The organism is Pedobacter sp. V48 (genome assembly GCF_000523515.1).
Lineage (GTDB): Bacteria > Bacteroidota > Bacteroidia > Sphingobacteriales > Sphingobacteriaceae > Pedobacter.
In genome coordinates, this window is record NZ_AWRU01000015.1 from 119,481 (window position 1) to 230,175 (window position 110,695).

The following is a 110,695-nucleotide window of genomic DNA, read 5'->3' on the forward strand; positions in this document are numbered from 1 at the left end:
CAACCAGGATGAGAATTAATGAGTTCAATTGAATAGAACCAGTTTCATCAGTACATTTTGATATTACACAATCGGTTAGCTCTTTTTGTGCTGCTAACTTATCGCTGGCATCTTTGCTTTTCTTGATAGCGTTTGCAAGATCTTCCTTAAATTTTGTCAATGAATCTTCTGGTTGGCCCTTTTGCTTATCCAAAGCTAACTTAGCTGCTTCCTCGGCTTTCTTTGCATTGATATCTTCAAGTTTAAGCTTCTCAACAATAGCTTTATTTTTGATCGCTGCATTCAAACAATCTTCAGTAAGTTTCACATCTTTAATACAAGAGTCGCCAATTAGCTTAACGTGAAATGCCTTGAATTGATAGTTTCGGTTATTTTGAAGTTTATCTGGCCAATAAGCAATAACTATAAGCAAAGCCAGGCTGGTAAAAAAAACCAGAATAATGCCTGCTATGATCCTTTCTGCATTTGTTAAAGGATTATTTTCTTGCTCTTCCATTTTTTATAATAGTTTATTATATCTCGTAGGATAATAAAGCACCAAGCATTATCTTTAAAATAAAATTCATTAATATAATTTAAATTAGAAATAGCTAGTTCTAGCCATTTTTAGCAATTCCGAGCATTAATCATAGCTTTAATTTGTTTCCCGTATTTTACTTGATTAGTTTTATTTCACCTAAGACATTATCTAATGAACGTGTCAAACAACTCTCCATTCTCTAGCGCTGAATCTCTACATTTAAAAGGAGCATTCATTCTTTATCTTTCTGAGCGATTTAACTAAAAAGAAAAACAGCAATCAAAAACAGATAGTCTCGCAGGTCTATTTGCAAACAAACTACAGGAAAATGACGATGAAACAGCCCCCCTTTAGAAAACTACGAGGCTATGCCTTTGATCCAAGTCTGTCGCTTAAAACGGAGACGGTGGAAATTAACAATATTATTTATAAAGTGCTATGGGAAGACAACCTTGAACCTGGCCCAATCGGCGATTACATTGAGGTAGTAGACTACGACCCCACAATAGATGTGTTTTATAAGGCTGTTGATTTGAATGAGCAATACATTCTTGCTCAAGATGGGTTGGCCCCTAGTGAAAGCAATCCTCAATTTCACCAACAAATGGTTTACGCTGTAACTATGCTGACGATCAAAAATTTTGAAAAAGCATTAGGCCGAAAAATCATATGGGCTCCGAGAAAAATAGCGGATGGTAAAAAATATGAAGAGTATGTTTCTAAATTAAGAGTATATCCTCATGCGTTGCGGGATGCAAATGCTTATTATAGCCCACAGAAGAAGGCATTATTATTCGGTTATTTTTCGTCAACACCCGCTGATGAAACGCTCAATATGCCTGATTCGTTAGTTTTCACCTGTTTAAGTCACGACATCATTGCCCATGAAACCACCCATGCTATTCTTGATGGCATGCACAACCAATATAACCAACCAACAAATCAGGATATGCTGGCATTTCATGAAGCATTTGCAGATATTGTTGCCCTATTTCAGCATTTCACTTTTCCAGAAGTTTTAAAACATCAAATCGCTAAAACAAAAGGCGACTTAAACTCTCAAAGCCTATTAGGGCAATTAGCACAGGAATTTGGAAGTGCAATTGGAAGTTACGGCAGTTTGCGTGATGCAATTGGTGAAGTAGATGAGGTAACAAAAATATGGAAGCCTAAACTACCTAATCCGGATGATTATCGAACAATAACAGAGCCGCATGAAAGGGGAAGTATTTTAGTAGCGGCTATTTTCGAAGCCTTCATTACAATTTATAAAAGAAGAGTTGCCGATTTAATTAGAATTGCAAGTGGTGGGTCCGGGATATTGCAAGAAGGAGAATTGCATCCTGATCTTGTAGGCAGGCTTGCGGGAGAGGCTGCAAAAGCAGCAGATCATGTTCTTAGAATGTGTATTCGAGCATTAGATTACTGCCCTCCTGTTGACTTGACATTTGGGGACTACCTAAGAGCAATAATTACATCAGATAGTGACCTTGTGGAGGATGACTCAAGAGCTTATCGACTCGCCTTTATCGACGCATTCCGCAGAAGGGGTATTTATCCAGAGAGCATTAGAACCTTGAGCATTGATAGCCTGCGTTTTCCGGTTGTGAATATCGGTTCGAAGCCTTCAATAACTAAACCACGTAAAAATACAGATACCCAAAGTCTCATTACCATAATCTCAGATTTCCTAAGAAGCTATGGAAATAAAATTAGATATGAAAATAATCGGGAAGAAATCTTCAAGTTGACCAAATTGCACATTAGTGGAGATTTTACAAATCGACGTAAGCCAATACAAGGCCTGCACCAGAGAATTAGCAACAAGTTCTCTGGATCCGAAGAGTTCGCGAGGCTAACAGGGTTGGTTTTTGATCATCATTATGAAGCATTTGGCATCTCCCGGTCAAAAAGATTTGATATGCCCTCTTTTCAAATCCAAAATCTTCGATTAGTTTCGAGAGTAGGTCCAAACGGCAACCAGCTTAACCAAGTAGTATTTTCATTAATACAACGCAATGGCGTAGTGTTCAAAGATGATAAATTTGATAGGTTTTTTGATCTACGTGAGGATACAGATAGAAATGACCCTACTGAAATTTTTCTTGAATTTTGTGGAGGTTGTACACTCATCTTTGATTTAGATAACTCTCAATTGCAGTATGTAATAACTAAACCACTGGTAATACCAGAACTTCAAAATGGTGATACTAGATTAGTGATCAATCGTTCAAGACTCGAAAAACAATATAGGTTTCAATACCAAAATGATGCAGTTGAGCCTAATGAATTTGCCCTATACTTCAGCAATGGAAGTCAGGGAATGACTGAACCATTCGCATTTCTACATCAACATTAATTTACGGACATGGCTAAGATTAAACCAAATATATCTGCTCTGGCAGATAGAGTAAGTATCAGGATGTACTGCATGGGTACTGGTGACTGCTTTGTAATAAAGTTCCTATCAGGTGAGGCTGTCAAATACACCATGATGATTGATTGTGGCAGTTGCCAAGGTAACGCCGGCGATTTCAAACAATACATAGATAATCTAGACGAATATGTCCATCATCATATCGACTTGTTAGTGGTAACACACGAACACAACGATCATGTTAATGGTTTCTCAAAGTGTGCAGATATCTTTGCGCATAAAAACTTCACGATTTCAAATGCTTGGTTTGCCTGGACTGAAAATCCAACCGATCCAAATGGTCATGCAAAAAAGCTAATCGAAGAAAGAGAAAAAGCAAAACAGGCGCTAAATAACGTGATCAATCACTTGAAGGTAACCGAGAACGAAAGAAAAAGCAATTTCGAAGACTCTTCGCACTCCTCAAGATTAATTGATAATGATTTTGCATTTTCTAACGGATTAAACACACTTGCTCAAATTAACTTGTCTGAAGATGTATCGGAAAAAAAGTCCCTTCCGGGTATGACAAAAATCAAGAAGATTCTTACTGATAAAGGCACAAAGATTGAGTACCTAGAGCCAGGGCAAACCATAACCATAGATCAAATTCCTGAGTTCAAGTTTCATATCCTAGGTCCTCCATTTGATAGAGATTCCGTTATTTTTAGTAAGGAAAAACAGGGAAAGGATGTTTTCAAGAACAATTCAAAACTGGAGGCTTTCTCGCTTTCAACTAAAGCATATTTAGATTTAGCAGACACAGTTACTAATGGAAAAGACTTACCGTTTGACCAGGAGCATGTGGTGGTGAATAGTCCAAACACTAAATACAACCTAGACCCACTTTACAACGATACACAAGCCAAATGGAGAAAAATAGATTATGACTGGCTTAGCACTGCCGGTGCTATGGCCATAAGATTGAATAGCCATATTAATAATACTAGCCTCGCTATTGCCTTGGAATCAATAGAGACTAATAAAGTGATTTTGCTACCAGGTGATGCTGAATTTGGTAGTTGGATGAGCTGGCATAAAATAACTAAATGGCAAAAAACAGATATCCAAAAGGTTGGATTTGTTGAAGATCTGTTGAACCGAACGGTTTTCTATAAAGTGGGACATCATTTAAGCTATAATGGAACTGCATTAGAACAAGGAATTGCAATGATGAACAGTGATGAATTGGCGGCTATGGCGACTCTGGATAGACAAAGAATTTCTGTTAAGTGGAAAACTACTATGCCAAACCATCAACTTATGGCAGAATTGATAAGGAAATGTAAGGGCAAACTGTTCATTATGGATGAATTTGAAATTAAAGACGGTCCGTCTAAAACATTAGATCCATTGACGCTCGACAAAAATGTTTATGAAGAAGGCCCGAAAGATGGAAAACTGCTATATAAACAGTATACAGTGACTATATAAAAATCAGAAATAAGCACCAAAATGGGTACCTATTTCTGATCCCACACATTGGTTAAACTGAGAGAGTACCCCAATTGCATTTGACTATAAGCTTGTTCTGAGTTCTTAAGGTTAATGAAATGGTGGTATCTGAAGAATAATCTGCTTCCCGTATCTCTTTTTCCAAAATACATTAGATCTATACTTGGTGAAGCCCAGTATTCATTTTGATCGTTTTTGATCTTAGCACTTCCCTTTAAGCTTACCAWGTGAAAAGGAATTCCCAGTGTAAGTGCAAAGTTGCGACCTCTGGATACAGTGAACTTGGGCTCTATGAACCATTGGTTCATAGTCACAGTTTTAAACGTAGTGTCTATAACTGTTTTAGCTGCATCTTTAAATGAAGTATCGCTGACTTTACTACCTACAAAATTATAGCCTATATTGATTTGCCAGTCATTGATCAAATGTTTTGGATATGGTGAAGGCAAACCCCGTAGTAAGTTCAACTTAAAACCAACTGAGTAATTAGAGCGTTGCAATAGATCTTTTCTGTCAACGCTGTCTTTATTAATTAGCATTGTCCCTTTAAATTTCGTGTCGTATTTAGACAGTCCCCCGATAAACGAAATGAAGTTGCCTGCAACTGTAGCACCATTACGAAAATTTCTGGTATTAGTGATAAACTTCGCTTCAGCTGTAAATTGTGCGATTGCATTAGGCTCACCACTTATTCCTTTAATATCCGTAAAAGCCGATACATTGACATATGAATTTATTGAAGTAGACTCTTTGAGGTAAAATATGTCTTTTCCGTCATCAGATGTAAGTGTGATATCAAAATCGGAATAAGGCAGTTCACTATAAGATTTAACTGGGGTGTAACTGATAACATCATCCAAAAAGACATACATCTTATCTGCTCCATGGTAATATTCCTGCTTCTCGTAAAATAGTTTATCGTCAAACCTTGAATCCATATGAGCAAGATCTATCACCGAATGCTTATTCCTAAAAATGCCTTTGTCTGTTGTCACCACAATCTCAAGCATTATTCCCTCCCTTGCCAAAATATGCACTTTTTTTATACATACTTTGGTAACTTTCAATATGTCACGGTTATTGTCGTATACGAACCCTTTTGCGTGAAACAGAGGATCAGCAATCATTGCCTCAGCCTCATCTCTTCTTTTATTCAACTTTTTATATATTTTCAACGAATCATTCANMWKTATGNTRKMMAMMAMKTSCANTRWWTYKRYWWGKGAGGNGAWKRWYGCTTGAAGTGCTTTAATCTTATTGCTAACACTCGTTGAGTCCTTTTTAAGTGAATCAACACCGTTCTTTAGTTTAGTACTATCTTTTTTTAATTTAGTAGACTGTTTGTCTAAGTCCGCCACATTCTTTTTAAAAACTTTCAGTAGACTATCCTGATCATGCGTTACTTTAGTAAACTGTTCTTCCACTTCTTTAAGTTCCTTGGTGCTTTTGTTGATCTTATCTTGGATTTTGGCAAGCTTTGCTTTTGCCTTTATATCATTTGTTAAGTTTATACTGTCTCTGGATTTGACTAGCTTGCTTAACGCGCGCTGCTCTAACAGTAATTGTTCACTAAGCTTAAGAGACTCTTTTCTACCTGAATCTATCTTGTTTAATGTGGTAACTACCGAAATTGAATCCTTTTTTTGTGATGTTTTAGAAGTATCTGATTGCGCATTCGCAGAAAATACAGATAAAAGTATTGCCACAGATAGAACAAATAGCTTTTTCATAAGAGAGTGTTAAATCAACTACTTAAATGTAGATGAAGAAATTAATTAAGATATATTGTTAGAGAAGCGAGTCATGATACTTATTGATGTACCACTGAATGCTCATTCCCATGTCTTAGCAAAAGCAGTTGCTCTACTTCATTAAGGACATCCACCTTGTTCACCTTTGCACCAGGGCACTTATGTGTTGTTTTTGGATCTTCTTTATGAAGTTTCATTGTATTGGGATTAATGCCAAGAACGGCACAAAGGGTTGCCATAGCTGCTACGGCATTTTCTCGCACTGCAGCTCCTCTCCCTTTGTTAAAGTCTTCTGTAGCATAGTTCCCAAGCATTTCAACGCCTAATGCTATTTTATTCCAAGTTGGTGAATGTATGCCTGACATTGTTAATGGAGTGAAAACCCATATCTTATGGTCGTCGATAAATAAATGCGGACCTGCACTCCATTTTCGATCATCCCGATAATATTTAACCAGATTATCAATATGATTTTTGTTTAAGCCGTTAGGCCTGTTTGCCAATGTAGGCACAGCAGTATTGTGTAACACGATAAAAGAAGGACGCCAAGCATTCCATTGCAAAGCATGGCAATAAGTATCGAATTCTTTGGAAGAAAAACTTAGTCCGACAATAGGTTTCCAGTTTGGCATAGCATTATGTTTTGTCTTATACTAAAGCTACCGGCTCGCTTTCGATTTAAAAATAGCTATCGCTAGTCATTTTACACTAAGGATAAAGCTTTTACTTCAAACCTAAATAATTGCGAAAGCAACTGCAAACTTGATCAGCTGTGACAAACTAGTAACCTCAAGCTTGTGAATGATATTCTTTCGGTGATTGTTTACGGTATGAATAGAAAGGAACAGACAGTTTGCAATTTCGAAACTACTTTTACCTTCAACAATAAGACGGATTACTTCCTTCTCTCGAATGGTAAGCAACACAAACTTATGCAGGTTTTTGCGGATCAATACATCATCCTGCACCAGGTTACTTAGCTTTCTTCCGGCATAACTTAGGGTATCGGCAGGAACAGCAATGTGCATCATTCTTAACCCTTCATCAGGATCACTCGACGGATATAACCTTGAAGTGGTAAAGTACCATTTGTATTCACTATCCTCATCTGGCCTTACACGCTGGAAAAATGAATGTATCTTACCCGCATCGTTTTCCATTGCAAAATGTTGCAGCTCTGACTTTAAGATACTGATCTCTTCGGCAGGGAAAAACTTACTGAAATACGCTGGTCCTAAAAGTTCCAGCTCCTCGCTGCTATGCCTCAGGATATCACACCCATTCTGGTTCATGTAGGTATTGGTCATCCGGCTTAAATCCTGTACCATAACGCTACCGGGGATGTAATCGCCAATATCTTCTATCCTTAAAATGTTACTATGAATGCTGTTTCCTATGGACAACAGCTGAGCCTGGAAACTATGTTCCAGTTCAGATTGGGTAAGAGCTTTTAATCCCATTTGGAGAGCATTTTATAAGGTTAATGATATAAATACATTCAACAGATTAATAGAACTTCTATAAACAAATAAATCTTTTATATAAAAACAGCACAAATTTTATGTAAAAAAGACATTGTGTAAATATTAGTTAAATATACTTTCCAATAAGACACAAAACAATACCCATTAGTAGGTATAATATTTCTCATAATTAAACAAAAAGAAACAAATTGTTCTGATTTTTAAATTAGTGAGAAATTAATTTCACACATTAAGAATGTGATTTGAAGCTAAAAGCATTTGAAATGATCAATAGGCACTTGGGATATGGTTTTATTGGGCCTGATTAAAAGTAAATACACAAAACAAGTCTATAAAAAATATAAACTTTTAGTTTAATTAATCAATTATATTTTCTAAATTCATACTTATAACCATCTCACCCTCAAGCGATAATCATGGAGCGCNAAAAAAAAATCAATACTGATACAGGTAACGATAAAGCTTCATTTAGCTGGATAATCATTAGTGTAATAGCGTTTCTAATTTGTTTAGCAGCTTCTACCATTCTAATCTTTTTTGGCAAAGAATTAAACGACCTGGGGATAGCAGGCAATTTTTACTATATAATCCTTATTCCGCTCGGATTCAGCTGCGCTGCATTCTTAGCCGGAGCAATGAAATCGTACGCTTCATTTAAATCTAATGAATCTTTACCCTATGGTAAACTGAACCTGTCTGGCCCTATAGTAATTTTCTGCCTTGTGGTTGGAGGCGGTTTCATTATGCCCAATTTTGGCAAAGAATCAAAGTCCTTTGATTTAGAATTGAACATTGTTCGTGAGGATAAACCAAATGAGTTGCTGAATGAGGGAAAAATTTCAGTACGTATTCCAAAGGGTTATAAGCAAATAGAAGATATTCATGATGGCCAGGCCATATTTAAGAATATTCCAATGTCTTATTACAACAAGAAAATAATAGTTGAAACAATTACCGGAATTTACGAGATATCTGATACCGCTAATAGCTTTAAATCTAATGATGAAAATATCAAGATTGTGCTAAAGCGAACCCAACAATCATTACAAACAAGGATCAGGGGATCAATTGTCGACAACAACGATGGGCCAATAGCAAACGCGCTACTAGATTTTGGGAATGGAACTGCAACTGGCCTTACAGACTCAAATGGCAATTTCAATTTAGAATTGCCTGTGCCTCCGGGCGAAAGAATTTACTTAAAAGTAATACTAAATAACGTAGTTAAGTTTGAAGAGCCTCTAGTAGTTGCATCCGACACTCCTGTTAATATCAAACTTCAGTAATTTTTAGATACAACCATCATGAAACACTTATCTAAAACAGCAATTTGCCTGGCATTGCTGGCACTCTCTGCACACACATTTGGACAAAGAAAGTTTGTTGGAAGGCTTCTGGATGCCAATAGGAAACCTGTTGTTGGAATGAGTTTAAGGGTTGTTAATATTGGAGTGGCCAAATCGGGAACTAGCGGCAATTTTGATGTATCTATACCAGAAAATTCGGATGTAGTGACTTTAGAACTGGTAGGAAGTAAATTAAGTATTATTTATCCATTCGGTGGAATAGCAAAGGTTCCAAAAAATAAAGACGAGCAAATAGAATTTTATATAGGAGAATCGCCTACAAACCTGTTGACAAGAGCGGTTGCTAAAAGCAACAACGAAATGAAGGAAAACCTCTCGAAACTTGGAATTAAATCTGATGATATGCTATCCACTCTTAAAAGCTACAGAGAAGCCGTGGAGAAACTGATAGATATAAAACTCGACAATCTATCCGCCGAAGAAGAACTGGATAATCAGAGAAAGGACTTTTACCCTACCCTATCAAAAGCAATAAACAATTTCATTAATGAGGCAAAAGACCTAAAGGATGCCTTTAAGTTTAGTACGGATCATGCATTTGATGATCCACAGGCACTGGAAATATTAACAAGATCAATAAACAGCTATAACGACGCCTATGAGGAAATTAATAAAAATCATAGCAGTTATGAAAAAAATGTAAAGGACTACTGGGCAAATGAATCAAAGGAAACCGAAGTAAAAGAATGGTTTAACTACGCCTTAGGCGAGTTGCACAGTTCTAACATTTTTATTTTAAATCTAAAGATCAAAGACATTAACGACTATAACACTGCAAATTTGAACAAAACGGAGAAGAAAGCACTCCGAACGAGGGTATTACATGAAATAGAGGTTATAGACCTCCAATTAGATAGAAGGCTCCAGGAATTAGATAAAAGAGCTGAAGTATTATTAAACAGGTTAGCGAATTAGTTCATTAAAATAAATGAATATGAAAAAGTTAAACAACAATGCCCTAAGGGGGTGTTTAGTATTATTTTTTATCCTTGTAACAGTAGTTCATTTTAATTGTAAAAAAACGAAGAAAAGCAGCACTCCGCCGACAATAAGCGCTGTGGATCCTACATCAGGAATTATTGGTGATGCGGTTACAATAAAGGGCAGTAATCTGGAAGGTGTAGATAACGTTTATTTTAATGGAACAGCTTCGAAGATTATAAATTTTTCTGGCACCGAAATAAATACCGTTGTGCCTGCAGGCCTTGCTGATGGAACCGCAAATATCACCGTACGCAGCGAGGGCGGCACATCAAACCAGTTGCCATTTCTGGTTATTAAAACACCGGTTAATGTTGATGTACTCCCGCCAACGCTTAGCCGGGTATATCCTGCAGTGAGCTATAATGATTATCCTGTTTTGGTTTATGGAGATAACCTTTCTGGAACTATTAAGATAACATTTAACGATAAGGACGCCGTTATTTTTACGAATAATAAAAAAATCATTACCACTACAATTCCAAAAACCCTTCCGGCAGGCAAGGTTACCGTAAAAGTAACTACTACAAAAGGTACATCGTCAATAGACCTCCAAACTCTGGGCGTTCCTGCTACCCCATCTACCGCCAATTTCTCAATTGTAAGCGTTCCACCTCCTAATTATGTTCCTTCTATATCTAATAATTGGGATTGCGGACTGTTTTCGCGCACTTCTGAGGATGACAAATTTGTTTATTTTGTGGACCTGAACACAGATATAGACGGGAACGGTGTTAATTACAATGTTACTGGGAAATATAAATACACTTACAATAAACAGGCTGGATACAATACCGAGAATTATATTGAAATTATAGATCATGCTGAAAAGGATACACTGGTAGGTCAGTTTTCTTCTAAATTCAATAATCCTTGTGTATTGGAAATGGTGCTTATGTCTTCCAAAACCAAAAGAATTAGTATCTGTCGGTTTGATATCCGATCAAATTTTCCGGATGCCAATTGTGATAAATAATTTAGTGATGTAAAAACCGAATATTGACATTATAATTATTGAATACTGCATAGTTTTTACCTGCAATATTAGCAGCGTAATAGCTATTGATGAGAAGGTTTTTATAGATCTGGTATTGAATTCCTGCACCAGCTTGACAAAAATATCGGCTATATGACCATTTGTTGTTTTTTTCGAATCCGGGAACGTAATTTATTAAAACGAAAGGCANCCGKWWWAYKTGRWMKGAWRTNNCWAACMKAYASTGCCAATGGCGAATAAAATGTTGCTACAGCATCGCCTTTTTTAAAGGCATATTGCAGACCTAATTGGGAGAAGACAGATAAGTACTTAGTAACGGGGGTATTGTAGAGTAGCTGTGTTGCAAAATAGCTTTGGTTTAGCCCCAAAACATTTGTTTTGCTTTCTTTTATGGATAAGCCAAAAATTAAGCTGCTTTGTAATGTTAGGTTATAGTTTTTACTGAATGGTCTCCATCTAACTCTTGGGCCAACACCAGAAATAGCACTTGCATATTGACTTCGACCGGATACGTTAGGATCAAAAACTCTAAAAATTGAGCTATTCCTATCCTGATCAATTCGCCCCATTATGGTGTTTATATCTAATCCGACATTTACCCTGGATTTTTTTGAAATGCCATAGGTGACTTGTAAAGTATTGAATAAGTAACTTTGCCGAAMRYTTANWATCTRKWWGTTCTCCTTCGTTTTCTCTGTATCGATTTGCTGAATTTAAAGAAGAAAAAAGATTGAATTCCCATTCTCCTTCTTTTATTAGCACGGAAGAGACTGCAGGGATAAAAGTGTAGTTAGACAATGAGTCTTTCAATCGTTTATACTCCTCTTCAAGAACATCTTGACGGTTAACCGAATCCTTCTTTTTGTCTTGTGATAATGCACATCCAACAATCAGTTGAAATAATAGCAGCAAAATAGAATTGAGCCTCATAATTCTACGATTAAATTATCACCACATTGTTGATACAATATACGTTTTATTTAAATTAAAACACTGAAAAACAAACAGATAATAAATTAAATCAAAAACATTTCAAAAAGATGATGGTTATGCTATTATGGAAGCAATAATCTCATCATTACTTGAATTGCTTGATGAACTATACGTTGGTCCGGCAAGCAACTACACCTGGGTGATTGATAGGTTCCCTGGTCATGGTTTTACTAAAGCAATTGAGCAGATCGATGCCGAACAGGCTTCGACACCTACTGTTGAAGGTGGATCAACCATTGCAGCGCACACTGAACATTTAAGATGGAGTATCCGCGTGGCCCTCGAATTTTTCGACGGAAAAATGCCTTCGCCCGATTGGGCCGAAAGTTGGAGAATCCGAGAGGTGAATGACCAGGAATGGCAAAAATTACAGCAAGAGCTGCTGAGCGCCTATGAGGATCTTAGAAAAGCGATTGCACAAAGGAAAGACTGGACAGGTCAGCAATTCAGACAAGGCACACTGGCCCTAATTCCACATGCGGCTTATCATCTGGGCGCGATTAAACAATTGACTATTGCGACAAGTTAAAATTGCCTGCAGGGGCACAATTAATTACTCGAGAAAAGTTCATCAAGCTTTTGCTTAAGTTCATCGCCCCTTAGGTCTTTAGCTATAATTTTTCCTTCTGCATCAATAAGAAGCGATCTGGGTATGCCAAATATTCCAAAATAGGAAGAAATTTCATTTTTCAATCCCTTTAGGTCAGAAACCATTGTCCATGGCATCTTATCTTCTTTAATGGCATTTTTCCAGAGTTCAATATCATCGTCGAGAGACACACCCAATACAGTAAAATTCTTGCCTTTATATTTATTGTAAGCCTTCAATATATTTGGATTTTCAGCCCGGCATGGTGCGCACGAACTTGACCAAAAATCGATAAAAACATACTTTCCTCTAAAGCTCGCGAAATTTACAGGCCGTCCTTCAGGATCGTTTTGAATAAAATCCGGAACCTTAGCCCCCATTCTGCTCCTTTTACCAATTGCGAGTGCGCTGGCGATTTCTTTGCCTTCAGGGGATTCCTGTATAGTTTTACCTAAAAGATTAAAGGCCAGAAGCGCTTCATCATAATCACCCATACTTGCCCGTCGTGCCGCGATATCTGAGCTTATTACATGCATGGGATTTGACTTGATATATGCATTCTCCCTTTCAGTCCACATCTTCGTTACCTGAAGCTGCTTTTCTCGGAGCGCCGGTTGTTCATTGGCTGGTGCATTCGAAATAGCTTTACGGATTGAATCTCTTTGTAGTTGTAAATCTTTGAATGAGCGACTATAGGCTATCGATTCATCATATGTTTTAGAACCAATTACAACAACGCTATCTGGCCTACCCTCAATACGAATGTTTCCTGGTTCAATAAAAAAGGGAAAAGAATTCTCTGGCAGGAAAAGCATGGCTTTACGTGGCCCCGATAACTTCTTGGACCAGGTAAACTTTCCATCAGTAACATGTATTGTGTCTACCTTATACCCTTCGGAAGTATTATAAACAAATTGAAGTTGGTTTTCAGTTAAACCAATGAGGTTTCCTTGTAGGGTAACAGTTTGTGCCGGAACTATGAGATGTAAGCTCAACAAAGCAACAATTACGAGATACGTTTTCTTTAACATGCTTTTTTATTCAATTTACTATTTTTAGTGTAAACTTCTGTTCATTGATTCGAAAACTATAACATTTCAAAAAGATGATTCTTAACTTAGCACAAAAAATATCATCTAGTGTTCGAAGTTTTTAAGGCATATGTACGCCGACAAACAACTATTAGCGACGAGGAGCTTGCCATACTGGAAAGCCATGCCAAGTTCAAAAAACTGCGCAAAAAACAATACCTGCTGCAGGAAGGCGATGTATGTCGCTACCATTGTTTTATAGCTAGTGGCCTAATGCGTACCTATTCGGTTGATGGTAAGGGCAACGAGCACATCATCCGCTTTGCTACTAAAGACTGGTGGATCAGCGATCGCGAAAGCCTGCTCTTCGGTGTACCTTCTAAATTTAACATTGATGCCATTGAAGAATCGGAACTGATCCTGTTCGACAAGGATGAGATGAAGGTGGCCATGGAAACTGTGCCTGTTTTTGGTCAGCTGGTTACCGATATTTTGAACAAGAGCTTTGTGATAAATCAGAACCGGATCCATGAAGTGATCAGCAGCACTGCAGAAGAGAAATACCAGAACTTTGTAAAGCGCTATCCTGATTTCGCCCTGCGTGTACCGCAAGCCATGATTGCCTCTTATTTGGGCATAACACCCGAAACACTGAGCCGTTTACGCAATCCCAAACCTAAGAAGTAGGCCTTTCGATTGACATTTGTCAATTTTTTTCTTACCAAACCTCATCGTTTTGAGGACTGAAAATTTTCCAATTTTGCTTCGTCAGCCGGGTGAACCACTGACCAAAAAATAAGCAAAATCATGTCACATAAATTAGAGAACAAAGTAGCTGTAATAACTGGCGCAACAAGCGGAATGGCTCTGGCTACTGCCAAATTATTTGTAGAAGAAGGTGCCTATGTATATATCACTGGCCGCAGACAGGAACAATTGGATGCCGCGGTAAAACATATTGGTAAAAATGTAACGGGTGTCCGTGCTGATTCAGGGAATCTGGATGATCTTGATCGTTTATACGATATGGTTAGAAAAGAAAAAGGCCATGTAGATGTATTGTATGCCAGCTCTGGTGTTGGGCATTTCGGTATCGGCATTGATGCCATTACGCCCGAAGAATATGACCGTGTATTTGACATCAATGTTAAAGGAACCATTTTTACTGTACAGAAAGCACTGCCGTTATTGTCTGAGGGTGCATCTATCATCATGACAGGTTCCATCGCCAGTGTGAAAGGTTTCTCTGGGATGGGTATATATAGTGCCAGCAAGGCTGCTGTCCGTTCGCTGGCCCGGACCTGGACGCTTGACCTGCAGGCCCGCAAGATCCGTGTAAATGTACTTAGTCCGGGTTCTATTGATACTGCCACCTTTGATGGCGTACCTCAGGAAATCCGCGATTCATTTACAGAGAAGATTCCGATGGGCCGTTTTGGCACTTCTGAGGAGATTGCGAGCACTGCCCTATTCCTCGCCTCTAGCGATTCTACCTTCATTACGGGTATAGAATTGTTTGTTGATGGTGGTACGGCACAGATTTAAGGTATTAGATTGTTACGTCAGATTTGTGGCGTAACAATCTATTTGCTAATTGTTGAAAATTCAATTTCATAAATCTTTGGCCAAAGTTTACCCGTAATCAGTACCCTCTTAGTTTTGGAGTTATAGGCAATTCCATTAGTTTCCTGAGCTTTGGGGTTGATTCTTATTGCACTGTCCTTAAGCATAGTTAAATCGACCTTACCAATCACTTTTCCATTTGCCGGATCAATCTTAACGATCTCATCTTTCGTCCAAACATTGGCGTAAATGAAGCCTTCTATGTATTCAAGTTCGTTTAGGTTTCGTAATGCATAGCCATTCTCTGAAACCGACAGCTTTTTGATAATTTGAAAGTTAGCAGGATTAACATAATTAAGTACTTCGGTGCCATCGCTCATAATTATATTGGAACCATCGGTGGTTAATCCCCAGCCCTCTGTGTTTGTAAAAGTATATTGCCCTAACTTTTTAAAAGTTTGCGCATCGTATACAAAACATGTTTGATTTTTATAGGTAAGCTGAAAAAGCTTGTTATTTAAGAACACTATGCCTTCTCCAAAGTAAACGCTCTTATCAAGCTTAATCTTCTGATCAATACTTCCATTTGCAAGATTAACGATCCCTATAACAGATTCTGTTTCTGGAAACTCTTCTGGTGATCCTGTACTTTCGTACAAAGATCCGTTGTGAAATAAGAAACCTTCTGTAAAAGCATTTGTACTATGAGGAAAGCTTGACTTAATAGTATAATTAATTTCGGGTGTTGTAGCTGCTACGGGCTGTTCTTTATCTGAAGAGTTTCCGCTACAAGCTATGATTACCGTTAGCAATAGAAAATATAATAGGTTCTTCACTAAATTTTTCATGATTATAAAGATATATGGGCGTTACTGTATTTCCGAAATAAATATTTATATTTCAGTACGCAATCTCAAAACGCACATGAACAAGTATATAAGGCTACGCCCCCGGTCAAAAAGTAAGGTCATTTGGACTTTAGTACTTAGCTCGATAATTCTTTTTTGCATTTACATTGGTGTTTTTCAATTGCATTATTACAACAAAGAGTCTGTAGCTTCCATGTTGCTGTTGGTTGTTGGAAATTGCTTCATCATTTTACAAATGATATGGCTTGAAACAAGCAACCTGCTGGTTAGAACTCTTTGTGGTTTTCTTTTGCTTGTAGCCGTTAGATTTAGTGCATTAGGAGTTCTGCAGTTACAGAAACGCTATTATGTGCAACAATTGGAAAATCATGGCAAAATAGTAGATGGAAAAGTATTATTGGTGTGGTCGTCGGAGTCCTCTTTGTTTTACAACCACTATATGGTTGTTCGTTATGCTTTAAATAATGAAAACTTTATACAAAAAATAGATGACGAGAACCAAAGGTTCAATGAAGGAGACAATCTGAAACTTCGGATATCAGCTGAGCATCCGGGAATCCTTCAGGTTATGCAGTAGTCGGATTAACTATAAGTATATTGCGGGCATGATACCCCGAGGCAAACTATACATCAGCAATAAAGATCTATTTACTGGTATCTACTATTGTTTTGCTGATTATTTTAGACCTCAAAAAACAGAGACCGCTGAAAAAAACGATAAAAAGTTGATCTGCCTTTCTGTGCGTACCGGTTTTGATCTGGCTCTAAATGCATTAAATTTTTCGGCAGGCTCTGAAATTTTAGTAACTGACATCAACATCCCAGACATGTTTAGGATTATAGCTGGCCATAAACTAACCGCTATTCCTTTGCCAACAAATAAGCAAACATTAAATATATCGCCTGCAGAGCTGCAATCTGCAATAACGCCAACCACAAAAGCCATACTGATCACCCACCTTTTTGGTGCAATTATGGACACTGATGAGTTAATTGCCATTGCCAGGAAATACAATCTGATTGTATTTGAAGACTGCGCCCAGGCCTATGCCGGTAGTATATATGAAGGCAATCCCGAGTCGGATGTGGCAATGTTTAGCTTTGGCCTCATTAAAACAAATACTGCTGTCCGTGGTGCAATAATCAACTTTAAAGATCCAGCTTTACATGCCAAAGTTTCAACTATAAATGAGCAATATGATAAACAGGATATTTCAAGTTTTCTAAAAAAGCTACTTAAGGCCGCACTTGTAAAGCTCCTCACTACTAAAGCCATTTACACTGGATTTTATAGCCTTGCCAAGGCAAGTGGAAAAGATTTTGAAGAGGTATTGGTTGGCTTTACCAAGGGATTCCCTGGTGATGACATTTTTAAACAAATTCGTTATCGCCCCTGCTCGTCAAACATAAAACTATTACAGAAAAAGCTGGACAACTTTAAACAGCATGATATAGCCACAAGAATACAGTTGGCCAATGATATTTTATCGCCCATCCCTAACGATTACAAAATCGGGACACTAAATACAAAACATACTTATTGGGTACTGCCTGTTGAGTCCAACGATCCGTTACGACTTATCTCCTGCCTGCGTAGGAACGGTTTTGATGCTTCGCAAAAGGCGTCTAGCTTAGTAAAGCACAGCGCCTCCCCCACAGTTGCTAACGCTGAAGATCTAATACTAGATAATCTTGTTTATCTGCCTTCCTACCCGGCCATGAGCAAGAAAGACCGGAATAAGCTCAGCAGGCTATTAATTGACTGTGATTAACCTCATCATTTACTATTCTGATTTAATATTGGCTTTTGATCTTTCAAAGATCACACTTATTATTAATAACACAACATAGCCTAAGATCCCCCAATTATTGTAAGGCAAAAGATGGCTATTAGCTTCACACATAGAGGTGAGATCTACAGGAAACATTAAAAAAAATATCTGCAGACAAGTCATTTCCACCACAGTGTATATGAAAAAGAAACCAATGAGATAGGTCATGGCTTCAGGTTTCATACTTTGAAAATATCTAAAGAAAAACAGTGGTAATATTACGCTAAACACTCCGGTTGAAAACCAAATGAAATACCAGGAATACATACAGTCTATCGACAACAAAGATGTTAGTATTTCATGATATACCATAACTGCCATTGCGGCCGCCACTGAAAAGATTCCTCCAACAATGCCGATTGCAAACGTAATTGCGGAAAAGTGAAACTTGTTTTTCCGTTTCAGTTTTTCGAAAGCAACCTTCTTTTCAATGATCACCTCACTGATATTTTCGGGTAGTTCTACGCTCCTGCTCCTCAGCTCCGCTAGTGCAAGACCAACAGCTTCTTCTGTATGCTTATTCGGATTATTGATGTAATACATCAATTGCGTATCGGATTTCTGTGAGAGTTTCTGTTTGAGCGTTGGCATTCGGTTAAATTAATGAAATGAATTTAGTAAAAACATTAGCGATTATACCCCCCTATTACAAAAACAATTAAGATTACAATATGCAATATATTTATACCAACAAGGACAAATACAGCCAATAAGTTATCTGTTTCGGTTAAGAGCTCAAACATATTTGTAGATTTTAGTTAGAATGCTTCGCCAAGATTTAGCAACACCGCGCTATACCCCTTACTCACACCATAATCGATACCAATATTAGTATTGGACAACTTATTGAACTTAATGCGCAAGCCGGTTCCTGCTGCCGGTTTCCAGGAAGTAAATAAGGAGCCGGAGCCGCTGACTGTATTTACATTTACAAACGCCACAAAACCAAGCAATCCATTTTCGGTAATGTCCCGGCGGTATTCACTCTCCGCATAAAACAATGTCCTGCCACGATACCTGTTCTGGTCTATGCCCCTGGCAGACCTGTTAAAAGGGTCCCATCCGGTACTCGGCAAGTCCAGGTAAGGGGTTTTCCTATTCAGCGCCGTCCAGAAATAAGACCAAAAGGCAAGTGTATTCTGCTGGCTGCGTTTTTCGGGATTCATACGTATGTATCTACGGACATCAAGGTAAAGTGAACTCCAATTTTGGTTACTACCTAATAAAGTGGGATTCACCCGGTAAACTAAATTTCCGTACATTCCCGGTAATGGGTTAGAGGAGTTGCTCCGATTATCATAAACCATGTTTAGGCTAATTCCTGAAGAAAAGGAATTTTTCCCTGTACCATACTGATAACCAGAATACTGCTCCAAATCAGGGGCAGAATCATCGGTATTGATATTGAAACGATAATCCAGATTGTAACCAAGACCCACATACAAATAGGGTTTGATCCGTTTGAGCACATTCTGGTAAAACCTAATATACTTATATTTCAACAGCGTCCGCTCATGTTCTGCTTTCGAATCCCCAATCCCCCAGGTGTATTGTGGATAAACCAAAAACCGCGTATCTCCCTGGATCAACCATGAGTTATCAGTAAGCCAGATATTGGTTCTGACAGGCAATCCGAAACGGTTTCCCAAATTCCAATAAGGTGTAAAAGTTGCAGTGGACAGATTTGTTGTCTTTTTGGGACCAAGGTACATTGCCGCTGAAGTACTGGTGATCAAGGCATTCCCCGTACCTCCGGGCACAGTACCCCCAATAGGCAGAATAGAGAAATACACTTTTTTGTCCTGCTTTTCCCTGACCTTCCCCGGACGGATGCGAAACAGCGCTTTGCCGATATCAATCAAGTCAATTTGCCTGGCAGTATCCACACTCTTATTGTTTTGTATGACCGCGTCCCCCGCATTTTGACCAAAAGCAAAAGAACAGCAACATACAAACATGTTGACAAGGCACAGACTCACTATTATCTTCGATTGCATACCATCAGGTTAAGTGCTTTAGATGACAATAAGCCTGCCAAAAACAACTGAACCAAATGCAACAAAAGACCCATTCATTATCATTTTGAATATAAATTTTAAATCTAATTAACGGGAAGCAGGACTTTAATTTCTGTTGTAATATTTTCTATTGAGCTGATTGCAATGCTCCCGCGATGCAGGCGGATTATATTTAAGGACAGTGGTAGGCCAATCCCATATCCCTTAAAATCCGAAGTATTTGAAGCTCTATAAAAAGGTTCAAAAATATGTTGTACATCACCAGGGGGTATACCAATTCCTTGATCTTTTACAGCAATTGACAATATGTTTAGCTTACTTTCTAATGTTACCAATACAGGTTTATTGTTAGAATATTTGCAGGCATTGCTTACAATGTTTGCTATAGCTAGTTTAAGTAAATTAATATTTGCTTTTATGGTTATCTGGTCTTCATCGGCCGGCAGGTTACTAAAATCGATTTCAATTTTACTTTCGGGATGCACCTGGTTTACCGTGCGTTTGATATCCCACAGCAATTCATCAATCCTTACCAGTTCCCAAGGGTGGTTTTTACCATTGAAGCCTGTTTGTGCCAACCCTAACAAACTTGTGAGAATATGCTCCAATCGATCTGATTCGTCTTTTATTTTCGCAAGAGCCAAATAGCGATCCTGACCATCAGCGTCTGATTTCATTGCAAGTTCGACCTCGCCACTAATAATTGTCAGCGGTGTTCTTAACTCGTGTGAAGCATTGCTGATAAAATTGTTCTGTGTTTCGAAAGCTGTCTCTAACCTGTTCAACATATTGTTAAAAGTTTGTGAGAGTTGAGCCATTTCATCAGTACCGTATACATCAAGCCTTAAGTGTAGATTTTCTGCCTTTATTTTCTTTACACTTTTAATAATCTTTCTTAAGGGGTTAAGCATGTAGTTGGAGAATTTCCAGCCAACTATAAAGGACATTATTATAGATAGAAAAAAACCAGCGATTAGGGTTTTCTGCAAATCCTTTAGTTCTCTAAACCCAAATGGATCATTAGCTGAAACAATAATAATACGGTCYTGWTGANWAYSRSTMAAMTNYTYWCMRACNNWTAAMAATNATKTTSWWYASGWTAASSRKSYASTTKGANNATTTCNWKMMWWYTATMRWRRAMAYTNYKATRGMWAYWCGACGCCTAATTTTACACTACTGATATCACCTTTCTCAATAACAAATTCTTTTTCGTCCGGTAAACGCTCTAAATATTGATTACGGACTTTAGCATACATGTTGTCGTTTTTATCTTCGGCAACTCTAATTTCCGCAGCAATGTTAACTCTGGCTTCTAGTCTTTTATAAAAATCTTCAAAAGCAAAATCATTAGCAAAATACCAGACAAAACCACTCAACAAAGAAATGATAATTGCGGATAAAATAGCGAAAAGAAGCGTTATTTTTCTTGCTATACTCATTATGTATCTTTATATTTTCTCATCTCTACAAAGATTCTAATATTTGGCAGTAATCAAAATATTGGACCTCAAAACAGTAAAGCATATCTCTTTTTTAACATAAAAAAGACACATTGCGTTTACTTTTCTCCTACTGTTCGGCAACGTACGCTTTCCGTTCAATAATGAACGGTTTCGTTAGTCAAAAAAGACTAAAACACTGTTTACAGTAAATTGAAACACTCCACAATTCTTGGCACAAACTTGGTAAATTGCAGATCTATTGTATTTAATTGATAGATCAATACAGCCATGTTCAGACTGAATTTAAAAATCGCTTTGCGTAACCTATGGAGAAATAAAACTTCTTCGGTGATTAATATTATTGGTCTGGCGATAGGTTTGGCCTCCTCCCTTTTACTGCTCTTGTACGTGAACTACGAATGGAATTACGATAAGGGATTCAAAGATGCCGACAAGGTTTATCAGGTAATGATCAATTTCCAGGACGCATCAGGAAAGGTTAGCAGTACGTATGGTGCTCCGGGGAATGGCATTCACAACGCGATCAGAGATCGTATACCGGAAGTGGATGTGGTAGCACGCCTGGTCGGAGGCGGGGAAACASKYMKSRCSMMTGGYMGRASNNGCKKSRAAAMRSTSSYRKYMWATGNCAGAWCMWGMKWYMMWRARRWKNCWTYMYWTRCNGAKYNTKAKNTSCYGRWAATCNNCCSYTACGRNGNTTKATNTRCCSNNAATYCYGNCWWYRKCRCKKRAYRKACCNCAAWKCTGTYRTTWKSMSGGRWCARWSYGCNAAASMWRWYSWTTRRMKRKGWMAAYGWRMKRRACMWAACCATYAMMNNNGRWRWSGWMARRGAMNTWWCCAKNCAMYRSTKYSSTCAANGWMTKWCYANGYCWWKMCYTSSNTCWWKYCTNGASYAKRTCWNTGMMMWKGTCWKWMMTSNAGSAKWKSRRYRRMWWYRKCWGRMMTYWGNATNGGNKCARSKTNARMTGRCCYNTYRAWGGTCRANNNGRTNAAMWGMMMSCTCAAAGGTCNNTNNGWTCAAYNAGCNAAGNCKCNAWASSWMWGYKSAAWRWKYSAWRTYKCSATACSWWARMNNAMAMWYYYWTATKKCMNATWCGTTAANNCNNRSMWWWANTGSCRRWKKYGWYAWCGRAAAAAKNTRYCKGTKSWKWSRTCNGRRMWWWKSWATCTKWNTCATYGSNCTGNNCWTYNNAATYTTAYKNNCATSGCNNCTGCNNCAAWTYYNNGAANNCAKGGCRAMKGNNAARTSSGMAYKMAGRRSAMMRKARGYGSSNCRWKRRSWWSACYRKWGGCGCMRYKMSKKNCYKMASYGRTGGCRCWGNNNTTYSKWASYGWAKYRMTGGCWMTRANCNCTKTKGARKTGTMTTNNTRSCTATRWYCAMYRWTKWGYTSKSKWTASMWMTSTYCANASAMTWTGSNCRRKATMKMRYWYTSSMTRGWCNATKKCARNTRTSNTMGTATTRRCWGGTCNTNWCWRKYRKGRTWRTATYMWSMGSTMTWNCTMTCWGSWTTMWAYCCTGNNCRMNAYTYYWMWMWGMWWWSMASCMWGKKCAAASKYNANRWMSMRRWRMAKYWRRGGCARNNAKKSRKTSYCGGTMARTTTKRSKYWGSYATTRNTNGYYGRTCAKYKYTRCKYTGSYRWTMTRCWRAYMNATCGSTWYKMTKRWGATCTACAAACAGATCGGTTTTATTAAGAACAGACCAATCGGCTATAACACAAATCTATTGGCAGAAATGCCACAGGAGGGCGAACTTTCCCGCAAATTTGAGGTCTTCAAATCGGAGATCCTGAAAACAGGCGCCGTTACTGCCGTCAACCAGGCCGCTGGCAGCCTTTCCAGCGTGAGTAACTGGTTCACGGGTTTCGAATGGCCCAACAGGCCTCCGGGAGCAGAAGAGATTCGTTTTAACCGCTTGGAAACCGATTACGATTTTGTGAAAACCAGTGGTGTGGAGCTGGTTGCAGGTCGTGATTTTTCCAGAGATTTTGCCTCTGATATGGAGGGGGTTCTGCTGAGCAACTCGGCGGTGAAAGTGATGAATCTTCAAAATCCGGTGGGCACCAGGGTGAATCTTAATGGCAAGGACTTGCATGTCATTGGGGTATTCAAAGATATCATCTGGGATTCGCCTTACCACGCTGAAAGGCCGATGGTCATTAATTTCAACAGGGACAAAGGCGCTAGGATCAACATGCGTCTGAATCCGGCCAATAGTTTGAGCAGGAATGTGGAACTGATCTCCGCCGTCGCAAAAAGGCTGAATCCGGCCTATCCAGTTGACATCAAGTTTGTAGATAATCTCTACGCTCAAAAACTGCAGTCTGAGAAAATCCTGGGCATACTGGCTAATCTATTTGGCAGCATCGCGATATTGATCTCCTGCATGGGCCTTTATGGCCTGGTGGCTTACAGTGCGGAACAGCGCACGAAGGAATTTGGCGTGCGCCGTGTACTTGGTGCCTCAGTGAGCAACATTATGAGATTGCTGTCAGTTTCCTTCCTGAAAATGGTGTTTATCGCAGCTTGTATCGGTGTGCCTTTGGCTTATTACCTGATGAATAAATGGCTCACTAATTTTGAATTCCGGACAAGCATATCATTGACGGTTATATCGATAGCAATAGCCGGAACTACAATCATTGCTTTTCTAACGGTTAGCTTTCAAGCGTACAAAGCTGCCAAGGCGAACCCTGTTGAGGCGCTGAAGTATGAGTGATGTTGTGATTACGCCAGCTTTCTTCTGATTCTGCTCAAAGATTGTGGCGTAACATTCAGATAGGATGCTATGTAATTCAGTGGAACGCGGTATGCGATTTGAGGTTGCTCTGACAAAAATACCTGATACCTTTCAACCGCATCTTGTCCTGAATAGGCATTTTTAAGTCGGATTTTTTCCAGCATTCGTTGCTGATGAATCCCATTGACGAGATCAGTCATAAATGGCAGTTTTTGATATAGTCCAAGCAAATTCTTTTTGCTAATAGCTAAAACATGGGTATCGCAACATGCCTGGATGCCTTCGCTGGCTATGGTCTCCTCATTGAAACTTTGCAATATGGTACAGAATTGCTTGTCATCAACAAAGTAATAAGTAACATCGGTACCCTTTTGATTGGTGGAAACTATCCTTAAAATACCCTTAACAATAAAGAAAAGCGTTTTACATACCCTGCCTTCGCTGAAAACGTATTCCCCTTCTTTGAAATCTTTGTCCTGAAAATAAGTGGCAATTATCTCAGCTTCATCATCGGAAATGGTTTTAAATGAGCGAAAGAAGGCAATTAGAGTTTCCATGGGTTAAGGAATATCTGCTAAATTAATGTTTTCCTTAGAATGTTTTCTGTGTGCCGATTTTTACCATTTGGTAAGTGTAGGCTTTTAAGGGTTGTGGATCTTTGTATTCATAAAAAATAAGAATATGGATAATAAAAAAGTTATCATTTTAGGCGGCAGTTCGGGTTTAGGATTAGCAACTGCTAAAGCCGCAGCCGCTGAAGGTGCAAATGTCGTTATTGTATCGAGCAACCAAACAAGGATAGATCAGGCGTTGACGCGACTACCACAAGGAAGCGAGGGTTATGCACTAGATCTTTCGAATGAGCAAAACATCAAGGATTTCTTTAAGCAAACGGGCAACTTTGATCACCTGGTATATACGGCAGGAGAAAACATTACGATGAGCATGGTGAAAGACACCGATATTGAACAAGGAAAGGATTTTTTTACCATACGCTTTTGGGGTGCCTTTGCAGCAATCAAATACGGTAAAGACCATATTAATGAAGGTGGTTCCATTACCCTTATGAGCGGTAATTTCGGACAGCGGCCAAGTAAAGGATATAGCCTTGGCGCAACCATTTGTGGCGCCGTGGATGCTTTTACCCGCGCAATGGCAGTTGAACTTGCCCCCATAAGAGTAAACAATATTGCCGCTGGTGTAATCAAAACCAATTTATGGAATAACCTGAGTGATGCCGACCGTGATGGATTTTACAAGTATCTGGAAAGTACATTATTGCTAAAGCGGGTTGGTGAAGCCGAGGATATTGCCAAGGGTTTTGTATATCTGATGAAGCAATCTTTTGCCACAGGGCAATCGCTGGTGATCGATGGCGGAGCGATGCTGGTTTAAAATAAACTGTCCGACACTGTACACCTATAGTTCGATAATGAACGGTTTTATTATTGAACTATAATTAAAATGCTGTTTTATAGCAAATTGAAAGATATACGCACTCTTGGCACAAACTTGGTAAATTGCAGATCAATTGTATTTAATTGATAGATCAATACTGACATGTTCAAGCTCAATTTAAAAATCGCTTTGCGTAACCTCTGGAGAAACAAGACCTCTTCGGTGATTAACATCATTGGACTGGCAGTCGGATTGTCGGCCTGCCTCCTATTGCTGCTATACGTGAATAACGAGATGAAGTTCGACCGTCAATTTAAAGATGCAGATAAAATCTATCAGGTGATGACCAACTTCCAGGATGCATCTGGTAAGATCACAAGTACAGGAACCTCACCTGGCAACGGGATTGCAATGGCCATAAGAAACAAAATTCCCGAAGTTGATATCATTAGTCGTATTGCCGGGGGCAATGAAACGCTAATTGCCAATAAGGAAACCGGTTTTAGAAAAGTTGATCTCTTTGCTGATCCGGAAATCCTGAAAATATTTAACTATGAATTTATAGCCGGCAATCCGAATGTTGCACTAAATACACCAAATGCTGTAATACTAAGTGAAAGTACTGCGAAGTTGTTATTTGGCACTACTGATGTATTAAACAAAACGGTAAAGTATGCAAACAATACTGACCTGAAGGTAACAGGCGTGATTAAGGATCAGCCAGCCAACACTTCGCTCAGGTTTGATTATTTGATGCCATGGTCTTTTTATGAAAATATAGATGGTGAAGCCCGAAACCCAGGCTGGGGAAATTTCAGTTTCCTTGCTATTGCAAAGGTTAATAACGGAGCTAAACTTGATCGGATCAATTCCAAGGTTAAAAAGCTATTCAATGAAACCTATACAGCCCAAAGAAATGAAAACTTCCTATTCCCTTTTTCAGATTTACATTTGCACGGTGAATTTTTAAACGGCAAAAATGTGGGTGGCGAGATTGAACGCATTTATCTGTTTATTGCACTTGCCTTTGGCATTTTGCTGATCGCCTGTATTAATTTTATGAACATGGCCACGGCAAAATCTGAGCGCAGAGCCAAAGAAGTAGGAATTAAAAAAACGATCGGTGCAACCAGAGGCTCATTGGTTACACAATTCCTTACCGAGGCGATGGTGCTTACTACTGTTGCAGTGTTGATTGCTGTAGCTATTGTTGAGGCTACTTTACCAATGTTCAATAACCTACTTGGCCTGGAAATCATAATCGAATACACAAATGCGGGCTATTGGCTGGGCATACTGTCGGTAGCCTTACTAACTGGTGTTTTGGCGGGCCTTTATCCTGCAGTATTCCTTTCTTCTTTCAACCCTATTCAAACTTTAAAAAAGAAAACAGCAAGGGCAAGACTCATTCCGATAAATCTAAGGCAGGTACTTGTGGTAACACAGTTTTGCTTTGCCATTATGCTGATCATTGCTACATTGGTTATTTATAAGCAAATACAGTTTATAAAGAGCAGACCAGTAGGTTACAATATCAATTTGCTGGCTGAGATGCCTCAAAATGGAGAATTGTTTGGGAAATTTGAATTGTTCAAAGAGCAGGTGTTAAAGACAGGTGCGGTTACTGCGGTAAACCAGGCATCGCGTAGTATGACCCATGTAAGCAATTGGTTTTACGGATTTAAATGGCCAGGAATGGAAAAACAGGGCGAGGAAATTGTATTTAACCGCCTCGAAACTCAGTACGACCTGGTGAAAACAAGCGGTGTGCAAATGCTGGCCGGACGCGATTTCTCAAAGGAGTTTGCATCAGACTCTGCTGCTATTATGCTAAGCAGCACTGCGGTGAAAATGATGAAACTAAAAGATCCGATTGGTAAGATGGTAACGCTTTTTGACAATAAACTGAAGGTAATTGGCGTGTACAAAGATTTTTTATGGGATTCGCCCTATCACTCCGGACGACCAATGGTTATCAATTTCAGCAAAAATCAGGGAGGTACGATCAACATGCGTTTAAATCCGGCTAATAGTTTGAGTAAAAACGTGGAGCTGATCTCAGCTGTTGCCAAAAGTATAAATCCGAGCTACCCAGTTGAAATTAAGTTTGTGAATGATCTGTATACTGCAAAGCTGCAGTCGGAAAAAATTCTGGGTATCCTGGCCAATTTGTTTGGTGGCATTGCCATATTGATTTCGTGCATGGGTCTTTACGGGCTTGTTGCTTACAGTGCTGAGCAGCGAACTAAGGAGTTTGGCGTGCGTCGCGTTTTGGGTGCCTCCGTTGGAAACATCATGAACCTTCTTTCCCTATCCTTCCTTAAAATGGTACTTGTAGCGGCTTGTATTGGTGTACCTTTGGCTTATTACCTAATGAACAAGTGGCTCACTAATTTTGAATTCAGAACCACTATATCATTGTCTATTGTACTGATATCTATAGCAGGAACTGCAATCATTGCTTTTCTAACGGTTAGTTTCCAGGCCTACAAGGCTGCAAAAGCGAATCCTGTTGAGGCGCTGAAGTACGAGTGATGTAGGGATTACGCCAGCTTTCCTCTGATTCTGTTCAAAGGGTATTCTTTTATCTTTATTTCTATTTTCTATTTTAGAGAAATTTAACGCAGAAATGCCAAGCATGAATGCTGGAAATAGAGATCAAACCCAACCTGTTAGATAGGAAAAGGAAATTGGTGAWTAGSCYYSATRYSAWNAYCTWMRACSWNTCRRMTTGGAAAGATGTGCCTAATACCATCTTTAATAAAGATGAAGTTGAAGGTTTAAGATTTGGCATGGAGCCTATTCAAGGTTACGCCTTCACCATAGGCCGCAGATATTGTGTAGACATCAGAGGATTGAGTGATAAGGTAATAAAGATTCGGTTTACGTCTTTATATAGCATCAGAAAAAAACAATTACACGAGAAGTATCTTGACAYYTTWAATNNGNMYKWATYTAWKRMYCATCAAGAAGACATTCTAAATCGATATATTGATTCACTTGACAAAAAGTCTTTTGTTGAGATTCTTGGAACTACTTTTAAAATCAACACCGTAGCTCTAAACAACCATGAAATCCCTTATAATGACTTAGGATTCCGAGAATGTACGGGCTATTATGCTTTGTTTTCCAAAAATAATCCCAAGATTTATAAGAGTTACAACTATCTTAAGGACTGGAATTCTGCAGTGGTTTATAGTATAGCCAAACGCTTGTTGGCAGAAAGCTAGGAGTGACATTAGCTTTTACCGGCACCTTTTACTTCCTCAACTTTAACATACCATGGCGGGAATCTTTTCTCGTCATAAATCCTCTATATTTTTTCTTTATTAACTTTCCTTTGGTATTTATCTCGTACAACTTGTTATTACGGAAAAGTAGCTTTTTGGGATAATAGTAGCCTCCTTGATGATCCATAGATTCGTTCGGATTAAAGGGATATTTTGAGAGCGGAAATGCTATTATCTCTTGTTTTTCATCGTCAGATAAAACCACCTTTGTTACTTTTATTCCATTTTCATCCGAATAAATTAAAGTATCATATACCGGTATCATCTTAAAGTAAATGGTATCGTTTTCTACCGACCATCTTCCAGTTGCCCATTCATGTATCAGGTCAAACCTCCAGATATATCTAAATGTAGAATCAGGATTAATATGGATAGTATTGGCATATACTCTATAGCAACCACTTAGCTCATTCTGAGACAATGATCTTAATGGATAAATGGCAACGCCAATTAACATCAGTACTTTGATGAACCTATAACAGAGCTTAATGTGTTGCATATTTTAAAGAATATGAGTTAATTAAGCTTGTCTATCTCAATTGGAGCATAGGGGTCAAATATGAACTTATCTTTTTGAACAAATTCAAGGTTCTGAATTTTGCCAAAATAATCTTGCTTTGCAAACGACAGTACAACCTGTGCATATACCTCTTTCCCTTTAAAGAAGGTACATCTCATCGCGCTGCCATCATCGCCGATTTTTTCTGGCCGATAAACAGCCTGCTTATCTTTAAGTTCATTGGCTATTTTTTTTAAAGCAGGCAGCACACTGTTAAAATAAGTTACATCATTAAAGTCCGTCTGCAAGCTCTCAAACTTACTTTGCTCAACAAAACTGCAAAAGTTTAAAGAGGTAGTAAAATTGATCGATTCCAAAGAAATCTTTGGAAACTTTTGGGTACGACGCACTTGTTGGATTCCTTTAATAACAACTTGTTCATCAGTTATCTTTATAGCAGATAATTCTGGCGATGTCTGAAACGATTTGAATAAAATATGAAACTGTAAACAACTATCCAAATCTTGCATCATTGTTTTTTGGTCTATCGACCTCAAGTAGGCTTCCGCATTGCGGAATTCGGTCATCAAAGTATGGTTGACAGAGGCATCGCTGACTATTAGAGCAGACGACCATGGCAGTTTATTGTCGATGGTAGCCACCTTGACAGCAGAGTTGAAACCATTCTGAAGCTTAATTATACTCGGATGATCCCAATCGATCTTTTGAGCACTACTAAGTAAAGGACTAATAAATAAAGTGATGAGAAACAATAATCTAAGCATAGTTCTATCGCTATTTGAGGAGCGGTTAAAACAAAGTTACAAAACTTAGCTTATGTTGATTTTACAATGCTGTTAAATAAAATACCGTGACGTAATTGGCAATATTGCTCTTGTCCTTTTCAATCTCTTTGTTATCGATCAATAACTTACTCAGGTCGTACTTACTTTCGTTTAATGATAAGCTGAGCTCGTAGATTTTGTCGTCACCAAGTTTTAAATAAAACTTATCGTTTGTTGAAGTTCTCAGAAAATTAAGACTTACATAAATCGTGTTGAAATTGAACTTTTCGTCACCATAAGAAAATGGAGGTCTGACTGCAAAAACAACAGGTGTTTCTTTTCCATCTGCAGTTTTTTGGAATACTTTAATTTTATCTTTTGAATACGCACCAGTGATCTTTTCATCTAACAGGTCCGTACCTGTGCTACTTTTTACAACCAGATTTAATTCAGGTCCTCTTTCCGGTGAACAAGCACAGAGCCCACCCCCACCTAAATTATTTTTTTTGCACCCTAGATTAGCGATAAATAGTATCGCGCAAACGAATAGAAATTTTTTCATAAAGCTGTTAATTTGATTTTTAGACTAAAACGAGGGCAAGGTGTAAAACGCTACTGATTAAAGGTAAAATAATAAGTACATTTATAATGTAAATAATCTGATATGAAGCTTATCACATCTATTTTTTATCTGATATTTCTATTTACCTGCGCTTCGTACGCACAGGAAATAAAAGGCACTTACGCCATCAAGAATGTTAAAACAGGAATGCTGCTTCGTGTTAAGGATGCCAGTGGTAAAAATGGAACTCCCTTGGTTGCCTATGATCCTCAAAATTGGAAATGCATGACCTGGGATTTTCAAAATACCGGAGAAAATACTTATCAGCTCAAAAATCTGTTTACCAAAAAAACTTTTCAGCCACTTGGCGAAGCAAACGATACTGTGATTATGGAGGAACAGCCTCTTGTTGCAGACGCCAAGAATCAGCAATATGAATTTATTAAAGTGAAAAAAAACATCTACCTGATCAGACTGAAAGCTACCGATTTATACCTTACCCCTGCCGATCCTGAAGGGAGTACCAACTCCGCCATTGTATTAGCAAAGAAAAAGGATTCACCAATACAGCAATGGAGCATTTATCTGCAAAATCCAACGATGTAAATGAAAAAATTGGGTCCATTCATTGTATTGCTCTGTCTATGCTGCACAACGCTATTCGCACAAATATCTAAACCAAAATCAACTAAGAAAAAAGCGGCAAAAAATAATCTTGTAGCAGATTGGGAAAAGAATTTCAAAGAAGAATATAGCGATTGTGCGTTTTATAATAAATACACTGCCAAACAGCGTCTTGCTAAGTACCCTTTTTCAAAAGCTGCTAACGTATTAGCAGTGTCGTATAAGTATAGGGGTATCGATACCAAACCCGGGGAGAACAAGGAGACTAGATCCCCAAAAAGAGGCTTGTATATCAATAATGGGGTATTGGACACAACAACGCTGATTAAAATAAAAACACTAGACTCGAGGCAGATTGACGTACTTACAAATCTGATTTTTAATACAAACTATAAAAAGAAGGATATAATGCATTCAATAATGTCTGGAAAGTGCTTTGAACCCAGGAATGCTTTTATCTTTCTTGATTCAAACGCTCAAGTACTGGATTATCTCGAAATCTGTTTCACATGCTATCAAAGTCGTTCAAGTTCTGATAAATTCGACATTGGTATCTTATGTGCCCAGAAATACCAGATGCTTAGTGACTACTTTAAGAACATAGGTGTTGTTTATGGCACATTTGGAAAAGATTATCATGAAGAAGACACAACGGAATGGAGTAAAAAGGAATAGATAATTAGTAATCAACGAGTAGATCTTTATCCGGAATCTTTTCTTCTATTTACTGCGTGTTTAGTTTTTTATTGGTGGCGGGGGCATAACTATTACCTCAACCTCGTCTTTTGGTTTCACGTATTTGGAGGTGTCATCGCTAAATTTAGTCAATGAGAACATCAAACTCTCATCAGTTCCAACAGGTTCAACATTGCCTCTTAGCCCATAATGCTCCCCAATCTGATTAAGCGCTAGTTTAACGGAGTACCTGCTCTTTGTTGCTGGATTACTGATTTCTATAAAGAGGGAATCCTTATCAATGTACCCCTTGTAAATCGCTTTCTTTGGCTTTTCTATTTCTTCATAACTCTCAAATCTTTGGCCTATTTCTGTAAGCTCAATTTGATTTTTTGAATTGACAATACGATGAATTCTCCAGGTTACCGAATAAGGTCTATGGATTTCATTTTCATTAAGGCGTTTTATGGCTATTCCACCCCATGTACCAGTAAATTTATTTAAAGTATCGGTTTGCTTGCTTTGAGCCATAGCTGTATTGATTATGAAAAAGCAAGCTATAATAAAGACTGCTTTTAGGCGAGAGGTTAAATACATAAGAGGTCAATTTGGTTTTCTTAAAGATAAGTAGATATTTTCTAATAACAATTTATGGAAAAATCGTCCTTAAACTATCTAATTAATTATCGCCTTAATCAATAGCAGGTTTTTAGGCTTTAATTTAAAATCATAATCATCTATCCAAATCTCTCCGGCACCAAGCATTGTACCCCGATAATTGGTAAACATATTACACGTACATGCGTCTTTGATTTTTCTCTTAAATTCGGCATGAAAGATCTGATTAAAATTGACAGACATCTGCTTCTGGCTTTTAATTGCAATTCTCTTATGATTTAAAGTCACATTTATCGGGTATTTTATATGGCTTATTATCCACTGGTGATCATTTTTAAGAATGGCGTCTTTTGTTTTTTTCATAAAATTCTCCACTTCTGAGTCCGTAGCAAGAGAACCGTATCTATGGCTTTCCGATCCGGCTACAATTGAACTGAGAGTGAGCTTGAGATTATAAGATTTGGTTTTATCAGAATTTGTCCATCTGCCTTCAAATCTATCTTTATCGTCTGTAAATACTTTACCCGTAAATATCCCACTAACTCTTCCATTGACGATTTCGGTTAATTCTATTAAATCGCCACTGATTTTACCAGTCAAAGGAATCCTCTTTTCAAATTTCTTGTAGCAGTAGTTGCCTTTTAGTGTTCCATTACTAAACCTGTATATAGATAATTGGACATCGCTATTCCCTAACTTTCCGGTAAAGTCAACCCAACGATTTGGTTCAATATCTAAAGCTTGAGCAAATGAGATTGAAAGGATGACTAAAATAAAAAGGAAGGATATTTTTTTCATTGCGTTAAGTGCGCTAATCCGTTAGCCAATTTTTAATAAAAATCAAGACTAACACGATGACAAACATAAAAATGCCGTAAAAAGGAGTACGAAATGCCCAGTGCCTGTCACTTGTGGGTATTCTGTCTAGTTTTTTGAGTTCGTTAGGATCCATAAAATAAATATAAAGATTGTAATTCAAATTTTTATCTTAAAAAAGGAATAGCTGGCTGATAGAATACTTTTCTGGTATTGTAACTTCTTATCGTGTTTACAATGATGAAAACCAGATTAACAACATACAATATGGGCACCATCAGTATAAATGATTCCATAGCTCCTAAATTAAAAATCCGAAATCCCCTAACTAATGAGCCGCCAAAATGAAAGATTTGGGTAATAATGGGAAAAATAGAGAAGAACATAACTAAAATGCACCAGGATATTTGAAAGTTCAATAGCCTTTTGCCAGTCTCATTTATGTATTTAATTTTGTCCTTTTTGAGCATCCACAATGCCAATGGCACTACTATTCCCAGTATTGGAAAAGCTATAAAACTAAGTGCAGATAAATTTAGCACTACCAGAAAACCCCGATCCTCACTTTCTGTCCAATCTATCAATTCATCAGGAGTTACATTTAAAGCCTTCGCCAGACGTTGTAAGGTATCACCTCTTGCTTCAGTCTCTCCAGCCTCAATTCGTTGAATTGTTCTTAGGCTAAGTTGAGATTTTTCAGCCAGCTCGTCCTGGCTCATGCCTTTGCGACTGCGTAGTTCTTTAATTTTTTTTGCTAAGTCTATATTTTTCATTTTAGAACGTTTTATGTACATGGCAAAGGTATTACTAAGGTCGAAATTGTTTTGCGACTTGTTTACGACATATTTACGTCATACGTGTCTAATAGCCTTTATTTACTTTTAAAAGCGCTAAATAACACTAAATCTACACTATAATTAAAAGTTAAACAGGCCCTGTTTTCTTTCGGCATGCTCCTTCAATATTTTATTCCTTTGAACCAGCAAATCTGTTACATATCGGTTAAGAAAAAGCACATTAGCCAATTTCCCCAAAACCCCAAGCGGAGAAACATAATTAAAAACATCTGTCATCAATGTGTCTGCTTCATTTGCTTCAAAAATATGCTCATGCCTGAATGACTTAAAAGCTCCGAAAACCATTTCATCAACAAAATAATCCGGAGATTTCATTTCAGTTATTTTAGAACTCAGTCTCTGTACAATCCCAAAATGTTTGGCTTCCCATGTAACAGATTCATTTAATTCTATAAGACCAGATGTTTTTCCCGCTACTGCCGTTTCATTGGTGTGAGCAGTAGAGATCTGATGAAGATCGATACTTCTTGCAATATCAAATACAGTTTCCTTATCTGCGTTAATTAACGTTTCTAAATGGATAATTGGCATATACAAATAAAGGAAATGTTTCAGTGGTTTTATCCTATAATCTAATCCTAAAAAAACGACAGCAAACAAGTTGACTTTGTCAACTAAAATAATTATTTTTGTGTATGGATAAACATGATGTAGATAAAATCAGGGCTTTTAATAGGTACTACACCAAAGTGATCGGCTTGCTGGATAAATTCTTACTTGACAGCAAATTTACACTACCAGAGGTAAGAGTAATGTATGAGATCCATCACGCTAAAAAGGTCAGTGCCAAAGCAATAACTGAACTGCTAGACATGGACAAAAGCTATTTAAGCAGGGTATTGCTAAGTTTTGAGAAAAAAGGCCTGATAGAAAAAACATCAGATCATGCCGATGCGAGAATACAAGTGATTGCATTGTCGGCTACAGGTGCAAAAGAGTATGAAAAGCTCAATAAGGCCAGCGATAATCAAATTGCAGATCTCATGAAGAGACTGAATAACGAGGAGATTAAAGAGCTGATCTTACACATGGGGGCTATCCAGAACATTCTTTCAAAAATTAGTAAATAAAAAGTGGAAAAGACAGAGGACATTACCATCCGCACAGAAATAAGACCAGGTGATCTGGGATATGTGATGTACAGGCATGGCAAGATATATGGCGATGAGTACAATTATGGTGTAAACTTTGAAACGTACGTTGGTGCAGGCCTGCACGAATTTTATAAAAATTATGATCCTGAGCTCGATCGTGCATGGATATGCGAACAGGAGCATAAGATAGTAGGTTTTATGCTATTGATGCACCGCGAAAACAGCACCGCCCAGTTACGCTATTTCTATTTTGAGCCGGAATGCAGGGGATTAGGCCTGGGCAATACCCTGATGCAGCTTTTTATGGATTTTGCAAAAGAATGTAAATATAAACATGCCTATCTGTGGACAACTGACCATTTACCCGCCGCCCATCACCTCTACAAAAAATTTGGATTTAGGCTAACAAAAGAAAAGCCTTCCAATGATTTCGGCAAACCGCTTGTTGAGCAGCGTTATGACTTGATTTTCTAAGCAATGAGGCCGTTATTAATTGCGAATGTAGCCAGCTGACCTGTGCTATTGATGCCCATTTTTTTGAAGATGTTTTTTCGATGTGTTTTTACTGTGTGTTCTGAAATGAATAGTTTACCTGCTATTTCGGCGCTTGTAAGCCCATTTACAACCAGGCGTATAATTTCAATTTCCCTTTCACTTATGTGATAAGGTAAATGCTCAATGGGATTAATAAAATCAGTAATGCTATCAAAATAAGATTTACTGTCAATTACCCGCTCTATGGCCTCTAACAAATCCTTGCTTCCCCGGCTTTTTAAGAGACAACCATCGGCCCCTGCCTTAATCAATTGGTCTATATATGACTTTTCAGGAAACATGGTTAATATGACCACCTTTGTTTTAGGGCTATTTTTTTTGATCCATTCTGTACACTGAATTCCATTAAGCTTTGGCATATTTATATCCAGAATCACCAAATCAGCCTTTCTCTGCAACATTAATTCAACCAGCTCCTGGCCATCGGTTGCCGTTCCTATGATTTTAAGGTGAGGCTGTGCTTTTAGTATTTCGCTAAGCCCCTCCACAAAAATAGCATGATCATCTGCAATGTAAATCAATAGCTCATCCATAGTTTGTGATTTCTATAATGTAAGTAATTCCATTAGACAAAGAGTCGAAAGTAAGTTTACCGTTAATGTGGCTCACTCTTGATTTGATATTGCTTATTCCCATCCCCATTGATGCCTGATCGTTGATATCAAAGCCTTTTCCGTTATCCTCATAGATCAAGGTAACCTCACGATCTATTACCGTAATTTCAATTCTTGCCTCACTTGCCATGGCATGTTTTAAGGTATTCGTAAACAGCTCCTGAATAATCCTGTACAGTTGCAAAGATATTTCTTCGGGCAGTGGACTTGCTATATCGATGACTGCCAAGACCTTTAGCTTGCCCGATTCATTTATGGCTTCTGCGAGTTGTAGCAGTGCAGCCTTTAGTCCGAAGCCCGACAAGGCCCTCAGATCTAGTTTATGCGAAAGTTTTCTGATTTCCAGACCCAGATCCTCTGCTATTACATTCATTTTCCCGTTCAATTCTTTAATGTATTCAGTATCAGCATGAGTTACCGATAAATCGCTGTAAATCTTTAAGGTGGCAAGTAAACTGCCTACATTATCATGTAATTCTGCAGCTATCCTTTTTCGCTCCTGCTCCTGTGCTTCTATAAGCATGTATGCTGACTTAAGTTCCTGCTTTTGCATCAATTCTTCAATTTCTTTATAGGCTTTTGCTTTGGCCGCAAGTTTTCGCTGGAATGCGAAAACAAACCAGATAATAGCCACCATCATGAGTACCATAGACGATGTGCCCAGCAGAAGATAGATCAGGTTAGACATTTTTTTCCAATTAACCAGAAACCATAGCCTATGATCACATTTTTAAGAATATTTGAAATACATTGAAAAACCCAGGCATTCTTATAAAATCCATCAGGTGTGCCAGATAATATTTCTGTGCCCAGCAAATACGTAAAAAGTGCACCGGACGCATAAATTAACCAACCGGAGGTAATGATAAAGGCTGGCCTTTCGTTTAAGGGTGTATAGTCATCGTCGTCATTATAGATCTTATAAAAGTACATTAGTCCCAGCACAATAAGCAAGATCATGTTAAATGCCCAGGCAAGCGAATTGAAGCTATGGATATCCTGTAAAAAAAGTGTATTTAAGACGTTTACTAGTGTTATTGCGATTAACCCCAGCCAATGAATTCTTCTAAAAATCAATTGGTTGTAAAAGCAATAAACAAGCGCAATTTCTACTAAAGCTAGCAGGTGAAATGCCGGCATATTATTAATATGCAGTTCCGCAGTGATCAATGAGTATATTTTTAATATCGAGGAGATAAGAAATAATATACCCAGCAACGTGTAAGGCATTTTTTTTTGAGCAACAAACAACCATGCGGTTAAAGGCAGGATCTCAGAGACATCTGATATCGATGAGATAAAAAAAATAGTGTCTCTAAGATCCGGCATTAGTGATTTATTCTGTTAAGAGCGTTAATTTACATTGATTTGGGCATGGTCTTGTGTCGCCAACGATAATTGGGGGGCCAACTATTGGTGCCACTTTATACAAATCATTACCACTTTCAAGAACCGGTATTAAAATTTCATCTCTTCTAGGGGTTTTGGAAGCATCATTAGGACGAATCGATACGGCATGATAAATTCGCACAGCAACGATTTTCTCTCCTGCGTTTTTATTATAGTCATCAATTTGTTCCATAAAGGTACGGAGTGTGTTCAGTCCATATTCAAAACCAAAAATATGTTCAGGATCATTCGGTCCGGTTGTGGCAGCAAGATAATAGCCGATGCTTTCTCTTGCCCTTGCTTCGGAAATGGGGTTCCCTGCGTTGATCAAATCCTGTGGATAGGTTTCGCAAACATCTAAATTTGCAGCTACTTGTGGTGAGTTGGTTTGAGTTTCCATGTTAATAATTAGATATGGTTGTTAATTCTTATAGTCAAATTTGATATTCCCTATCCACTGTAACAATACCTCTCTAGGGGTATTGTGATAAATGCACCTTAATTTATTGTCGTGTTTCGATAGTTGTCCCTGAATCTTATATAGTTTTTTCAATGAAAGAATTTTGTGTTTGGCTCAATGTCGTGCCACAAAAGTACCCCTTAAATACATTGACGCACCTAAAACAGGTAAGAAAACAATTATAATAATCCACACGGTTTTTTCAGCACGGTTCAGTTGTTTGTTCTTAATTACACTAACAATGCCATAAATCATGTAACCAATCAGGATTAAAAATAGTAGAGCGTATCCCATATCTCTAATATACCAGTTTTAAAGTAATTTTCTAGCGACGGTAAGATTTGCGGCAATTAGCTTAGTCAATCACCGCGAAATATGCGGCTAATAACTTTTGTTAAGAAGATTAATAATTTGGTACATTAGTATTATGCCATTTAGAAAAACGCTCCTCTACTTTGCATTCTGCAGCATTTTTTTGGCAGGATGTATCAAGCCCATCCCTGTTTCTTTAGAAGGAAAACAATTCCGTTTGATTAGGCTTGCCATCGGCAATGATGAATATATGGAAACGATTTGCCAATTTAGTGCAGATAAAGTTGAAATCTATGAATTTAAGGATTCAAAGAAATGGACCGCCAATGTTATTACCGGAGGTTATTCTGCTAACAATAAGCATCTGAAATTACCCTTTGGAGAATTTGAAACAGTGCGCGCAAAAGATGGATACTACCTGTATGCTGAAGGCGCGTTAAAATACAAGTTAGTGGCTAACGGCAATATGCTGTAGCACTAACCACCGGACATAGAACCTGTTTTTACATCCCCATCAGGAGAATAGTTTGCCATGATAACACCTGTAGAAGACACAACAGCGTCTGCCAGCTTCCACTGCTCTGGCTGAGTACCCTCTTCAAAAAGCCGCTGACCGCTACCTAAGGTAACAGGAAATGTCCAGGTATGCAGCACATCTATGAGGTGGTGTTCGAATAAAGTCTGACACAGGTCAGCACTTCCATAAATCAGCAAATTAGGTCCATCTGATGCTTTGAGTTTTTCCAGTTCCTGTACTACGTTACCGGTAATAAGAGAAGTGTTTACCCAGGAGGTGTCCACTGTAGTGGTAGCCACTACATATTTCTCAACCTTGTTAAACATTTCAGAAGTAGGATCATTTTGTTGATGTGGCCAAAACGCAGCAAAAATTTCATAAGTACGTCTTCCCAATAGCAAATCATAAGGCTCAGCGGTGATTTTAGCCATTGACTGGTTCATAACATCATCCCAATACGGGAATGACCATCCTCCCCATTTAAAGTTATTCTTACGATCTTCATCCCTACTTCCTGGTGATTGGATCACCCCGTCCATTGTTAAAAACAGACAAGCAATTATTTTCCTCATGGTATCCACATTTGATTAAAACAAAGTTAACGCGAATAGTCATTGCCAATAAGGGACGATAAGGACAAAATACAGGGGTGTTTGTGACAATTTACTTTTGAACATCAAGTTTTACAGGCCCCAGTAAACCCGATACACGTAAAGCCGAACCTTTTCCTGGTCCTGCTATAGTCCACGTTTTACGCTTGTCTTCAGGTTCCCCTGCATCAAAAGCCAGACGATTGAACCAGGTGCTCGTTACCTGCACGCTCAGCGTATTTTGTCCCTGTTTAATGAAATCCTTTAAATTGATACGATACGGTGCGGCCCATAATTTGCCCGCTTCTTTACCGTTTAAGCTTACAACCGCAGCCATATCAACTTTCCCTAAATCAAGGACATACTCCAGGTCAGGTGCTGTTTTATCTATATTGAATGTGGTTGTATAGGTTGCTGTTCCCGAAAATGCTTTTCCTTCTGCTGAAATATCAAGGTCCTTCCAAGGCTTTAGTTCAGTTATTTCAAGCGCTTCAGGAGCACCCCATCCCGTAGGGAAGGCGAGCTTCCATAATCCTGAGATCGGCAGGGTAGCCACTGCTTCGGTTGCTTTAAATTTAACTGCGACTCCTGTGCTTTCTTTTTTCCTGAAAACCACAAAGCATGAACCTCCCTGTGCCAGATTAAGTTTAACAGTTGTGCGATCAGCATTAGGCTGGCTTTCGGCAGGTTTGGAAGTGCCGGTAACCGGATCCCACAGTTCTACCTCTCCTTTTGCCCGAAAACTCAATTCACCACTAAATCCCTTGCCTTTTGGCGCAGTCACGAAATACCAGTCTGCCCCCTCGATACTCCGGTGTGCCCATAAGGCATCTCCTCCGGTTACATCGGGTGCGATTTTTAATGCGGCCAATGCCTGATCGATCGACATGCCTGAAATAACATGTCCCTTACCTACCTTTCTTAAACCTTTGCCAGCTCCACCCCACAGATCCTTTACCGCAGCATTAAAACGTTGTTTTGCTGCATCCCCACCGGTTAGTGTAGCAAGTCCTTCAGGTGCATTACCCACAATGGTTGCGCCATTACGTACAAGCGACTGTATTTTTTCCAGTGTTTGAGGCAACATACGTGGCGCATCCGGCAACCACAATACCCGGTAGCGAATGCCTTCCGGAGTTACTACCATCCCATTTTCTACTTTCAGTCGGTTCAACAACACATCGGGGTTACAATAATCGTATTTGTATCCTTCCGGGAAAGCCGCATTCTGATCCGGTTTATGATTGGTTTCATCTCCAAGATACCACAGCACATCAGACACTGGCTTGCCTCTTTCGAGCATATATGTGCACCTCGATAAGTAATCTGTGAAATCAGGCATATATTGCCACCAGGTTTGTCCCCTTAAGAATGGCGTACCAATTCCTGCTCCAAATGAACTGCCAGGAGCCAGAAAAGGAGTTTGTGGGTTATGTGTGTAAGTATGAAATACATAATGGCTAACCCCTTGCACACTGTTTATGTTGGCGACCTCTTTGAGCATATCCAGATGTTCGTCCCAGCTGAGTGATATGTTTGTAAACGACTCTGCCGCTACACGTNNNNGNGNTTTCCCATACATCCTTGCCGCAGAAGCCGTTGGCTTGATTGGCTTGAAGTTGATAGAGCCGACAAATCCATCGCTCAAGGGTTGCCAGAACTCGCACATAGGTACATCTGCAAATTTGAAATACTCCATGATATCGGCACGTACTACATCTCCGGGGCCGGTTTCGTAGGTTACGGATAATCCATTTTCTTTTGCCAGCGAGGACATGCGACCATAATAATTATTGGTTAACAGGTCATTAAGGGTTTTGCGCCAGTCGGTCAAAAAGCGTGCAGTGGTTTCATGATCTTTGATCACATAGCCAAATAAAGCAGGCAGCCATTTGCGAAGCTGATAACTGGAAACACGTTTAAATTCGGGTTCCATATCCTGGGTCCAGCTCTGAGTATGACATTCCCAGCTATCGATGAGCATACCATTTAGCAGCCCTCCGGCGAGTGGTCCATTTGCACTCGAAAGTCGGCCTATGTAACCTGCAAAATGTGCATCAGCGCCTGATTTGGAAAACTTGTTTGCTTCCCATCCGGTTCCTTCGGCAGGTGCCGGTCCATTTCTCTTTCCGGAATTAACATGACCCAGGCGCAGGATTGTCCAATTGCCTTTGGGTGCCTGCCAGTTTAAGTTTCCGTCGGCAGCCATCTTATCCGAAATATCAAGGATCTGATCGGGCTTAACAAATGCTTCTGGTGATTGTTTAGGGTTCTGACCAGCACGTTCAAGGCTCCTTAATGTCCAGGCGGCTTCCGATTCCCAGCTGTTTTTGCGTGCGGCAGAAAACAGACGAAGGGAACTAAGCGCCATGTCGTATTTATTGGAAATAGAAATGCGGTATTTTTTTACGCCGGCAAGTTCTGAGCAAGCGAAGGTAATTGGGCGGTCGTCCTGCCAGTTTGCCTGTGGCATTTCTGCACGCAGGATGTCTTTTATTTTACCGTCGGCCAAAATTCCCTGTATCGCTATTGCTACCCCCGGCTCGTAAGATTGACCATGATTAAAGGCCTGAACACATGAAAATTCTACACTGCGAAGTGCAGTGGCATCTGGAAATTCGACCTCTACCCAATATGGTTTGGCAGGTGCTGCCGGTGCCAGGCGGATAGGATCTTTGGCTTCTCCCGCAAAATAGGGTTCCCATTTAAAGCTGGTATTGCTGTTAACAGATTGAGGTATAAGTGGCTTTCCGGTATCTCCAACAGGTGTTGGGAAAGCAAGTACGGTAATGTCTTTATAATCTCTCCACTCCTCGGTACTTGGCTCTGGTATTGGCAATACCTGATTGATGGTTTTGCCGCCAACTACATCAGTTCGGTTCCAGATCAGGTTCCGCATTGCATTGGCAGGTGTAATCCATGGACCTCCGGAAGTGGCCCATCCCGGACAGTTGTTCATAGAAAACCTGAGTCCCAAACGGCGGCATTCCTGAGCGGTATGCTTTACTGCATCGTCCCAATGGGCACTAAGACTGGTAATTTGTGGGCTAACGCCTGGCCATGGACCACCAAACTGCCCGTGAAATAGCTGGATCCCGGAAATACCGGACTTTGCGATTGCTTCCAGATCTCTGGTGATGCCTTCTTTTGACACGTTGCCGCCAATGTAGTGGAACCAGGTTTCAGGATGATAAACTTTTGAGGGTTTAAGAAAAGTGGCCTCATCTTGCTTGCCAAAAGGACGGTTGATTTCTTGTTGTGAAGGTACGAAGGGCACCTTTGCCAATTGAGCGGTTGCAGAAATTGAATAGGTAATGGAAAGAAGGATTCCTAGAATATATTTCACGTTTTGTGTGTTCAGGCTTGGTCTGTTATACATTTGGTTTAAATCAAAACCAAGTTAGGGAACATTTGCCTGATAACCGTCATGCACTGTCGGTAAGGGTAATAAAGTAGGGTGAAGTCTAAAATAGGCTTCACCCTACTTTATATTTTACTTTACAGGCACAAGCAGCAAGGCATCTGCTACTACGGCACCTTCTGATCCTTTTGCTGAGATCTCGACATAGGTTTTATTACCAGGACTTAAGGAGTATGTACCTAAACTAACCCATTCACCTGAAGTTTGGCCAACCACTTTAACCTCTGAATCTTTTATTAAAACCTCTTTGGTGCTAGCGCCATCATGAACGTTGATGACAGTAACCGCAGCGGCATTTTTTAATTTCGGATAATAGGTATACAGCGCATATTTTCCTTTTTTAGAAATCTCTGGCTTGTATCTGATTGATTTTGGACTTGAAGAAGTTGAGTCTGCAAGAAAATAATCAGGTCCATAACCACCGTGCGTATTGACAGTCCAGTCTCCTTTTTTTACCACTTTGCTCACCTCACTATTGTCTACGAGAATTTCAGGTGCACTTCCATCTTCCAGTGGATTTCTTTTTAATTGAGCCTGAAGCTGCGAAACATCTACTTTCTGTACGGTCTGCTTATTGTCTATCGCTTTTGCCGCAGCTACCGCAGCAGATTGACCAAGTACCATAAACACAGGCTCCATGCGGATGGAACCGTAAGCAATATGACTGGCAGAAAGGCAAACCGGAACCAGAAGGTTGCCCACTTCGCTTTCCTTGGGGATAATTGCACGGTAGGAAATTGGATATGGCCCAAAGCCATGTTCTTCTACATTGCCCTCATTTTTTACCATGCCGTTGATTACCTGTCTGTCGCAATTGTGAGAGTCCATGCCATAAGCAGCCATTCCTACCCCATCTTTAACAATTTCCTTTGCCTGACAATGGTGCTGGGTCATGACCAATTCTCCAACCATCCTTCTGGCCTCTCTGATGTAAAGCTGGTGCGACCAGTTTCCCATATCCGTATACTCATCTTTAGGATATCCCCATAGGTTAAGCTCAGTTCTGATGTGTTCAGGAACTCGGGGATCATTACCTACAAAATATAACAGGCCTTTGGTATAATCAACGTGCGCCTTCCATATTTCGGCCCTTTTCTGATAATCAGCATCTGGATATTCCCAGTTCATACCGATCATATCTGTAGAAAATCCATTTCTGTTGTTGATATCGGTTTTTTCATTGGGCATGCCGCTCCAGATAAAACCATCTTGAAGGGATTTCCAAGGTCGTTTTTCCATTTGTCTGATCAGCAATTCGTATTTCTCTGGCTGATAGTTTTCCGGTTTGGTAATGGGGATCTGGTTGTCCTTATTTTTAGTTAAGCAGATTCTAAAGTTATAAGCCTGAACTTTTTTATCTCCTGTTCCATCTTTTTCCAGCACACCCGGATTAATTCCCCAAACCAATCCACTTGAAGCATCACCCGGAGTTTTGTAGGGATCTATCCCATCCAGCATCTGATGCCCTTTCATGAACTGAACGCCATTAAAGGTTTCTTTGTACAAATCATTTGCTTCTCTACCCACAGTATAGGAGACACCTGCCTTTGCCATCAAATCGCCTTCATAAGAACAATCGATAAACATTTTGGCTTTAACCTTATTGTCTGGCGCCGTTTTGGCTGAACTCTCCAGCGTGATTTCGCTGATCATGTTTCCGGTTTTGGCAACCGCTGTCAGGCGATTTTGGTATAGCACCTCAACTTTGGCCCTTTTAATATAATCTTGAAACAGGTTTTCGGCAACATGAGGCTCAAACACCCATTGTTCAAATTTACCATAGTGCTGCCCTATTCTTCTATAGAAATCGAGTGCTAAGCCGCTGATGGCATATTTATTACCGATATCAGTAAGGCCAAGGCCACCAGAGCTCATCCCGCCAAGGTGTTTTCCAGGCTCTATTAAAATTACCGTTTTGCCTAGCTTTGCGGCTGTATAAGCTGCAATTACGCCAGAGGAAGTTCCTCCATAGATACAGATGTCATAATCTGACTTAGCAGGTTGCTGCGCTAGTGTAGGCTGCAGCGAGGTGATGATCAAGACGGGTATCAGCAGGTAAAGAAAAAGATTTTTCATAACTAGTAATTAGGGTTTTGAATTAATTTAGGATTGGTAACCACCTCTATATTAGGGATTGGCCATAGGTAATCTCTATTTTTATTGAAGGTGCGTATTTCTATTACCCTCATGTCTGCACGGTTAGGTACCGCAGAATAATCGGTCAGCCCATTCTCATCTATTTGGGGTGCTGCTGCAACCAGGCCTCTTTGTACCCTTCCGTAGAAGTTTCCGGTCATGGCTTTCTCGGCGATATTCCATCTGCGCAAGTCAGTTTGTCTGAACCCTTCCATTGCCAGTTCATAAAGACGTTCTTTATGTACCAGACTGCGAAACTCGGTTTGTGATTTACCTGATGCAATGGCTGGCATGTTTACACTTGGGCGCTGTCTTACCAGATTAATGGCGTCGTAAGCAGATTGATCTAACTGATTGAGCTCGTTTTTAGCTTCGGCATAGATCAGCAGGATTTCGGCATAGCGTATCTGGATGACGTTGAGCTCTGAGTTCGAACGATCTGGCTTGTCGGCCAGGTCTACGTATTTTCGCCAGCAATAGCCAGTAAAGGTTGCAAACGCATTAATGGCTTCCTGGTTGTCTACACGTTTCGCTGGTGTAGTATCATAATTCCAGCATTTCAAACTATCTCTGTGCGTTTCGAACTGGTAATTGAAATATATTGATCCCGGTAAGGCAATGGTAAAGCCAAGTCTGGGATCACGGTTCTTGTATGGATCTTTAGGATCAAAAAGCGGCGATTCATCTATATTTAATCCATCGGTACATGGATAGGCATCTACCAGGGATTGCGATGGTACTTTGTTTGAAAACCCTTGTCCATTCCTGGATAAAAGTGCCGTTGGAGTAGCATGAGTTTGAGTTTTTGATGCACGAAGATATTGAAATGCCCAGATAATCTCGTTGGAATTTTGCCCCGCATAACTAAACAAAGCTCCAAAATCGTTGTGCAGTGTATAGGCTTTAAGGTCCATTACCGCTTTGGCTGCGTCGACAGCATCCTGCCATTTGCCATTATTTAATGCAGTGCGGGCTTTGATAGATAGTGCGGCCCCTTTTGTGGCCCTGCCAATATCACCTCCGGTATAGCTATTTGGTAAATCAAGAGCTGCTTCTGTTAGCTCTTTCATGATAAAATCGGCCAGTTCAGCTTTAGGCGTTTTAGCAATCTGGGCTTCTTCGAGGGTTAACATTTTAGTAATCAATGGCACACTACCAAAATAATCGATAAGATACTGATAGCTATATGCACGGATAAAACGAGCTTCAGCTTTTGAACGGTTAAATATTGCAGGAGTAGTTTTGTCCTTTACTTTGTCAAGATTATCCAGAATAAAATTACATTTTGCAATCACAATATATGCTTGTTTCCATATTTCTAAGGCATAAGTATTGTTACTGTCCTGATTACCTTTTCCGATACTCTGTAAGGCACTATTGTTACGGTCCCAACCAATATCTGTTCCATCATCGATACTAAGGTTGAGCGGCATGCCATCAAGGGGAGAATAGGCTGCAGATTTATACAAACCATTAACGGCGAGAAGGAGTTCGTCCTGGTTAGCGAAAAAAGTTTCATCTGAGGGACCTGACAAAGGACTCTTATCCAGGTATCCTTTTTGGCATGAAGGTGCAACTGTTGCTAAAACAGCGACCAGTATAATTAGGTATATATTTGTTTTCATCTGTTATATTGTTAAAATGTAACCTCTAAACCAAAACTGTATAACTTAACCTGGGGATAGATATTTCCAGCGCCTACCGGTGCTTCTACATCATATCCATTAAGAAAACGGTCGAACGAAGCGACGTTAGAACCATTTGCAAAAACTCTAAGTCGGCTAATGCTCAATTTCTTTATGATGTTGGCTGGTAACGTGTAACCTATCTGAATATTTTTTACACGTAAATAAGATGCGTCTTTAAGCCAAAAGGTAGATGCCTGCTCATTGTTCGACTCACCAAAAGCCAGTCTCGGATATTTGGCATTGGGGTTTTCCGGAGTCCATCGATCTTTATTTTCCTCTCGAATCGTCCCTCCAAGTGCCCCGCCTACATTGAATGGCAAAACCCCTGGGCCGTTTACATAACCATTGGCTTTGCCAACCCCTTGTAATAGTACTGAAAGGTCGAACCCTTTATATGAGGCGCCTATATTTGAAGCAAAAGTGAATCGTGGAACGGTACTGCCCATTATGATTTTATCGCTTTCATTGATCAGGCCATCGCCATTTTGATCTTTATATTTAATATCACCGGCTTTAACTGTACCAAATTGTTTTGCATGTGCAGCTGCTTCCTCGTCAGATGTAAAAAAGCCCTGTGCTTCATAACCAAAAAGAGAATTGATGGCATAACCTTCACGATTTACAATTAAATTAGCGGTCTGATTGATGCCCCTCATATCTACTATAGTATTTTTTACATCAGACAGGTTGAAACTTATGTTATAATTGAAATCTTTGACATTTCCTTTGTAGTTTATACCCAACTCCCAACCCTTGTTATCAACAGTTCCTGCATTTTGAAAGGGAGCAACCAAACCAAGGGTTAATGGAATACCCAGCTGCAAAAGTATATCTCTGGTACGCCTTTGGTAATAATCGGCTGTAATGCTTAGATTATTCAAAAGTGTTAAATCAATACCAATATTTTTTTCTTCAGTAGTTTCCCAGGAAATGTTTTTATTGGCCATGGCTTTTAACGTTGCCGTGTTGGCTATCTGTTTGCCCAAAGCCGTAGATTCAAACTCAAGAGCAGTAATTGAAGGATAGGTACCAATGAGCTGATTGCCAAGTCTACCCCAGGAAAGTCTCAATTTGGCCTCGTTTATGGTATTTTTTAATCCACTAAAAAAATCTTCTTCCGAGATCCTCCATCCTGCTGATGCTGAAGGGAAAAACCCATACTTATTTCCCTCTGCAAAGCGGGAAGACCCATCGTACCGTGCATTGAGTTCTAACAGATATTTGCCTTTGTAGCTATAGTTTAATCTGCTGAATAGGGACTGCAATGCCCATTCTTCTGCACTTCCAGTGGCAGTTTGGTTTAAAGCAGAGCCGCCATTTAGGATTGGATATTCCGGGAGGATATAGGTGTCTCTGTACCCCTGTATCCATTCTGAATAGTAATCTTCCCTAGAACCGCCTACAAGAAACTTAAAGCTATGATCCTTAAAGGATTTGCTTGCAGTAAGCGTAACACGCATGTTATTATAAAATGATTGGGTTTGTTTTTGTGTTAATGAGGTTAATGCCGGAGTAAGGAAACTTGGACTACCATCTGGTAAATAAGACTGAATTGCTTTCTTGAATCTATTATTAGATGACAATGCATATTTGGGAGAATAAGCTGCCTCTGCCTCCAGCCATTCAACCGGTTTATAGTTAACAATAGCATTAATGCTTCCAAATGGTCCTCTTATTCTATTGGTGCCTCCCTCTCTGGTTACGGAGATTGGATTAGTACCATTCCAACCCACTCCCCATTGTCCCCTTTCAGTAATACCGATCTGATTTGCCGGAATTCCGTTCATCCATTGAAAAATTTCTCCCGACCCAATATTAGGGTCTGTAGAAGCTGAAGGTTCTGTGGAAATGGCATTGACATACTGCAGATCGACCTTGGCCTTGAGTTTCTCAGAAAAAGTAATATCGGCGTTATTACGTATAGTATAGCGCTTAAATCCTGAATTTTCAATTATGCCTTTCTGATCAAGAAGTCCGAATGACCCTATTAGTTTTACCTTCTGAGTCCCCCCCTGAATGGTCAAAAAATGACTTTGTTGTAATCCAGAACCAGTTAGGGTTTCTTTTTGCCAGTCGGTATTCGGATAGAGGTCAGAACTGACACCATTTTGTTCTCTATACTTTTGTATCAGCGCATCTGAATAGAGAGGTGTCCGGCCAGTATTAGCATAAGCTTCATTGATTAGTAACATGTAATCTAGTGCATTTACCAATTTCGGCATATTGGTTGGATCCTGCCAGCCGATATAGTTGTTATAAGAAATACTGATCTGATCGGTATTTGCCCTTTTGGTTGTAACTAAAATTACGCCATTGGCGGCTCTGGATCCATAGATGGACGCTGACGCCGCGTCTTTAAGAATAGAAATGGATTCGATTAAATTTGGGTCTATGTTGTTGATTGAACCCTCGATTCCATCGATCATCACCAATGGATCCGAACCACTTAACGTTCCTATACCGCGAATCCTTATTGTTCCACCATCGCTGCCTGGCCTTCCGGAACTTTGCCTGATGGTAACCCCAGGTGCCATACCTTGCAGCGCAGCTGAGGTTTGCCCCATCGGACGTGCGGCCAGATCCTTTCCTGTAACCATAGAAACAGCCCCTGTTAAGTTCACTTTTTTCTGTGTTCCGTAGCCAACCACCACAACCTCTGTTAAATCCGTATCATCGGTCTGCAGTTTTACATTGATACTGGTTTGGTTACCCACAAGAATTTCCTGTGAAGTATAACCAACATAGGAAAACAGTAAGGTGTTTCCGCTATTGGCTTCAATTGAATAACGCCCATTCTGATCAGTAACCGTTCCGGCATTGGTTTCTTTAACTTTTACACCTACTCCTGGCATTGCCATTCCTGAGGCATCGGTTACCGTTCCTCCTATTTTTTGACGTGCATTGTTCACTGCGCCCTGGTCTGCTTTATTGTCGACAGGAACAGCCGGTGCGACCGCTTTTTGCAGTACAATGTACTTTTCTTTCACCACCCAGCTAAGCCCTTTGCTTTTAAGCGTGGCGTTTAATACTTCTGCCAGTTCGGCCTGATTAAAGTCGACAGTGATTTTTTCGGTATCATCCAGCAGTTTATTACTGTAGAATACGGTTAAACCAGTTTGTTTTTTAATGGTTTTAAATAATGTGGCAATGGTAATGTTCTTGCCTTTGAGGCTGATCTTGCTGATGCCCTGCGTGTTTGCGCGAACTGGCAATAAAATAAACAAGATCAAAATAACCGGCAAAGATAGCCGGCCTAATCGGGTTAGTTTTTTAAGCATACATTTAAAGTTTATATAAGGTTTGCTCTAAGACGCAGCTTTTACCCGAATGGGTGAATGGTGTTTTAAAAAAATATTACCTGAAGGTCAATATTCCATTTTTAAGCTCGGCTTGCATACCTGAAGTAAGTTTCAAATTACTGATGACTACATCCAGGGGCAAGTTTTTGTCAATTTCGCCTGTAAAGGTCTGCTGGGAAACTGCTGGGGTTTGCCAGGCAATTTTCACATCAAACCAGCGATTTAAGACCTGCGAGATCTGGGATAGTGGTTGGTTGTGGAAGGAATAAGTACCGTTTCGCCAGGAAAGTACTTCTTGTGCATCAAATGTTTTGATCTCCAGATTCTCTTTTCCGATTACAGCTTCCTCACCAGGTTTTAATTTAATAACCTGATTATCTTTTTTGGCCGACACAGATCCCTCCACTAGCGCTGCAGTGAAATTCTGAGCGGTATACGCATTTACATTAAAAGAAGTTCCATGCACATGCACATCGGCATAAGAGGTATGTACAATAAATTCTTGTTGCGGGTTCTTGGCTACTTCAAAATAGGCCTCTCCGGTTAAATAAACCTCTCTTGTTTGTTTTCCGAACTGAAAAGGAAAACGCAGACTGGATGCGGCGTTCATCCACACGGTGGTACCATCTGACAGCTTAATTTTATAGTCTTTGGTAACCGGAACAAATAGTGTTGCCCACTGCTGGCTATCGGCATTACCGGCGTTGTAGCTTAACTCCTTTTGTTTGGTATTGATTTGGGTTTGGCCTAATTTAATCTGCTTATTATTGGAAAGATCGACCGCTTTTCCCTGATCGGTTTTAAGGTATACTTCTTTAAATGCTTGGTCCTGAAGTGATAACTGGCTTTGCTTGGTGGAACTGAAATACCATGCTAGTGGAAGGGCAATGGCCAGCATTGCAGCAATACCACTTAAGGCCCATCTGTTTCTGCTGAAAAATGAACCAGGTTGCTGGTGCAGGCTTTCGCTTGTTTTCTCCCAGGCCTGATCAGGATTTAGTCCGGACAGAAATGCTGCTGCTTTGGGGCTTCCCATTTTTACTTTCAATACCTCCCAGAACTTTCGCACTTCGGCGTGGCTTGAAATGGCATGCTCGGCCACAAGGTTATCCTGTTCACTGATCGTTCCTGCTATCTTTTCAAATAAAAGACCTTGTATATATTCCTCGTTATACTCCATTACTACACATTAGACGCAATTAAGCGATTATCAGGTGAATATTTCATTTAAAATTAATGAGTTTTTTCTGCAAGGCCTTTACAGCCAGTTTTAAATGGGTTTTTATGGAGTTTACAGAGAGACCCATTTCCTCTGCTGCTTCCTTATATTTTTTATCTTCTAGATATACCAGCTTAAATGCCTTTTGGCGCTGACTTGGCAATTGTTCAAATATGAGATCAAACTTTCCCTGGTAATCATTCTCCTGATTTGTGTCCTGATCTTCTTCTCCCTGCCAGCTTTGTTCTTCTGTATACGCGTTAAGCTTACGCTCAGATACCTTCTTATCTCTGAGAACTGTTAAGCAACGATTGTGAACTGAGCGCAGCAAATAAGCCTTTATAGAGGTATTGATGGATAGGAAAAGTTTTTTCTGCCAGATAGCAATAAAAAGGTTCTGAACCAGGTCCTCGGCCTCCATATCATCCTCCAGCATAAAATAAGCTTTGGTGGAAAGAACCTTATAATATTTCTTAAAAATCAGCTCATAAGCGGTGTAATCTCCGCCTTTAAGTTGTTCCAGTAATATTTGGTCTTCATCTTCCATTATGAACTCAGGTAAACTAAAGATATAAGTTCAAATGAATAATATCAAAATTTCACACAAACGTTTGCATAAATTTTCGACACGCAGAAGCGTTTTTAGTTAATTCTTTGCAAAGAAATTTCAAATGGGGAAATGTTATTTGAAAATCAGCTGACGTAATTTTAAGCAAAGAATAGACATTCCGCCGAGACATGGGGCTTTAAAGCCTTTATCAAACGCTTGCGCAGCAGTTGTAACACCTTGACTTACAACATTGCGGGATACTTTATTACTTTTTCATATCAATTCATCCTAAACCAAATTTTATGAAAAAAAGTAATCTTTTATTAGCGTGCGTTTTTTGCAGTATTCTCTTCACATTTTCATGTAAGAAGGCAGAACACATCCAATCAGAAGAAAAAGCTTTGTCGGTTCACGACTCCACTGCTGAAATTATTACCCAAACCAGAAATGTAAACATCGTTTACTTTGTACCCAGCGACCTGGATACATTGGCCGGTTATCAAAAGAGATTGAGCGACCTGCTATTGTGGACCCAGGAATGGTACAAACAGGAAATGAACCGCAATGGCTATGGCTATAAAACTTTCGGCCTGGCCAATGACGGCTCAGATGGTGCAAAAATCATTACGATAAGAGGTAGTTTACCTAAAAGCGGCTATCCATATTCAGGTGGCTCGGGAGCGGTGGCTAGTGAAGTGAATGCTTACTTTGCTGCTCACCCGGCCGACAATACAAGCGACCATACGCTAATCATTATACCAAGATATTCCATTGGCGCCAATGGCACGCCCAGCGGTGGTCCTTTTTATGGTACCGGCAGGTGGTGTTATGCGTTGGACTATGAAGAAATGGACATCCAGAATCTTGGCAAAACGGACGCCGTCGGCAACCGATTCAGTGTATGGTTTGGTGGTATGGTTCATGAATTAGGTCACGGACTGAACCTGCCGCATAACAGGCAAAAGGTTTCGGAAGATGCTACGCTAGGTATGGCTTTAATGTGGGCAGGTAATGGTACGCTAGGTAAAAGCCCTACTTTTTTAACTGCTATTGATGCGGCAGTTTTAAACACAAATCAGGTATTTAACAACAATAGCAATACCTACTATGGTCCGGTAACATCKWKYNTCRAYWMMMWANCNATGSMAKNTATWMYMGYGSYYWAYSYYCGATTGTAGTATCAGGTAAGTTTACCTCGACCGGCAATGTAACGAGCATCCTCTATTTTAATGACCCTAACGTGAACAATGAGGGTACGGGCGTAAACCACGATTATAATGCCATCGGTTGGGAGTCGAAAAAAATAGGTACGGACAGTTTTAGAGTGGTAATGCCTATTGCTGATCTGGTAGAAAAAGCAGACGGGATTCCATATGAATTAAAGGTTAAACTGGTGCACGACAATGGTACTGTTACCCAGCAGATTTATTCTTATACTTTTGCAGGTGGAATTCCTGTTTTAAATTTCAGTACCAGAAACGAACTTAGTAAAACAGGCTGGAGCATTGCTTCATTCAGCTCTGAAGAAACAAGTGGTGAGGGTGCCGTAAATGGCAGGGCCAACACATTGATTGATGGAAGTGGAAGCACTTACTGGCATTCGCGCTGGTCAAGTTCGGCAACCTCCTACCCTCATAATGTGGTGATCAACCTGGGATCTTCTAAAACAGCAAGTGGCCTTAGTTTAACTCAACGTAGTGGCTTAAGCCGTGCGGTTAAGAATTTCGAGGTACTCACCAGCACTGATGGCATTAATTTTACTTCAGTAAATAACTATGTTGCAGCAAATGCTGACGGACCTCAATACTTTGATTTTGGAAGCGCAAAAACTTTCAAATACATAAAGGTTATCGCCAATTCTGCACATGATGGATTACAGTTTGCAGCTTTAGCCGAGTTGGGATTGTATTAATTAGGGAAGGTTAGTTAGTAGTAACAGGGGGCGTTCATACTTTTTGAACACCCCCTTGTTATTTCAGACCGCAGACTTACAAGCCTTTAATCCTATTCTGTTCATCCCAGGCGCCATTCCGGTCTCTTAAGCGCTTGTTGTTCTTAGCATTTTTGCTGATCCTATAACTGAAAGAAAGTATAACTGTTCTGGTATCCTGCCTGTTTCTAAATGTAGCACTGGAACCAACTACATTGTGGATACTGCCTTTACGTATGGCTGAATAGAATAAATCGCTGCCATTAACCCCTATTGAACCATTACCTGAAAACAGTTGCTTTTTAACTCCCGCTCTAATGCCCGCTATTCCAAAAGTTGTTACCTGATTGGAATAATTGCGGCCTCCCCAGTCAAAAGCGAGATCAGCACTCCAGGTTTTGCTTAAAGAAAAGCGGTTATACCAGTTAAATGACTGCATAACTACGGCTGTATCTACAGTAATCCCGTTGAATTCAGATTGTAAATGTACCCGCTCCGGATTGATCGTAAAATCGGCATTCCACCATTTGAAAATATCCTGATTATAAGAAAGCATTAACCCTGTTATGATAACAGACCCCACATTTTCCGGTCTCTTGATATATACATCATTAATGGCTTTGATAACAGGGCTACTGGTATTGGACATAAATGAATAATAAACGTTGGTGGTCAGTTTATCTTTAAAAACGTGAGTGAGTTGAATATTATTGGTAAACTCGGGACTAAGAAATGGATTGCCAGACTCCTGATTATACTTTTGCACTACCATAAGAAAGGGATTCAGCTGATCATATGCCGGTCTGTTGATGCGTTTTCCATAGCTTAAAAAGAACTGATTCTGGTTTGTAGCATCGGGCTTATAGGAAAGGAAGAATGAAGGGAAAGCATTGAAGTAATTCCTTACAAACGAGGAATCGGATTTTTGTATATTCCCCAGCTGATGCCCTTTGGAACTGGTATGTTCCATCCTAAGCCCCACCTTAATACCAAGYWTACMAAAWTCNCGATWNNTCSYTYKWWAKRAAWKRCWTYRATGYYKWYSCGATATAAGAATGCGTTTGTTCTGTTATAATCTGGTTGTTCCAGTTCGGCAGCGCCAGAAAAGTAGCTGGCCTGGTTATCTGTTTTTATAAAGCTTGATTTTAGACCCGCACTGAGTTTGTAATTATTTTTTAAAGAGAATGAATAATCCACCCGGGCCGAAAAGATATCTATTGTTCTCGGAAGATCCCCCCTGATGCGTTCTAAGCCCAATGCCTGACCAGAGGCATTGTAACTATTGTTGCCAAAAAGCTGGTTGTTGGTGGAATTGTAGTGTGTGTAATCGACATCCATACTGAGCTCGGTTCCTGTACTATCGAATTGGTGCAGCATATTTAAATTCATCGTACCGTTCCTGAACAGGTTGTTTACGCTATGACTGGAGTTTACTATAGCGTCCAATTGATGATTGCTATTCATCATTAAATTTCGGGTACCTCCATGTTCGTTAACCCGATTCCTTAACCCATTGAAAATAAAACCAATGGTAGTTCTTTTGTTCAGGTAATAATCCACTCCTAGTTTTACATTGCTGTTGTGCCTGTTGTAAAGTATTTCTCCTTGCTGTTCCAGTATTGAAGTTAAGCTCCCTGTCTCATTTTTAAAGCTTCGGATTGCCGAGGAATTCTGGAAATCTTTAGGGCTGCCGGCCCCTACATTTGTGAATAGGTTTAGTTTGTTTATCCGATAGTTAAAATTGAAGGAGCCATTTATTTTTCTGTAAATCCCCTTTCCACCGTTTAGTGTTATACCTGTATTGAATCCCTCCTGCTTACTCTTTTTTGTCAGGATATTGATAACTCCACCACTGCCTGCTGCATCGTACCTGGCCGGAGGATTGGGGATCAGCTCGACCTTATCCAGCTGATCTGTTCCCATAGTTTTTAAATAAGACATCAGATCGGCGCCCGACAAATACGTTAATTTGCCATCAATATAAACCGTGGCTCCCTTACCCATCAGGTTAATTGTACCTTCTTCAGTGACCCTTAGGCCAGGCAGCCTGCTTAAGAGCTCAAACGCATTGGTGCCACCAACGTTAATAAGGCCATCAACATTTACTATGGTGCGGTCAATTTTACGCTCTATGGCCTTTTTACGGGTGGTAATTTTTACTTCTTTAAGGTCCGTTGTTTGAGCCATGGAAGAAGTTGCGATTAGACAGAGTATTAGAAAAATTTTCATCATAATTAGCATTAAGTTTAAACCAAATTAGTTCCGCCGGGCTTTCAGGAAAAGACTAATCGGTGAACAAGGCGATGTCCTCGACAAACGCTTAAAAAGGGGCTTATTCTGATAAGCTAAATAGTGTATTTTTGGGTATGAAGAAAAACCTCTGGCCCCTGATGGGCGCCTTTATTGTTTTTTACATGTTAGTTCATGTGAGTGGGCACCTGCCAGGCTTACTCCGCGGGAAATGGACGTTGGTAGATGAACGTAGTTTCACAGTGCAATTGCTAAGTATGGTAACAGATATGAGTATCTCATTCCTGTTCGTGTTGTCGACCTATATGGTAATGCATAAATATTACCCTAACAGAAAGTATGTCGGACTGTTTCTTAATATAGGTCTTCTTATCAGCGTTGCTTTTATCAGCTGTTTTTTAACCAGTTATGTAGCAACCGTCGCACTATCTCGGGATCCGGTCAGGTTAAATCTTTTTTTCAGAAATAACGTGCTCATTTATATCCTGAACACCATTTTTGCAATGGTATTCTATTTCTTCACGTATACCCGGCAGAAGGAACTGGAGCAAAAAGAATTAGCACTGCAAAACCGTACATCAGAGCTTTCATTCCTTCGCTCACAGGTCAACCCGCATTTCCTGTTCAACAACCTCAATACAATTTATTCCCTGGTTTACCATAAATCCGAGCAGGCCTTACCGGCAATCTCGGGGCTTTCAGAATTGCTAAGGTATATGCTCTATGACAGCAGTGAAAAAATAGAACTGGAGCAGGAGATCAGTTACATCGAAAAATATATTTCCCTTCAGCAGTTACGTTTTGAAAACCCTGTTGCCGTTAATATGAAGGTAACCGGTAATGTAAAGGAAATGAAGGTACCACCCTTATTGCTGATCCCCTTTGTAGAGAATGCCTTTAAACATGGAGATGTCTCGGAAACTAAAGAATGGCTATGGATAGACATCAATATGACTGGTGCTGAGCTGATATTCTCATGTATCAATACCAAAGTGAGTAAAAACAAGGATTTTACCGGGGGGATTGGAATAGACAACGTAATGAAGAGACTTGAACTGCTTTTTAAAGGGCGTTACGAATTGGATATTAGAGATAATGAACATCAATTTACAGTTAAACTTGACCTGAACAATGAAGAGTGATAACGTCCTGCACTGCATAGTCCTCGATGATGAGATCCATGCCGTTAAGCTGCTGGCAGATTATGTACTGCGTACAAACGGACTTGAACTGGTATTGAAAACCACAGACCCGGCAGCAGCTGTCGATCTCATTCATAACGGCAATGTCGACCTGATCTTCCTGGACATTCAAATGCCCAATCTTACGGGTATCGAGGTAATGAATATCATTCGTCAGGGACAAACAAAGGTCATCCTCACAACAGCTTATTCGGAATATGCCTTAACTGGCTTCGAATACGATGCAATTGATTACTTAATGAAGCCCGTCACTTTCGAAAGATTTTTGATTGCAGTAAACAAGGCCAAGAAACGAATGAATTTAAGCGCTCCGGAGGCAATAGAGCCCGACCATATTTTCATTAAGGTGGAGCACCGGCTGCAGAAAATCTTGTTTTCATCGATCCACTATATCGAAGGCCTGGGCGATTACATCAGTTTTCATACCTCAGGAGGCAGAGTGCTTTCATTAGAGCGCATGAAACACATTGAATTAATCCTTCCCCAACATCTTTTCTTAAGGATACACAAGTCGTATATCATTAACACCAGCCATATTGATTTTGTAGAAAGAGGCAGGATTGTGATCGATAAGAACTACCTGCCAATTGGCGAAACCTATAAGGATATGGTAAATAAGAAGTTAGGACTTAAAAGTTAACGTCTGCTTATCTCTTAAATTTTAAAATGGTATAAGAATGTGCCGGGAAGCTATATTTAGGTGCATCTCCAGTTAGATTTACCTTTGAGCTTACAGTTTTATACCGTTCAGGTTCTGTAGGTGTATTCTTTGAAGTAAGTTCACCCGACAGCACATAAACATCGGTCTCTAGATTTCTACCTTCAAATCCGTTAAGCTCAATTGCAGTAGTAATGGCCTCGGCACTGGTATTTACAATGTGTAATGCCAAGGTCTTCTCATCTTCGCTACGCGCTGCTGTTACATCCAGAGCACCTTCAACTTTACTTAAAACACGTAAGGGTAAATAGTTCTCTGCCTGCATCTTCTGTGCATAAAATGGGGGCATTCCCCATGCCTTGCCTGCGGTGAAGAAGATCTGACCCTGATCCCAGTCGTTGTCATTCTGCTGATAAGGCTGAAGTGCGTTGGCAGGACTTGAGGTGAGTACAAATTCATTATGTCTGCGGATTGCATTCAGATTAGTAGCATGCCCCAAGGCGCGCTGAATTCCATGCTTACTGCCATTCTCTTCAAAAACGGCAACTTTCATTTGGGTTGCCGGATCCCATTGCTTAAACATACGTTGCATTTCCGCAAGTTGCTTATCAGTATCCAGACCTGCCTTTGGATCATCACCACCTACATGGAGATCCCAATAATCGGCTTTGCCGTTAAGTTCCCTGAATACGTACTCCATATTAGGAGATTCAGGACGCCACCAGGCTGCATGTACGAATTTTAAAGAGCTATCTTTCTTTTTCATAGCTGCATATAAGAGATTGAAGCGTGCTACATATTCCCCGTATGCCTTTTTGTTGTCGCCGTTAAAAATAACCTCCTCATTCCCGATCTCTATATATTTTACTCCGTAAGGTTTTGGATGTCCATTTTTGGCACGCTTTGCCCCCCATTCTGTATTCCCATTCCCATTAAGGTATTCTACCATATCAGCCACATCTTCTGGTGTTTCATAGATATTTATGGCAAAACAAGGTGTTATGGCTGTTGTTTCACAAAACTTGAGAAACTCCTCTATGCCAAAGCCATTGGTGGTATACCAGTTCCAGTGGCCTCGATATGGAGGTCGTTTGTCGGGATCACCAATCATTTTTTTGAACCTGTATTCCGGGGAATTCACCATAGTTCCTGCATAACGCAAAAAGGTTAACCCTTGCGACACCAACATATTTCCAATGTCGGCCCGAACTGGCAATCCTTTAAACTGATCTTTACCAGTACCCATAAGTACTGCCTGATCTATCCAAAGTTTACCGTGTGAAGATATATAGATAGCCAGTCTGGCATTTTTGTCTGTGGTATGAGAGGTCAATGTAAATGGATATTTCTTCCAATTGGCACCTATACCGCTTAGTTTTTTGGTTGCATATGTTTTGCTGCCATCAGCACTTTCGAGCGCAATGATTACTGGGCCGTTTAGCTTTTCTGCCTTTAGATATACCCTTCCCTGAAAAGTTTGCCCTTTACCCAAGGCAATCCCCCAACGATTCAAACTCCTGTTGGCTACTCCTACTTTTCCGGCACCCGTTGCAAAGGTTATAACCTGTGATTTTTTTCCATTGTAGGCAACATTGCTGTCTAGCTCAAAATTAGCCTTCACTTGTCCAGGGTTTACGATATCCCAATTATAGCTCACCTGCTCACCAGCAGCGTTGACAAGTCTCAGGGATTCAGTTTTTCCGTTTTCCTGTATGGAGACATTCCTGAACTCCATCGCTGATCTCCAGGTGCGCAATCCGATCTTTCCCTTAAGCAAGGGGTTACGCTCATCCCTAAAGGAAAGCATTTGTTGTCCGTTAAGGAAAACTTCAATCTCGGATCCTTTTAGCACCACCTTTACTTTATTCCACGTTTCAGGATCAAAACTGGCAGTTGCCTCTTTGAGTGATTCAAAGTTTTGCAGGTGCTTTCCAAGGGCTATCTTCTTACCGTCTCTGCTCAGGCTGATCTCATATCCATCAAAAGCATCATCACCTACACCCGCATTGGCTACCCGAACTAACAGTGCACCACTTTCTCCTTTTCCGGTAAACCTGATCTCGGCTTGAACGGTACCGTTAGTTAGTTCTGTTGGTTCATAAATCAATTTCGCGCTGTGATCTGGCTCTACACCGATTAGATGCATACTGGTCATGAATACTTCACTATTTGTGTTTCTGCCGGGAATAATGGCAACAGCGCCGTCTTTTGCCGTCCAATAGCCCGCAAACCTTTTCCATTGGTTATGATTTACACCGGTAGAAGGTTCTTCAAAGCTCTCGCCGAATATCCGCTGGTCGTAAAAGCCCCCGTAGATTTCGTGGTTCACATCCTCAATATTTGAACCGTAGATCAATGGGCTTAATTTATTCTGGATTTGACCTGCATCTACCTTAATGCGTGCATTTTGAGGTAGCGGTAGCCAAACTTTATAGCCTTTTGCTGCTCTGTTTCCAACAGCATAATAAGGGATAGCAGTAAAAGTTTTACCGTCAACTGTTTTGCCGGTAACCACATTCACACCTTTTAGCAGGTTGTCTTTAAATTGCAATTGCAATGCGGAAGCAGTGTCAATCTGCAACTGTTCAACATTGCCGTTATCTGCTGCCTCTAGGCTGTAAACAATAGGTCCCGATGCTATTGCTACGCTGTTCTTTAAATCTTTCACCTGATTATTTGCAGTAACAAAACGTGGTTTCATAGGCAGCTGGAGTTCCACCTTGTCTCCTTTTTTCCATTTGCGGCTGATCACAGCATATCCATTGTTCATTGTGGCATTGGCAGGGCTGCCATTTACAAGCAGTGTATAAGATGATGGCAGATCGGAACGGTAAAGATCGTAAGGATTTTCTTTTCCCCTTGCCCATCCCGGAATGCGAAGGCTTAAACTAAAGGCCGATTCCTTTTCCGGATTTACATTTAGGCTAATCTTTCCTTCCCAGGGGTAATTGGTTTTCTGCGAAATGGCGATCAGGGTTTTGTCAGGCAGTCGGATATTGGCATCACTGCCGATAAACATGTTTACAAACAAACGATCGCCCGAAGATGCGTAGATGTAGTTTGGCAGTTCAGAAACCATTTTTAAGAACATAGGCGGGCAGCATGGGCAGGAATGCCATGCCCATCTTGAATGATCATGCGCGTTGAGTGGGTTTTGATAAGTATACTGATCGCCCGAAAGAGACACACCAGTAAGTACGTTGTTATAAAGGACACGTTCAAACTCGTCCATATACTTTCCATCGCCCGTTAGTTCGTTCATCCGCTGACTGAAAAATCCTGCACCTACAGCTGCGCATGTTTCCAGATAGGCATCAGTTGGAAGATAATAATCGGGTCCGAATTTCTCGTCGTGCGCAATGGCGCCAACACCGCCCGTTACGAACATACGGCGGCCAACCATATTGTCCCAAAGCTGATCTGCTGTTTGTATGTACTGAGGGTCATGACTCTCCAAAGCCACAGCTGTAATACCCGTAGCCAGTAAAGTGGCACGTACCGCATGACCTTCTATGGTTTTCTGTTTGAAAACAGATATGGAATCTTGCGCGTAGTCGCCCCAGGCAGGGCGAGTGGCATTGGTTACCGTTCCTTCCTTATATTTTTGATCCTTAATCCACTTTTCCGATTTATCGTTACCCCAGGTTTGCCACAGCGGATAATTTATATTGTTGCCTCGATTTTCAATCCAGAACCTTACCAGTTCATAATAAGCCTTTTCATTTACCGGAACGCCCATTTTCTTTTTAAGGCCAGGGTTGTTTTTATATAGCCAGTACAATTTCATAACGGCTTCCTCTGGTCCGGAGTGGGCTGGCACGATGTTTCTTTTAGGAACAGGCCCCATCAGGTTGCTCATGTAATTTGCAAACCGGGTAGCAACTTCGAGCAGTTTGGTTTTACCTGTCGCATTGTAATAGTGAACGCCGGCCTCAATGAGCATACCTGCATTGTAAACATCGTGCTGGAAACGTAAAAGACCACCGTTATCTCCCCAGTGATGGGTTGGTTCCATTAGATCTGTATAAGTATTGATATAGCCGTTAGGATCGGCCTTTTGAGCAGCATAGATACGATCTATATACCCATCAAGTCGTGCCTGTAATACTGGATCGGGATGCTGAATGGTGAGGTCCCCTATTCCGCGAATGCTTTCATAGATCAAGCCGTCAAACCAGGGCAAACCTGCATGACTGCCTGTTCCTTTTTTTCCCTGGGCAATCTTATCGAAATTGTTAAACACATTATTGCTTTCCTGTTCTTTTGCAGGCAGGTGTTGTCCTTCGAACTTATTTAGCACATCGTTGGCAGTTGTAGTGCGCCAAAGCTCGAATTTAGGGCTCCAGAAAGCGTCTTTTATGTTTGCTTTAAGGCTTTGAGTTAGCTGGACATTCTGGTTAACACCTGTGGTTTGTGCCATGCTATCGGTAAAAAGAGCAGTGGTAATGCCGATGCTTAATAAGAAATGGTATTTCATTGTGTGTGGTTTGGTCTCCAAATATATAAATATTTTACAACTGGTACGAACTGGTACGATTTTTTATTTTTTATTTACGATGTTTGTCGGGTGAGTAACTATATTTGCCGGCAATACATCAAACGTGAAAGAAAATAAATCAAAATATAAACTTGTAGTAAGCCATGTGATTGACCGAATAGGCACAGAGGAATACAAGAATGGAGACAGGATACCTTCTATCAATGATTTCAGAACCGAGTATGGTTTATCTCGCGATACAGTGTTTGCTGGCCTACGCGAACTGATGTCAAAAGGCATTATTGCAGCTAACCATGGGGTTGGTTATTTTGTAAAGAGCACCAAAATTCAGACAGGACATCACATATTCCTACTCTTCAATGAATTCAATGAATTTAAAGAAGACCTGTTCAACTCTTTTATGGAATCGGCCGGAAACAGCGCAACAGTTGACCTGTATTTTCACAATTACAACAGGAAGGTTTTTGAGACACTGGTAAATGATGCCAACAACAAGTATACGGATTACATCATCATGTCGGGAAAGTTTCAGGGTATTGAACCGCTGCTGGAATCTTTATCGGGCAGGGTATTTTTGCTGGACCATTTCCATGCAGATTTGAAAGGAAAATACTCATCGGTGGCACAGAATTTTGAGACAGATACTTATGAGGCTTTGGAATCGGCCATCGAACTGATTCGCAAATACAAGCACATTTATATGATCCAAAAGGAAGAAAAGGAGCCTTTAGAGCGTTACGATGGCCTTAAAGTGTTTTGCAGCAAGTATGGGTTTGGCCACGACTATCTTTCTGTGGCAACCAACAGAACAATAGATAAAGGTGATTTATTTATTGTGGTGAATGACAGGGATCTGGTGGATCTGCTNGNAAGNAGSSTSSTGYCCAACAGCTAACCGCAGGTACTGATTTTGGCATCATATCTTACAATGATACGCCCCTTAAAGAGCTTCTTGCTGGCGGAATCACGACACTTTCTACGGACTTTAAGCTGATGGGAAAGACCATGGCAAAGCTGATCAAAACAAAGGGGATTACCACAGTTCAGAATCCGTGGAAGCTGGAAGTTAGAAGCTCTCTGTGACATCTATTTGATCAAAGGTTTTTTTTTAGTATATTCAACTATCATTAAATCTGCATGTTATGAATTATTTAAAAAGCATTTCGCTGGCAATTCTTTGTTTGCTCTGCGTTTCCTTCACAGCATTCCACCATGGTTGGGCTGATTATGATCAAAAAAAGGTATTGGATTTTAAAACCACAATTGAGGAATCAGTATATGAAAATCCGCATGCCCTGGCTAAAGTGAAATACAAAAAACAATTGTGGACAGTTTATTTAGCCCCTACCAGCCGCATGACGGATCGTGGACTAACCGCCGATATGATAAAAAAAGGGACAGAAGTTAGGTTAGTTGCTTACCCTCATAAAACTAAAAAAAACGAAATGCGGGCTGAAAGGATATTTGTAGATAGTGTAAAATACGAACTGCGATAGCTGTGCCATTCTTTATATCTGATCTGCTCAGCTGGTTAGAAAATACTGCCGTAGCGGCGGCTATTCGCCAATCCCTGTGGCTGTATCCGGCTTTGGAAATTGTACACATCACCGGAATTGTAATTTTAGTGGGCGCTGCATTTATGTTCGACCTGCGGTTGCTAGGTTTTTCAAAAAGTCTTTCGGTAATCGGCTTATCCCGCCATTTGCTTCCCTGGTCGGCAAGAGCATTACTATTGGTTATCCCGTCTGGAATATTATTATTCATGACCAATTCAAAAACCCTGGGCATTGACCCCACCTTCTGGCTGAAAATGTTCTTGCTGGTAATTGCGGCGCTTAATGTATTGGTATTTCATAAACGCTTATTTAAGCCTAATTTTGACAGTCAGACCGAAAAACTTCCGTTTTCAACAAAAATATCGGCCCTTGTTTCGATCAGTGTATGGGTAGCGATTATTACCTGTGGTCGTTTGTTGGCCTATTAAAAGGAGTATTCGGAAATACCTCACCATAGCGCGCTTGAATTTTTAAATTAAGATCTGAATCTGGTATCTTTAATAAAAACTTTTACCATGAAGCTAGTGACTATAGTTGTTCCTGAAGGAGACATTAATTTGAGTAGTGTAACCGGTTCATTTGAAATACTTACACGTGCAAATGACATTTGGCAAAAAATGGGGAACAAACCCATGATGGAAGTAAGGATAGCCGGTTATGTACCCGAGTTAAAGGTCGATGACGGTTTCTTTTCTATTAAGCCTATAAATATTAATGATATAGAAAAAACTGATCTGCTGATCATTCCCTCTGTTTCTTATGATATTGATCTGCTGGAAAACAATCATGCGCTAATTGCGTGGATAAAGGAACAGTATATGGGCGGTACTGAAGTGGCATCGATGTGTTCAGGAGCATTTTTGCTTGCAGCCACTGGGTTACTGGATGGCAAAAACTGCTGTACACACTGGAATTTGGCACCTGATTTTAGACGATTGTTTCCAAATATTAATCTTCAAATAGATAAGCTCATTACCGCTGAACGGGGAATATATACCAACGGTGGTGGATATTCATTTTTGAACCTGATACTTTTTCTGGTTGGAGAGTATTTTAACAGGGAGGTAGCTATTATCTGCTCAAAGATTTTTCAAATTGACATCGAAAGATCATCACAGTCGCCTTTTCACATTTTCAGATCACAAAAAAACCATGGTGATGAGCTGATTAGTAAAGCACAAAGTTATATTGAAGAGAATCTAAGCGAGAAAATTTCCTTTGAGGAACTGGCATCAAAGCTTGCCATTAGCCGACGAAATTTTGACCGGAGATTCATTAAAGCAGTTGGAAATACTCCTGTGGAATATCTGCAGCGGGTAAAAGTTGAAGTTGCAAAAAGCACGCTGGAAAAAGGAAATAAAACTGTTTATGAGGTTATGAATGAAGTTGGCTATTCAGATGATAAAGCATTTAGAGGCGTTTTCAAGAAAATAACTGGCCTATCTCCATTGGATTATAAAGCCAGGTATTTTAAGGAGTCTGTTTTGGTATAGTATACGTATCTTAATGTTGCTGTAGCAGTTCAAGCATTTTACGATCTAGCTTATGACCATTATAGTCTTCATATTGAACATCTTGCCGCTCGCTGTCAAGAATACCAAAACTACCACGCAAATTCCATAGCGACCAGCCCCAGCCATTTTCCTTCCATATTTCCAGGTTGTCTTTCATCCATGCAAGCGATACATCATGAGGGGTATGTTGATACGCCCCCCATTCGCCAACATGCACGCCTACACCCTGGTCCATTAGTTTTTTCCATGGATCAAATATTTCCCGTTTTAACCGGTCTTTATCCCACTTGTCGTTGCCTTCCGGATTTAAAGGCCAGGTTGGAACAGCCCAATCTGCTTTAACCCAGGATGCTTTATAATGACTTACTTGCATAGGTCCGTATCCCCTGGTACTTTGCCCAACATTTAAGCCGGATGCACCAAATACAGGTTTAGTTCCATAATGGAGCCCATCGATAACAATTAATCGATCAGGATCTTCTTCCCGTATGGCGTTAACAATTCGTGTCACTACCCGCACGTAATCTGGCTCATCAACATTTGAGGGTTCATTGATCAGATCGAAGCTCAATTTCTTGCTATTGATCCCTTTGTATCGTTTGGCCAGGGTTTGCCAATGGAAGGCCGCAGCTTCTAGAGCCTTATCATCTTTCCATAAATTAAGTGGTTCTGCCGGCGGATTAACACAATAACCCGGGACACGATGCAGGTTAAGGTTAACATGAATCTTGTATTTAATTCCGTAAGCAATTGCCTGATCTATTTCTTTCAAAACATTTTCGGCCATCTGAAGCCAATTATCAGGTTTTGACCAGCAGTGATAGGACATTGGTAAACGGGCAAAGTTAAACCCCCATTTGGCCATCATTTGAAAATCTTCTTTTTTAAAAGGTTGGTTATGGTCTCCGTTAAATTTCTCTAACAGGTTAAAGCCACGCCAAAGTGGTAGCTTGTTAGGTATGATTAAAGGGTTGGATTTAACAAATGCAGGTGTAAACAGGCTTGCAGCTGTTAAACCCACCCCTAGTTGAAGGAATTTTCTTCTTTCCATTTAGTTTTGAGATAGTTGAGGTTCGGTTTATATGCCTTAAATATACCAACATTCATGGACAAGTAGAAGACTATCTATTATAAACATCCACAGCGCTTTCAAGATGCCTGGATCCGGATGTCTGTACAACAAACCCTCCTACTCCAAGACCAGCAGCAAGCCCCCAGAACAGTAAAGTACCTGTAACATTTGGACCTTTGGAATTCATACTGCTCTGACCGAAACCTGTGTGTGAAAGTTTTTGCATATCATTACCCTTTACCAAAAAAGAAACAATACCGGCCACAAATGATGCTCCGGCAGCAGCGTATAATATTTTGCTGGTGTTCATACTTCTTCTGTAGCCGGCCAACATATCCATGCTTTCCGGATTATCGGCCATGTCGTTTTTCAGATTTTGATAATTTACTTTTTTCAGATTCTCGAAACCTTTGTTGTAGTACATYMRWWKKTTAACAACGGGCTCAGGCCGGCCTCCATACCTAAATGCCCTATCGTTGAGAAATTCATCATAAGGAATCTCCTGAAAAATGTTGATTTTTCCCTCTGCAATACGCTCGGCAAATTCGGCGGTGCGCCCGAAAGTGACCCTCCTGGTATTGGCGAAGAAACCATTTTCGTTGTTAAAAAATTTTACTTTTTCAGGCGAAATTCTTCGGGAATCGGCGCGTAGCTGCCAAAATCCAGAAAAATCGGGCCGAAACATGATCCTTTTAGCATAGATTACGGAATCGGAATTGAGATAAAGAAAGTTTTGGGATTCGTGCATCTGGGCACGGGCTGTGATGGCATAGCTAGCCAGTACAACCATGAGAAGCTTTTTCATAGTGGTTACATTTGTGTGTATCTAATAATACACAAATAATAGCCCAAAACTTCTTTTGTAAACAACAAAATACATTTGATCTTCCGGTCAATTCTATTCGGGAATTCTAAAAGGTTGATACCTTTTCAATTCTTTCGTGACGCAACTTCCCTAAAGCAAAAATGCAATGAAAGTCTAACGCACGAAAGCCTTCATTTTTAACGAACACCTTCATTCTTGGTTTAATAGTCAAAAACAAAGAAGTACAATACAATTCAAAATTATTCAGTACAAACTTTTTTTGGTAATCCTGAGAGAGCCCATTAAAATCAAACTTCAAGGCTGAAGCATCCAATACAATCAGGTTATCAAAACGAACCAATGCCTTGGTTAAGTGTATGTTCTCTGCAACCCAGCCGGACATTAACCGGTTAAAGGAAAAAAATTGTTCTTCAGATAACTTTACCATAGTATCAAAATTAGCAAAACAATAACCTCTAGTTAGCTTTTGACACCAATTTATTTCCCTTTCTTGCGAAGATTTAAATAATCAATGTAATACAAAACCTTTACAGACAAACTTGTGTTTTGCGGTGCAGAGAGAATATCCTCAAGATTTCTGTTATAGCGTTTAGTATAAAAATCATCATTGGTTTCGGCAGCTTGTTTATACGATAAGGTCAGCTCACTACCGGGCGCAAACTGCCAAACATAGATTAAATCGACATTAAAAACATTGTAATTCCTATCCATGGTGGTAAGCGGAGCACCCTCATAAGCAGCCAGCGTACCCTTACTCGTTAACAGATAGAATTCTTTATTCCTCCTATCACTCCAATAGTGCCTTAATACAACAGACACTCCCATCTTATTGCTGAAAGAATATTTTGCATCAAATGAATTTTCTACTGTGTTCCGGTTATATCGGGAAAAAATTGCCTGATCACTTTGCGCCTTTATCCAGCTGACATAATTGTAGCTTGGATTAAAATTCAAATCAAGGCCAAAAGCGATCCTGTCATTTAATCTTAAGTTCTGGAAAAAATAGAAATTATACTCCCTGCCGTTAAAAAGCTCTTTTTTGAAGTACTTTACATTTCCTCCAAAGTTATAGGCCTTTGCATTATTTGGATTTACATAAACAGATGCCCCAAACCTGGCAGGTGTTCTGTATAACTGACCGTTGCGGGCTTCATAAAAATCATTTCCTTCTGGCCCATAGTCTAAATCTACTTCAACCGACCAAATGCTTTTAAATTGTACCCAAGCGCCGGTAACAATACCAAAACGCTGGTAGTCGCCAGGATTAACACGCCGGGAATATTCAAAATTTAACCAGCTTTCTAATTGATTGTACCATGAGGTAGGCTTATAATTGTTATATCCAAACCTTACAACCTGATCTAAAAAATTGTTATTGGTAAAAAAGCCCATGTCGGATTTGTCGAACTTATCATCGGCGTATACCTGATTATAGCTCCATCTAAAATTTCCGCTTTGCTTACCACCTTTAAATTCGTAATTAAAACCTGTCCTGCTGGCGGCCCCTTTTAGATAGCTCATTTTACCGGCGCCATTGAAGAAATAAACATTCTTTTTATCATTGAGATTAAACAATAAAGCACTAACATTCGCGTCGTAGGCAGAGCCTTGCCTTAAAACATTGGTATTGATAAAAGTTGCCGAACTGTTGTTTTTTAAAGACTGATCCAGTACCAGAATGTTATAATTGGTTAGTGGCTGAGTTTCAGTTTCTCTTATGTTCCCTTGCTGGTCTTCAACCTCGGTTTGCATAGCTTTAGTTATAGCGTTAAAAACACCTATGCCGAGGCCTTTTGCTGTTCTACCAGAGATCTTAGTGGCATTTAGCACTTTGGCTTCACTTTGATCTTTAATGATCGTTTCGGAGCTGTTTATATCAAAGCGATTATAGTATTTTGGAATAGAGCCAATTCGCTTCGAATAAAACAGATCACCCTTATTAAACAGTTCAGTTCCTTCTGTAAAAAATTGTCGGTTTTCATTAAACTTAACTTCAAATGGTGTTAGATTCAAAATTCGGTTATCGGACTGCACCTGACCAAAATCCGGTACTAAGGTCATATCTAAAGTAAAGCTGTTGTTAATGCCATACTTAACATCCATACCGCCATTGAAACGGGCGGTTGTATTTCTTATACCCGGGATATTAGCAGGATAATGGTTTACATACGCAGACAGGTAAGGTGAAAATGATAAACGTAATGGTGGTTTTATGTCCTTAACTCCCATCCAAAGACCCTCCTGATTGATAAAACCGTTTACATTGGGATTAACATAATTCCAAAAGGTTTGAACGTTTGTGCGCTGGATTCGGCGACTGAAGTTTAATCCCCAGTCTTGAATGTCTTTGGCAGAAAAACGCAAGGCAGAATAAGGAATTTTCATCTCGGCAGTCCAGCCTTTATCGTCGATTTTAACTGCACTTTCCCAAACGGCATTCCAGTTCTCATCTTCATCGCCAATTTGCGAGTATTTGGCATCAAACTGAACCCCCGCAGCGGTAACAAAAAAACCGTTGCCATTCATCTTGTCGTAAAAAGGATCGAAAACTATGGAGATAAAATCGGCATTCCCAATATTATCCCTGGAAACCAGTTCATGAGAAACACTATCAGGATGGTCGTACATCCGCGCATAAACATAGACGGCAGCATTATCATACAATACCTTCATTTCTGTACGCTTCTCCATTCCTTCTACTCTGCCTGGTACAGGTCTGATTTCAAAAAAGTCAGTAGCGATAGGAACGTCAACCCAACAGCGATCATCTAGGATACCATCTATTTTCGGGCTTTCAGTAGTTCTTACGGCCTGCAATTTCTTTTGCACTGCAGGATCCTGAGCCCGACACATCAGGGTATATAAAAGTAAGAAAAACAGAAATAGGGAATGTTTCATTTAAAGCGGTTAATGCCCATAAGACACTACCGTATTACAAATGTTGCATGATTGTTTACATTAATATTCAGGCAAAATCTTACCATCCTTAAATGTGATGGATATTGAATGAAAATAGCCCAAATCCTTTTTCTTCCATTTAGGAGCGGCTTTTAATAGCCTTTCAACCTCTGCGCGAGCGCTTTTATCTAATTGTTCGCTGATTGCGATGTTGGTAAACTGTCCATCCTCGGTTAATTTGAATGATGCGATTAAACAACCATTGGTTGAAACCGGGACATTACAATTTTTAATAAGATATTTGTAAAGAGATCTCATTTCTTCATGATCCAAAGGAGGTATAATCATGCCAAGCGCAAAGGAATTGTTATCGCAACTTGGTTCTGTGGTTTTTGGAAGTGTTTTATCTTGAACAGCTTCCTGTGCATTTGTTTTTTGGGCTGTAGTGCCGAAGCCAAGAAACACCATGGCAGCGATTGCCCATTTTTTCCAATATGAATTATTTACAGGCGCAGGTTTAGACATTTGGTCTTTTGTAAATCGACCGCAAACACTGTTATTGTTTTCATGTAGAATCTGTATGAAATAAGCTACGTTTTTATCAGTTAGATCGTATACTTTCTTTTCGCAAGTATCGCAAAAATGCCCTTCATCATTCAGTTTCATTGTGTCCCAATTCTGGTGGCAGGTAAAACTTAACCTTGCATCTTTGATTCTATTGTTCATAATAGTATGTTCTTTAAAAATCAGATGCATAATGAACATAGTTTCCATATTTTTAATGCATAATCTGTTTTCTAATTCGCTAAGATTAGAAGCCGCTTAATTAAAAATAAGTATTACTATATTTAAACCGATACAGCGTACAGAGCACGTTCTAATACTTTAACAACAAACCAAAACCCATATTATGATCCTATTATTAAAAAATCCAGTCCTGATAATTGCCTGTTTTTTATGTATATTAATAACAAGTAATAGCACTGCTCAGGAAAAACCTGTATATGTAATTGTTCACGGAGCCTGGGGAGGTAGCTGGGCTTTTAAAAATGTTGATGAAATCATGTCCGATCATGGCAACATAGTTTACAGGCCAAGTTTAACCGGTCAGGGTGAGCGTGTCCATTTAAGCGCTCCTGATGTTGACCTGAATACCCATATCAAGGATGTGGTTAATCTGATCCTTTATGAAAACCTACACAATGTTATTTTAGTTGGTCATAGTTATGGGGGTATGGTAATTACCGGAGTTGCAGATAGTATTCCGGACCGAATTAAAAAGCTGGTTTTTCTGGATGCAATTTTGCCTGATGACGGAGAAAGTTTAGCCACTTCCAAAAAAAATGGCACCAACGATATTGCGTTGGCATCAACAAATGGCTTTATGGTTCCCCAATGGGTTAAGCCAAATCAGGCACCTCCAAAAGATGTACCGCAGTCCGTCAAAACCTTTACTCAGCCTGTTTCAAGAAAAAATCCCATGGCTTTAAATTTACCTGCGACATACATATTAACTGTGGAAGAAGGTACAAAACCTGAAAAAGACGGCTTTTATGCCTATGGTGAACGGGCTAAAGAAAGAGGGTATAAATACCTGATATTTAAAGCAGATCACAACCCACAGTTTAACAAATCTACAGAACTTGCCGATCTTCTGGAAAAAGAAAAATAGCATGCAACTGTGGTGTGCGGGATTCTTCGTGATCCCGCAGCATTCTAATCCAGATATCTTTTCATAAAACCTACCTGCTTAGGCCAGTTGCTGTGCACCGATATTTGCTGTAATCCGGTTGAATTCATATGTCGTTTTTCTTATTAATAAACAGGTAATTCCCATATGGTGCAAAAAAAGTGAAAATAGTTCTTGACTCTTACCTTAGGTCATAGCCTACATTTGTAGTATTATTTTAAATCGCATCAGTAATGAGCACAACATACACTGTAAATCAACTTGCAAGCCTGACAGGTGTTAGCATAAAAACACTCCATCTATATGATAAACTGGGGCTGTTAAAACCAGCTATCAGAACAGATTCCAGATACCGACTCTACCAGGAAAAAGAACTATTGAGATTGCAACAGATATTGTTTTACAAAGAACTGGATTTCCCGTTAAAGGAGATCATCCAGATTTTGGACGATCCGGAATTTAACCTGATCAGGGCATTGGAAGGCCACAAGAAGTTATTGCAATTTAAGAAAACAAGGATTCACAAGCTATTAAAAACTGTTGACAATACTATTTACTCACTAAAAAACAACATCATGTTAAACACGGACGAACTTTATGATGGCCTGTCTGCTGAGCAGGCAATGGAATACAGGGCAGAAGCAATTAAAGCATATGGAAACGATGCAGTAACCAAAGCTGAAGATCATCTTAAAACTTTAAGCAGAGACGAAATAAAGCAACTGGTTAACCGACAAAAAGAGCTGGCAAAGGAACTTTCTCTGCTTAAAGATCAGAATCATACTGCTCCAAACGTGCAGCAATTAATTCATGAGCATTATTTAAATACGCGCAAGCTGTGGGGGACATACAATGCCACCGATAAGCAGGCAGAAGCATATAAGGGGCTTGGTAAATTGTATTTAACTGACGAAAGATTTACCGCTGTTAACGAAAAAACTGACGCTGAATTTACTGCTTTTATATGCAAAGCTATGGCGTACTATGCTGATCATGAATTGAGCTGATTGTTTGCTATTTGCTATAAACACCTGAGTGCACTGCTTTTCGCAACTCCCCGTCTTCTGTATCTGCGGTGTAGTCCCAATACATCGCACCCAGCATTCCCTTTTCAAGCAAATAAGCACATTTTACGGCAATAGACTGCGGCGTTTCATAGGTCAATACAAACTCTCCTGCATCATTCACTAAATAAGGTGCTTTAGCCACATCATCCCATTTTTTTGTATAGCCATTTAGTTTTACGAGGTCTTTATAGTCGATATACCAGGCAATATCCCCTTTGCCGTGGCCATAAAACGGAATTCCAAGAACTAGTTTATTTGCAGGTATGCCTGCATTTAAATGTGCAGTTACTCCTTCATCCACACTGATATCTTTGGTATATTCTGAATGGTAGAGCCCTGCATGATGATTTGGAGGCGTCCCCATGTCATACGTCATCACATTCACAAAATCCACTACAGGCGTAATCGCCTTAAAATCGATATATTTTGCATTTGAGACAGACGCTAATGTCAGTAATTTTTTCTGACCAATCTTATTTCTGATTTGAGACATCAATAACGTATAGTTCCTGGTATCATCTGGGGAAGAAGATATCCCGGACTCGGAACTTGTTGGATATTCCCAGTCTATATCTATTCCATCTAAGTTAAATGTGTTTACTACACGCTGGCAATCATCTACAAATTTGCTTCTGTTTTCCTCCGACGCAGCCATTTCACTAAATCTGCCACTTTTCCAGCCACCAATAGACAGCAATACTTTAAGCTTTGGGTATTTGAATTTTAATTCAACAATATCTTTCAAACGACCTTCATTCTCGATAGTGACGCCATCAAATGTTTTATTTACATGGCCAAAAGCATAATTGATATGTGTAACCAGTCTAGGATCCGGTAAAGCCTTCCCCCAAGACGTAACATAAGCTACAATTACCTTATTCCTCGCGTTCTTATTGGGCATTTCTTTTTGTTGTGCCTGAGCTGTACTTAACATAGCAGTAAGCAAAACACCCATAACGGAGTAAATAAATTTCATGGTTAATTGGTTTAGGTGTCTAAATTTAGAAAAAATGACCGGATATTACGGACATTGCTTTTGAATTGCTTCAGTAAATTCTTTGGTGATGGGCCTTCCTCCAAGTGTCTTGCATTCATTATAATATCTCAGGGCATTTTTACAATCCTGCTTCAGAAAATAGACTACTGATAACTTAAATAAAGTATTTTGATTTTTAGGATCTATCTTATACGACTGGTTTAATAAATCAATAGCGGTGGATAAATCCTTTGGATCGTTACTTGCAGGAAATTTGGCGTAATAGATTGTGGCCTTATCGGTAAGTAAATTTGAGTTATTAGGATTCAAAATAAGTCCCTCATTCAATTGTTCCATCGCCTTTTCATGGTCTCCTAGTGTAAAATAAACACTAGAAAATCCCCAGAATACATTTTCATTTTTAGGTTCGAGCAACCAGGCCTGATTAAACCTGTACATTGCTGTTTTGGTATCCCCTTTATAAAGATAACCAAAGCCTAGCTTTATAATTACCTCTGATGCCTTATGGTGGCTGCCTTGTTGCTTCAGGTAATTATCTATAAGCTGTTGATCAGCCTTTTTTTGTGATTCTGACTTAACAGCATTACCAAATTTGGGGTTAAGCCTGATATTAGTTTTAGCTTCCTTCTTCCAATCCTCATAGCTGATTGCTTTACCAGGTGATTCTGGGTTAGCATTTGCAGGCTGCTGCGCGAAATTACATGAAGTAATTGATATTGAAATTAGTACTATTATCAGAAGTTGTTTCATTTAGAGATGCGTTGAATTGCTATTTGATAAAAATTCTATTCTTATCGAACAAGATAGGAACTATTTTCTTACTTTAACAACTGCTCATTGCAATTAGAACCGAACATAAACTATGGCCAAATACGTCTCTCTCATTTTAACCAGATTCCTTTTTTTACTTTGCATCTTTTTTGTTTTATGCTTTAACAATGGGGCCTTTCCATTCCTGTATTATATCCAGAGGTTCAGTATACCCGCACTGCAGGCTTTTATTCCATGGTTTGCCCAAAAATATTTGAGCCTTTCGTACCAAATCACCATTTTCACCAATGGTAGTGGAGATACCACTTACGACTATGTGTTACTTCTTTGTGTCTTCCTGATTTCTTTCTTTGGAACACTTATATGGTCGGCATTAGACAAGAGAAAAAGCCATGATCAGCTATTCTATTGGACTATAGTTGTTTGTAGATTTTATGTTGGTTTTATGCTTGTCCATTATGGAATTGCAAAACTTAATGATGGACAATTTCCCTCATTATACTTAAGCCAGCTTGCAACAACTTACGGAGATTCTTCTCCGATGGGTTTGGCATGGAGATTTTTAGGCTTTTCTGATGGTTACAAATGGTTTATGTTTACGGCAGAAATGATGGGTGTCTTATTGTTTTTTAGAAAAACAGCAACCATAGGTGCCTTTTTATGCCTGATGACTTCAGCAAATATTATGGCCATTAACTACTTTTATGATGTACCAGTAAAGTTGCTGAGCACAGCGCTTGTTTTGATGTGCTTAATTATACTTTCTCCTAATATTAAGACTTTGTTTAAGTTCTTTTTTAATGGAGAACTGGTAAGACTAAATCTATTAAAGGCTCCTGTTTTTAAAGCAAAATGGGCTAGAATTTCTAAAATAACATTGAAGTATTCTGCAGTATTGCTATATGCAGCCATTCCGTTATTTACGGCATTAAACATAGCCGTAAATAGCAAAAAGATGAATAACAAGCCCGTAGTTTATGGTGCCTATGATATAGAGGAGATAAAATCAGAAAAGAACGAGCCGCTTCCGGATACCTCTTTTTTAAGTCGCAAACTGGAACTCGTGGCATTTGACAGGAATGATTACGCAGTTATCAAATATAACGGAACTGAAACGGCATGGTGCACTTATAAAGTACTTCAAACATCCAAGACTCTGGACATATCATTTACTGATAATCCAAAAGCTATCTACAAACTAAATTACCAATTTCCAGACCGCAATAAATTGATTCTTAAAGGCAATTTATTTGGTACGCCTGCTACAATTACTTTGAAGAGAAAGAAGTATCAGCTTTCTGAACGAACATTTCGATGGATTAGTGAACATCCGTACAATCGATAGACATTCATTAGAACATTTCAACAATTCTCGGAACAGGAGAAAATTTCAGTTAAATTTGCTGTATGAGTAATGGCGGTTCTTCTAATTCAATTTTCGACAGGGTTTTATCTTTTATTGACTATACCAATCAGAATATTTTTCTGACAGGAAAAGCTGGAACGGGCAAAACAACCCTGCTTAAGCGGATTAAGGAGACTAGCTCAAAAAAAATGGCTGTGGTTGCTCCTACCGGCGTTGCAGCAATGAATGCTAAAGGAACGACAATCAACTCTTTCTTTCAATTGCCTCCTGGCTCGTTTTTCCCGGGTGATATTAGTTTGGAGAACCTGCAATCGGGAATACTTTCCATTCAATCTATGGTGTCTGATTTAAGCTATACCAGAGATAAAACAAATCTGTTTAATGAACTGGAACTACTTGTTATTGATGAGGTTTCGATGGTACGTTGCGACTTACTGGATGTGATTGATGCGATACTAAGATCGGTTAGAAAAAATACCATGCCTTTTGGTGGTGTTCAACTCCTGCTCATTGGAGATTTATATCAACTACCACCGGTTACCAAAAGAGAAGATTGGGCATTTCTAAGCAGGGCTTACCCGTCGCCTTATTTCTTTGATGCACTTGTAGTACGCAGAAACCCACTTTTACAAATAGAGCTTACCACCGTATTCCGGCAAACTGAACCTGAATTCATTAATATTCTGAATGACATCAGAAACAATCAGATTAGTGAAAGTAGTTTGAATCTGTTAAACAAAAGATACGATCCGCAATTTAGTTCTACGGATGACTTAAATCCGATTATCATTACCTCTCATAATGCTGAGGCAAATACAATTAACAAAGAAAAGTTAGATGAGCTAACCGGTGAGGAATATACTTTTGAGGGAGAGGTAAGCGGGGAGTTTAGAGATCTGGGCCTACAGGCAGAACAGACCTTAAAACTTAAAGAAGGTGCCCAGATCATGTTCATAAAAAATGACACAGGTGATAATCGGAAATTCTATAACGGAAAGATCGGGAAGGTAAAATCTGTTAAAGACGGTGAGATCTACATCTGTTTTCCGCATGAAGATGATTTGTTGCTGGAAAAATCGTCGTGGCAATCTTTTGAATATAAAGCTGATCCCGAACAGGCCATTGTACAACAGCAAGTTGGTGAGTTTTCTCAATATCCAATTAAATTAGCCTGGGCTGTTACAATTCATAAAAGTCAGGGATTAACGTTCGACAATGCAATAATTGATGCCGGAAAATCGTTTGTTGCCGGTCAGGTTTATGTTGCCTTAAGTCGTGTTCGAACACTAAACGGACTTGTTTTAAAATCAAAGATTAGTACGGAAAGCTTAAGGTCAAATACGGAGGTGATCAATTATATGAAACCCGCTAATGAAGATGACTTAGCGCACATTTTAATTGCTGAGCAGGAAAGGTTTATTCTTCAGGTAGTATTAAACCATTTTTCGCTGAACCGTGTGTTTAGCGGATTGGAAACAATCAGTTCCAACTCTGAGATCATTAAATCGCATCTGCCTGAATTTAAATCTTTACTGGCGCAGTTGAATAAATCAGTTAAGGACCTTATGGCCTTGTCTGACAAGTTTCAAACCCAGGTAAAACAGTTACATAAGCAGGCAGGATTTAAAGATCAACAAGTGTTGCAGGATAGGATTGAATCGGCATTAGCCTATTTCAGCAAAGAGATAACTATTCAACTCCTGAATCCTGTAAATAAAAACATCAGAATTAAACCAAAAAACAAGATCCAGCAACAAATCCAACACTTACTACAAAAATACAGGCAAATAATTGAAGCAAGAGTTTCGCAAATGCAATTCGGTTCTGGATTATTAAAGGAACCAATTAAACCCGAAGAATATATTGCCTGGATTAATAAACATAAGACCAAGCCCAATACTAAACCAGGTGCATCCTCGGTAGAGCCTACAGTTACATTACAACTATTTTAAACTTCGGTTTATTCAAATATGTCTATATCGTCCCTCTCCGGTTTATTGGTTACTGTTATATTGCTTATTGCAATGATGGCGATATGCGTTTGGGCAAAAAAATTAACGCTTCCTGCAGCCCTTACTGCGGGTCTAATTGGTTTCTTTGTATTTGCAGGCATAGGAGAAACAGGAGTGCTAATGCTTGTTACTTTTTTTATTCTTGGGGTATTGGCTACAGCGCACAAAAAGCAACTTAAGGCAAAATACCATCCGGAAATTCTGGATAATAATGGGAGAAATGCCGGGCAAGTATTTGCAAATGGAGGAGTTGCCGGCTTAACAGGTATTTTGGCAATTGTTGACCCTCATCATTCAGATCTGTATATGTTAATGGCAGCTGCCAGTCTTGCATCTGCCCTTGCCGACACCCTATCTTCTGAACTGGGCATGGTGTACGGGCGTAGATTTTATAATATCTTAACCTTTAAAAGAGAAGCTAATGGTTTGGATGGGGTTGTAAGTTTAGAAGGAACGCTAATAGGTGCATGCGGAGCGTCTATAATAGCCTTAATTTATGCGGGGTTTGATCGAAAAAGTCTTTTTGTGATCGGTGCCGGAATACTTGGCAACCTGACAGATTCTATACTTGGAGCTACCTTTGAACGTAAAAACTACATGGGTAATGATATGGTAAATTTCCTGAATACGCTTGTAGCATCCTTATTGGCGATAATGGTCTATTACATATTTAATTTTCCATAACTTAGCGGCCTTAAATAAAATCATCATGGCAGTATTACATAGAAAAGAAGAGAAAATTGAAGCAGTATTAAGTAAACTTCCTAAAGATTACACCGACAAAGATTTTGTCGATATGTTTATTAAGCTCTATTCCAAAGATTGGGGTAAAATTAAAGCCAATTATATCAAACAAAATCAAGATAAAGAACCTGGAACCATCGTTAAAATGCCCAAACCAGAACTTTATCTAAAGAATTTATTGACCACTTTTCTAGAAAACAACTAATTGAAAGTTGGCGGTCTATAAAAGTTTTTTATGATCCGTCATAAACACTCTTGTACTTTCAATATATTCACCACCTTTAGAATCTTTGTACTTTAGATTAATATAAAAAGCCCTATAACCTGAATCAGGAAACCTTTCTAACGTGTTTATTTCTGATTTAGGTTTAACATCGAGTTTTCTGGCCTCCCATTTATCATTTCTAAAATCCAGATCGGGCGAATCAGCATGCCATAATGTAACGTCAATTAATTTATCTGCCGTAGTTTTGATGCTAACCTTTACTCCCTGATCACTTTGAGAAGATTTCCATATGCAAACGGGATAAGGTGATTTTGACATGGTGAGTCCAAAGAACGAGCTTAGGGTAGTCATAGCCTCTTTACCATCGCCTAGCCCATGACCTACATTTGGCACATAATGAATTAAGTTCTGCCCGGGAATACTGTCATAATAATTCTTGATGTTGTCTATTGGCCAATATTCATCATTGGTGCCCATTACAATCATTTTAGGCATTGTTAGTGATTTGCGGTACGAATAAGGATCAATCATGGTAGCAAGGTCATTGCTGCTCCCGGTACCGAGGTCCTGTACCAGACCTAGTTTAACATAATCTTCTATCTGGATGCTATAATCTTTCCAAACCTTGATTTGATAGTTCATGCTTACCGGCATGTTCAGCATATCGATAACCATTGGTGCAATTGCGGTTACCCTCTTATCAGAAGCTCCGGTAAGCCAGGTGGTCCAGCCACGTTTAGATGCCCCCGATACAACAAAACGGTTAACGCTATGATGTAGCTTTTGTTTAGAAAATTCCTGAACAGCATCCATTGCTCTTTTTGCAGATTTAACCATTGGGAATAACAGTGGCCAACTGTAATCACCGTCTTTTTTATAGTTATGAAGTGTATATGATATTAAAGCATCTTCCGTTAGATTATTATAAAGAGGTTGATTGGGTGCCTGTTTGAGTATGGCAACCACGGCTTTGTTTTCCTTTGCTATTGAACTAAAGCTTTTAACAAGACCATCACCTTTGTCGCTCCAATTTGGCATACCTTCTTTATTTATGCTTCCACCGGTAATAAACAACAACGCTCCGTCGTACTTATTTTCCTTCGGAACAAGGATGCTAAGCTGGTGGGTCCAGGTGTATTCTCTCCACTTTTGCGAAGTAAGCAAGATACTGTATACTTTCACATCCTCGAGATCATAAGCGTCCTTTACCTCCCACTTGTAGGTGTTATCACCATTATTCAGGTAATGCGATAAAGCGTTGACAGGAGTGATCGCAACTGGTGATGTTGCCGTTTGGGCTTGAACAAGCAAAGTTATCAAGCACAAGAAGAGCGTAGAAGCCGTACCTAATTTTCGAGACATTTTCTTTTTTTAGGAACTAATATAGCAAATATTTGGAGGGTTTTTATTTACCGGATTGCGCTAGCGGATAGCCTTTATTAATCCATTCCGTTTTTAAGTTAACGGTTAGGTTTAACAAATATGCTTTTGTGAATTTTTGGTCATTTAACGCTTTAAAAGCAGGCCTGATGTTAGGACATTTATCCATTGGGCAGCAGCCACAATACACCACTATCATTTCGTTTTTTGGAAGCCCTTTCAATACTTTACTTAGCTTTTCTACATTTTGTTTCTCACTGGCAGCCCCAAGATGTGTAGCGCTCTTTATATCCTCAACAACACCGATGTTATAAATACGGATTTTTTGCCCCTTTTTAATCATATTTGCTAAAACAGAAGGCTCCATAAGTTGGCTCTTAGTCCAGGGGTTACTCTGTAACTGACCAGACGGAATTTGTTGTGCATTAGAAATAGTTGAATTGGCAACAAAGAATAGCAAAACAGCTATCGTTTTTAAAAGTAGGTTTCTCATGAATTTTGGATTATGTGGCAATTTAATGATTACTGTTGTAAACTTCGTGATTAATGATCTGTGGCATTACTTTGTTGCTTAATGCTGCAATCAGGTTTTCTGCAGCCATTACGGCCATTTTGTCCCTGGTCTCTTCAGTTGCCGAACCAATATGTGGCAGTACACAAACATTCGGTAAATTAAGCAATGGGTTATCCTTATCCATAGGTTCTGGATTGGTAACATCCAGTCCTGCCCCCCATATGGTTTTATTTTGAATTGCGTTAATCAGATCCGGTTCATTGTGTAAGCCCCCCCTGGCGGTATTGATAAACAAAGCACTGCGCTTCATCTTTTCGAATGCAGATTTATTGAATAAATTCTTGGTTTCGTTTGAGAGATTGGCATGAACAGACAATACATCACTTTCAGCTAATAGCTGATCAAAAGAAACATATTTTGCATCCAATATTTCCTCTGCCTCAGTATTGCGATTTCTATTGTGATAAATAACATTCATCTCATATGCTGCCTTAGCTTTTTTAGCAAGATCTACCCCTATCCTTCCCAAACCAAAAACACCAAGTGTTCTACCTTTTAATTCTATTCCTAAATTTGCCGTAGGCTCAAAAAACGACCAACCACCACGTTCAATCTTTTTGTGCATCTGAAAGGCATTACGGGACACTGCGAGCATCAGGAGAAAGGCAACATCTGAGGTAGCATTACTAAGTACCTCAGGAGTGTTACTAACAGGTATTTTATAAGAGGTTGCTGCTTCAACATCTACATGATCATACCCAACACTCATTAATGCTACAGCTTGCAGGTGACTACATTCTTCAAAAAAATGAGCGTTTAATTTGTTAGATCCTGCACTTAGCAAAGCATCGTTTCTTTTGCAGAGCTCAATTAGCTCTTTTTGTGGCAAGGATCTTTTTTCAGTATAAATAGTTAATTTATAACCCGCTTCTTCAAGTAATTGAATTCCCCGTTGAGGTATTTTTCTTGTTATTAAAACTTTAATCATGTATTTCGCAAAATTTAAACTGGAATTATAAATGCGTCCCAATATAACAAACGATTAATCGTTTTGATTTATTTGTTCAATTGCAAAATACTTGCTTGGTAAGCTGACCTTATATCTCTACTTTTAGAAATAGATAATCTTTTTTGAATAGTGCCAACGCTTAAGCTAAAACAGTACACAATGAGCACAACCTGGAATGATGATGATTTAAAAGAAATGGCTAGCCAACTAAGCTCACCAAAGGGTGATAATGGAATAAAAACCGGCGAAAGGATGGCTATTTCAAATGGAAATATGATTGCCTTAACGGTACAGCAACTCGACATAGGGGCTAATGAACATGTTTTAGAAATAGGTCTGGGGAATGGAAGCCATATAAATTCTATAATCGCCAATTCAACAGGAGTTCATTATTTTGGTATTGACATATCTGAAACAATGATTCAGGAGGCAACGAGAATAAATCAGGAGTTCGTGGATAAAAACGTGGTTTCCCTGGAAATATCTAACGGACATGACATTGATTTCCAAAGCAGTTCATTTGATAAAATATTTACGGTAAACACCATTTATTTTTGGGAAACACCTGATGTTTATGCTAAAGAAATTTACCGGGTATTAAAACCTGGTGGAAATTTTAGCATCGGATTTTCCGATAAAGCCTTCATGAAAAAACTTCCTTTTACAAAATGGAAGTTTCAGCTATACGACAAGGAAACAGTGTCAGCAATACTAATTAAAGCTGGCTTTTCTATTACTAAAATCATTCAGGAAAAAGAGAATATTAAAGGCAATATGGGCGAACTTATAGAACGTGACATTGTGATCATAGCAGTAAAAAAAGAACTTTAAATAAAAAACACACAAATTAACCGCTCTCCTAATGAAAAGAACAATCATTTTTATGCTATTCACACTGTTTTATGTTGGTGTAAATGCTCAGGAAACTTTTACCATATCAGGAACAGTAACAAATGSYRWWKNCCGWRMAWAWTGAAGCTGCGACAATATTCATTGACGGATCTCAAAAATCAACAACAACCAATACTAAAGGTGAATTTAAATTTTCAGGTATCGCTCCGGGGACTTATCAGGTTGTGGTTAATATGCTGGGTTACGGCTCAATAAAACAAAATGCGGTTGTTTTAAAAAAATCAGTTGTACTCAATTTCACATTAGAGGAAAAACAAATCATTTTAGACGAAGTAGTTATTGGTGATAACAATCAGCGAAAGAATTTTTTGAAAACATTTACTAAATATTTCATGGGAGAATCTAAAAATGCAAAAGAATGCAAGATATTGAATACAGACATCATTGACTTCTCTACAGAAAAGGCTATTTTAAAAGCCAATTCATCTGACTTTCTCCTCATAGAAAACCGAAAGCTTGGATACCGCATTAAATATTTACTGAGGAATTTTCAATACAATAAAACGGCTGATGCAACCATCTATGATGGGGAATCTATTTTTGAAGACATTAAGGGCTCAAATGAAGAGCAGCAGATCTGGAAAGCAAATAGAAAAATGGCATATGAGGGATCGCTCATGCACTATTTAAGAGCTCTTTATAAAAACAAAACTCAGGAGGAAGGCTTCCTTACACATGTGATAAAAAACTTCGATTTTCCATTAATGATAGATCCAAATCCGGTATATACAGAACAGCTAATTGAACGTGTAGACAGCAGCCTTATCACTTTTAAATATAAAAAGCGACTCTATACGGTATATGATAAGAAAAAAGTTGCATCCCTAGCGCCTTCAAAAGGAGGCTGGGAAATCATAGAAATGGACGAAACCGGATCTGTTTTACAACTGGATGCCCAGATTGATGGGAAAGGTAGCTACGCAGGATATAAAAACATATTGATACAGGGATTTTGGGGGCGTAAGCGTATAGCAGATCAGCTTCCACTGGAATATAATCCGGATGCACAATGATAATAAGTGTTTAAATGCGAATGGTATTCTTTCGTTCAACAGAAATATCAGAGCCCTCGGCGAGCATTACAGATACAGGTTGCTGTTGGGTTAGAAAGCTAAAATTCTGTCCATACACTAATCCAAAATCAACATCTATATTAAAGCTTTTCACTTTGTATTGGGCCCATTTAGGGTGTTTCACCTCGTATTCGTTCGTTTTGTCAGTGTTATATCTTGCGTATCCCCAGTAGTGCCCTGTAATAAACTCGGTTTCGCTTCCCTGCTGGATTTCTGAAAGGGCCTTGTTCGCCGTTATACTAAAACTTTGCCATTGATTGTTATACCGCCACTTATATTCCACATAACGGTCTTCTTCGTTTTCCTTTATACAGTGACTCATTGGCATTGCCTCATAATTTTCGTTATAAATGGCATTAGCGACTATAGATAACGCAAATTTTGGTACTATCTCCTTAATAAATACCACACCTCTTTTCAGCACCCCATTATCGTTATATTTGACATAAAATCTAAGATTTACCTCTTCGAAGTTCGCATGAAACGGAATACTGAAACCCAATAGCTTTGTATTTTTAAACAGAAAGCCAATTAAGCTGMYAYAMNCWKKYMYYAYWCSAYRMWNTYCMGMTCTKWGCNCTGCCGGCAAATAAGGAATAAGTAAATTCTTATCAATAGCATAATTAGCTATGGCTAGCTTTCGCCACTCAGCGGTTAAAAAACTCATTATGCAAAATACAAAATATTATAATCAAACATTTAATATATCAGGCTGTTGTATAAAATAAATTAAAGATATAGCCATGAACAAAACAATAGCATTAGTAATGATAATTCTTGGCGTTGTTATGCTGATTTGGACAGGATTTACTTATACCAAAAAGGAAAAGTTAATTGATGCCGGCCCTATTCAGATTTCAGCCGATAGAGAAAAAAGTGTAAACTGGCCTCCATACGTCGGAGGGGTCGTTTTGATTGCAGGGGTGGTTATCTTAATCACTTCAAAAAGATCAAAATAGGGGGGGTCGTTAGTCTCTATTAAAGAATAAATGAATATATTTTTAATAAATTGCTGTTTTTCAATAAATTAAATGTACATTTGGAAATAATTAAATTACAATATAATGCAACAAGGAACAGTAAAGTTTTTCAATGAGACAAAAGGTTTTGGATTTATCGTGCCAGCTAATGGTGATAGCGAAATCTTTGTACACTCTTCAGGCTTAATCGATAGCATTCGTGAGAATGATTCAGTAAGCTATGACGTTGAGCAAGGTAAAAAAGGCTTAAACGCAATTAATGTTAAGATCAGTTAATCAACTCATTTTATAAATTAAAAAAAAGCATCCCCTTAAAAGGATGCTTTTTTTGTTTCTAATCATTTTGTTCTGAGTTATTAATGATCCTATTCAAATAGGGCGCTGTCGCCTATTTTTAATAAAATTTAAATAAATGGATAACAATACTGCTGCGATAAAGCATGATGCTGTGGCAATATCAACAAATGTGGAACATACATCTCCCCCGGTTACTTTATCAACAAGGTACTTTATGAAGGAGTTTGGCAAATTGGTTTCGCCCAGTCTTTCTTTTATTTGCCACTGCCAATCCGTGATCGGGCAATAACCGAGTCCAAACCAAATACCTAATATCAGCCATGAACCGGCTGTTAATAGTACAAAAACAAAATGAAGCACCCTTGTCTTTCTCCAAATCCATCCCAATAAGTTAAATCCAATAATGATTAAGTGTAATATGGTAAAAAACCAATCCAGAAACACGTACATACGATATATTTAAGGCTAAACAAATGTGTCCTACAGAGTGTCTTTTTCCAAACTAAATTCCCTAATTGTATTGTTGAGCACTTTAAGGCGTTTTGTCCATAAAAGGAATAACCAACGTAATTGCACTATGCACACAACCATAAATCCAGCCAGCAAAACGTATTTGCTTGTTGTAAAGTTTATATTATAAGTAAAAAAGACTAGAAAACCTGTAATCAGCAGGGCCCTGGAAGAGATTGATACAACTGCATAAACTTTAATTTTTGACAGGTATCTTTCTAATGATGATTTAATTGTGCCTCCATTAATAAGGTACTTTGAAAAATTATAGCCTAAAATATTATGAATAAGTGCAAAGAGCATAGATACAACGAGTAATATATTGATTGCAACGGGCTTTTGATCACCGTCAAACATGGTATAATAGCAAAGCAAAAATACCGACCATCCGATTATCTCTATTGTAAACTGCTTTCTAATGTCCTTAAGCACCGGGTGTTTGCTTTCGATAAGCATAGCGCTCAGTTCTTTATTCGTTTTAACTGGCGTTTGTATAGCATTCCATGCTAATTTAAGTGGATCAGTTTCCATAATTATCTGACTAAAAGTTTTTGAATTTTGAGTTTTATCCGATTGAGTTTAACCCCTACATTGTTTTCATTTATCCCAATTATTTCAGCAATTTGCCTATAACTTAGGTCGTCAAGGTAAAGGGCAATAATGGCTCTTTCGCTTTCATTAAGTTGTTTCAACGTTATAAACAAACTTTCTTGCCGAATAGCATATTCTTCATCTACCTCCTCATCAGGCAAATCCGGCAATACTGGATGATACTCAACATCGAGTCTTTTTTTTCGAAATGAGGCAATTGCTGTATTGAGCGCAATGCGATACATCCATGTACTTACCTTGGCTTCCCCTTTAAATGAAGGGAAGGACTTCCATAGTTGATAGGTGATTTCCTGAAAAAGATCTTCCCGATCTTCCTTACCATCACGATATAATCTGCAAATCTTATGGATGATACCCTGATGTTCCTGAATCAGTACTAAAAAGGGCTGCGCATCCATAGACTAATCATTAAATACATATTTCTTCAATTTCTCAATAGGTTGCTGAAACCGAAGAAAACTTACATCATTCTTAGAATCAATACATCTTATACTCAAAAGTATATCTATAGGTTCCTGCACTACTGCCATTTTCAAATGTATACTCTGTTAATAAAGTTACAGGAAAGCCATCATCATCGTAAGTATAGGTGTTTTTCTGGCGACCTTCCGCGCCGTTTGGATACTTTATAACTGAAGTAAGCAAATCATTAGCTGAAAACCTGTCAAAGTTCTCTATTCCATTTATGTATTTTAATCGTGAATTAAAATACATGCTTTTTTTAGATCCAAAAGTGGATTCCTTTGTGGTAAATATGTCCGTTTGACTATCGTACCCAACAATATTATCTCCAGCATACCGATAAAATCGCTTTTGTGCCACAGTTCCAGATTCATTTACGTGAACTTCTGTAATCTTATCTCCTGTATAAATATTCCCGAGAATGTTCCCTCCTTTTAATTCCCCATCGGTATAAAATTTCCTGACTATTTGTTTTGGTTTTCCATCAGCATACGAAAATTCCGCAAGATTCCTCTTATTAGCGAACTTTGTATCTATGCTAMWWAGMTCRKMASMRYGNTMGKTATAGGTCGTAAATTCTTTTCCGCCCCAACTAATTGTACTTATCCTCTTTTTTTCATCATAAGTATAGATCGTAAATTTTGTGGTTGGCGTTGGAAATCCACTTACCTCTATTATTTTGGACAATAACTTAACAGGAGTTTGCTCAGGCTCATCAGATCCTGATTTTTTTTTACATGTTACCAGTAATAGAGATACAGCAACAATTAGGAGCGTTAATTGCTTTTTCATTCATTAAATATTTGGTTATCATAAATATACAAAAAAAACTACTTTTTCAWWWGCTYWWWMTAAAACACTCCTTTCTTGTTTCCGATAACAATATCTACGCGTTTGTCCTTATTCATATCTTGAGTTACTACTTGCAGGCCTATCCCGGAATTGTCGTCAATCTGATGCGCAATCCAGGAAGGAATTTTTCCCGGCTTATATTCAAACCAATAAATCACTGCCGGCTCTTCTTCACCCGGATCGTGTCCATTATGTGCGTAAAAACGTTTTCCAGTTACCAGATCAGGATGCCCGTCTTTATTCACATCAACCATTGCAAGACCATGTGTTTGCGAAAAAGCTTTCGAAATCTCATGACGCTTCCAGTCCATATTTCCCTGATCATCTTTTACCTGTTCATGCCACCAGATCCCGTAATTATGGGATGAAGCGCTCACAATATCAATGTCACCATCCCCATCTAAATCCATAGCATACATTTGTGAACAGTCATCCCCGAAATTAGCAGGGTGCCATGTCCAATTGCTCTGCATACGGTCTTCAGGTGCTTCCCACCACCCGCTTTTAATAAATACATCGGACCGACCATCTTTATTGATATCGCCATAGCCCAAACCATGTGTAAATTGATGTGTGCCCCTATCTTTTACATCGCTAATGACATTAACTGTCCATGCTGTGTCGCCCTTTATAGCGGGAGCTTTTAACCAAATCACCTTGTTTCCCTTAGAATCAGCACACAATAAATCAATCCTTCCATCTCCATCAATATCTACAAAGGCGGGTGATTCATTCCCAACTGATGAATATAGTGTGTACATTTTCCAGTGTCCTTCTTTGTTCCTAGGGTTTTCATACCATACAGCAGGTTCACCCGGGAAATCAACACGAATGACATCCAACCAACCATCTTGATTTACGTCCATTGCGTAATTAAGAAATGAATTACTATAAGAATCTCTCCAGTTAAACTTTTTGGGCGCGTCAAGTTCATGTCGCTTCCAATCTGGTGCTTCAAACCAGTAAGGTCCTGCAATAATATCCATTTTGTCATCTTTGTTTATATCACCTACTGCTGATCCTTCAGTAACAAACTCATCTATTAAAATGTGCTTTTTAAACTGTATCTCTTTTACATTTTTATTTTTCACCTGCGCTGATCCCGTATTACTAAATAGTGAAATACCGGCGACTAAACATGCAATTAGTGGTCTGTTTATGTTCTTCATTTTTATCTTTTTATTATGAATAATTCCATATCTATTCTTTTACACTTAACAAATACTTAAGCAATGCATCAAAATCCTTTTTGGCAATGGTTTTACTAAATTGATCTGGCATTAGCGTATATTTAGAAGGTTTTCTTTCTTTAATTTCATTTTTAGGAACGGAAAATTCCTGCCCACCCGGGTTTGCAAAGACCAATACTTCCCCCTCTTCTCTGCGGTACAAACCGGTTAACACTTTTCCGTTAGTTAAAACAATATTATATGTTCTAAAAGCTTGTGAAATATTACGATTTGGGTCTAATACCTTTTCTGTTAAGGCCTTTTGACCCCAGTTCCCAATACCATCGAGCTGTGGACCTATCATGCCGCCATTTCCTTTTATCTGGTGGCACATGCTACAATTCTGTATGAACATTGCTTTACCAGATTCAACAGTTACAGCCATAGGATCAAATGCTAACAAACGGGATGCTATCAGCTGTTTCCGTGCTTCGCTTTCTGAAGCCTGGCCTAAGCTCATTTGATCTAATTGCTTTTGTTGTTTTGGGCTAATATTCGCAGCAAGCCCCTCTTTTACTGGCAATTCAGATAAAAGATCAAATTTTACATCGCCCTGTTTAACAGATGCCAAAAGGTAATCAATACCTTTTTCAGAGTTGACGAGTATAGTTGCGATTGCAAGCTGTAAGCTGCGTTGACTTCCCTCAAAACCTTTTTGTAATAAGGCATATCGGCTTTCAGAATTATCCTGAGCAATTACCTGAGCAATCTTTTCCTTCAATAACTGACTCTCATCTAGACTTAAAAATATCTCGGAGATTAATGCTTTATGCTTGGCAGCGTTTAAGTTCATTAAAGCCATTGCAGCTGCAGCCCGCGTCTTATAATTAGCCCGGCGCGCTTTTGTTAACATTTCCATTTCTGGTTCCAGCTCACTTACCTTGTAATCACTTACAATTTCAGCCGCCAAAGTATAGCGTGCGGCTGTTTCTGCTACGCCTTTATCGGGAATATCTAAAACAGCAGGCATTAATCCTCCAATCCCAACAGATCCGGTATTGGTACTATCAACAACTTCAATAAATGCCAGTTGCCCTTTATAAGGCTCTAAATTGAACTTAACTGATTTCATAAGTTCTTTAGCTTCCATTTTTTCATTAAATACTGCACGATAAGAGGCAATTACCTTTTTAGATTTAGCCAAGCGAATTCGAACAGCATTTTTTGAAATACCTATTTTAGATTCAGTGTTATGTACATCGTTGTCAAATACACTAAGCGCTAAAGATGAGGGCAAAACAAAATCAGGAGAAACCAATATACCAGTTGGAGGATAACCATTAATCTCACTCCAGATTACTTTAAGAGCCGGCAATTCTGCAATAATTGCATGATTTATTGTTGACCATGGATTTACCGGATCACCTGTTTGTTCCAGTGGCTTATTACTCCAGAGATGAGAAGTAGCAGGGCTATTTTTTAATGACCTTTCTGCCAGACTGATTCCCCAGCTTTTCATTGCCGGTGTTAATTTGCCTCCTCTTTGCCGTAAACCCTGCTGCATGGTATTAAACAACGCATACTGCACATCAAGATCATCAGCAAACTTTTTCTGGATAAACTCAATAGGTTGCTTCAAGTTTTCGGCATCCATATAACGACCAATATATGCTAAATTAGAAACCAGTTCCGTGTGTGATAAATTATGGTTTTGCAGATACCTCATTGCAAATAGCGCAGCTTCTTTAGACGGCACATCAGGAATAACTTTGATCAATACTTTCAACTGCTGCTCATTCCAATTCTGAGTAAGAACACTTTTCATTACTTCAGTATTCTTTAAGTTATCCCGTATAGCTAACAGAACAGTGTATTTTAAATGGCTGTCCCGTTCAGCAGCGCCAGTGTACACCGGCAGTAAAGCCTTAATCGCCGCAGCTTTTGGATATTTACCCAACACTTCTGAGGCCACACGCTGTACATGTGTATTGGTATCTTTTAACGCATTTAATGCCCTTTGCTGATATTTTAATGGAATTGTTGTTTTCTCGGCAAGTATTCTGAATGCATGTACGCTAATCACTGCATCGTTATGATTAAGCGCTTCATCTAGAACCTCATCCTGCAAAGCCTTTAAGCGAAACAAAATCCACAAGGCCTGAACATAAGACCTTGAATCGGTTTTGGGTGATTTAAGTATACTGGTTAACCGATCCACTGACTTTTCTCCATAACCTTCGACAATTTGATTGGCAATCATCATCCTTAGATTAAGTTGAGGATGGTTTAAGTTTTTAATCAGTTCAGCAAGGCTTGCTTTTGACCAATCTTTAAGCTTATTATCTTTATGCTTTTTATCGCCTTTATACGTAATTTTCCAGATCCTTCCACTTTGACGGTCTCTTAGCGGGTGATTCAGAGGCACTTCATAATGCCCAATAATACGGTTATAGAAATCAGCGATATATAAAGCGCCATCGGGCCCTGTTTTAATGTTAACTGGCCTGAACCATGGGTCGGAACTGATTAAGAAATCTTCCTGACGTTTCGCTTCCGGTGATGAGCCGGTAAAGGACATTGTATTTCTATTGATCCGGCAGGTAACCACATCTCCTGAATAAAAACTGTTTCGGTATTCTTCGGGGAATTGTTCTCCAGAATAGTATACTAAGCCAGATAGCGCTGTTGACCCAAGCTCGTAGCTCATCATTTCAGGAGCAAACCCCATAGCTGGCGACTTCTTACCAAAATGGGGATACTCAGCTCCTCTAATCAATTGATAAATTGGTTTAGAATGGCAATCAACTGAATACAAATACCCCCATTCATCGAATGTATAGCCAAATGGGTTCACACGACCATAGGAGGTTTGCTCTACCCTACTTCCATCGGGCCGAAAACGAAATGTGTTTCCTGAAACCATGGTAATAGAATCACCATCAGTACCTGCAATTGTTGAAGTATTGGTAAAACCGTGGCAAGCGTAGATCCACCCGTCGAAACCTCTTATAAAGTTATTAACCATCCCATGCGTATCCTGGTGACCAAATTCACCTAGAATTACTTTTTTTTCATCTGATTTCCAATCCCCGTTTGTATCAGTAAACTGGTAAATATTGGGAATACTAAATGCAATAGCACCTTTCTGAGATGGTATGATACCAATTGGGATATTTAGATTTTCTGCAAATGGTATAAATTTATCTGCTTTACCATCTCCATCTGAATCTTCCAGTATGGTTATTTTATCATGTCCTTTTGTCGGAGCTGCCGCCATTGGATATTCAGATGATTGTGTTACCCATAGCCGGCCTTTTTCATCAAACTCCATGTTTATTGGTTTTCCGATGTCGGGTTCAGATGCATAAAGCGTAATTTCGAATCCCGGAGGTAGTTTAAATCCTGCACGCTCCTGCTCAGGTGTCTGAAATTCGGTAGTACGGATATGCTCTGCAAACTGCTTTTGGTCGGGGTCGGTTATGCCCTTCACATTCCTCTGACTTGTCTTTTTTGACATGTTGCACCCAGAGGAAGCAAGCAGAAGACAAAGCATTAAAATGCTCTGTTTCAGTCTCATTTGTGTTTAGTTTCCTTCAAATTACAATTATATATTCACTTACCAAAGCCATAGAAACAAAAAAGCTGTCCATAATGCACGATTGTGCTTTATGGACAGCTATCTATTCAAATTATTACAGTCTGAAAGAAATTCCTAAATTGATAGAATAATCAGCAAATGCAGCATCTCCGTTTACAAATGTTGTAGCAGTTGAACGCGCTCTGTCCGTAACACTTTGAGTTCTTTTTCTGTATACTGCAGCAGGTACCGAAGCATATATATTTATCCTGCTTAGTTGATAAGTAAGGCTTGGCTCCACTGAAATTACATATCCTGGTCTGCGAAAGTCTCCACTTCCACCAATAACATCATGAATTGGAATGCCTTCAATTCGTCCACCTGCCGAAACAACTAATTTATTTAAAGCATAGTTGGCCCCTAACCTTGCCATAAATNTNNGATCKGGAACACTGCTGATTGCCTCGTTAGCCAATGCAGGACTTACCAATTCGCGATAAGTTCTTACCCCATTATTTTGGCGTGGATTACTTAAATAAAAAGCATTTGCATACAAACCAAGGTTGTTTTTTATGTTAGCAAATGAATTAATTTCAAGAGTTAAGCCTGTTCCACCATCACCCAATTGAATTGATTGATCTACAGTACGTAGTTCTGGCTTTTTACCAGGACCCACATTTTGCCAGTAATCCTGATAATCATAAACACCCGTAGCAAATTTAATCCCCAATCCTATCTGAACATTTGCTTTTGGACTGGTTGTAGGATTGAACAACCAGCGATAGGCTGCAACCCGAATGTCGCCCAATCCAAATGAATGCGTACTATGTCTTTCATCATTAAGGTTTGGTGGTGCATTGTGTTCATACTTAGAAGATCTGGCATTGGAGATAATTGGTACATCTATCATTGCAGACCAACGGCTGTTGAATACTCGAATCAGGGAAAGATCAGTAGCAAACTGATGGTTAATAACCTCATTCCCTGCCTTAATCCGCTCTTTTTGATAAACATCGCCTTTGAAATGCTTATTTGACATGAAATATCGGGTATTTATATTCAAAACCCAACTTCCGCCATCAGATGTTAGCGAACTATCAGGATGTTCTGTCATTGCACAAATCCCTCCGGTGCTTCGGATCGCTACACATCCCTGGGAAAAAACTTTAGCGGTGATTAAAACAATAGCGAGCGTGGTAAAGATTTTTTTCATAATTGATTTTTAGGTTAAAAATTTAGTTTGTTTGGTTAATTTTTAAGATTGTTTAGCTTTCAATTTCGAGATGACCAATTCTCCAACACCAAAGCCAGTAGTCATTCCATTTTCTATCGCGTCCATAAAATGGATGCCTCCCCAATACCTACTCATTGCCCCTTCTTTTGCAGCTTCTTTAAATGAGGTGAATTTTCTGGATGGCAAGCCATATTTTTCTTCCACATCATCAGTATAATGATAATTATCACCAAAATAGTGGGTGAGTATAACAGAAGACGTAGCCGAAATACTAGAATGCCCACTTAAATACTCTGGAAATGGTGGAGTTTGCAGCAGTGGCTTCCATTTGGGATCAATATAGCTCCTGATAGCAGTTTCTGGCCGTATCCTATTACTTCTAAATTTCTCGTCCCAGCAGCTAATGAAGCTATCTGTTAAACCAACAGCTACCATGGTGTATACTTCTAAAGATTTAGAGAAATTAAACTTCGACTGCTTACATGCAATTCCTGCTATCCCTATCCAGTGTGCTCCCGGAGAGATTTTTTTCATGCCGGTTAACAAATGTCCGTCACTTTTTAATGCAAAAGGGTTGCAATCCCAAAATGCAGCTATGGCTCTGTGTTCTGGTGTTAATCCCGCTCCTCCTTCCACATAGTTACCCAACATCATTTTATAAAACGCCGAATTTTTATCCTTAGAAAAAGGAACAGGGGGTACTGGTTTAAATTGAGAGCAGGAGTCTAATACAAACGGACGTATGGTATTAAAATACGGCTCAACCGGTGGAAAATAAGCTGGTGGAGTCGGGTACCAGCTGCCTTCTATATTTAGCGGTGTATAGCGGGGATAGTTACTGATCTTGTTATACTTATCTGCCTTGGCATAAGCTAATATCTGTTTACTTACTTGCTGGGCATATAATTTAGAATTCTCAATAACCTCACTAGCAAACCCTATTTTTTTACAGGAATCTAAAAATGATTGCTCATATTTTTCGAACAAACTTCCGGATGGCTGCATTTTCTTTGCCGTAGCAATCATAGCTAAAATAGCGCTCAACTGATAAGAATAAGTTCCGGGAACAGCTGGTTTTATAATTTCTGGATAGCCGTTCAATATCCCCTTCATTGAAATACAATTAGAGTCATTTTGTACAACCACCTCATATCCCGAAAGACTTGCATAAGTAAAAAATCGGGCAGCAAGCGGAGGATTTGTTACATCGTGGATCATAAGTGAAGTCATTTCATCCAGGACTTTAGCAATATCCCCATTACTAAGTTCCGGCGACTTACCTTTGTTGCGGCATGCGGCAAAGCATATTACACACAAACTAAAAAACAATAGTTTTCTCATATAAATAATAGTAGTTCTATTTTCCTTTTAACTGATAGGCTTTTGCACCTTGTTGATTAATGCCAAAAACAATCGTATTGTTGATTTCGATTACACTTCTAACATCTCCTTGTAACTTAAAGCCGGATATATACTGAGGTACATAGCTAAAACTACCCTTACCGTTGCCTTTTAATAGTATTCCATAATTAGCATCATATTTTCCGAAGCGAAGTCTGGTCTGATTCATATTGCCGCACAACAGCAGGTCTTTATGACCATCTGCGTCGTAATCAATTGAAGTAATGGTATAAACCGGGGCCATTTGTGCTTCAACAGGCAAATCCTTTTCATGAAAACGTCCGTCGGCTCCACTTTGAAAATAAGTAGTTTTAAGGCAGTTGGCCTTTAAATATTTGGCTCCCTTCAATTCATCTGCTGTGAATACATCTTTCAATGTCGCATCAGCATAGCTTGCATAATTTGAGAACCGTGGCCTCATTATACTCATCTGATCTAATAATTCATCCCTGGTTATATAAGGGAAGCTTTTCCCCATCAGATAAAAGCATAAAATAGGATCAATGGCACCATTATCATCAAAGTCTTTATAATACATTTCCGCAGGTTCTTTATCGCTGACTTTACATTGGCTATTTAACCCAAGATTTCCAGCAATTAAATCTGTTTTGCCATCTCCGTTAAAATCACCAACCTGAAGTTTATTCCACCAGCCACTGTATTCTTTATCAAAATAGCTTTTGGTTTTATTTACTAATTTTCCGCTTGTATTAATGAATGCATTAACCGGCATCCACTCTCCTATAGTAACTAAGTCGGGTTTTTTATCTCCGTTTAAATCTATCCACGCCGCATCAGTAATCATCCCTGCTTGATTTAATTCAGGACAAATACGACTTAACTGGTCGGTAAAATGACCTTTACCATCGTTTATTAAAAGATAACTCTTAGGTGATTCTGGATAAAGCCCCGGGATCACCCGGCCTCCAACAAAAACATCTAAATGTCCATCTCCATTAAAGTCTGCAGCACGCGCGCAACTTTTACTCACATGCATTTCAGGAAGCGTACCGGTTGATTTTACAAGATTCCCCTTTCCATCATTAATATATAAACGATCCTGCAGTAAAGGGTCGGCAGCGTTAAAACTATGATATCCACCGCTTACAACATACAGATCGGTAAAACCATCGCCGTTAGCATCAAAGAAAACTGCATCTGCATCTTCACTATCCTTGTCACTTTCAAAAGCCTTTTGATTTTTAATAAACCTGCCATTTTTCTGTTGGATATATAATACACCAGGTTGATTCTTATTTCCTCCAACATAAATATCCTCCAAGCCATCTTTATTTACATCGCCTTTTGCCATGCAAGGACCAAAAAAAGATTGTGGATTGGTCATTAATGGTTGACGCTTAAAGTCGTTGATACCATTCTTACTTTTGGCAAAGTCTATTGGCGATACCACTTCTTTAAACAATGTAGGTTTAATACCCGGCGGAATGTAATTTTCTAACGCGTCCTTTTCATTTAACAGCAATAACTGATCAGCTTTAACTTTGGTTAAAACCTGCTTTTTACCACTTTGCCAGACTACTAATATTGAGTCAATTGTGTTTTTCTTGCCCAATCCAAAATGCATGATTGGCGAAACGCTTGATAAATAACCCCTTGAAGGCATTTGTTCTAAAGATTGAAGCTTAGCATCTGAATAGATGGTAACTTTAGCTCCTATTCCCTTTGTATTTTGTTTTATTCCGGCCAGTTTTATTTTCAGATAGTGAGTGGTCGAATCTCCCTGATTCTGATAAATAAAGGCCGGTTTATTTATATTATTAACGATCAGATCCAGATCCCCGTCGTTATCAAGGTCAGCATATGCTGCCCCGTTACTATTTGATGGGATATCTATCCCCCAGTCAAAAGACTTATTTGCAAAATCAAAACCACCTTTATTTTTATAGATATAGTTCTTTACATCAGAAGATGGCAAATTGCTCAACATATCTAAAATATGCCGGGGTTCAACATTACCATTTATGCTATTGAAATAATTGGCATTATACTTTACCACATCCATATTGGTAAAGTCATGAAGATAACCATTGGTTACAAAAAGATCCTTCCAGCCATCATTATCAAAGTCAGCAAACAAAGGTGCCCAGCTCCAGTCAGTATTAGAAACACCTGCCAACTGACCTACTTCACTAAATGTACCATTACCATTATTTATATGAAGCATATTACGCATATATTGGTAATACAAACCATTACGCAAATTCAAGTCAAAAAACTCATAGTTATCAAATCCTTGAAGCAATTTTTGGCGATGATTATCTTCAGGAATCATATCAAGCGTATAAATATCCATTAACCCATCATTATTTATATCTACAACATTGTTTCCCATTGAATACATAGAAATATGACGAAGATTTGAGGTTAATTGATCAGTAAATGTCCCATCTCTATTGTTGAGGTATAATCGATCTTGAATTGAATAGTCGTTTGAAACATATATGTCTGGCCACCCATCTCCATTAACATCCGAGGTAGCCGCAGCCAATCCGTAAGACAATACTGAACTATGCAAACCCGCTTTAAGGGTAACATCTTTAAAATGTCCTCCTTCGTTTCTAAATAATTTGGTTCCAGACATATTATCTGGAGTTTTTTGAAGTTCCTGAATAGTAATATCATCAAGCTCGGTAAGTACCCTAATGTTCTCGTTCACGAGTAACATATCCAAATCTCCATCTTTATCGTAATCAAAAAAATAGGATTGTGTACTGTAAGAAGAATCCGCAACTCCATAAATTTCGGCCTCGTCTTTAAACTGAGGAATGCCCTTTTCTGTCAGCCCTTTATTAATAAACAGTTGATTTTTTCTGTTCTCGCCAGGATATTTACCCGAATAGCATATATAGACGTCCAACAGGCCGTCACCATTAACATCAGCCATATTGATTCCATTTTTCCATCCCTCTATTCTCCCGGTAACACCTGCAATAGCTGTCACATCCTCAAACTTCATATTACCCTTATTCAGGTAAAGCTTATTCGATGTCATGTTACCGGAAAAATATACATCCTCCAGCCCATCATTATTTAAATCTCCTATAGAAACACCTGAGCCATTATAGAAAGCCGGGTAGTTAAAAACATTTCGCTCAAAGGTTTCCTTGATATTATTTGCAAAAAGAACATTGGTTTGTGCAGAATCCAACAGTTTAAACAAGGGGTTTTCGGCGACTGCACTTGCTGCATCTTTTGTTGATTGCTTACAAGCCGAAAACATTAAAATAAAAATAACTGGGTAGTAAAGTCTCTTCATATTTTCGTGATCAAAGTGCACCACGAAATGTCTGAACATGCCAGAGGCACATAGAATTTTATACAATTACACATGGTTATAATTTGGTTAGTTTGGTTTTCTGCTTAACAAAGTTAACTTACACTAACAAATTCTTGTGAGCATAAAGGAAAATCGATATAGCTTTAATAAAGTTATAACTTTTATATATTACTTTGTAATAAAATTAATACTTTGTTTTAAATATCTGAAAAATAGATAATTAAAATAACGTAACATAATAATCACAATAAAAAACATCTTTTTTATCAAGAATTTAGATTAAAAGGCCCTTTAGACAAACTAGATTTTCTGTTTTAAAAAAATTAAATCAAATTCAAAAACGGCAAAAATTAACTTTTAATTAATATTCTGTTGAGTGCAATAATTCTACATCATGCCCAATATTTCAAAAACCCAAGTAAAAAGGAGCGAAATATGCCCTTAAACATATTACACACAAACGTTTGCGCAGTTTTAACTGGCCATAAAAGATCTGATTTGCCAATTTACTTCCTTACCTTTCGATTCACCAAGCTTAAAATTTATCAGGTCTGGTGAATTGTCAAAGTGAACCAAAATCTAAACCACTAAATGAAAAAACACATCCTATTTTCCTTACTATTGCTTGCAACAGTAAAATTATCTTTAGCCCAGGAAGGTATTACCAGGCCCATTCCCTCTTCAAAACCTGGCAAATATCAATTAGAACAAATAAATCGTAAATACGGAATGTTTATTCATTTCGGCATCAATACTTTCCATGATGAGGAATGGACTGACGGAACGTTACCACCAACTTCATATAATCCATCTTCAATTGATGCAGAACAATGGATTAAAACCGCTAAAGATKYCKKKMKSWWATANRWWRTANCTTWTMWCSWAWYRYYRCGANNYKGWTTTTNNNGMSWTWRRKATRSYMAGKMTANWRSCWANYGATGNTAAAYAGSKYTGSKRWYWWMRSYMATKTGNAWAGAARCNTNRWTKCWARGKSGTRYWAMMMKTRYKWTATNAGKWKTARGKTTANNWAKTNYTYWWWATSRGACWGGCATGAGAACGCAAAGACTGAGGATACATCTCAGGACAAAGCATATAATGATTTTATGGTAAATCAAATCAATGAGTTGATTGCTATAACTCAGAAAACCAAAACCAAAGTTGTAGAGTTTTGGTTTGATGGAGGCTGGGTAAAACAAAACAACAGATGGCCAGCTGCTGAAATTTATAAAGCAATAAAAGCCAAAGAACCACAATGCCAAATAGGAATTAACTGGTCTATAGGTGCACCTGGAAATCCTGATCAACACATGGTTTTGCCTGCTCAGCAAAAAGAAGGCTATCCCATCAGGTATTTCCCAAGCGACTTTAGATTAGGCGACCCATACCTCCCAGCCGCACCTGATCCAAAAATATTCTCTCACAATAATGAGAATTATTATATGCCCTGGGAATCTACTATATGCATAAGTTCAAAATGGTTCTATAACACTAAAGACACAACATATAAGTCCATAGACAAATTGGTTGAAGATTATAAAATCACTACTGCCCAAAATAACATTTTAATTTTAAACACACCTCCCAATAGAGAGGGAAAGATAAGGCAAAAAGATATTGAACTATTGATGGAACTAAAAAAGCGAATTTCTAAATAGACATTTCCCGGATAGGTTTTCCAGATCCTACTTTCAGAATACAATCACGGCTTTTACCAAACCGTTTTCAAAGGCAAGAAGGTCTGAAAACCTATCTTTTACTTCTTCAAATTTCAGTTTGTGAGTGATATAATTTAATGGCTTTATCTGCCCATTTTTTATACATGATATCACATGCTCAAAATCAATTGGCAGTGCATTTCGACTGCTTAATAACGTTGCTTCCCTTTTATGAAATTCGGGGTGACTAAAACTTATTTCCTGCTTTTGTAAGCCTATCAAAACAAAACGGGCGCCGTGGGCCATATACTGAAATGCATTATTTATAGCTTTCAAATTTCCGGTACAATCAATTACCACCGTTGGCATATCACCATTTGTTATCGTTTTTAATCGCTCAAAAACATCGTCAGATGTGGCATTTATAATATGCTTTACCCCCAACTTATCTCTGCAAAACGCTAAACGCGGCATATTAGTGTCCAAAGCAATTACCTCTGCACCTGCTATTCTGGCAAAGTCCATGGTTCCTAAACCTATAGGACCGGCACCTATAACCAGAACAAATTCTCCAGGCTTAACGTTTGCCCTCCTGATACCATGAGCGCCAATGGCGAGCGGCTCCACCAATACCAGTTCATCTTCACTCAAACCTTTACCTGCTATTAAGGCATAATCAGGAACAAGAATGTATTCACTCATTGCTCCATCTACATGCACACCGCAGACCTTCATTGTTTCACAGCAATTTGTCTTTCCGTTGCGACACGCAATACATTCACCACAATAAAAATATGGGCTTATTGTTACCTTATCTCCTATCTTAAATGAGCTTTTTGCTGAAGTCTCAGCAATTTCAGCAGCAATTTCGTGACCCAATATTCTGGGATAATTAAAAAAGGGCTGAACACCTTGATAGGCATGGTAATCTGTCCCGCAAATACCTACTGCTTTAATCTTCAACTTGGTATATCCTTCTATTAGATCTGGTGATACTTTATCTATATATTCAAACTCCCCCGGAGTATTACAAACTAATGCTTTCATCTGTTTAAAGGTATCGATATCAATTGTTCCTCCTGCATGGCTTTCCAAAAATCTTCCGGAATTTTCTTATTTACCATCATTACATTCTCTTTTATTTTCTCAGGCCGGGTTGTATTTAAGGCGACGCTGCTTACCCCCGGTATATTAAAGCCAAAATCAAAACACACCTCGGCAGGCTTAACATTAAACTTACTACACAAGGCAAAGAAATTGTTTCTCCATTGGTAAAGTGCCGCACCTTCTACAGTGTGCTTATCTACTTTTTGATAATTGTAAAAATCACTTCCTATTAAGAATCCCCCATTAAATACGGCCGAATTAATCACTTCAATATTCTTCTCCTTTAAGTCAGCAATAAATCTCACCAGATCTTCTGGATGTGACTTTACCGTTAAGCTATTGGCAATCATTACCCAATCCAATTCTACGTCGGCAGCCACACGCTCAATTACCTTCCAATTCTTAGCACCAATACCAATTGAAGTTACTAATTTCTGCTTTTTTAATTCGGTAAGTGCCCTATAAGCTTCAAGAATATCCTGGTACTTTTGCTCCTTCTCTATTTCATCTGTTGCCGCAGCTAAATATTCATCAGGATCATGAACAGAAACCATGTTTGCGGAATAAATACCCAACAAACTGTTCCCCTGATCAAAACATTTTATGATACCATCATAGCTAATTTGCTGAACTGCATCATTTCTCAAGTCAACCCAAACGTCTTTCTCAAAGGTAGGCTCCCGGGTCAGCAATTCGGTTTGATACCATCCCAGCTTATTGCATATCACAACATCATCTGGGTGTACATTTAAATCTGCCAAACTTTTCCCTAAAACTTCTAACGCCAAACCGGCTCCGTATTTACCGGCAGTATCAAACAAGACCTTTCCAAAAGAATGCTCAATACATTCCTTTATTATGCTTCGCTTAGTTTCGTAGCTAACAGACTGATACAAATTTCCTAAACTGCTTGTGCCAAAAATGATGGGTGGCAGTTGCCCACCACTTTTATTCCTTTTTTCTTTTTTTACAGATAACATCAAATAATTTTATAATTGATAGCATAAAGGAAGCGTGTTTTAAAATATAAAACATGGTGTACTTATCCATTTATTAAGCTATTTTAACATAATTACTATTATTATGCTTTTTTGAAGTATATTTTAGCTATAATAGTCACTGATGAAACCTCAACACCTTAAAATTCCGAACAGTGCAGATCATTCTTTTAGTGTAAGAAAAGACATGATTCCAAACATCAATAACAGGTGGCATTACCATACTGAAATAGAATTGATCTGCTTTCATAAGGGTACGGGCACTCAGTTTGTCGGCGACAATATTAAAAGATTTGCACCTGGAGATATTGTTTTGGTGGGAAGCGATTTACCACATTATTGGAAATATGACTCTCCCTATTTTGATGATGCCGGATCAAAAGAACCCTATTCGACTGTAATTCATTTTTACGATAACTTTATTGGCGAGCGATTTCTGCACCTTCCTGAAACCAAACCGATCAAAAACATTCTTGAAAAAGCCAAAAGAGGAATTCTAATAAAGGAAAAAAATGCCATTGATATAGCTGCATATATTGAGAAAATATATCAAAGCGATGGCATAACTAAAATAATAACGCTGCTTGAATGTTTAATGGCAATTGCAAACCTTCCTCAAATTGCCTTGCTTTCTTCGATAGGCTTTAAATACGATTATAGTGCATCTGAAAATGAGCGTATGAATAACATTTACAACTTTGCATTAAATAATTTCAAGAAAAAAATTCAGCTGGAAGAAATAGCAGCTGTTGCGGACTTAGTTCCAAATTCCTTTTGCCGTTATTTTAAGACCCGAACCGGAAAGACTTTTTCTAAATTCCTTGTAGATATAAGAATCGGCTATTCCTGCAAGTTAATTCTTGAAAACAAAATGGATATTAAGCAAATATGCTTTGAATCAGGCTTTAACAATTTTGCTTCTTTTCATAAAAGCTTTAAAATGATCACGGGGAAAACCCCAAAGCTTTATCGCCAAAGCCATATGCTAACTTAGCAATAGCTATCTCCCATGAAAACTGTTAAGCGTTGCTGTTTTCCATTTAATATATCCTAGCAAAGCACATTGGTCAGCCACAATGGTTTCTATTTTCAAAGGAACATCATTAACTATTTTCCAACGGATACTATATTTATTATTATAACCTATATAAATTACCAGATCCTCAAACAGGGGTTCAACGGATTCTAATTCTACAAGGTGTATTTCCTTCAACTCGGTTGCCAAACGACGTAATCTTTCATTCATAACTTTGGCAAGTGGTGCTGCAGGAATAGATTCTGGTTCTATAATTGGAAGTACGGTAACGGTCATAACAATAATTGAAATACTACAAATATTAGCAAATATAGAAATATTAACATTGGTATCTACATTTAAGTGTTCTGTTGATGTAATTTTTAGAAATTATTAATGAAAATAATTAAATTAAGCGGATGAAAAGAGCCTATCTATGCATACTGGTAAGTGGATTAACCCTCAACGCCATAGCCCAAAACAACCAAATAAACACAACAACTGAGTTAAATAAACTACGTTTAATACAAGACCTGCCTAAATACTGGGAGGACACTAAAGTAAGGCAGTTCTCTTCCTACGATACAACAGGGAACAATGATGATGGGTTTAGTGGTAAATATTCGTTTATACGCAAAAATGCCGACAGCTCATTAGTAATATTTGAAGCTAAAGGAAACGGAGTGATCAACAGGATCTGGACGCCAACACCGAATAATGATATGCTTGATTTTTATTTCGGAGGAGCAACAAAACCTAGCTTTTCAATTCGTTTTTCAGATCTCTTCTCAGGCAAAGTATTTCCTTTTATTTCGCCACTTACAGGCAATGAGCTTGGCGGCTATTTTTGTTATTTCCCAATTTCATTTAAGAATGGTTGCAAAATCGTTTCAAGAGGTAAAAAAATGGAATTCTATCAAATTCAATATAGAAGTTACCCTAAGAATTACCAGATCAGGAATTTCAGTTCTGCGCTTAATGAACAGGAAAAACTAGCGTTAACTACGCTTGGTGATGATTGGAACAAAGTGGCCAAGCTAAATAGCAAACCGATCCATACTGAAAGTATATTAACCCCCTCCAAATCAGTAACCATTGCAGATATAAATGAAGGAGGAAGAATAACCGGGATTAAAATACATCATGCTGATTCCTTCAGGGGCCTAGATAAAAACGTTTTAATTAAGATGAGCTGGGACGATGAACAACCGGCAGTATTTATGCCTGTGGCAGATTTTTTCGGCTATGCATTTGGCAAAGAGTCTATGCAAAGTTTGCTACTGGGCTCGGCAGACAATACCAATTACTGCTACTTTCCTATGCCATTTGCCAAAAAGGCAAAAATAGAACTTTTACAACTTCAGGGCACCCAGGGCACAACATCTACACCCATAAGAATAGAGGCGGATGTGTATGTTGAGCAAACAAAATATGAACCCTTAAAAGAAGGTAAATTCTATGCCTTTTGGAATCCAGATAAAAATACGAAACCAGAAACCCCTCATTTATTCTTAGAGGGTAAAGGTAAAGGGCATTATGTTGGAACAATTCTACAAGCTCAAGGTCTCCATCCTGGAATGACATTGTTCTTTGAGGGTGATGACGTAACGACTATAGACGGCGAGATGAGGATGCATGGAACGGGCTCGGAAGATTATTTTAACGGTGGGTGGTACGCTTTACTTGACCGTTGGGACCGAAAAATGAGTCTGCCTCTTCATGGCTCTCTTGATTATTCTTTGCCATATGCAAGAACCGGAGGATACAGGTTATTTATATCGGACAAAATGCCATTTGAAAAAGAAATAAAACACACCATTGAACATGGGCCCGAAAACAACAATAAACCTGGAGATTACACCTCTGTTGCGTTTTATTATGCCGACAAATCAATCAATAGCAATCTTGTTTTACCAAACCAGGAGCTAACCCAGGTGAATATACCCGATACCCTGATGGTTTATCCTCAATTAATGCAATACACGATTGGTGGTGCTGTAAAAATAGATGGGAACATTTTGCATTCCACTGGTGGCGGACAAGTAAAGATAGATCTTAGTGAGCTGCCTAAAGGTCATTACAAATTGTATGCTGATATGGAAAAATCTGATGATGGTGCTGAAATTACTATATGGCAAAGGCAAAAACTGGTGAGTGAGCCTATTTCTTTTTATACTGAAAAGCGTAAATCTTATCCAAATTCGTATCTCTGTGATATCGATCTGGATGATTTTAAAAATGCTATAACACTACATTTTAAGCGTGACGATAAAAAATCTATTGTCAACATACATAGATTAATATTAATTCATCAAAAAAACTAGCCGATAAACTTAAGAAGCCCTTGATCTGCTGCAATTTTTATTAATGAAGCCACATTCTTGACTTCAAACTTTTGCAGCAGATTTCTTCTATGGGTCTCTATAGTTAACGGGCTCACAAAAAGATGCTTTGCCATTAATGCCGTCGTTTTTCCTTCAGCTATTAGCTGTAACACTTCTTTTTCTCTTTTGGTAAGTTGGGGTATTCCTTTCAGATCATTAGCAGATGGACGGGCAAGAATCTCTTTTACCGCCTTACTAAAAGCCACCTCTCCATTAAGGGCATCATAAATACAACTGGTTAATTCTTGTACCGAAACATTTTTAAGTAAATAGCCACTTGCTCCATTTTGGAGCATTTGCATTACTATACTTCTTTCACTGTGATTACTCAAAGCCAGCACACATATATTAGGAGATATACTTTTTATTTCTTTGCATAAGTCCATCCCATTACCGTCGGGAAGCATTACGTCAAGTAGCACGATATCAACTTCGTTGTTCTTTAAGAATTCAATAAAATCACTTCCTGATGTAAAACAGCCAGTTACATTGATTTCACTATTATTCGTAAGTATCATTTGCAAGCCCTGGACAACAATAGGATGATCATCAACAATGGCAAGGGTAATTTTTCGATTCATTTCGCTTAAAAATAGATATCATTTCGCAACTCAATCTATAAGCAAAAAAAATACCAGAAAACCAGTAGAAGAAAAACCATGTTTAACGTGATTGCTTGCGTTGAAAACATAAAATATTTTTGCAGTGGAAAATTTAAATCTAATACCTATGAACATTTTATCATTAAAAAAATCGACGCTTAAGATCGTGACCATGCTAGTAGCGGTGGTTATGTTCACATCATGTGGAAAAGACAAGGACGGCCCTGATCAGTCAAGCAGCTATCCAAAAGAAGTATCAATCGAGTACAGGGTAACAACCACTTCTGGATTAGCAAAAATAAACGTTTCTTACACCAATGAAACCGGTGGTCACACCGTATTGTCAGACTCAACCATTCCTTTTACAAAAAAGTTTAAAAGAACTGTTAATATGGGAGATGGTGCTAATATTGGAGTAACATCTTATACAGCCGGTACAGTTAAGGTTGAAATATTGGTAGATGACAAGGTGGTTAAATCAGAGGTATTTTCTGGTAATGAAATCATTTCGGGCAGTGTAACCTTTCCGTTTATTTAAGCAGGAACTATTCCTAAAAAACGCTCTGTATATCCATCGCATAAAATATCATGCGATGGTTTTTTATTTTATATGGCCTGAATTTAGTTCTATATTAACCACAGTACCCTCGTCAATTATAGATTCGATATTCATCTTTCCTTTCAGTAGTGCAATCCTATTTCTAATATTCATTAATCCCATGCTTTTTGTTTTGCCTGCAATTGCCGGATCAAAGCCGTTACCATTATCTTCTATAGTGATATAAAAAGAATCATCGTTCTGACTGCATTGCACTATAATATTACTCGCTTTTGCATGGCGAATCGCATTGGATAATAACTCTTGTACTATTCGATATATGGTAAGCTGCGTTTTAGTTGAAATCTTCTCTTTCACACTTAATGCCTGAAAGTTAATTTTAATATCGTTGGTCATTACTGACTCACACAAATCTTTCAATGCTGTTTCCAGGCCAAACTTCAATAGGGTTTCCGGCATCATATTTCTGGCGATGTGCCTTAGTTCTTTCACGGAGTTATCAAGCTGACCAATGATTCTATCTAATTCAACATTATTGATCTTACCTCCCTGATTCTCTGCCCAACCTGAAAGATTAATTTTTACACCGGCAAGCATTCCCCCTAAACCATCGTGCAAATCCCTTGCTACTCTCGTTCGCTCTCTTTCCTCCCCTTCCAGCATTGCGTTGGTTGATATTAGCTTTGCCTTATTTCTATAGTAGTACAAAATAAATATTGCAATCGCGATCAGGAATATAACCGCACTACCAAGTAGCCAATTAGCAAGCCTGTTGTTTTTTGCCGACAAAGCAGCCTTTTGATTTTCGGCTTCGAGTTGAGTAATCATCTTTTGATTTTCGGCATTTCTGAATTTAACCTCGAGGGCATTAATGTTCTCCTTTAGTTTACTATCATTCAGACTGTCACTTATTTTGCTATAAGCAGTAGACCATTTATAAGCCTCTTCCATTAATCCCATGCGCGCATTGGTTTTAGCTAACTGATCGTAAATAGCTTTCCTACTGTTCACATCCGCCATAAGCGGGCCTTCCTTCAATAGTCCTAATAAAACGTCTTTAGCTTTTTTAAATTCCTTTAATCTGACAAATACTTCGTACTTCCTAAAAACGAGCATCTGCCAAAGCATTGTCTGGTTGAATTCTTTTGCTAGTGGTATACCTTTGTCAAGGCTCATCAACGCCTTATCAAACTGATCTGTTAAGGTTAGGTAAATTGCTTCATTATAATAATAATTTGGATAGTTAATGGAGTTGGGATATCCCTTTAACATTTTACCGGCCTTATCAAGTACATTTTTTGCTTCGGTTTTTTTTTCCTGATAACAGTAATTGCTGGTAGCAGCTAAATAAGCGTGCAGTAAAATTGAAGAATTTGGATATTTACCTTCCAATAAGCTTATTGCTTTATTGTTATAAATCTCTGCTTTACTAAACTGACCATTATACATTAATAATGTACCTAGTTGCGAATAATAATGAGCGGTTTTTTCAGCATCGCCTGCTTTTTCAGACAAGGGTATTGCCTTGTTAATTGCAATATCAATTACAAAAGCATCCCCTTTCTCTGTCTTCTTCATTATGGCATAATTGTACCATGCTGCAGATCTGAATTTGTAAACCTCTTTATCTTTAAAAGCAACTAATCCCTTCTCTGCATTCATAAAAGCTTCCGCGGCCTTAGAAGTATTACGTGTAAAATAATATTGACCTTCATAAAATGGATAAAGCGCTTTAACCAATGGGTATTTACTTCCCATTGCCTTTCCTTTTATTAAATATTCTTTACTCTTAACAGTATCTTTTGATCGCCAGTAATCCGACAACAAATAACTGGTTCGTGCTTTAATACTATCGGATTGTTTGGATTGCAAAATGGATTGCAAGCTGTCGGTATATGACTTTTCATTGATTGGTAGAATCTGTTGAGCATTCGCCTCAAAAGAATTGTTCATTATTATACCAAAAACAAGTAAAATCCAATTCTTATTTGTTTTTTGCATTTCTACAAATATTTTAAATTTTTAATAGGTACAAGATAAAAGTAAACTTAAAAATCTTTTGTTTCTTTCTTCATATAAATCCCAATCTGTCTTTCAACATCATGCTGGCTACTGCTCAAAGATTCAATAATCCTTTGCTGCTCAGCGTTTGTTTTATTTTGACTTAACTTCTTACTGGCCTCAAACGAAGAGACTTCAATTTCGAAAGCCACAATTCCATTTAGCATTTTCAACTTATACGCTTCAGGCAGCTTATTCCATTGGGTCATATAATCAGCTTCAAAAGCACTTATTGATTTTTCCATAACTTCCAGCATTTGGGCAGTTCCACTCATAATAACCGCTTTACCATAGGCGTGGACGGCTATGTAATTCCAGGTGGGTACATTTAACTCTTTATCATAAAGCTTTGGTGAGATGTAAGCATGTGGCTCAGAAAATATGACCAGCACTTCATTATTTAATAATTCTTTCCATTGCGGATTTGCCTTAGCAAAATGAGCGATAAGAATGGTCTTATTACCTCTTTTTTCTATCACAAAAGGCAAATGACTTGCATTAGGACGACCGTTGTCCGAAGTTACAACAGTTGCAAAGCTATATTGAGTAATAAATTCAATAATCTCGTTCTCATCTGTCGCCAGATTTTGCTTAGATATATACATACGGTAGTGATMWRTRNTAAATKKKMKMMMATTTAYNCATTNNTYACTACNCGKWYRTATNTATYTMRGCAMAWTYYRKYRWCWKRTNASAWYWKMTNAASAYMCAAACCAAATGAACATGAAAATTAAACGTCTTAGTATCCTTGCCCTGCTCCTCTCCGTTTCATCCTCTTATCTAGTTGCACAAGACCTGACTTCACATCCAAGCAATCTGTTTGCAGCAGACGATGCTAACCTTATATCATCTGATTTTAGTTTTACAGAGGGTTGCTCTGTAGATAAAAACGGAAATGTATTTTTCACAGATCAACCTAATGATAAAATATGGAAGTACAGTACTGATGGGAAACTTTCCATTTTTCTTGATAAAGCTGGTAGAGCCAATGGTACATACTTCGACAAAAAAGGAAACCTGATTACCTGTGCTGATGAAAAAGGTCAATTATGGTCAATAAGCCCATCAGGAAAAGTAAAGGTTATCATGAATGACCTGGATGGTAAACAACTTAACGGACCAAATGATATTTGGATTCATCCAAACGGGGATATGTATTTCACAGATCCATATTATCAACGTGATTACTGGACAAGAACTTCACCGGATCTTAAAAGTGACGATGTCTATTACCTTGCAAAAGGCAGCAAAAAGCCAAAAATAGCCGCCGATGGCCTGGTAAAACCAAATGGAATTGTTGGCACACCAGATGGCAAATATCTATATGTATCCGATATTAATGCAGGAAAGACTTACAAATATGCGATCGAAAAAAACGGTGAGCTAACCGGAAAACAATTGATCATCAATAAGGGATCTGACGGTATGACACTCGATGAAAAAGGCAATATCTATCTTACTTTAGGACAAGGTGTTTTTATATACAATCCTGCAGGAGAACTCATTGCGGAATTAAAGATAAAAGAAGGGCCAAGTAACGTGTGTTTTGCAGGGAAAGACAGAAACATATTATTCATTACTGCTCGCAAAACCATATATACTTTACCAATGAAAGTTAAAGGAGTTGAATAAGAAAATAAGAGAGGGTGGAAAATACACTGCCCCCAAAAAGTTAGACACTATTTGGGGGCATTTTTATGATTAAATACAAAAAACACAG

Annotated in this window: 88 protein-coding genes and 6 pseudogenes (1 of these 94 running past the window's edge); 39 read left to right on the top strand and 55 right to left on the bottom strand. The window is 38.8% G+C overall.

The features are described 5' to 3' along the window. Nucleotides 1-496: the beginning of a hypothetical protein gene (locus tag N824_RS14810; RefSeq protein ID WP_048905931.1), read on the bottom strand. It extends 581 nt beyond the left edge of the window; 496 of the gene's 1,077 nt are visible here — the first part of the coding sequence; it begins with the start codon at nucleotides 494-496; the stop codon falls past the left edge of the window. Between the two features lie 358 nt (nucleotides 497-854). Between N824_RS14810 and N824_RS14815 the strand changes: the two genes are divergently transcribed. Together N824_RS14815 and N824_RS14820 are read left to right on the top strand one after the other, a co-directional pair. Further along, nucleotides 855-2,879 (top strand): hypothetical protein, encoded by a 2,025-nt coding sequence (locus tag N824_RS14815; RefSeq protein ID WP_052334150.1) that lies wholly within the window; start codon nucleotides 855-857, stop codon nucleotides 2,877-2,879. Nucleotides 2,880-2,888: 9 nt separating this feature from the next. Further along, nucleotides 2,889-4,370 carry an MBL fold metallo-hydrolase gene (locus tag N824_RS14820; RefSeq protein ID WP_048905932.1) on the top strand — a complete coding sequence of 494 codons (1,482 nt, stop codon included), beginning with the start codon at nucleotides 2,889-2,891 and terminating at the stop codon, nucleotides 4,368-4,370. A 1,831-nt stretch (nucleotides 4,371-6,201) separates the two neighbouring features. Here N824_RS14820 and N824_RS14830 read toward each other — a convergent pair. Both N824_RS14830 and N824_RS14835 read right to left on the bottom strand, forming a co-directional pair. Continuing rightward, a complete protein-coding gene (locus N824_RS14830) occupies nucleotides 6,202-6,774 on the bottom strand; it encodes a peptidoglycan recognition family protein (RefSeq protein WP_048905934.1) in 573 nt (190 codons plus the stop codon). 102 nt (nucleotides 6,775-6,876) lie between these two features. Beyond that, the gene (locus N824_RS14835) at nucleotides 6,877-7,602 is read right to left on the bottom strand and encodes a response regulator transcription factor (RefSeq protein ID WP_048905935.1); all 726 of its coding nucleotides are present in this window, start codon (nucleotides 7,600-7,602) and stop codon (nucleotides 6,877-6,879) included. Nucleotides 7,603-8,930: 1,328 nt separating this feature from the next. Between N824_RS14835 and N824_RS14845 the strand changes: the two genes are divergently transcribed. The 3 genes from N824_RS14845 (at nucleotide 8,931) to N824_RS14865 (ending at nucleotide 12,493) form a co-directional block, all read left to right on the top strand. Next, complete coding sequence (locus N824_RS14845) at nucleotides 8,931-9,908, top strand: hypothetical protein (RefSeq protein ID WP_048905937.1); 978 nt, start codon at nucleotides 8,931-8,933, stop codon at nucleotides 9,906-9,908. A 19-nt stretch (nucleotides 9,909-9,927) separates the two neighbouring features. Then, a complete protein-coding gene (locus N824_RS14850) occupies nucleotides 9,928-10,950 on the top strand; it encodes an IPT/TIG domain-containing protein (RefSeq protein ID WP_152542306.1) in 1,023 nt (340 codons plus the stop codon). Between the two features lie 1,078 nt (nucleotides 10,951-12,028). Continuing rightward, on the top strand, nucleotides 12,029-12,493 hold the full coding sequence (locus N824_RS14865) for a DinB family protein (protein WP_048905941.1): 465 nt from the start codon (nucleotides 12,029-12,031) through the stop codon (nucleotides 12,491-12,493). 20 nt (nucleotides 12,494-12,513) lie between these two features. Here N824_RS14865 and N824_RS14870 read toward each other — a convergent pair whose 3' ends face one another. Next, the gene (locus tag N824_RS14870) at nucleotides 12,514-13,584 is read right to left on the bottom strand and encodes a TlpA disulfide reductase family protein (protein ID WP_048905942.1); all 1,071 of its coding nucleotides are present in this window, start codon (nucleotides 13,582-13,584) and stop codon (nucleotides 12,514-12,516) included. A 108-nt stretch (nucleotides 13,585-13,692) separates the two neighbouring features. Between N824_RS14870 and N824_RS14875 the strand changes: the two genes are divergently transcribed. Continuing rightward, on the top strand, nucleotides 13,693-14,271 hold the full coding sequence (locus tag N824_RS14875; RefSeq protein ID WP_048905943.1) for a Crp/Fnr family transcriptional regulator: 579 nt from the start codon (nucleotides 13,693-13,695) through the stop codon (nucleotides 14,269-14,271). 120 nt (nucleotides 14,272-14,391) lie between these two features. Beyond that, a complete protein-coding gene (locus tag N824_RS14880) occupies nucleotides 14,392-15,129 on the top strand; it encodes an SDR family NAD(P)-dependent oxidoreductase (RefSeq protein WP_048905944.1) in 738 nt (245 codons plus the stop codon). Between the two features lie 38 nt (nucleotides 15,130-15,167). On the opposite strand, the gene N824_RS14885 is transcribed toward N824_RS14880, so the two are convergent. Then, nucleotides 15,168-15,995 (bottom strand): glutaminyl-peptide cyclotransferase, encoded by an 828-nt coding sequence (locus N824_RS14885; RefSeq protein ID WP_048905945.1) that lies wholly within the window; start codon nucleotides 15,993-15,995, stop codon nucleotides 15,168-15,170. 76 nt (nucleotides 15,996-16,071) lie between these two features. Here N824_RS14885 and N824_RS14890 point away from each other — a divergent pair, with 76 nt between their 5' ends. Together N824_RS14890 and N824_RS14895 are read left to right on the top strand one after the other, a co-directional pair. Then, nucleotides 16,072-16,593, top strand: coding sequence for a hypothetical protein (locus N824_RS14890; protein ID WP_152542308.1), 522 nt, complete (start codon nucleotides 16,072-16,074; stop codon nucleotides 16,591-16,593). A 28-nt stretch (nucleotides 16,594-16,621) separates the two neighbouring features. After that, complete coding sequence (locus N824_RS14895) at nucleotides 16,622-17,788, top strand: aminotransferase class V-fold PLP-dependent enzyme (protein ID WP_048905947.1); 1,167 nt, start codon at nucleotides 16,622-16,624, stop codon at nucleotides 17,786-17,788. 12 nt (nucleotides 17,789-17,800) lie between these two features. On the opposite strand, the gene N824_RS14900 is transcribed toward N824_RS14895, so the two are convergent. The 3 genes from N824_RS14900 to N824_RS29160 all read right to left on the bottom strand — a co-directional run bounded on the left by N824_RS14900 (nucleotide 17,801) and on the right by N824_RS29160 (nucleotide 20,813). Next, nucleotides 17,801-18,439 carry a hypothetical protein gene (locus N824_RS14900; protein WP_048905948.1) on the bottom strand — a complete coding sequence of 213 codons (639 nt, stop codon included), beginning with the start codon at nucleotides 18,437-18,439 and terminating at the stop codon, nucleotides 17,801-17,803. A gap of 167 nt (nucleotides 18,440-18,606) precedes the next feature. Beyond that, nucleotides 18,607-19,845, bottom strand: a complete 1,239-nt coding sequence (locus N824_RS14905) for a BamA/TamA family outer membrane protein (RefSeq protein ID WP_048905949.1) — start codon at nucleotides 19,843-19,845, stop codon at nucleotides 18,607-18,609. Between the two features lie 104 nt (nucleotides 19,846-19,949). Beyond that, nucleotides 19,950-20,813, bottom strand: a complete 864-nt coding sequence (locus N824_RS29160) for a HAMP domain-containing sensor histidine kinase (RefSeq protein ID WP_084498344.1) — start codon at nucleotides 20,811-20,813, stop codon at nucleotides 19,950-19,952. A gap of 2,251 nt (nucleotides 20,814-23,064) precedes the next feature. Between N824_RS29160 and N824_RS14915 the strand changes: the two genes are divergently transcribed. Next, the gene (locus N824_RS14915; protein ID WP_306413901.1) at nucleotides 23,065-24,048 is read left to right on the top strand and encodes an ABC transporter permease; all 984 of its coding nucleotides are present in this window, start codon (nucleotides 23,065-23,067) and stop codon (nucleotides 24,046-24,048) included. Nucleotides 24,049-24,056: 8 nt separating this feature from the next. Here N824_RS14915 and N824_RS14920 read toward each other — a convergent pair whose 3' ends face one another. After that, complete coding sequence (locus tag N824_RS14920) at nucleotides 24,057-24,626, bottom strand: Crp/Fnr family transcriptional regulator (protein ID WP_048905951.1); 570 nt, start codon at nucleotides 24,624-24,626, stop codon at nucleotides 24,057-24,059. 124 nt (nucleotides 24,627-24,750) lie between these two features. Between N824_RS14920 and N824_RS14925 the strand changes: the two genes are divergently transcribed. Both N824_RS14925 and N824_RS14930 read left to right on the top strand, forming a co-directional pair. Beyond that, entirely contained in the window at nucleotides 24,751-25,464 is a 714-nt protein-coding gene (locus tag N824_RS14925; RefSeq protein WP_048905952.1) for an SDR family oxidoreductase, read from the top strand. Between the two features lie 165 nt (nucleotides 25,465-25,629). Continuing rightward, nucleotides 25,630-28,002 (top strand): ABC transporter permease, encoded by a 2,373-nt coding sequence (locus tag N824_RS14930; RefSeq protein ID WP_048905953.1) that lies wholly within the window; start codon nucleotides 25,630-25,632, stop codon nucleotides 28,000-28,002. A gap of 723 nt (nucleotides 28,003-28,725) precedes the next feature. Here the strand turns inward: N824_RS14930 and N824_RS14940 are convergent. The 3 genes from N824_RS14940 to N824_RS14950 all read right to left on the bottom strand — a co-directional run bounded on the left by N824_RS14940 (nucleotide 28,726) and on the right by N824_RS14950 (nucleotide 30,603). After that, the gene (locus tag N824_RS14940) at nucleotides 28,726-29,256 is read right to left on the bottom strand and encodes a hypothetical protein (RefSeq protein ID WP_048905955.1); all 531 of its coding nucleotides are present in this window, start codon (nucleotides 29,254-29,256) and stop codon (nucleotides 28,726-28,728) included. 17 nt (nucleotides 29,257-29,273) lie between these two features. After that, nucleotides 29,274-30,041, bottom strand: a complete 768-nt coding sequence (locus N824_RS14945; RefSeq protein WP_048905956.1) for a hypothetical protein — start codon at nucleotides 30,039-30,041, stop codon at nucleotides 29,274-29,276. Nucleotides 30,042-30,102: 61 nt separating this feature from the next. Further along, nucleotides 30,103-30,603 carry a hypothetical protein gene (locus N824_RS14950; protein ID WP_048905957.1) on the bottom strand — a complete coding sequence of 167 codons (501 nt, stop codon included), beginning with the start codon at nucleotides 30,601-30,603 and terminating at the stop codon, nucleotides 30,103-30,105. A 102-nt stretch (nucleotides 30,604-30,705) separates the two neighbouring features. Between N824_RS14950 and N824_RS14955 the strand changes: the two genes are divergently transcribed. Together N824_RS14955 and N824_RS14960 are read left to right on the top strand one after the other, a co-directional pair. Beyond that, nucleotides 30,706-31,209: an RICIN domain-containing protein gene (locus tag N824_RS14955; RefSeq protein WP_048905958.1), complete on the top strand. Its 504-nt coding sequence runs from the start codon at nucleotides 30,706-30,708 to the stop codon at nucleotides 31,207-31,209. Continuing rightward, a complete protein-coding gene (locus N824_RS14960; protein WP_048905959.1) occupies nucleotides 31,210-31,902 on the top strand; it encodes a hypothetical protein in 693 nt (230 codons plus the stop codon). It abuts the gene before it with no gap. Between the two features lie 60 nt (nucleotides 31,903-31,962). On the opposite strand, the gene N824_RS14965 is transcribed toward N824_RS14960, so the two are convergent. The 4 genes from N824_RS14965 to N824_RS14980 all read right to left on the bottom strand — a co-directional run bounded on the left by N824_RS14965 (nucleotide 31,963) and on the right by N824_RS14980 (nucleotide 34,724). Then, complete coding sequence (locus N824_RS14965; protein WP_048905960.1) at nucleotides 31,963-32,433, bottom strand: hypothetical protein; 471 nt, start codon at nucleotides 32,431-32,433, stop codon at nucleotides 31,963-31,965. 144 nt (nucleotides 32,434-32,577) lie between these two features. Next, nucleotides 32,578-33,318 carry a hypothetical protein gene (locus N824_RS14970; protein WP_048905961.1) on the bottom strand — a complete coding sequence of 247 codons (741 nt, stop codon included), beginning with the start codon at nucleotides 33,316-33,318 and terminating at the stop codon, nucleotides 32,578-32,580. Nucleotides 33,319-33,503: 185 nt separating this feature from the next. After that, a complete protein-coding gene (locus N824_RS14975; protein ID WP_084498345.1) occupies nucleotides 33,504-34,109 on the bottom strand; it encodes a helix-turn-helix domain-containing protein in 606 nt (201 codons plus the stop codon). Between the two features lie 144 nt (nucleotides 34,110-34,253). Beyond that, on the bottom strand, nucleotides 34,254-34,724 hold the full coding sequence (locus N824_RS14980) for an SRPBCC family protein (protein ID WP_048905962.1): 471 nt from the start codon (nucleotides 34,722-34,724) through the stop codon (nucleotides 34,254-34,256). A gap of 104 nt (nucleotides 34,725-34,828) precedes the next feature. Here N824_RS14980 and N824_RS14985 point away from each other — a divergent pair, with 104 nt between their 5' ends. Both N824_RS14985 and N824_RS14990 read left to right on the top strand, forming a co-directional pair. Continuing rightward, nucleotides 34,829-35,263: a MarR family winged helix-turn-helix transcriptional regulator gene (locus tag N824_RS14985; RefSeq protein ID WP_048905963.1), complete on the top strand. Its 435-nt coding sequence runs from the start codon at nucleotides 34,829-34,831 to the stop codon at nucleotides 35,261-35,263. 3 nt (nucleotides 35,264-35,266) lie between these two features. Then, nucleotides 35,267-35,761 (top strand): GNAT family N-acetyltransferase, encoded by a 495-nt coding sequence (locus N824_RS14990; RefSeq protein ID WP_048905964.1) that lies wholly within the window; start codon nucleotides 35,267-35,269, stop codon nucleotides 35,759-35,761. On the opposite strand, the gene N824_RS14995 is transcribed toward N824_RS14990, so the two are convergent. From N824_RS14995 to N824_RS38490, 5 genes are all read right to left on the bottom strand, one after another. After that, a complete protein-coding gene (locus tag N824_RS14995; protein WP_048905965.1) occupies nucleotides 35,758-36,375 on the bottom strand; it encodes a response regulator transcription factor in 618 nt (205 codons plus the stop codon). The genes N824_RS14990 and N824_RS14995 overlap by 4 nt on opposite strands. Further along, nucleotides 36,368-37,144 carry a sensor histidine kinase gene (locus N824_RS15000; protein ID WP_048905966.1) on the bottom strand — a complete coding sequence of 259 codons (777 nt, stop codon included), beginning with the start codon at nucleotides 37,142-37,144 and terminating at the stop codon, nucleotides 36,368-36,370. The genes N824_RS14995 and N824_RS15000 overlap by 8 nt, the downstream gene beginning before the upstream one ends. Further along, nucleotides 37,132-37,785 carry a hypothetical protein gene (locus N824_RS15005; protein ID WP_048905967.1) on the bottom strand — a complete coding sequence of 218 codons (654 nt, stop codon included), beginning with the start codon at nucleotides 37,783-37,785 and terminating at the stop codon, nucleotides 37,132-37,134. Before N824_RS15005 ends, N824_RS15000 begins: the two co-directional genes overlap by 13 nt. 7 nt (nucleotides 37,786-37,792) lie before the next feature. Beyond that, on the bottom strand, nucleotides 37,793-38,245 hold the full coding sequence (locus N824_RS15010; RefSeq protein WP_048905968.1) for a hypothetical protein: 453 nt from the start codon (nucleotides 38,243-38,245) through the stop codon (nucleotides 37,793-37,795). Between the two features lie 174 nt (nucleotides 38,246-38,419). Further along, the gene (locus N824_RS38490; RefSeq protein ID WP_048905969.1) at nucleotides 38,420-38,599 is read right to left on the bottom strand and encodes a PLDc N-terminal domain-containing protein; all 180 of its coding nucleotides are present in this window, start codon (nucleotides 38,597-38,599) and stop codon (nucleotides 38,420-38,422) included. A 133-nt stretch (nucleotides 38,600-38,732) separates the two neighbouring features. Here N824_RS38490 and N824_RS15020 point away from each other — a divergent pair, with 133 nt between their 5' ends. Further along, nucleotides 38,733-39,092, top strand: coding sequence for a hypothetical protein (locus N824_RS15020; RefSeq protein ID WP_048905970.1), 360 nt, complete (start codon nucleotides 38,733-38,735; stop codon nucleotides 39,090-39,092). 2 nt (nucleotides 39,093-39,094) lie between these two features. On the opposite strand, the gene N824_RS15025 is transcribed toward N824_RS15020, so the two are convergent. From N824_RS15025 to N824_RS15055, 7 genes are all read right to left on the bottom strand, one after another. Continuing rightward, entirely contained in the window at nucleotides 39,095-39,706 is a 612-nt protein-coding gene (locus N824_RS15025; RefSeq protein WP_048905971.1) for a dihydrofolate reductase family protein, read from the bottom strand. A 91-nt stretch (nucleotides 39,707-39,797) separates the two neighbouring features. Further along, complete coding sequence (locus N824_RS15030; protein WP_048905972.1) at nucleotides 39,798-43,103, bottom strand: glycosyl hydrolase; 3,306 nt, start codon at nucleotides 43,101-43,103, stop codon at nucleotides 39,798-39,800. A 114-nt stretch (nucleotides 43,104-43,217) separates the two neighbouring features. Continuing rightward, nucleotides 43,218-45,221, bottom strand: a complete 2,004-nt coding sequence (locus N824_RS15035; RefSeq protein ID WP_048905973.1) for an FAD-dependent oxidoreductase — start codon at nucleotides 45,219-45,221, stop codon at nucleotides 43,218-43,220. Nucleotides 45,222-45,223: 2 nt separating this feature from the next. Then, complete coding sequence (locus N824_RS15040; RefSeq protein WP_048905974.1) at nucleotides 45,224-46,906, bottom strand: RagB/SusD family nutrient uptake outer membrane protein; 1,683 nt, start codon at nucleotides 46,904-46,906, stop codon at nucleotides 45,224-45,226. Between the two features lie 11 nt (nucleotides 46,907-46,917). After that, complete coding sequence (locus N824_RS15045) at nucleotides 46,918-50,247, bottom strand: TonB-dependent receptor (RefSeq protein ID WP_048905975.1); 3,330 nt, start codon at nucleotides 50,245-50,247, stop codon at nucleotides 46,918-46,920. A gap of 76 nt (nucleotides 50,248-50,323) precedes the next feature. After that, nucleotides 50,324-51,448: a FecR family protein gene (locus N824_RS15050; RefSeq protein ID WP_048905976.1), complete on the bottom strand. Its 1,125-nt coding sequence runs from the start codon at nucleotides 51,446-51,448 to the stop codon at nucleotides 50,324-50,326. Between the two features lie 43 nt (nucleotides 51,449-51,491). Continuing rightward, nucleotides 51,492-52,034, bottom strand: coding sequence for an RNA polymerase sigma factor (locus tag N824_RS15055; RefSeq protein ID WP_048905977.1), 543 nt, complete (start codon nucleotides 52,032-52,034; stop codon nucleotides 51,492-51,494). A 1,243-nt stretch (nucleotides 52,035-53,277) separates the two neighbouring features. Here N824_RS15055 and N824_RS15065 point away from each other — a divergent pair. After that, on the top strand, nucleotides 53,278-53,949 hold the full coding sequence (locus tag N824_RS15065; RefSeq protein WP_048905979.1) for a discoidin domain-containing protein: 672 nt from the start codon (nucleotides 53,278-53,280) through the stop codon (nucleotides 53,947-53,949). Nucleotides 53,950-54,025: 76 nt separating this feature from the next. On the opposite strand, the gene N824_RS15070 is transcribed toward N824_RS15065, so the two are convergent. Together N824_RS15070 and N824_RS35565 are read right to left on the bottom strand one after the other, a co-directional pair. Continuing rightward, nucleotides 54,026-54,937 carry an outer membrane beta-barrel family protein gene (locus N824_RS15070; RefSeq protein ID WP_048905980.1) on the bottom strand — a complete coding sequence of 304 codons (912 nt, stop codon included), beginning with the start codon at nucleotides 54,935-54,937 and terminating at the stop codon, nucleotides 54,026-54,028. Continuing rightward, nucleotides 54,871-56,199 (bottom strand): annotated as a pseudogene (locus N824_RS35565) (outer membrane beta-barrel protein). Before N824_RS35565 ends, N824_RS15070 begins: the two are co-directional and overlap by 67 nt. A 134-nt stretch (nucleotides 56,200-56,333) precedes the next feature. Here N824_RS35565 and N824_RS15080 point away from each other — a divergent pair. Together N824_RS15080 and N824_RS15085 are read left to right on the top strand one after the other, a co-directional pair. Continuing rightward, nucleotides 56,334-57,359 carry a sensor histidine kinase gene (locus N824_RS15080; protein WP_048905982.1) on the top strand — a complete coding sequence of 342 codons (1,026 nt, stop codon included), beginning with the start codon at nucleotides 56,334-56,336 and terminating at the stop codon, nucleotides 57,357-57,359. Then, on the top strand, nucleotides 57,349-58,059 hold the full coding sequence (locus N824_RS15085; RefSeq protein WP_048905983.1) for a LytTR family DNA-binding domain-containing protein: 711 nt from the start codon (nucleotides 57,349-57,351) through the stop codon (nucleotides 58,057-58,059). Before N824_RS15080 ends, N824_RS15085 begins: the two co-directional genes overlap by 11 nt. Nucleotides 58,060-58,066: 7 nt before the next feature. Here N824_RS15085 and N824_RS29170 read toward each other — a convergent pair whose 3' ends face one another. Continuing rightward, nucleotides 58,067-62,554, bottom strand: coding sequence for a beta-L-arabinofuranosidase domain-containing protein (locus N824_RS29170; RefSeq protein WP_084498346.1), 4,488 nt, complete (start codon nucleotides 62,552-62,554; stop codon nucleotides 58,067-58,069). A 124-nt stretch (nucleotides 62,555-62,678) separates the two neighbouring features. On the opposite strand from N824_RS29170, the pseudogene N824_RS15095 reads away from it, so the two are divergent. The 4 genes and pseudogenes from N824_RS15095 (at nucleotide 62,679) to N824_RS15110 (ending at nucleotide 65,624) form a co-directional block, all read left to right on the top strand. Next, nucleotides 62,679-63,470: pseudogene (locus N824_RS15095) on the top strand (winged helix-turn-helix domain-containing protein). 247 nt (nucleotides 63,471-63,717) lie between these two features. Continuing rightward, the gene (locus N824_RS15100; protein ID WP_048905984.1) at nucleotides 63,718-64,071 is read left to right on the top strand and encodes a DUF6152 family protein; all 354 of its coding nucleotides are present in this window, start codon (nucleotides 63,718-63,720) and stop codon (nucleotides 64,069-64,071) included. A gap of 2 nt (nucleotides 64,072-64,073) precedes the next feature. Beyond that, on the top strand, nucleotides 64,074-64,559 hold the full coding sequence (locus N824_RS15105; protein WP_200869887.1) for a DUF6644 family protein: 486 nt from the start codon (nucleotides 64,074-64,076) through the stop codon (nucleotides 64,557-64,559). 87 nt (nucleotides 64,560-64,646) lie between these two features. Continuing rightward, complete coding sequence (locus N824_RS15110) at nucleotides 64,647-65,624, top strand: GlxA family transcriptional regulator (protein WP_048905985.1); 978 nt, start codon at nucleotides 64,647-64,649, stop codon at nucleotides 65,622-65,624. Between the two features lie 10 nt (nucleotides 65,625-65,634). On the opposite strand, the gene N824_RS15115 is transcribed toward N824_RS15110, so the two are convergent. The 5 genes from N824_RS15115 to N824_RS15135 all read right to left on the bottom strand — a co-directional run bounded on the left by N824_RS15115 (nucleotide 65,635) and on the right by N824_RS15135 (nucleotide 71,167). Further along, nucleotides 65,635-66,696 carry a glycoside hydrolase family 5 protein gene (locus tag N824_RS15115; RefSeq protein WP_084498347.1) on the bottom strand — a complete coding sequence of 354 codons (1,062 nt, stop codon included), beginning with the start codon at nucleotides 66,694-66,696 and terminating at the stop codon, nucleotides 65,635-65,637. A 70-nt stretch (nucleotides 66,697-66,766) separates the two neighbouring features. After that, nucleotides 66,767-67,522: a hypothetical protein gene (locus N824_RS15120; protein WP_048905986.1), complete on the bottom strand. Its 756-nt coding sequence runs from the start codon at nucleotides 67,520-67,522 to the stop codon at nucleotides 66,767-66,769. 106 nt (nucleotides 67,523-67,628) lie between these two features. Continuing rightward, nucleotides 67,629-67,970 carry a hypothetical protein gene (locus N824_RS15125; RefSeq protein WP_048905987.1) on the bottom strand — a complete coding sequence of 114 codons (342 nt, stop codon included), beginning with the start codon at nucleotides 67,968-67,970 and terminating at the stop codon, nucleotides 67,629-67,631. Nucleotides 67,971-68,020: 50 nt separating this feature from the next. Continuing rightward, nucleotides 68,021-70,441: a DUF5916 domain-containing protein gene (locus N824_RS15130; protein WP_048905988.1), complete on the bottom strand. Its 2,421-nt coding sequence runs from the start codon at nucleotides 70,439-70,441 to the stop codon at nucleotides 68,021-68,023. 60 nt (nucleotides 70,442-70,501) lie between these two features. Continuing rightward, nucleotides 70,502-71,167 (bottom strand): hypothetical protein, encoded by a 666-nt coding sequence (locus N824_RS15135; protein WP_152542310.1) that lies wholly within the window; start codon nucleotides 71,165-71,167, stop codon nucleotides 70,502-70,504. Nucleotides 71,168-71,351: 184 nt separating this feature from the next. Between N824_RS15135 and N824_RS15140 the strand changes: the two genes are divergently transcribed. Both N824_RS15140 and N824_RS15145 read left to right on the top strand, forming a co-directional pair. Then, complete coding sequence (locus N824_RS15140) at nucleotides 71,352-72,113, top strand: alpha/beta hydrolase (RefSeq protein WP_048905990.1); 762 nt, start codon at nucleotides 71,352-71,354, stop codon at nucleotides 72,111-72,113. A 251-nt stretch (nucleotides 72,114-72,364) separates the two neighbouring features. Further along, the gene (locus N824_RS15145) at nucleotides 72,365-73,138 is read left to right on the top strand and encodes a MerR family transcriptional regulator (RefSeq protein WP_048905991.1); all 774 of its coding nucleotides are present in this window, start codon (nucleotides 72,365-72,367) and stop codon (nucleotides 73,136-73,138) included. Nucleotides 73,139-73,145: 7 nt separating this feature from the next. On the opposite strand, the gene N824_RS15150 is transcribed toward N824_RS15145, so the two are convergent. Beyond that, nucleotides 73,146-74,174, bottom strand: coding sequence for a glycoside hydrolase family 18 protein (locus N824_RS15150; RefSeq protein WP_048905992.1), 1,029 nt, complete (start codon nucleotides 74,172-74,174; stop codon nucleotides 73,146-73,148). Between the two features lie 45 nt (nucleotides 74,175-74,219). Next, nucleotides 74,220-74,945 (bottom strand): M48 family metallopeptidase, encoded by a 726-nt coding sequence (locus N824_RS15155; protein ID WP_048905993.1) that lies wholly within the window; start codon nucleotides 74,943-74,945, stop codon nucleotides 74,220-74,222. Nucleotides 74,946-75,057: 112 nt separating this feature from the next. On the opposite strand from N824_RS15155, the gene N824_RS15160 reads away from it, so the two are divergent. From N824_RS15160 to N824_RS15175, 4 genes are all read left to right on the top strand, one after another. Continuing rightward, nucleotides 75,058-76,311: a hypothetical protein gene (locus N824_RS15160; protein WP_048905994.1), complete on the top strand. Its 1,254-nt coding sequence runs from the start codon at nucleotides 75,058-75,060 to the stop codon at nucleotides 76,309-76,311. A gap of 62 nt (nucleotides 76,312-76,373) precedes the next feature. Beyond that, complete coding sequence (locus N824_RS15165) at nucleotides 76,374-78,284, top strand: ATP-dependent RecD-like DNA helicase (RefSeq protein WP_048905995.1); 1,911 nt, start codon at nucleotides 76,374-76,376, stop codon at nucleotides 78,282-78,284. A gap of 18 nt (nucleotides 78,285-78,302) precedes the next feature. Further along, nucleotides 78,303-79,028: a DUF92 domain-containing protein gene (locus N824_RS15170; protein ID WP_048905996.1), complete on the top strand. Its 726-nt coding sequence runs from the start codon at nucleotides 78,303-78,305 to the stop codon at nucleotides 79,026-79,028. A 25-nt stretch (nucleotides 79,029-79,053) separates the two neighbouring features. Continuing rightward, on the top strand, nucleotides 79,054-79,293 hold the full coding sequence (locus tag N824_RS15175) for a hypothetical protein (protein WP_048905997.1): 240 nt from the start codon (nucleotides 79,054-79,056) through the stop codon (nucleotides 79,291-79,293). A 15-nt stretch (nucleotides 79,294-79,308) separates the two neighbouring features. Here N824_RS15175 and N824_RS15180 read toward each other — a convergent pair whose 3' ends face one another. Genes N824_RS15180 through N824_RS15190 form a run of 3 tightly spaced genes read right to left on the bottom strand, consistent with a single transcriptional unit; the run spans nucleotide 79,309 to nucleotide 82,196 of the window. After that, nucleotides 79,309-80,676 carry a PhoPQ-activated pathogenicity-related family protein gene (locus N824_RS15180; protein WP_052334151.1) on the bottom strand — a complete coding sequence of 456 codons (1,368 nt, stop codon included), beginning with the start codon at nucleotides 80,674-80,676 and terminating at the stop codon, nucleotides 79,309-79,311. 43 nt (nucleotides 80,677-80,719) lie between these two features. After that, nucleotides 80,720-81,187 carry a hypothetical protein gene (locus N824_RS15185; protein ID WP_048905998.1) on the bottom strand — a complete coding sequence of 156 codons (468 nt, stop codon included), beginning with the start codon at nucleotides 81,185-81,187 and terminating at the stop codon, nucleotides 80,720-80,722. 22 nt (nucleotides 81,188-81,209) lie between these two features. Next, the gene (locus N824_RS15190) at nucleotides 81,210-82,196 is read right to left on the bottom strand and encodes a D-glycerate dehydrogenase (RefSeq protein ID WP_200869888.1); all 987 of its coding nucleotides are present in this window, start codon (nucleotides 82,194-82,196) and stop codon (nucleotides 81,210-81,212) included. 180 nt (nucleotides 82,197-82,376) lie between these two features. Between N824_RS15190 and N824_RS15195 the strand changes: the two genes are divergently transcribed. Then, on the top strand, nucleotides 82,377-83,048 hold the full coding sequence (locus N824_RS15195; protein ID WP_048905999.1) for a class I SAM-dependent methyltransferase: 672 nt from the start codon (nucleotides 82,377-82,379) through the stop codon (nucleotides 83,046-83,048). Nucleotides 83,049-83,170: 122 nt separating this feature from the next. After that, nucleotides 83,171-84,142: pseudogene (locus tag N824_RS15200) on the top strand (carboxypeptidase-like regulatory domain-containing protein). 10 nt (nucleotides 84,143-84,152) lie between these two features. Here N824_RS15200 and N824_RS15205 read toward each other — a convergent pair. Then, nucleotides 84,153-84,869 (bottom strand): annotated as a pseudogene (locus N824_RS15205) (YqjF family protein). Between the two features lie 76 nt (nucleotides 84,870-84,945). Here N824_RS15205 and N824_RS15210 point away from each other — a divergent pair. Both N824_RS15210 and N824_RS15215 read left to right on the top strand, forming a co-directional pair. Then, nucleotides 84,946-85,161: a hypothetical protein gene (locus N824_RS15210; protein ID WP_048906002.1), complete on the top strand. Its 216-nt coding sequence runs from the start codon at nucleotides 84,946-84,948 to the stop codon at nucleotides 85,159-85,161. Nucleotides 85,162-85,266: 105 nt separating this feature from the next. After that, entirely contained in the window at nucleotides 85,267-85,458 is a 192-nt protein-coding gene (locus N824_RS15215; RefSeq protein WP_012780707.1) for a cold-shock protein, read from the top strand. A 93-nt stretch (nucleotides 85,459-85,551) separates the two neighbouring features. Here the strand turns inward: N824_RS15215 and N824_RS15220 are convergent, their stop codons facing one another. The 7 genes and pseudogenes from N824_RS15220 to N824_RS15260 all read right to left on the bottom strand — a co-directional run bounded on the left by N824_RS15220 (nucleotide 85,552) and on the right by N824_RS15260 (nucleotide 98,573). After that, nucleotides 85,552-85,929: a DUF2784 domain-containing protein gene (locus tag N824_RS15220; protein WP_048906003.1), complete on the bottom strand. Its 378-nt coding sequence runs from the start codon at nucleotides 85,927-85,929 to the stop codon at nucleotides 85,552-85,554. 30 nt (nucleotides 85,930-85,959) lie between these two features. Then, nucleotides 85,960-86,520 carry a hypothetical protein gene (locus tag N824_RS15225; RefSeq protein ID WP_048906004.1) on the bottom strand — a complete coding sequence of 187 codons (561 nt, stop codon included), beginning with the start codon at nucleotides 86,518-86,520 and terminating at the stop codon, nucleotides 85,960-85,962. Nucleotides 86,521-86,522: 2 nt separating this feature from the next. Beyond that, complete coding sequence (locus tag N824_RS15230; RefSeq protein ID WP_048906005.1) at nucleotides 86,523-86,999, bottom strand: RNA polymerase sigma factor; 477 nt, start codon at nucleotides 86,997-86,999, stop codon at nucleotides 86,523-86,525. A gap of 894 nt (nucleotides 87,000-87,893) precedes the next feature. Then, nucleotides 87,894-89,084, bottom strand: a pseudogene (locus N824_RS15240) (FG-GAP repeat domain-containing protein). 31 nt (nucleotides 89,085-89,115) lie between these two features. Beyond that, nucleotides 89,116-92,601, bottom strand: a complete 3,486-nt coding sequence (locus tag N824_RS28050) for a PVC-type heme-binding CxxCH protein (protein WP_052334152.1) — start codon at nucleotides 92,599-92,601, stop codon at nucleotides 89,116-89,118. 1,315 nt (nucleotides 92,602-93,916) lie between these two features. Further along, complete coding sequence (locus tag N824_RS15255; RefSeq protein ID WP_048906009.1) at nucleotides 93,917-95,236, bottom strand: vanadium-dependent haloperoxidase; 1,320 nt, start codon at nucleotides 95,234-95,236, stop codon at nucleotides 93,917-93,919. 16 nt (nucleotides 95,237-95,252) lie between these two features. Continuing rightward, nucleotides 95,253-98,573: a VCBS repeat-containing protein gene (locus tag N824_RS15260; RefSeq protein WP_048906010.1), complete on the bottom strand. Its 3,321-nt coding sequence runs from the start codon at nucleotides 98,571-98,573 to the stop codon at nucleotides 95,253-95,255. Nucleotides 98,574-99,532: 959 nt separating this feature from the next. On the opposite strand from N824_RS15260, the pseudogene N824_RS15270 reads away from it, so the two are divergent. Then, nucleotides 99,533-100,249 (top strand): annotated as a pseudogene (locus tag N824_RS15270) (alpha-L-fucosidase). 33 nt (nucleotides 100,250-100,282) lie between these two features. On the opposite strand, the gene N824_RS15275 reads toward N824_RS15270, so the two are convergent. Together N824_RS15275 and N824_RS15280 are read right to left on the bottom strand one after the other, a co-directional pair. Beyond that, on the bottom strand, nucleotides 100,283-101,296 hold the full coding sequence (locus N824_RS15275; RefSeq protein WP_048906012.1) for a zinc-binding alcohol dehydrogenase family protein: 1,014 nt from the start codon (nucleotides 101,294-101,296) through the stop codon (nucleotides 100,283-100,285). Then, nucleotides 101,293-102,336: an aldo/keto reductase gene (locus N824_RS15280; protein WP_048906013.1), complete on the bottom strand. Its 1,044-nt coding sequence runs from the start codon at nucleotides 102,334-102,336 to the stop codon at nucleotides 101,293-101,295. Before N824_RS15280 ends, N824_RS15275 begins: the two co-directional genes overlap by 4 nt. A gap of 142 nt (nucleotides 102,337-102,478) precedes the next feature. Here N824_RS15280 and N824_RS15285 point away from each other — a divergent pair, with 142 nt between their 5' ends. Next, nucleotides 102,479-103,348 (top strand): AraC family transcriptional regulator, encoded by an 870-nt coding sequence (locus tag N824_RS15285; RefSeq protein WP_048906014.1) that lies wholly within the window; start codon nucleotides 102,479-102,481, stop codon nucleotides 103,346-103,348. A gap of 6 nt (nucleotides 103,349-103,354) precedes the next feature. On the opposite strand, the gene N824_RS15290 is transcribed toward N824_RS15285, so the two are convergent. After that, nucleotides 103,355-103,666: a hypothetical protein gene (locus tag N824_RS15290; RefSeq protein ID WP_048906015.1), complete on the bottom strand. Its 312-nt coding sequence runs from the start codon at nucleotides 103,664-103,666 to the stop codon at nucleotides 103,355-103,357. Nucleotides 103,667-103,788: 122 nt separating this feature from the next. Between N824_RS15290 and N824_RS15295 the strand changes: the two genes are divergently transcribed. Further along, nucleotides 103,789-105,693, top strand: coding sequence for a glycoside hydrolase family 172 protein (locus N824_RS15295; protein ID WP_084498349.1), 1,905 nt, complete (start codon nucleotides 103,789-103,791; stop codon nucleotides 105,691-105,693). On the opposite strand, the gene N824_RS15300 is transcribed toward N824_RS15295, so the two are convergent. Next, on the bottom strand, nucleotides 105,690-106,334 hold the full coding sequence (locus tag N824_RS15300) for a response regulator transcription factor (protein ID WP_048906017.1): 645 nt from the start codon (nucleotides 106,332-106,334) through the stop codon (nucleotides 105,690-105,692). The two genes, N824_RS15295 and N824_RS15300, sit on opposite strands and share 4 nt — an antisense overlap. 148 nt (nucleotides 106,335-106,482) lie before the next feature. Between N824_RS15300 and N824_RS15305 the strand changes: the two genes are divergently transcribed. Further along, nucleotides 106,483-106,893, top strand: coding sequence for a hypothetical protein (locus tag N824_RS15305; RefSeq protein WP_152542313.1), 411 nt, complete (start codon nucleotides 106,483-106,485; stop codon nucleotides 106,891-106,893). Between the two features lie 63 nt (nucleotides 106,894-106,956). Here N824_RS15305 and N824_RS15310 read toward each other — a convergent pair whose 3' ends face one another. Together N824_RS15310 and N824_RS15315 are read right to left on the bottom strand one after the other, a co-directional pair. Then, nucleotides 106,957-108,915, bottom strand: coding sequence for a sensor histidine kinase (locus N824_RS15310; RefSeq protein WP_048906019.1), 1,959 nt, complete (start codon nucleotides 108,913-108,915; stop codon nucleotides 106,957-106,959). Nucleotides 108,916-108,962: 47 nt separating this feature from the next. Then, the gene (locus N824_RS15315) at nucleotides 108,963-109,580 is read right to left on the bottom strand and encodes an FMN-binding negative transcriptional regulator (RefSeq protein WP_048906020.1); all 618 of its coding nucleotides are present in this window, start codon (nucleotides 109,578-109,580) and stop codon (nucleotides 108,963-108,965) included. A 118-nt stretch (nucleotides 109,581-109,698) separates the two neighbouring features. Here N824_RS15315 and N824_RS38495 point away from each other — a divergent pair, with 118 nt between their 5' ends. Beyond that, nucleotides 109,699-110,607 carry an SMP-30/gluconolactonase/LRE family protein gene (locus tag N824_RS38495; RefSeq protein ID WP_200869889.1) on the top strand — a complete coding sequence of 303 codons (909 nt, stop codon included), beginning with the start codon at nucleotides 109,699-109,701 and terminating at the stop codon, nucleotides 110,605-110,607. The last annotated feature ends 88 nt before the right edge of the window (nucleotides 110,608-110,695 follow it).

Coding starts and splice junctions, on each gene's coding strand:
- N824_RS28050 (WP_052334152.1), bottom strand. CDS start 92,601: ATGTCAAAAAAGACAAGTCAGAGGAATGTGAAGGGCATAACCGACCCC.
- N824_RS14870 (WP_048905942.1), bottom strand. CDS start 13,584: ATGTTAAAGAAAACGTATCTCGTAATTGTTGCTTTGTTGAGCTTACAT.
- N824_RS14885 (WP_048905945.1), bottom strand. CDS start 15,995: ATGAAAAATTTAGTGAAGAACCTATTATATTTTCTATTGCTAACGGTA.
- N824_RS14980 (WP_048905962.1), bottom strand. CDS start 34,724: ATGCCAATTATCCATTTAGAAACGTTAATTAACGCAGATAAGGAAACT.
- N824_RS15045 (WP_048905975.1), bottom strand. CDS start 50,247: ATGCTTAAAAAACTAACCCGATTAGGCCGGCTATCTTTGCCGGTTATT.
- N824_RS14965 (WP_048905960.1), bottom strand. CDS start 32,433: ATGGCTCAAAGCAAGCAAACCGATACTTTAAATAAATTTACTGGTACA.
- N824_RS15140 (WP_048905990.1), top strand. CDS start 71,352: ATGATCCTATTATTAAAAAATCCAGTCCTGATAATTGCCTGTTTTTTA.
- N824_RS15005 (WP_048905967.1), bottom strand. CDS start 37,785: ATGCCGGATCTTAGAGACACTATTTTTTTTATCTCATCGATATCAGAT.
- N824_RS14920 (WP_048905951.1), bottom strand. CDS start 24,626: ATGGAAACTCTAATTGCCTTCTTTCGCTCATTTAAAACCATTTCCGAT.
- N824_RS15195 (WP_048905999.1), top strand. CDS start 82,377: ATGAGCACAACCTGGAATGATGATGATTTAAAAGAAATGGCTAGCCAA.
- N824_RS15145 (WP_048905991.1), top strand. CDS start 72,365: ATGAGCACAACATACACTGTAAATCAACTTGCAAGCCTGACAGGTGTT.
- N824_RS14985 (WP_048905963.1), top strand. CDS start 34,829: ATGGATAAACATGATGTAGATAAAATCAGGGCTTTTAATAGGTACTAC.
- N824_RS15305 (WP_152542313.1), top strand. CDS start 106,483: ATGAACATTTTATCATTAAAAAAATCGACGCTTAAGATCGTGACCATG.
- N824_RS29160 (WP_084498344.1), bottom strand. CDS start 20,813: ATGTCCTTTATAGTTGGCTGGAAATTCTCCAACTACATGCTTAACCCC.
- N824_RS15255 (WP_048906009.1), bottom strand. CDS start 95,236: ATGAGAAAACTATTGTTTTTTAGTTTGTGTGTAATATGCTTTGCCGCA.
- N824_RS14930 (WP_048905953.1), top strand. CDS start 25,630: ATGTTCAAGCTCAATTTAAAAATCGCTTTGCGTAACCTCTGGAGAAAC.
- N824_RS15070 (WP_048905980.1), bottom strand. CDS start 54,937: ATGGAACATACCAGTTCCAAAGGGCATCAGCTGGGGAATATACAAAAA.
- N824_RS15215 (WP_012780707.1), top strand. CDS start 85,267: ATGCAACAAGGAACAGTAAAGTTTTTCAATGAGACAAAAGGTTTTGGA.
- N824_RS14915 (WP_306413901.1), top strand. CDS start 23,065: ATGCCACAGGAGGGCGAACTTTCCCGCAAATTTGAGGTCTTCAAATCG.
- N824_RS38495 (WP_200869889.1), top strand. CDS start 109,699: ATGAAAATTAAACGTCTTAGTATCCTTGCCCTGCTCCTCTCCGTTTCA.
- N824_RS14830 (WP_048905934.1), bottom strand. CDS start 6,774: ATGCCAAACTGGAAACCTATTGTCGGACTAAGTTTTTCTTCCAAAGAA.
- N824_RS14940 (WP_048905955.1), bottom strand. CDS start 29,256: ATGCAACACATTAAGCTCTGTTATAGGTTCATCAAAGTACTGATGTTA.
- N824_RS15020 (WP_048905970.1), top strand. CDS start 38,733: ATGCCATTTAGAAAAACGCTCCTCTACTTTGCATTCTGCAGCATTTTT.
- N824_RS15280 (WP_048906013.1), bottom strand. CDS start 102,336: ATGTTATCTGTAAAAAAAGAAAAAAGGAATAAAAGTGGTGGGCAACTG.
- N824_RS15175 (WP_048905997.1), top strand. CDS start 79,054: ATGGCAGTATTACATAGAAAAGAAGAGAAAATTGAAGCAGTATTAAGT.
- N824_RS29170 (WP_084498346.1), bottom strand. CDS start 62,554: ATGAAATACCATTTCTTATTAAGCATCGGCATTACCACTGCTCTTTTT.
- N824_RS15115 (WP_084498347.1), bottom strand. CDS start 66,696: ATGGAAAGAAGAAAATTCCTTCAACTAGGGGTGGGTTTAACAGCTGCA.
- N824_RS15160 (WP_048905994.1), top strand. CDS start 75,058: ATGGCCAAATACGTCTCTCTCATTTTAACCAGATTCCTTTTTTTACTT.
- N824_RS15130 (WP_048905988.1), bottom strand. CDS start 70,441: ATGAAACATTCCCTATTTCTGTTTTTCTTACTTTTATATACCCTGATG.
- N824_RS15080 (WP_048905982.1), top strand. CDS start 56,334: ATGAAGAAAAACCTCTGGCCCCTGATGGGCGCCTTTATTGTTTTTTAC.
- N824_RS15285 (WP_048906014.1), top strand. CDS start 102,479: ATGAAACCTCAACACCTTAAAATTCCGAACAGTGCAGATCATTCTTTT.
- N824_RS15260 (WP_048906010.1), bottom strand. CDS start 98,573: ATGAAGAGACTTTACTACCCAGTTATTTTTATTTTAATGTTTTCGGCT.
- N824_RS15185 (WP_048905998.1), bottom strand. CDS start 81,187: ATGAGAAACCTACTTTTAAAAACGATAGCTGTTTTGCTATTCTTTGTT.
- N824_RS15035 (WP_048905973.1), bottom strand. CDS start 45,221: ATGAAAAATCTTTTTCTTTACCTGCTGATACCCGTCTTGATCATCACC.
- N824_RS15290 (WP_048906015.1), bottom strand. CDS start 103,666: ATGACCGTTACCGTACTTCCAATTATAGAACCAGAATCTATTCCTGCA.
- N824_RS14925 (WP_048905952.1), top strand. CDS start 24,751: ATGGATAATAAAAAAGTTATCATTTTAGGCGGCAGTTCGGGTTTAGGA.
- N824_RS15040 (WP_048905974.1), bottom strand. CDS start 46,906: ATGAAAACAAATATATACCTAATTATACTGGTCGCTGTTTTAGCAACA.
- N824_RS14950 (WP_048905957.1), bottom strand. CDS start 30,603: ATGAAAAAATTTCTATTCGTTTGCGCGATACTATTTATCGCTAATCTA.
- N824_RS14865 (WP_048905941.1), top strand. CDS start 12,029: ATGGAAGCAATAATCTCATCATTACTTGAATTGCTTGATGAACTATAC.
- N824_RS14890 (WP_152542308.1), top strand. CDS start 16,072: ATGAACAAGTATATAAGGCTACGCCCCCGGTCAAAAAGTAAGGTCATT.
- N824_RS15125 (WP_048905987.1), bottom strand. CDS start 67,970: ATGGTAAAGTTATCTGAAGAACAATTTTTTTCCTTTAACCGGTTAATG.
- N824_RS15190 (WP_200869888.1), bottom strand. CDS start 82,196: ATGATTAAAGTTTTAATAACAAGAAAAATACCTCAACGGGGAATTCAA.
- N824_RS14845 (WP_048905937.1), top strand. CDS start 8,931: ATGAAACACTTATCTAAAACAGCAATTTGCCTGGCATTGCTGGCACTC.
- N824_RS15275 (WP_048906012.1), bottom strand. CDS start 101,296: ATGAAAGCATTAGTTTGTAATACTCCGGGGGAGTTTGAATATATAGAT.
- N824_RS14970 (WP_048905961.1), bottom strand. CDS start 33,318: ATGAAAAAAATATCCTTCCTTTTTATTTTAGTCATCCTTTCAATCTCA.
- N824_RS14880 (WP_048905944.1), top strand. CDS start 14,392: ATGTCACATAAATTAGAGAACAAAGTAGCTGTAATAACTGGCGCAACA.
- N824_RS14945 (WP_048905956.1), bottom strand. CDS start 30,041: ATGCTTAGATTATTGTTTCTCATCACTTTATTTATTAGTCCTTTACTT.
- N824_RS15010 (WP_048905968.1), bottom strand. CDS start 38,245: ATGGAAACTCAAACCAACTCACCACAAGTAGCTGCAAATTTAGATGTT.
- N824_RS14955 (WP_048905958.1), top strand. CDS start 30,706: ATGAAGCTTATCACATCTATTTTTTATCTGATATTTCTATTTACCTGC.
- N824_RS15310 (WP_048906019.1), bottom strand. CDS start 108,915: ATGCAAAAAACAAATAAGAATTGGATTTTACTTGTTTTTGGTATAATA.
- N824_RS15135 (WP_152542310.1), bottom strand. CDS start 71,167: ATGAACAATAGAATCAAAGATGCAAGGTTAAGTTTTACCTGCCACCAG.
- N824_RS14900 (WP_048905948.1), bottom strand. CDS start 18,439: ATGCCAACGCTCAAACAGAAACTCTCACAGAAATCCGATACGCAATTG.
- N824_RS15165 (WP_048905995.1), top strand. CDS start 76,374: ATGAGTAATGGCGGTTCTTCTAATTCAATTTTCGACAGGGTTTTATCT.
- N824_RS14850 (WP_152542306.1), top strand. CDS start 9,928: ATGAAAAAGTTAAACAACAATGCCCTAAGGGGGTGTTTAGTATTATTT.
- N824_RS15170 (WP_048905996.1), top strand. CDS start 78,303: ATGTCTATATCGTCCCTCTCCGGTTTATTGGTTACTGTTATATTGCTT.
- N824_RS15295 (WP_084498349.1), top strand. CDS start 103,789: ATGAAAAGAGCCTATCTATGCATACTGGTAAGTGGATTAACCCTCAAC.
- N824_RS15230 (WP_048906005.1), bottom strand. CDS start 86,999: ATGGATGCGCAGCCCTTTTTAGTACTGATTCAGGAACATCAGGGTATC.
- N824_RS14835 (WP_048905935.1), bottom strand. CDS start 7,602: ATGGGATTAAAAGCTCTTACCCAATCTGAACTGGAACATAGTTTCCAG.
- N824_RS14905 (WP_048905949.1), bottom strand. CDS start 19,845: ATGCAATCGAAGATAATAGTGAGTCTGTGCCTTGTCAACATGTTTGTA.
- N824_RS15150 (WP_048905992.1), bottom strand. CDS start 74,174: ATGAAATTTATTTACTCCGTTATGGGTGTTTTGCTTACTGCTATGTTA.
- N824_RS14820 (WP_048905932.1), top strand. CDS start 2,889: ATGGCTAAGATTAAACCAAATATATCTGCTCTGGCAGATAGAGTAAGT.
- N824_RS14975 (WP_084498345.1), bottom strand. CDS start 34,109: ATGAAAAATATAGACTTAGCAAAAAAAATTAAAGAACTACGCAGTCGC.
- N824_RS15220 (WP_048906003.1), bottom strand. CDS start 85,929: ATGTACGTGTTTCTGGATTGGTTTTTTACCATATTACACTTAATCATT.
- N824_RS15225 (WP_048906004.1), bottom strand. CDS start 86,520: ATGGAAACTGATCCACTTAAATTAGCATGGAATGCTATACAAACGCCA.
- N824_RS15180 (WP_052334151.1), bottom strand. CDS start 80,676: ATGTCTCGAAAATTAGGTACGGCTTCTACGCTCTTCTTGTGCTTGATA.
- N824_RS15085 (WP_048905983.1), top strand. CDS start 57,349: ATGAAGAGTGATAACGTCCTGCACTGCATAGTCCTCGATGATGAGATC.
- N824_RS15110 (WP_048905985.1), top strand. CDS start 64,647: ATGAAGCTAGTGACTATAGTTGTTCCTGAAGGAGACATTAATTTGAGT.
- N824_RS15100 (WP_048905984.1), top strand. CDS start 63,718: ATGAATTATTTAAAAAGCATTTCGCTGGCAATTCTTTGTTTGCTCTGC.
- N824_RS15155 (WP_048905993.1), bottom strand. CDS start 74,945: ATGAAACAACTTCTGATAATAGTACTAATTTCAATATCAATTACTTCA.
- N824_RS14995 (WP_048905965.1), bottom strand. CDS start 36,375: ATGGATGAGCTATTGATTTACATTGCAGATGATCATGCTATTTTTGTG.
- N824_RS38490 (WP_048905969.1), bottom strand. CDS start 38,599: ATGGGATACGCTCTACTATTTTTAATCCTGATTGGTTACATGATTTAT.
- N824_RS15000 (WP_048905966.1), bottom strand. CDS start 37,144: ATGTCTAACCTGATCTATCTTCTGCTGGGCACATCGTCTATGGTACTC.
- N824_RS15050 (WP_048905976.1), bottom strand. CDS start 51,448: ATGGAGTATAACGAGGAATATATACAAGGTCTTTTATTTGAAAAGATA.
- N824_RS14960 (WP_048905959.1), top strand. CDS start 31,210: ATGAAAAAATTGGGTCCATTCATTGTATTGCTCTGTCTATGCTGCACA.
- N824_RS15055 (WP_048905977.1), bottom strand. CDS start 52,034: ATGGAAGATGAAGACCAAATATTACTGGAACAACTTAAAGGCGGAGAT.
- N824_RS14815 (WP_052334150.1), top strand. CDS start 855: ATGAAACAGCCCCCCTTTAGAAAACTACGAGGCTATGCCTTTGATCCA.
- N824_RS15210 (WP_048906002.1), top strand. CDS start 84,946: ATGAACAAAACAATAGCATTAGTAATGATAATTCTTGGCGTTGTTATG.
- N824_RS15025 (WP_048905971.1), bottom strand. CDS start 39,706: ATGAGGAAAATAATTGCTTGTCTGTTTTTAACAATGGACGGGGTGATC.
- N824_RS15300 (WP_048906017.1), bottom strand. CDS start 106,334: ATGAATCGAAAAATTACCCTTGCCATTGTTGATGATCATCCTATTGTT.
- N824_RS15315 (WP_048906020.1), bottom strand. CDS start 109,580: ATGTATATATCTAAGCAAAATCTGGCGACAGATGAGAACGAGATTATT.
- N824_RS14895 (WP_048905947.1), top strand. CDS start 16,622: ATGATACCCCGAGGCAAACTATACATCAGCAATAAAGATCTATTTACT.